This is a genomic window from Paenibacillus melissococcoides (genome assembly GCA_944800085.1).
Lineage (GTDB): Bacteria > Bacillota > Bacilli > Paenibacillales > Paenibacillaceae > Paenibacillus_B > Paenibacillus_B melissococcoides.
In genome coordinates, this window is record CALYLO010000013.1 from 1 (window position 1) to 115,343 (window position 115,343).

The 115,343-nt window shown below is 50.6% G+C and carries 114 protein-coding genes and 5 pseudogenes (1 of these 119 running past the window's edge); 105 read left to right on the forward strand and 14 right to left on the reverse strand.

From position 1 onward, the window contains the following. Positions 1-131 precede the first annotated feature (131 nt). The 12 genes and pseudogenes from OCY70_RS30150 (at position 132) to OCY70_RS30205 (ending at position 5,904) form a co-directional block, all read left to right on the forward strand. Positions 132-308, forward strand: coding sequence for a phage protease (locus OCY70_RS30150; RefSeq protein ID WP_261948854.1), 177 nt, complete (start codon positions 132-134; stop codon positions 306-308). Between the two features lie 93 nt (positions 309-401). Next, the gene (locus tag OCY70_RS30155) at positions 402-554 is read left to right on the forward strand and encodes a hypothetical protein (RefSeq protein ID WP_261948855.1); all 153 of its coding nucleotides are present in this window, start codon (positions 402-404) and stop codon (positions 552-554) included. 275 nt (positions 555-829) lie between these two features. Further along, positions 830-907 (forward strand): annotated as a pseudogene (locus tag OCY70_RS36620) (hypothetical protein); the annotation flags it as partial. Between the two features lie 8 nt (positions 908-915). Continuing rightward, on the forward strand, positions 916-1,761 hold the full coding sequence (locus OCY70_RS30165; protein ID WP_261948856.1) for a Mu-like prophage major head subunit gpT family protein: 846 nt from the start codon (positions 916-918) through the stop codon (positions 1,759-1,761). A gap of 51 nt (positions 1,762-1,812) precedes the next feature. Then, positions 1,813-2,228, forward strand: a pseudogene (locus tag OCY70_RS30170) (gp436 family protein). A gap of 42 nt (positions 2,229-2,270) precedes the next feature. After that, positions 2,271-2,732: a phage virion morphogenesis protein gene (locus OCY70_RS30175; RefSeq protein WP_261948844.1), complete on the forward strand. Its 462-nt coding sequence runs from the start codon at positions 2,271-2,273 to the stop codon at positions 2,730-2,732. A 77-nt stretch (positions 2,733-2,809) separates the two neighbouring features. Further along, positions 2,810-3,244, forward strand: a complete 435-nt coding sequence (locus OCY70_RS30180) for an SON protein (protein ID WP_249725584.1) — start codon at positions 2,810-2,812, stop codon at positions 3,242-3,244. Then, on the forward strand, positions 3,228-3,446 hold the full coding sequence (locus OCY70_RS30185; RefSeq protein WP_213430845.1) for a hypothetical protein: 219 nt from the start codon (positions 3,228-3,230) through the stop codon (positions 3,444-3,446). The genes OCY70_RS30180 and OCY70_RS30185 overlap by 17 nt, the downstream gene beginning before the upstream one ends. Next, positions 3,439-4,854, forward strand: a complete 1,416-nt coding sequence (locus tag OCY70_RS30190; RefSeq protein ID WP_213430846.1) for a DUF2586 domain-containing protein — start codon at positions 3,439-3,441, stop codon at positions 4,852-4,854. Before OCY70_RS30185 ends, OCY70_RS30190 begins: the two co-directional genes overlap by 8 nt. Before the next feature lie 3 nt (positions 4,855-4,857). Beyond that, positions 4,858-5,292: a hypothetical protein gene (locus OCY70_RS30195; protein ID WP_213430847.1), complete on the forward strand. Its 435-nt coding sequence runs from the start codon at positions 4,858-4,860 to the stop codon at positions 5,290-5,292. A gap of 46 nt (positions 5,293-5,338) precedes the next feature. Next, positions 5,339-5,695, forward strand: a complete 357-nt coding sequence (locus OCY70_RS30200) for a DUF6848 family protein (protein ID WP_213430848.1) — start codon at positions 5,339-5,341, stop codon at positions 5,693-5,695. A 44-nt stretch (positions 5,696-5,739) separates the two neighbouring features. Continuing rightward, entirely contained in the window at positions 5,740-5,904 is a 165-nt protein-coding gene (locus OCY70_RS30205) for a hypothetical protein (RefSeq protein WP_213430856.1), read from the forward strand. 12 nt (positions 5,905-5,916) lie between these two features. On the opposite strand, the gene OCY70_RS30210 is transcribed toward OCY70_RS30205, so the two are convergent. Further along, the gene (locus tag OCY70_RS30210; protein WP_213430849.1) at positions 5,917-6,156 is read right to left on the reverse strand and encodes a hypothetical protein; all 240 of its coding nucleotides are present in this window, start codon (positions 6,154-6,156) and stop codon (positions 5,917-5,919) included. A 705-nt stretch (positions 6,157-6,861) separates the two neighbouring features. Here OCY70_RS30210 and OCY70_RS30215 point away from each other — a divergent pair. Beyond that, positions 6,862-7,545, forward strand: coding sequence for a phage tail tape measure protein (locus tag OCY70_RS30215; protein ID WP_390955196.1), 684 nt, complete (start codon positions 6,862-6,864; stop codon positions 7,543-7,545). 413 nt (positions 7,546-7,958) lie between these two features. Here OCY70_RS30215 and OCY70_RS30220 read toward each other — a convergent pair whose 3' ends face one another. After that, positions 7,959-8,117, reverse strand: coding sequence for a hypothetical protein (locus tag OCY70_RS30220; protein ID WP_261948858.1), 159 nt, complete (start codon positions 8,115-8,117; stop codon positions 7,959-7,961). A gap of 86 nt (positions 8,118-8,203) precedes the next feature. Here OCY70_RS30220 and OCY70_RS30225 point away from each other — a divergent pair, with 86 nt between their 5' ends. The 24 genes from OCY70_RS30225 (at position 8,204) to OCY70_RS30340 (ending at position 27,094) form a co-directional block, all read left to right on the forward strand. Then, the gene (locus OCY70_RS30225; protein WP_261948848.1) at positions 8,204-8,614 is read left to right on the forward strand and encodes a hypothetical protein; all 411 of its coding nucleotides are present in this window, start codon (positions 8,204-8,206) and stop codon (positions 8,612-8,614) included. Beyond that, entirely contained in the window at positions 8,611-9,225 is a 615-nt protein-coding gene (locus tag OCY70_RS30230) for a transcriptional regulator (protein WP_213430851.1), read from the forward strand. Before OCY70_RS30225 ends, OCY70_RS30230 begins: the two co-directional genes overlap by 4 nt. Positions 9,226-9,236: 11 nt before the next feature. After that, entirely contained in the window at positions 9,237-9,992 is a 756-nt protein-coding gene (locus OCY70_RS30235; protein WP_261945408.1) for a serine/arginine repetitive matrix protein 2, read from the forward strand. A gap of 13 nt (positions 9,993-10,005) precedes the next feature. Next, positions 10,006-10,296, forward strand: a complete 291-nt coding sequence (locus tag OCY70_RS30240; RefSeq protein WP_213430852.1) for a hypothetical protein — start codon at positions 10,006-10,008, stop codon at positions 10,294-10,296. Next, positions 10,296-10,709, forward strand: coding sequence for a DUF2634 domain-containing protein (locus OCY70_RS30245; protein WP_213430853.1), 414 nt, complete (start codon positions 10,296-10,298; stop codon positions 10,707-10,709). Before OCY70_RS30240 ends, OCY70_RS30245 begins: the two co-directional genes overlap by 1 nt. Further along, positions 10,702-11,829, forward strand: coding sequence for a baseplate J/gp47 family protein (locus tag OCY70_RS30250; RefSeq protein WP_261944656.1), 1,128 nt, complete (start codon positions 10,702-10,704; stop codon positions 11,827-11,829). Before OCY70_RS30245 ends, OCY70_RS30250 begins: the two co-directional genes overlap by 8 nt. 4 nt (positions 11,830-11,833) lie before the next feature. Next, on the forward strand, positions 11,834-12,520 hold the full coding sequence (locus OCY70_RS30255) for a hypothetical protein (protein WP_213431380.1): 687 nt from the start codon (positions 11,834-11,836) through the stop codon (positions 12,518-12,520). Continuing rightward, positions 12,517-12,837 carry a hypothetical protein gene (locus tag OCY70_RS30260; RefSeq protein WP_213431381.1) on the forward strand — a complete coding sequence of 107 codons (321 nt, stop codon included), beginning with the start codon at positions 12,517-12,519 and terminating at the stop codon, positions 12,835-12,837. The genes OCY70_RS30255 and OCY70_RS30260 overlap by 4 nt, the downstream gene beginning before the upstream one ends. Continuing rightward, entirely contained in the window at positions 12,827-14,119 is a 1,293-nt protein-coding gene (locus OCY70_RS30265; protein ID WP_213431382.1) for a phage tail protein, read from the forward strand. Before OCY70_RS30260 ends, OCY70_RS30265 begins: the two co-directional genes overlap by 11 nt. An 11-nt stretch (positions 14,120-14,130) precedes the next feature. Continuing rightward, positions 14,131-14,475, forward strand: coding sequence for a hypothetical protein (locus OCY70_RS30270; protein WP_213431383.1), 345 nt, complete (start codon positions 14,131-14,133; stop codon positions 14,473-14,475). 195 nt (positions 14,476-14,670) lie between these two features. Then, the gene (locus OCY70_RS30275; protein ID WP_261948859.1) at positions 14,671-17,271 is read left to right on the forward strand and encodes a phage tail tape measure protein; all 2,601 of its coding nucleotides are present in this window, start codon (positions 14,671-14,673) and stop codon (positions 17,269-17,271) included. Positions 17,272-17,277: 6 nt separating this feature from the next. Beyond that, positions 17,278-17,898 carry a LysM peptidoglycan-binding domain-containing protein gene (locus OCY70_RS30280; RefSeq protein WP_213431196.1) on the forward strand — a complete coding sequence of 207 codons (621 nt, stop codon included), beginning with the start codon at positions 17,278-17,280 and terminating at the stop codon, positions 17,896-17,898. A 9-nt stretch (positions 17,899-17,907) separates the two neighbouring features. Then, positions 17,908-18,234: a phage baseplate plug family protein gene (locus OCY70_RS30285; protein ID WP_213431197.1), complete on the forward strand. Its 327-nt coding sequence runs from the start codon at positions 17,908-17,910 to the stop codon at positions 18,232-18,234. Further along, positions 18,227-19,015, forward strand: coding sequence for a phage protein (locus OCY70_RS30290; protein ID WP_213431198.1), 789 nt, complete (start codon positions 18,227-18,229; stop codon positions 19,013-19,015). Before OCY70_RS30285 ends, OCY70_RS30290 begins: the two co-directional genes overlap by 8 nt. 1 nt (position 19,016) lies before the next feature. Next, positions 19,017-19,394, forward strand: coding sequence for a Gp138 family membrane-puncturing spike protein (locus OCY70_RS30295; RefSeq protein WP_213431199.1), 378 nt, complete (start codon positions 19,017-19,019; stop codon positions 19,392-19,394). Continuing rightward, entirely contained in the window at positions 19,391-19,747 is a 357-nt protein-coding gene (locus OCY70_RS30300) for a DUF2634 domain-containing protein (protein ID WP_213431200.1), read from the forward strand. Before OCY70_RS30295 ends, OCY70_RS30300 begins: the two co-directional genes overlap by 4 nt. After that, positions 19,740-20,900, forward strand: coding sequence for a baseplate J/gp47 family protein (locus OCY70_RS30305; RefSeq protein ID WP_213431201.1), 1,161 nt, complete (start codon positions 19,740-19,742; stop codon positions 20,898-20,900). The genes OCY70_RS30300 and OCY70_RS30305 overlap by 8 nt, the downstream gene beginning before the upstream one ends. Then, complete coding sequence (locus OCY70_RS30310; protein ID WP_213431202.1) at positions 20,893-21,534, forward strand: hypothetical protein; 642 nt, start codon at positions 20,893-20,895, stop codon at positions 21,532-21,534. Before OCY70_RS30305 ends, OCY70_RS30310 begins: the two co-directional genes overlap by 8 nt. 17 nt (positions 21,535-21,551) lie before the next feature. After that, positions 21,552-24,371, forward strand: coding sequence for a hypothetical protein (locus tag OCY70_RS30315; RefSeq protein ID WP_261944935.1), 2,820 nt, complete (start codon positions 21,552-21,554; stop codon positions 24,369-24,371). 11 nt (positions 24,372-24,382) lie between these two features. Next, positions 24,383-25,021 carry a hypothetical protein gene (locus OCY70_RS30320; RefSeq protein WP_261944479.1) on the forward strand — a complete coding sequence of 213 codons (639 nt, stop codon included), beginning with the start codon at positions 24,383-24,385 and terminating at the stop codon, positions 25,019-25,021. Then, on the forward strand, positions 25,018-25,167 hold the full coding sequence (locus tag OCY70_RS30325; RefSeq protein WP_213431628.1) for an XkdX family protein: 150 nt from the start codon (positions 25,018-25,020) through the stop codon (positions 25,165-25,167). The genes OCY70_RS30320 and OCY70_RS30325 overlap by 4 nt, the downstream gene beginning before the upstream one ends. Before the next feature lie 80 nt (positions 25,168-25,247). Next, positions 25,248-25,526 carry a hypothetical protein gene (locus tag OCY70_RS30330; protein ID WP_213431454.1) on the forward strand — a complete coding sequence of 93 codons (279 nt, stop codon included), beginning with the start codon at positions 25,248-25,250 and terminating at the stop codon, positions 25,524-25,526. A gap of 18 nt (positions 25,527-25,544) precedes the next feature. Then, positions 25,545-25,811, forward strand: coding sequence for a phage holin family protein (locus OCY70_RS30335; protein WP_213431455.1), 267 nt, complete (start codon positions 25,545-25,547; stop codon positions 25,809-25,811). Beyond that, positions 25,811-27,094 carry an N-acetylmuramoyl-L-alanine amidase gene (locus OCY70_RS30340; RefSeq protein ID WP_261944480.1) on the forward strand — a complete coding sequence of 428 codons (1,284 nt, stop codon included), beginning with the start codon at positions 25,811-25,813 and terminating at the stop codon, positions 27,092-27,094. The genes OCY70_RS30335 and OCY70_RS30340 overlap by 1 nt, the downstream gene beginning before the upstream one ends. Positions 27,095-27,209: 115 nt before the next feature. On the opposite strand, the gene OCY70_RS30345 is transcribed toward OCY70_RS30340, so the two are convergent. Then, on the reverse strand, positions 27,210-27,623 hold the full coding sequence (locus OCY70_RS30345; protein ID WP_249725592.1) for a stress protein: 414 nt from the start codon (positions 27,621-27,623) through the stop codon (positions 27,210-27,212). A gap of 407 nt (positions 27,624-28,030) precedes the next feature. Here OCY70_RS30345 and OCY70_RS30350 point away from each other — a divergent pair, with 407 nt between their 5' ends. After that, positions 28,031-29,275, forward strand: coding sequence for an IS110 family transposase (locus OCY70_RS30350; RefSeq protein WP_261944499.1), 1,245 nt, complete (start codon positions 28,031-28,033; stop codon positions 29,273-29,275). A 262-nt stretch (positions 29,276-29,537) separates the two neighbouring features. Here OCY70_RS30350 and OCY70_RS30355 read toward each other — a convergent pair whose 3' ends face one another. The 3 genes from OCY70_RS30355 to OCY70_RS30365 all read right to left on the reverse strand — a co-directional run bounded on the left by OCY70_RS30355 (position 29,538) and on the right by OCY70_RS30365 (position 30,266). After that, on the reverse strand, positions 29,538-29,714 hold the full coding sequence (locus tag OCY70_RS30355; RefSeq protein WP_213430905.1) for a hypothetical protein: 177 nt from the start codon (positions 29,712-29,714) through the stop codon (positions 29,538-29,540). After that, positions 29,711-29,929, reverse strand: coding sequence for an Arm DNA-binding domain-containing protein (locus tag OCY70_RS30360; RefSeq protein WP_213430904.1), 219 nt, complete (start codon positions 29,927-29,929; stop codon positions 29,711-29,713). The genes OCY70_RS30355 and OCY70_RS30360 overlap by 4 nt, the downstream gene beginning before the upstream one ends. 85 nt (positions 29,930-30,014) lie before the next feature. Next, positions 30,015-30,266, reverse strand: coding sequence for a hypothetical protein (locus OCY70_RS30365; protein ID WP_261945308.1), 252 nt, complete (start codon positions 30,264-30,266; stop codon positions 30,015-30,017). Between the two features lie 129 nt (positions 30,267-30,395). Here OCY70_RS30365 and OCY70_RS30370 point away from each other — a divergent pair. The 15 genes and pseudogenes from OCY70_RS30370 to OCY70_RS30440 all read left to right on the forward strand — a co-directional run. Beyond that, a pseudogene (locus tag OCY70_RS30370) lies at positions 30,396-31,370 on the forward strand (helicase-related protein); the annotation flags it as partial. Beyond that, positions 31,363-32,274, forward strand: coding sequence for a ComF family protein (locus tag OCY70_RS30375; RefSeq protein ID WP_213428152.1), 912 nt, complete (start codon positions 31,363-31,365; stop codon positions 32,272-32,274). The pseudogene OCY70_RS30370 and the gene OCY70_RS30375, both read left to right, overlap by 8 nt. A 285-nt stretch (positions 32,275-32,559) precedes the next feature. Further along, complete coding sequence (locus OCY70_RS30380) at positions 32,560-32,970, forward strand: TIGR03826 family flagellar region protein (protein WP_213428153.1); 411 nt, start codon at positions 32,560-32,562, stop codon at positions 32,968-32,970. Positions 32,971-33,155: 185 nt separating this feature from the next. Further along, positions 33,156-33,446: a flagellar biosynthesis anti-sigma factor FlgM gene (locus OCY70_RS30385; RefSeq protein WP_213428154.1), complete on the forward strand. Its 291-nt coding sequence runs from the start codon at positions 33,156-33,158 to the stop codon at positions 33,444-33,446. Between the two features lie 14 nt (positions 33,447-33,460). Next, the gene (locus OCY70_RS30390; protein WP_249725055.1) at positions 33,461-33,961 is read left to right on the forward strand and encodes a flagellar protein FlgN; all 501 of its coding nucleotides are present in this window, start codon (positions 33,461-33,463) and stop codon (positions 33,959-33,961) included. A gap of 27 nt (positions 33,962-33,988) precedes the next feature. Further along, the gene (gene flgK / locus OCY70_RS30395) at positions 33,989-35,557 is read left to right on the forward strand and encodes a flagellar hook-associated protein FlgK (RefSeq protein WP_213428156.1); all 1,569 of its coding nucleotides are present in this window, start codon (positions 33,989-33,991) and stop codon (positions 35,555-35,557) included. 40 nt (positions 35,558-35,597) lie between these two features. Continuing rightward, on the forward strand, positions 35,598-36,512 hold the full coding sequence (gene flgL, locus OCY70_RS30400; protein ID WP_213428157.1) for a flagellar hook-associated protein FlgL: 915 nt from the start codon (positions 35,598-35,600) through the stop codon (positions 36,510-36,512). A gap of 21 nt (positions 36,513-36,533) precedes the next feature. Beyond that, positions 36,534-36,935, forward strand: a complete 402-nt coding sequence (locus tag OCY70_RS30405) for a DUF6470 family protein (RefSeq protein WP_213428158.1) — start codon at positions 36,534-36,536, stop codon at positions 36,933-36,935. Next, a complete protein-coding gene (gene fliW / locus OCY70_RS30410) occupies positions 36,932-37,381 on the forward strand; it encodes a flagellar assembly protein FliW (RefSeq protein ID WP_213428159.1) in 450 nt (149 codons plus the stop codon). The genes OCY70_RS30405 and fliW overlap by 4 nt, the downstream gene beginning before the upstream one ends. A gap of 1 nt (position 37,382) precedes the next feature. Further along, positions 37,383-37,631 carry a carbon storage regulator CsrA gene (gene csrA / locus OCY70_RS30415; RefSeq protein ID WP_213428160.1) on the forward strand — a complete coding sequence of 83 codons (249 nt, stop codon included), beginning with the start codon at positions 37,383-37,385 and terminating at the stop codon, positions 37,629-37,631. 65 nt (positions 37,632-37,696) lie between these two features. Continuing rightward, on the forward strand, positions 37,697-38,092 hold the full coding sequence (locus OCY70_RS30420; RefSeq protein ID WP_261948860.1) for a flagellar protein FlaG: 396 nt from the start codon (positions 37,697-37,699) through the stop codon (positions 38,090-38,092). Between the two features lie 5 nt (positions 38,093-38,097). Continuing rightward, complete coding sequence (fliD, locus tag OCY70_RS30425) at positions 38,098-39,549, forward strand: flagellar filament capping protein FliD (protein WP_213428162.1); 1,452 nt, start codon at positions 38,098-38,100, stop codon at positions 39,547-39,549. Between the two features lie 20 nt (positions 39,550-39,569). Next, entirely contained in the window at positions 39,570-39,971 is a 402-nt protein-coding gene (gene fliS, locus OCY70_RS30430; RefSeq protein ID WP_213428163.1) for a flagellar export chaperone FliS, read from the forward strand. Further along, on the forward strand, positions 39,964-40,338 hold the full coding sequence (locus OCY70_RS30435) for a flagellar protein FliT (RefSeq protein ID WP_213428164.1): 375 nt from the start codon (positions 39,964-39,966) through the stop codon (positions 40,336-40,338). Before fliS ends, OCY70_RS30435 begins: the two co-directional genes overlap by 8 nt. A 102-nt stretch (positions 40,339-40,440) precedes the next feature. Continuing rightward, complete coding sequence (locus OCY70_RS30440) at positions 40,441-41,256, forward strand: flagellin N-terminal helical domain-containing protein (protein ID WP_283776744.1); 816 nt, start codon at positions 40,441-40,443, stop codon at positions 41,254-41,256. Positions 41,257-41,409: 153 nt separating this feature from the next. Here the strand turns inward: OCY70_RS30440 and OCY70_RS30445 are convergent. Then, a pseudogene (locus OCY70_RS30445) lies at positions 41,410-42,501 on the reverse strand (ISL3 family transposase); the annotation flags it as partial. 239 nt (positions 42,502-42,740) lie between these two features. On the opposite strand from OCY70_RS30445, the gene OCY70_RS30450 reads away from it, so the two are divergent. The 35 genes and pseudogenes from OCY70_RS30450 to argB all read left to right on the forward strand — a co-directional run bounded on the left by OCY70_RS30450 (position 42,741) and on the right by argB (position 79,998). Next, the gene (locus tag OCY70_RS30450; RefSeq protein ID WP_283776745.1) at positions 42,741-43,556 is read left to right on the forward strand and encodes a flagellin N-terminal helical domain-containing protein; all 816 of its coding nucleotides are present in this window, start codon (positions 42,741-42,743) and stop codon (positions 43,554-43,556) included. 678 nt (positions 43,557-44,234) lie between these two features. Continuing rightward, positions 44,235-44,843, forward strand: a complete 609-nt coding sequence (locus OCY70_RS30455) for a reverse transcriptase domain-containing protein (protein WP_373871452.1) — start codon at positions 44,235-44,237, stop codon at positions 44,841-44,843. A gap of 216 nt (positions 44,844-45,059) precedes the next feature. Continuing rightward, positions 45,060-45,422 (forward strand): group II intron maturase-specific domain-containing protein, encoded by a 363-nt coding sequence (locus OCY70_RS30460; protein ID WP_261945319.1) that lies wholly within the window; start codon positions 45,060-45,062, stop codon positions 45,420-45,422. Between the two features lie 182 nt (positions 45,423-45,604). Continuing rightward, entirely contained in the window at positions 45,605-46,198 is a 594-nt protein-coding gene (locus OCY70_RS30465; protein ID WP_249725067.1) for a hypothetical protein, read from the forward strand. Positions 46,199-46,211: 13 nt separating this feature from the next. Beyond that, on the forward strand, positions 46,212-48,095 hold the full coding sequence (locus OCY70_RS30470) for a motility associated factor glycosyltransferase family protein (RefSeq protein ID WP_213428166.1): 1,884 nt from the start codon (positions 46,212-46,214) through the stop codon (positions 48,093-48,095). Beyond that, a complete protein-coding gene (locus OCY70_RS30475; RefSeq protein ID WP_213428167.1) occupies positions 48,088-49,143 on the forward strand; it encodes a polysaccharide biosynthesis protein in 1,056 nt (351 codons plus the stop codon). Before OCY70_RS30470 ends, OCY70_RS30475 begins: the two co-directional genes overlap by 8 nt. 17 nt (positions 49,144-49,160) lie before the next feature. Then, positions 49,161-49,886: a cytidylyltransferase domain-containing protein gene (locus tag OCY70_RS30480; RefSeq protein ID WP_213428168.1), complete on the forward strand. Its 726-nt coding sequence runs from the start codon at positions 49,161-49,163 to the stop codon at positions 49,884-49,886. 20 nt (positions 49,887-49,906) lie between these two features. Then, positions 49,907-50,860, forward strand: a complete 954-nt coding sequence (locus tag OCY70_RS30485; RefSeq protein ID WP_213428169.1) for a dTDP-glucose 4,6-dehydratase — start codon at positions 49,907-49,909, stop codon at positions 50,858-50,860. A gap of 6 nt (positions 50,861-50,866) precedes the next feature. Beyond that, a complete protein-coding gene (gene pseC, locus OCY70_RS30490; protein ID WP_213428191.1) occupies positions 50,867-52,039 on the forward strand; it encodes a UDP-4-amino-4,6-dideoxy-N-acetyl-beta-L-altrosamine transaminase in 1,173 nt (390 codons plus the stop codon). Between the two features lie 29 nt (positions 52,040-52,068). Continuing rightward, on the forward strand, positions 52,069-52,620 hold the full coding sequence (gene pseH, locus OCY70_RS30495; RefSeq protein WP_213428170.1) for a UDP-4-amino-4,6-dideoxy-N-acetyl-beta-L-altrosamine N-acetyltransferase: 552 nt from the start codon (positions 52,069-52,071) through the stop codon (positions 52,618-52,620). Between the two features lie 20 nt (positions 52,621-52,640). Beyond that, positions 52,641-52,877 carry an acyl carrier protein gene (locus tag OCY70_RS30500; RefSeq protein ID WP_213428171.1) on the forward strand — a complete coding sequence of 79 codons (237 nt, stop codon included), beginning with the start codon at positions 52,641-52,643 and terminating at the stop codon, positions 52,875-52,877. Next, on the forward strand, positions 52,874-53,620 hold the full coding sequence (locus OCY70_RS30505) for an SDR family NAD(P)-dependent oxidoreductase (RefSeq protein WP_213428172.1): 747 nt from the start codon (positions 52,874-52,876) through the stop codon (positions 53,618-53,620). Before OCY70_RS30500 ends, OCY70_RS30505 begins: the two co-directional genes overlap by 4 nt. A gap of 23 nt (positions 53,621-53,643) precedes the next feature. After that, positions 53,644-55,053 carry an AMP-binding protein gene (locus tag OCY70_RS30510; protein ID WP_213428173.1) on the forward strand — a complete coding sequence of 470 codons (1,410 nt, stop codon included), beginning with the start codon at positions 53,644-53,646 and terminating at the stop codon, positions 55,051-55,053. Beyond that, a complete protein-coding gene (locus OCY70_RS30515; protein ID WP_213428174.1) occupies positions 55,054-56,142 on the forward strand; it encodes a LuxE/PaaK family acyltransferase in 1,089 nt (362 codons plus the stop codon). It abuts the gene before it with no gap. Continuing rightward, a complete protein-coding gene (locus OCY70_RS30520; protein WP_213428175.1) occupies positions 56,139-57,374 on the forward strand; it encodes an acyl-CoA reductase in 1,236 nt (411 codons plus the stop codon). Before OCY70_RS30515 ends, OCY70_RS30520 begins: the two co-directional genes overlap by 4 nt. Further along, the gene (locus tag OCY70_RS30525) at positions 57,371-58,456 is read left to right on the forward strand and encodes an FkbM family methyltransferase (protein ID WP_213428176.1); all 1,086 of its coding nucleotides are present in this window, start codon (positions 57,371-57,373) and stop codon (positions 58,454-58,456) included. Before OCY70_RS30520 ends, OCY70_RS30525 begins: the two co-directional genes overlap by 4 nt. Positions 58,457-58,469: 13 nt before the next feature. Next, a complete protein-coding gene (locus tag OCY70_RS30530; RefSeq protein WP_213428177.1) occupies positions 58,470-59,642 on the forward strand; it encodes a glycosyltransferase family 2 protein in 1,173 nt (390 codons plus the stop codon). Between the two features lie 15 nt (positions 59,643-59,657). After that, entirely contained in the window at positions 59,658-60,713 is a 1,056-nt protein-coding gene (gene pseI, locus OCY70_RS30535) for a pseudaminic acid synthase (protein ID WP_213428178.1), read from the forward strand. Beyond that, positions 60,698-61,810, forward strand: a complete 1,113-nt coding sequence (gene pseG, locus OCY70_RS30540; RefSeq protein WP_213428179.1) for a UDP-2,4-diacetamido-2,4,6-trideoxy-beta-L-altropyranose hydrolase — start codon at positions 60,698-60,700, stop codon at positions 61,808-61,810. The genes pseI and pseG overlap by 16 nt, the downstream gene beginning before the upstream one ends. A gap of 161 nt (positions 61,811-61,971) precedes the next feature. After that, positions 61,972-62,169, forward strand: coding sequence for a cold shock domain-containing protein (locus OCY70_RS30545; RefSeq protein WP_168179101.1), 198 nt, complete (start codon positions 61,972-61,974; stop codon positions 62,167-62,169). A gap of 142 nt (positions 62,170-62,311) precedes the next feature. Continuing rightward, complete coding sequence (locus OCY70_RS30550; protein WP_213428180.1) at positions 62,312-63,835, forward strand: spore germination protein; 1,524 nt, start codon at positions 62,312-62,314, stop codon at positions 63,833-63,835. 2 nt (positions 63,836-63,837) lie between these two features. Next, the gene (locus OCY70_RS30555; RefSeq protein WP_261945307.1) at positions 63,838-65,043 is read left to right on the forward strand and encodes a Ger(x)C family spore germination protein; all 1,206 of its coding nucleotides are present in this window, start codon (positions 63,838-63,840) and stop codon (positions 65,041-65,043) included. 32 nt (positions 65,044-65,075) lie between these two features. Then, complete coding sequence (locus tag OCY70_RS30560) at positions 65,076-66,179, forward strand: GerAB/ArcD/ProY family transporter (protein ID WP_249725066.1); 1,104 nt, start codon at positions 65,076-65,078, stop codon at positions 66,177-66,179. A 146-nt stretch (positions 66,180-66,325) separates the two neighbouring features. Beyond that, positions 66,326-66,574 carry a DUF1858 domain-containing protein gene (locus OCY70_RS30565; protein ID WP_261945306.1) on the forward strand — a complete coding sequence of 83 codons (249 nt, stop codon included), beginning with the start codon at positions 66,326-66,328 and terminating at the stop codon, positions 66,572-66,574. After that, positions 66,567-67,826: a DUF438 domain-containing protein gene (locus tag OCY70_RS30570; protein ID WP_213428182.1), complete on the forward strand. Its 1,260-nt coding sequence runs from the start codon at positions 66,567-66,569 to the stop codon at positions 67,824-67,826. The genes OCY70_RS30565 and OCY70_RS30570 overlap by 8 nt, the downstream gene beginning before the upstream one ends. Positions 67,827-68,017: 191 nt before the next feature. Beyond that, positions 68,018-68,560, forward strand: coding sequence for a ribosome hibernation-promoting factor, HPF/YfiA family (gene hpf / locus OCY70_RS30575; protein WP_213428183.1), 543 nt, complete (start codon positions 68,018-68,020; stop codon positions 68,558-68,560). 382 nt (positions 68,561-68,942) lie between these two features. After that, positions 68,943-71,453, forward strand: coding sequence for a preprotein translocase subunit SecA (gene secA / locus OCY70_RS30580; RefSeq protein ID WP_213428184.1), 2,511 nt, complete (start codon positions 68,943-68,945; stop codon positions 71,451-71,453). Positions 71,454-71,644: 191 nt separating this feature from the next. Beyond that, positions 71,645-72,761, forward strand: a protein-coding gene (gene prfB / locus OCY70_RS30585; RefSeq protein ID WP_213428185.1) for a peptide chain release factor 2 whose coding sequence is annotated in 2 segments (ribosomal slippage) — positions 71,645-71,716 and positions 71,718-72,761 — 1,116 coding nt in all. Because the reading frame shifts where the segments join, the coding sequence is not laid out codon by codon here. 211 nt (positions 72,762-72,972) lie between these two features. After that, complete coding sequence (locus OCY70_RS30590; protein ID WP_213428186.1) at positions 72,973-73,911, forward strand: YitT family protein; 939 nt, start codon at positions 72,973-72,975, stop codon at positions 73,909-73,911. A 304-nt stretch (positions 73,912-74,215) separates the two neighbouring features. Next, positions 74,216-74,725, forward strand: coding sequence for a hypothetical protein (locus OCY70_RS30595; RefSeq protein ID WP_213428195.1), 510 nt, complete (start codon positions 74,216-74,218; stop codon positions 74,723-74,725). Continuing rightward, positions 74,682-75,134: a cation:proton antiporter regulatory subunit gene (locus OCY70_RS30600; protein WP_168179091.1), complete on the forward strand. Its 453-nt coding sequence runs from the start codon at positions 74,682-74,684 to the stop codon at positions 75,132-75,134. Before OCY70_RS30595 ends, OCY70_RS30600 begins: the two co-directional genes overlap by 44 nt. Positions 75,135-75,198: 64 nt before the next feature. After that, positions 75,199-76,408 (forward strand): annotated as a pseudogene (locus OCY70_RS30605) (cation:proton antiporter). 238 nt (positions 76,409-76,646) lie between these two features. After that, the gene (argC, locus tag OCY70_RS30610; RefSeq protein WP_213428187.1) at positions 76,647-77,708 is read left to right on the forward strand and encodes an N-acetyl-gamma-glutamyl-phosphate reductase; all 1,062 of its coding nucleotides are present in this window, start codon (positions 76,647-76,649) and stop codon (positions 77,706-77,708) included. Between the two features lie 39 nt (positions 77,709-77,747). After that, on the forward strand, positions 77,748-79,001 hold the full coding sequence (argJ, locus tag OCY70_RS30615) for a bifunctional glutamate N-acetyltransferase/amino-acid acetyltransferase ArgJ (protein ID WP_213428188.1): 1,254 nt from the start codon (positions 77,748-77,750) through the stop codon (positions 78,999-79,001). A gap of 127 nt (positions 79,002-79,128) precedes the next feature. Then, positions 79,129-79,998 carry an acetylglutamate kinase gene (gene argB / locus OCY70_RS30620; protein WP_373871455.1) on the forward strand — a complete coding sequence of 290 codons (870 nt, stop codon included), beginning with the start codon at positions 79,129-79,131 and terminating at the stop codon, positions 79,996-79,998. Between the two features lie 141 nt (positions 79,999-80,139). Here argB and OCY70_RS30625 read toward each other — a convergent pair whose 3' ends face one another. Continuing rightward, positions 80,140-81,384: an IS110 family transposase gene (locus tag OCY70_RS30625; RefSeq protein ID WP_261944499.1), complete on the reverse strand. Its 1,245-nt coding sequence runs from the start codon at positions 81,382-81,384 to the stop codon at positions 80,140-80,142. Between the two features lie 407 nt (positions 81,385-81,791). On the opposite strand from OCY70_RS30625, the gene OCY70_RS30630 reads away from it, so the two are divergent. From OCY70_RS30630 to OCY70_RS30650, 5 genes are all read left to right on the forward strand, one after another. Next, the gene (locus OCY70_RS30630) at positions 81,792-82,994 is read left to right on the forward strand and encodes an acetylornithine transaminase (protein WP_283776826.1); all 1,203 of its coding nucleotides are present in this window, start codon (positions 81,792-81,794) and stop codon (positions 82,992-82,994) included. A gap of 121 nt (positions 82,995-83,115) precedes the next feature. Continuing rightward, the gene (gene argF, locus OCY70_RS30635; RefSeq protein WP_213429937.1) at positions 83,116-84,066 is read left to right on the forward strand and encodes an ornithine carbamoyltransferase; all 951 of its coding nucleotides are present in this window, start codon (positions 83,116-83,118) and stop codon (positions 84,064-84,066) included. 57 nt (positions 84,067-84,123) lie between these two features. Then, a complete protein-coding gene (locus tag OCY70_RS30640) occupies positions 84,124-85,380 on the forward strand; it encodes an argininosuccinate synthase (protein WP_261945305.1) in 1,257 nt (418 codons plus the stop codon). A gap of 111 nt (positions 85,381-85,491) precedes the next feature. Beyond that, positions 85,492-86,904, forward strand: coding sequence for an argininosuccinate lyase (gene argH, locus OCY70_RS30645; protein ID WP_213429939.1), 1,413 nt, complete (start codon positions 85,492-85,494; stop codon positions 86,902-86,904). 734 nt (positions 86,905-87,638) lie between these two features. Beyond that, positions 87,639-88,814: a KamA family radical SAM protein gene (locus OCY70_RS30650; protein ID WP_213429940.1), complete on the forward strand. Its 1,176-nt coding sequence runs from the start codon at positions 87,639-87,641 to the stop codon at positions 88,812-88,814. Positions 88,815-89,151: 337 nt separating this feature from the next. On the opposite strand, the gene OCY70_RS30655 is transcribed toward OCY70_RS30650, so the two are convergent. Continuing rightward, on the reverse strand, positions 89,152-90,588 hold the full coding sequence (locus tag OCY70_RS30655; protein ID WP_213429941.1) for a VanW family protein: 1,437 nt from the start codon (positions 90,586-90,588) through the stop codon (positions 89,152-89,154). Between the two features lie 105 nt (positions 90,589-90,693). Beyond that, positions 90,694-91,719 (reverse strand): alpha/beta hydrolase, encoded by a 1,026-nt coding sequence (locus OCY70_RS30660; RefSeq protein WP_249725449.1) that lies wholly within the window; start codon positions 91,717-91,719, stop codon positions 90,694-90,696. 278 nt (positions 91,720-91,997) lie between these two features. Between OCY70_RS30660 and ftsE the strand changes: the two genes are divergently transcribed. From ftsE to OCY70_RS30685, 5 genes are all read left to right on the forward strand, one after another. After that, entirely contained in the window at positions 91,998-92,684 is a 687-nt protein-coding gene (ftsE, locus tag OCY70_RS30665) for a cell division ATP-binding protein FtsE (RefSeq protein ID WP_197258514.1), read from the forward strand. Then, on the forward strand, positions 92,674-93,585 hold the full coding sequence (gene ftsX, locus OCY70_RS30670) for a permease-like cell division protein FtsX (protein WP_213429942.1): 912 nt from the start codon (positions 92,674-92,676) through the stop codon (positions 93,583-93,585). Before ftsE ends, ftsX begins: the two co-directional genes overlap by 11 nt. A 63-nt stretch (positions 93,586-93,648) precedes the next feature. Continuing rightward, positions 93,649-94,887: a murein hydrolase activator EnvC family protein gene (locus tag OCY70_RS30675; protein ID WP_444980926.1), complete on the forward strand. Its 1,239-nt coding sequence runs from the start codon at positions 93,649-93,651 to the stop codon at positions 94,885-94,887. A 72-nt stretch (positions 94,888-94,959) separates the two neighbouring features. Beyond that, complete coding sequence (locus OCY70_RS30680; protein ID WP_213429944.1) at positions 94,960-96,399, forward strand: S41 family peptidase; 1,440 nt, start codon at positions 94,960-94,962, stop codon at positions 96,397-96,399. Positions 96,400-96,486: 87 nt separating this feature from the next. Continuing rightward, positions 96,487-97,848 carry a PDZ domain-containing protein gene (locus tag OCY70_RS30685; RefSeq protein ID WP_213429945.1) on the forward strand — a complete coding sequence of 454 codons (1,362 nt, stop codon included), beginning with the start codon at positions 96,487-96,489 and terminating at the stop codon, positions 97,846-97,848. 459 nt (positions 97,849-98,307) lie between these two features. On the opposite strand, the gene OCY70_RS30690 is transcribed toward OCY70_RS30685, so the two are convergent. The 3 genes from OCY70_RS30690 to OCY70_RS30700 form a co-directional block, all read right to left on the reverse strand. Then, the gene (locus OCY70_RS30690) at positions 98,308-98,547 is read right to left on the reverse strand and encodes a hypothetical protein (RefSeq protein WP_213429946.1); all 240 of its coding nucleotides are present in this window, start codon (positions 98,545-98,547) and stop codon (positions 98,308-98,310) included. A gap of 526 nt (positions 98,548-99,073) precedes the next feature. Further along, entirely contained in the window at positions 99,074-99,889 is an 816-nt protein-coding gene (locus OCY70_RS30695; RefSeq protein ID WP_213429947.1) for an OmpA/MotB family protein, read from the reverse strand. Then, a complete protein-coding gene (locus tag OCY70_RS30700) occupies positions 99,873-100,685 on the reverse strand; it encodes a flagellar motor protein (RefSeq protein WP_213429948.1) in 813 nt (270 codons plus the stop codon). The genes OCY70_RS30695 and OCY70_RS30700 overlap by 17 nt, the downstream gene beginning before the upstream one ends. A gap of 466 nt (positions 100,686-101,151) precedes the next feature. Here OCY70_RS30700 and uvrB point away from each other — a divergent pair, with 466 nt between their 5' ends. The 3 genes from uvrB (at position 101,152) to OCY70_RS30715 (ending at position 107,727) form a co-directional block, all read left to right on the forward strand. After that, positions 101,152-103,149 carry an excinuclease ABC subunit UvrB gene (gene uvrB, locus OCY70_RS30705; RefSeq protein ID WP_283776828.1) on the forward strand — a complete coding sequence of 666 codons (1,998 nt, stop codon included), beginning with the start codon at positions 101,152-101,154 and terminating at the stop codon, positions 103,147-103,149. 52 nt (positions 103,150-103,201) lie between these two features. After that, entirely contained in the window at positions 103,202-106,084 is a 2,883-nt protein-coding gene (gene uvrA / locus OCY70_RS30710; protein WP_261945304.1) for an excinuclease ABC subunit UvrA, read from the forward strand. A gap of 284 nt (positions 106,085-106,368) precedes the next feature. Continuing rightward, on the forward strand, positions 106,369-107,727 hold the full coding sequence (locus tag OCY70_RS30715) for an IS1182 family transposase (protein WP_261944512.1): 1,359 nt from the start codon (positions 106,369-106,371) through the stop codon (positions 107,725-107,727). Between the two features lie 311 nt (positions 107,728-108,038). Here the strand turns inward: OCY70_RS30715 and OCY70_RS30720 are convergent, their stop codons facing one another. Continuing rightward, entirely contained in the window at positions 108,039-109,244 is a 1,206-nt protein-coding gene (locus OCY70_RS30720; protein ID WP_261944490.1) for an IS4 family transposase, read from the reverse strand. A gap of 1,253 nt (positions 109,245-110,497) precedes the next feature. Here OCY70_RS30720 and ltrA point away from each other — a divergent pair. The 4 genes from ltrA to thiE form a co-directional block, all read left to right on the forward strand. Beyond that, the gene (gene ltrA, locus OCY70_RS30725) at positions 110,498-112,291 is read left to right on the forward strand and encodes a group II intron reverse transcriptase/maturase (protein ID WP_213431462.1); all 1,794 of its coding nucleotides are present in this window, start codon (positions 110,498-110,500) and stop codon (positions 112,289-112,291) included. 1,081 nt (positions 112,292-113,372) lie between these two features. After that, entirely contained in the window at positions 113,373-114,215 is an 843-nt protein-coding gene (gene thiM, locus OCY70_RS30730) for a hydroxyethylthiazole kinase (RefSeq protein ID WP_213429418.1), read from the forward strand. Then, positions 114,212-115,024 (forward strand): bifunctional hydroxymethylpyrimidine kinase/phosphomethylpyrimidine kinase, encoded by an 813-nt coding sequence (thiD, locus tag OCY70_RS30735; RefSeq protein ID WP_261945303.1) that lies wholly within the window; start codon positions 114,212-114,214, stop codon positions 115,022-115,024. Before thiM ends, thiD begins: the two co-directional genes overlap by 4 nt. After that, positions 115,021-115,343, forward strand: the 5' end (the start) of a protein-coding gene (gene thiE, locus OCY70_RS30740) for a thiamine phosphate synthase (RefSeq protein ID WP_213429420.1). It continues 328 nt past the right edge of the window; only the first 323 of its 651 coding nucleotides appear in the window; its start codon is at positions 115,021-115,023; the stop codon falls past the right edge of the window. Before thiD ends, thiE begins: the two co-directional genes overlap by 4 nt.

Genomic DNA, 115,343 nt, shown 5'->3' on the forward strand with positions numbered 1-115,343 from the left:
CCGTTGCGATGCGAAAACGGAAGACGTAGCAGCGGCCATTATGGCATTGAAAAATCTTCCGGCTTCGTGCCTGTTTCGAGTTCCATGCTCTGAAGGCGCGACTGGATAAAAAGGATTCGGATGAGCTCGTGATGACGGCCCTGAAGGATGGCAAGATTTCCGCCGCTCAAAAGGCTTGGGCGGAAGAATACGCACTCAAAGACCCGCAAGGCTTTAAAAAGTTGTTGAAAAGGCCCCGCAAGTGGTTCCGGTCGGTGAACTTGAAATCGAGGACGGAAAGGCGCAGTCGAAGGGGATTGATGAGATGAGCCTGAAGGTCTGTAAAATGCTTGACATTCGGATGAAGACCTGGAGAAGTACGGCGGAAAATAAAAGACATAATTGGGAGGAGGAAAGGCCTTATGGCACTGTCACAAGGACGCAATACAACGGAGTTCGCCGACGGAAGAACGCTTGTCATTCCGGTCAAAGGTGGAGTCAAGATTTTTGATGGCTCATTCGTCGCTATCGACGCGAACGGCTTGGCCGTTCCGGGGGCAAAAGCAACCAATTGATCGCAGCCGGCGAGCTGAGGAGTATATAGACAATTCGTTAGGTGCTGACGGGATGCAACCATTCGTGTCCGACGCGGCGTGTTCAAGTGGAACAATGCAGCTACCGGAGCAGTGACAGCTAAGGATATGCTGAAAAGTTGCTATTTCGTTGATGACGAGACCGTCACGGCCACGGCTACAGGCTCCAGTGTGGCTGGTAAGGTCATAGGCATTGACGGCAGCTACGTTGTTGTTGAAACGTTATAAGCTGAACAATTCATAGAGGAGGAAATGGAATGATAGTTAATCAGCAGGCTCTGCGCGGTATCTATACCGCATTCAATATCTTGTATACGAAGGCATTCGAAGAGACGAAAACACAGTGGGAACAAGTAGCCACGAAGGTTCCATCCACGACGGGGGCGAGGAAAATTACAAATGGCTTGGAAAGATGCCACGTATGCGGGAATGGGTCGGTGATCGTGAAATCCAAAACCTGCAAGCATCCGATTATACCATCAAAAACAAAGACTATGAACTGACGGTCGGTGTGGATCGCAATGATATCGAGGATGACACTATTGGTCTGTATAACCCTATTGTACAGGATATGGGCCAAAGCGCAGCAGCTCATCCGGATGAATTGGTATTTGGTTTGCTGCTCAAAGGGTTCAAAGAAAAGTGTTACGATAAACAGCCGTTTTTCTCGGATAAGCACAAAATCGGAGAGAAAGTCTTCAGCAACAAAGGGACTAAAAAGCTCTCCGTCCGCTCATATGCTGCTGCAAGAAGCGCCATGATGTCCCTTGTTGATGATGGTGGCAAGAGTTTGAAGCTTGTGCCTAATCTGCTTGTGGTCTCTCCGGCCAATGAAGAAATGGGACGCAAGATTCTTTATGCAGATCAAATTGATGGAACGACTAATACATTTAAAAGCACGGCGGAGCTGCTTGTCGTGCCAGACTTGGCCGAGAGCCCAGATGCTTGGTTTTTGCTCTGCACGACAAAGCCGCTGAAGCCGCTCATCTACCAGGAGCGCAAGGCGGCTAGGTTTGTCGCCATGGATCGGGATACGGATGAGAATGTCTTCATGCGTAAGCAATTCCTCTATGGCGTAGACGGCCGCTCGAATGCCGGTTATGGATTCTGGCAAATGGCATACGGAAGTACAGGCGAAGAGGACGAAGTAAATCCGGAGCCGCCAAAGGAAGAGCTGTCTCAAGATTGAACGCCATAAGAGGTGAATCGAATGTACTGTACCACGGAAGAAGTCCGAGGGATGATTAAGGATGACGCGCTGAACGCGCTAATCGGAGACCGCTACATCGAGGACGAGGAGCAACGCGAGGAGCTGATCGCCCCCATCATCGAAGAGGCCATTGCCGACGCATCCGGAGAAATCGACGGGTATCTCGTAAAGAGGTATTCCGTCCCCTCTCTCGGGTGCCGAAGGTAATCAACAAGTATGCTAAGGACATCGCGGTATACAACCTGTTCAGCCGCATCGGCATCGACGAGGGCGAGAAGGAAAAGAACTATCTGAATCGATATAACGCGGCTATACGGTTCCTAGAGAACGTGGCAAAAGGGATTATCGATATCGGCGTCAGCGACGGTTCAAGCAAAGCGGCCACGGCCTTTTCCGCACAGAGTAGCCCACGCCTGTTTTCGCGAGCCAGCATGCGGGGGCTGTGAGATATGTATAGTATACGGCTTGAAGGCGATGTCCGGCGGCTCATGAAGCGGCTGCGGAAACTCCAAGAGGTAGACATTCGAAGAACTGGTCTGGTTCTGGCGGAAGCGCTACGAACATCAACCCTGGAACGGTTTAAGGAACAAAAGGGCCCAGACGGCAAGGCCTGGAGTACCTCCATCCGGGCATCACAAGAAAATGGCTCCACCCTGACAGATAGTGCTCGCCTGAAGAATTCCATTAAATCAACGGCAGATGGTTCAGGGTTTGCAGTCGGAACGAATGTAATATATGCCCGAACTCACCAATTTGGGGAAAAGGGCCGCTCTGTAACCATCCGGGCAAAGACGCGCAGAGGTCTGATTTTTAAAATCGACGGCCGCTGGATACGCAAGCGCCAGGTCAAAGTCAATATCAAGATTCCGGCACGTCCATACCTCGGTATATCGGAGGAGGACATGCTCGAAATCAAGGGCACGCTGGAAGATGCCCTAGCGGAGGAATAAGCATGATATCGACATGTAAAGAGTACCTTGTCCAAAAGCTAAAGGCCGCTGGAATCAAAAGCAAGGTATGCACAAGCATGAAAGAGCTTAGAGGGTACAGAGAAAGTCATGTCGGCGCGGTAATCCCGGATCGGGACACATTCTCACGAGCCTACAGCAAGAAGCTCTATCGCGACGAAAACATGGCAAAGCATAAACGGCGTAAAATGTTCGAGCGCGAAACAACATTTGTTGTCGTAATAGGCGAGTACAGCCAGGAGCAGGCTGACGCCATATTCGAAGCCTTCCTGGCATTGCTCGACCCAGGCATTTTGATTGACGGCAACTATACCGCGCTTGAAGTCGAGGAAGCTGACTGGGTAGACAAGGAAGACAGCATTTTGCAAGCAAAAATCGCAGTGCAATTGAAGGTGACTTTCCGAGGCGGCGTCTACAAAGATACGGACTTCGCCAAGGTCAATTACCATGTACGTAGCATCGAGAAGGAGGATGGATATGGCGAGCAAGGATAGTAAGGACGGGGGTTCCCCGGAACTTGTCCCCGTCGAAGAGTTGCGGGAACGGTGCGCTACTCCGGATGCAGTTTATCACGGTGTTGCTGCCGCTGAAAGCTGGAAGCCTGGCAAGCAAGTGACAATGGCTGCCTACAGCAAGGCCGTGGATAGATTCCTGTCCGGCCCCATCAGCGGAAAGAAGGTGATAGAAAATGCTTAGAGATGTAACGACGACCATCACCGACGGCGGACTCGGCATCCGCACGAACCTAGGTGAAGGAGTCCATGTCAAAATCGGTGTAGCTGCCGCACCGTCCGCCTCCCCTGTCGTCATAAGCGGGAATATGAACGACAAGAAAATCAAGGAATTGCTTGGTCATAGCCCGCTGGCCGATGCCGTCATGGACAGTATAGAGAATGGGGCTGGCAAAATCTATTGCTTCCCGGTCTCCCCTGCCGTTCCCGGCACGGTGGGGCAAGTACAGAAGGACGGAAGCGGCACAGGAAGCGCGACGGTCACCGGAAACCCATCCAATGCCGTCAAGGTTACGATGCAAGTGACGGAGAGCGGCGGGCTGAATGAGGCAGCCATTCGGTATGAGGTTGACGGCTTGTTCGAGCAGGAGGTCACTCTCCCCCTCAGTGGCGTACTGGACATACCGGGTACTGGCCTGAAATTTGCATTTTCGGAAGCAGAGCAAGACAAGGCGAAATCCTTCCTGGTCGGCGACACCTATACCGTATCGACGACCGCGCCGCAAATGAGTAATCAGGATGTTTTAGCAGCGATGGACAAGCTGCGGAACGTCAGCTTCTCCTTCGAATTTGTGCATATTGTGGGCGAATCGGCCAAACCACTATGGACGGCGGTCTCGGAGCAGATTGTGAAGCTGCGCGATACGTACAAGAAGCCGCTCTTTGCCATTTGTGAGGCTCCGCAGTGGGAGATGGATGAATCTATTGACGCATTCGTCCAGCGACTTATTGAAGCTCGCAAGGGCCTTTCCAACTATGACCTGCAAATCGTATCCGCCTGGTCAAAATATCGGAAGATGGACGGCCGGACAAAGGTGGTCAACAATGCAGGGATTGTCTGCGGGCTGTATGCTCTGGCGAAGCCACAGCAGTCTATCGGCGAGACGAAGAGCTTCAGCATTCCAGAAACGAAGATGTTGGAGCTGCTGCCAGAAGGTATTGAAGACTATGTCGGCCTGCTGGATGAAGAGAAGTACCTGACATTCCGGAGATATGAAGGGCTGGATGGTTTTTATGTTACGAATGCCAAGATGATGGCCCCGGATGGATCGGATTATCGGTACGCCGAAGATGTGCGCATCAAGAACAAGATCATACGTGAGACTCGTCGGGAAGCTCTCCTCCACCTTCAGAGCGAGGTCGATATGACCGATGTTTCGGGCAGCTTGGAGACGATAGCGAAGTTCATTGAGACGCCGCTCGATGAGATGGTTCGCGCCAAGGAGATTTCTTCAGGCCGGATTATCGTCCCGTCAGACCAGGACATTCTGGTATCGGAACAACTGGATGTCATCATCCGCTATGTGCCGATTGGGCATATTCGGGAGATTCAGATCGACATTGGAATGGAAAATCCGTTCGGGAGGGAATAACCAATGGCAATTATCAATGGAAAGGTATACGACTGGGGAGATATCACCATCTCCATACCGGGCCTCTCCCTGGAAGTGCAAGAAATATCCTACGATGATGAACTGGAAAAGGAAGTCGCTTACGGCAAAGGGCAACGGCCACGAGGATACGGCGAAGGAAATTATAAATCAGAGGGCAAGCTGAGCCTGCTGCGGGATGACTATGACGACATTGTCCAGTACTGCAAGAGTAAAAATCTTGGGCTGTACCGCCTTGTGATCCCGAAAATCGTCGTCAGCTACGCCGACGGCGGCGGGCGGACACGGACGGACGTCCTGAATACGGTCACTTTCACAAAGGCGTCACACAAGAATGCCCAGGGAGACAAGTCACTGAAGGTTGACCTTGACTTTATCATCGTCAATGGCATTGACAGAGACGGAGTCAAGCCTATCTGATTGCATTATTTATCAAAATAGATGACAAAATTCGGAGGTATCTATAATGACCAAAGAAACTGAGATCGCCGTACTCGAACCAACTCCAATCGAAGTATATAAGGCTCGATATGGCAAGGTGTACCGTTTATTAGCAACGATTGAGCAAGACGATTCTTCTAATCTTGAAATCGAATATTATTTCCGTAAGCCGAAGACGGCCAGCTATGACCGCTATGTGAAGACAGCATCTCAAAGTCCGACGAAAGCTCTGCGTGCGTTCGTCATGGACAATGTCGTCGATGAACAGGCCGCACAGTTGGAGGCGCACCTCGAAGAATACCCAGCTTTTGCTTTATCACTTGGGGAGAAGCTTCTCACCATGTTAGGCCTGAGCAAGGACGTAAATTTAAAGCTACTTTAGATAGCTGTCTCCAGGAGGTAAAAACCAATTTTATAGAGTCCGGCATGCTGGAAATCTATCGGTTTTTGCCTCCTGCTGTTCTAAAGGGGAAAGAAGTCGGAGACATGGACATGGATGAGTTTATTCGGGCCTTGGCTCAAGCTAGAGTCATCCAGGAGCTTGAAGAGAACATCCTAGCGAGGGCAATTACAAAAGTCTTCGGGGAGTAAAAAGGCCATCCCCTAAAAGGATGGCTTCTCTCTTCGAATCCAGCTTCGATATAGGATGGTAGCGTGCTTGACGGTCTTTCGAATCCCCTCTTTTTTCTTATCCTGGTGGCGGCCCATTGTTTGCTCGTTCCCGACCCATAGGCAATACGGAATGACATATATGGTGAGCGGTACAAAGATGAGGATGGATATCACTGCACCCGCACAGATGGCGAATACAAGCAGTTTAAACGCAAATGCAATACCAACCATTTGGAGTTCCTCCTCTTCACTATATGTATAAGACAAATATACCACCAATATCAGGAAAATGGAACGGGGTGATAATGTTGTGAGTCTGGATTCTATTTTTAGGCTTTCAGTCATCGTAGGAATGATTGACCAGTTATCCGGCCCAATGTCACGTATTAACGCAACAGTGGACGGGTCAGTAAGCAAGATTGATAGATTGAACCAAAGCTTCGGCAGTATGACGAAAACTGGTCTGTTGATGGCCGGAGTCGGGATGCAAATATCGGACTCGGTGCTGAAGCCAGTAGAGGCCACATTCGACACGCGCCGGGCTTTGGGGAGCTGGCATCTCTGGAACGGAGAACTTGGGCTCTTGGAGCAGGCTGCGAGAGACTTTTTCCGATCAGTGGGCTGGCACAACAAAATCAGACTTTTTTGACGGCAGCGTACTCAATCAACTCGGGATTGCATCTCTGACGGATGAAGAGCGTTGCGGAAATATACTCGTTTGGCTGGCCTGACGGTAAAGCGACTAAGGCCTTCCGTGAAGAGATGACATCGTTGTTTGCTACAGGGTACGGGATTCTATAAGGATTACTACAAGGACATGTCGGACATTGAATTGCTGAAGCTTTCTCGGCGGGCATATCCGATTCCATCCGGATATTCAAGACATCCGGTTTCTGGAATGTCTCAAGCGATTCAGACGCTCGGGGCAGCTGCAACATCGGCGAATGTACCGCTCGAAGAACAGCTCGCCATTGTGGGTATGCTACAAGCTACGATGTCCGGTCTGAGGCGGGAACAAAATATAAAGCGTTCTTCCGCTCAGCAGCGAAGGCGGGTGAAGAGCTTGGATTGAAGTTTACAGATACGAATAACCAACTGCTATCGATGCCTGAGATCCTTTCTCTTCTCCGTGGCAAGTTCGGAGAGACGATGGATGCAGCGGAGAAGATGCAGCTACAAAAAGCATTCGGTACAGATGAAGCCGTAGCCTTGATTGACCTGCTCTATAACAAAACGGGTGAACTACAAGATAACATTTTGCTTCTTTATGACTCTATGGGGCAAGGGGCAGATATCGCTACTAAGATGGCGGGCGCAATAAATGAAACAGAAGGCGAAAAATATACCCGGCTAACTCAGCGAGTTCGTAATCTTACTGAGGAGATCGGGAAACAGCTCCTCCCTACCTATAATCAGATAATTGAACAAGGAGAGAGAGTATTACAGAGTGTCGGAGAATGGATTGCTGAGAATCAGGAGCTTGTCAAAGTTCTCGCCATTGTCCTATTGACCATCGGAGGTCTTTTGACCGGACTGGGCACGCTTATCGGTGTATTTGGTGCTGTAGGCATGGTTATTACCAAGACAAGCGGCATCGTTCGCGCTTTCGGACAGCGTTAAGAGCAATACCAAGCATGCTCACGACGATCAGGATTATGGCCCTCTATGCCGGGGACGGTATCAGGGCCGGATTCAAAGGTATTGGAAACGGTTACGAAGGGAGCCGTGGACCGGAATAAAGAATGTGGCAGTTGGTATGGCGCACATGGCACGTCAGGCGATAATGACCGCCGTCAGAGCAATGCCCGGTCTGATTGCTTCGGTATGGTCATTTACGGCTGCACTACTTGCCAACCCGATTACGTGGGTTCGTGGTCGGTATTATGGCCTTGATAGCTGCTCTCGTACTGTTATGGCAAAACTGGGATGCCGTCGTGAGTTTCCTTTCGAGCTTATGGGATGGCTTCGTGAACGGCATCGTCGCGGGTTTCGATTGGATTTCGCAATTTGTTCAATGGGATGCCGGTTTGGCTTCAGGTCGCAATCGCTGCATTTTTCCATTCATCGGAATTCCGATGCTGATCATCAATAATTGGAGCAGCATTAAGAGCTTTTTCTCGAATCTCTTGAGCGGCATTACGGATGTATTCCAAAAAAGTGTTCAGTGGTGTAAAGACTTCATTACTGGCCACATTGAGCTGGTTCCGAGGAGTCCGGTTCTAAAGTCATTACGACTTTCACGGACGGGATCAAGAGCGTCATTAACGCACCAGTCAATATGGTGAAATCAGGACTAGCAAAGGTCAGGGAGCTTCTTCCCTTCTCCGATGCACATGAAGGCCCGCTATCCGAGCTGACGTTATCAGGCCGTCGAGTATTCGAGACGATTGGCACAGGGATGGAACAGAGCGAAAACGTTCCGGCAGAAATGACGGAGCGTGCCTTTGCCAAAATGGATCTTTCGCGTGATGACGTGAAGAAAATCAACCTACGCGAGACGATCATGAACCGTTCCGAGAGCAATACCACCACAAAGGAAACCGACAGAGGCATGAACATCGAAAGATTGGAGTTGTCGGTCGACCTAAGCAGCCTGAAGGACTTGCCTGCCCTGTTCAAACTGCTTGAAGAAATCCGAGACTATACCAACAGCAACGGCATGACCCCATCAACGGGAGGTAGAGCATGATCTATGTCGATGAAAGTACAGTAAAGGTCGGCAAGGTTGTCCTCCCTGGCCTGTTCAAGAGCCTTGAAATTAAAGAGGATGCTCGCGTGGAGGAACAGGAAATCGAGGGCAAGGCGGCGCGGCCGAAGCAGGCCACGGGATATGAGGACGCCAAGGTAACGCTTGAGCTTATTTTGGAGGATGGCCCGAAGCTCACGAAACTGCAAAAACTGGCTGTCATTCAGAAGCTATTCCGGAAGCCGGGTCAAGCAAGGCCAGTCATGCACACCATTGTAAACGAGCACACCGCTGCCCGTGGTATCTCGAAGGTTATCTTTAAAAATCTGGTGACCAAAGAACAGAGCAAGAATTCCGCGATGACCGTCAGCATTGAGTTCTGGCAATACGGGACAGTTAAAATTGTGGCAAGCAAGAAATCCAGCAAGAAAAAGAATGAAAAGAGCAGCAGCGCATCGAGCGGTTCGGGTTCGGGAATCAATCTGAATGCCAATTATCAAAACTACCTGGATACAGGTTCCCGGGGAACCGCACCTAAATTAAGCAAGACAGCCGCGACGGATATCCCGCCGCCTGTCTCGACGAATCAAAAGCTCGCTGCTCTGCCGTTCTAGGAGGACGAATGATGGATCTGGAGATGGAGCTCTTCTATCCCGAGATACGTGTCACCATTGAGGAATATGAACTCCAAGAAGGAATAGAAATCGAAGTGTATTCTTCGGCTGACTCATACTTTGATTGGGCAAAGGTCAGATTTACGGAGCAATTCCAGGATAAGCTTTCGATTAGTCGGAAGGCTCCGGCCAGTATCGAGCTCGGCTATGATGGAGAGTTCCATGACGTATTCGAGGGGTATGTGGTCAGTCCATATTCTTCTGCCAACCAAAATGAAATCATCCTGAAGGATGGAATGATACTGCTGGAAGAGACGATAGTATCGAACACCTTTTTGGATGTGACTCCCCAGGAGATGCTGAACTACTTGCTCGGCAAAGCAGGGATATCAAATTCGGTGCTCTCTCCCAAGATGTTCCCGAAGAAAGCCCGGCTTCCTATTCTTCAGAAGACTGCACTTGCAGTCATTGAGGATATCCGTTCCATTTGGAAAGCACAGATGCCCTTTTTCTTCTCGGGTAATGTCTTCTACTGGGGAGAGCAGCCGGAACAGCCTCTCATATACGAGTTTGTCTATGCCGAGAATATCATCTCACTGGAGCGTTCAGGCGGTGCATGGGAACTCGAAACCGTGTCCGTCCCTTTTGTTAGGCATTCGCATGTTATTCGGGTACAACATCCGAAGGTATCGGGCGAGTTCGCTGTCAAAAAGGTTGTATTTTCCACATCGGCAACGGGATTTATCCGAACTCGAATTTACTTTTAAGGAGGGCGGTATCTTGTTAGAGGACATGATTCAAGCGGTCATTGATAAGCGGATCAAAGAGCAATATCCTCATGTGCAGCTCGCCGCCGGAATGCTCGCCGAAGTGACCAGGGTTAGCGAGGGGACGGATATCCACGAATATAACCTGAAGATGCTAAACGAAGCTCGCACGGTTGATGAGCGGTTTCCGGAGATCCCGAATGTCAAGTCTGACAAGAAATTCGATCTAGGTGATATTGTGGCCGTGCTTCTTCTCTACGGACAAGTGGATGCCCATATCATTGGCAAGGCGGCGGTGGAGTAATGGCAGGCCTTCACGATTCAGACATCCGTCTGGATGCCAACTGGCAGCCAGCGGCAGCCGCAAACGGCGAGGCCTTGCTCGTCACTGACTATGATTGTTTATTCCAAGATATCCGATTGGAAGCGTTGACCCAGGAAGGCGAGCTTTTCTATGACGAGTCCTGGGGGTGGTCATTGCTGGAGTTTATCCAGTCGCAGGATGATGAGCTCACGAGGCTGGAAATCGAGCAACGCGTGAAGGAAAAGCTGGAGCGCCGGATCGAGATTGACGCGGACACAATTCAGGTCATTACAGCGTTCAGGGGGGATGCCATTACCGTTCATGCTTCCTTCAGGTTTCGAGGCGACGAACGCTTGTATGAGCTTGATGTCGACCTGGACAGAGTGAAAGTTGAGGTGGTACTCGTTGATTGATGATAAGGTGTTGGATCAACTGCTCCCCATCCCCGACCGGGAAGAGACAAAAAACAAGCTGCGGGAAGAGCTTGAACAAGAAGGCTTCGTCATAACGAATCTATTCACGGGCGGCGTATTCTATACGCTGATGATGATTGCCATTCAAGTACGGATTGACTTGGTTCTTCTTTTGCGAAAGGTGTTGAACAACCAGTTTGTTGCGCATGCCGAATCCGGTTGGTTGGAGCTGAAAGCAGCGGACTTCTCCAAGCGGAGAAAACAGCCCGTAAAAACACGGGGATTCGTGACGTTGAAGCGCAAGGCGGCAGGAAAAGCAGTCAAGATTGCCAAAGGAGACGTTTTCCGGACGGAACCGGATATGCTCGGCGAGGAACTCCGGTTCATCGCCCTGGAAAATAGCACAATGCCAGCGGATGCCCTATCCCATCGTGTGGCAGTAGAGGCCGAAAAGGCAGGATCAACATACAACGTTCCGCCCGGTCAAATCCGGCGGTCATTGACCCACATCGAGAGCATAGACGAGATTACAAATGATGTAGATTGGATTACCCGTGAAGGCAGCGACCTCGAAGATATAGAGAGCCTACGGGCACGAACATTGAATTCCTGGGCGGAGCTCTCCACGTTGCCGATAGCTGCCAAGTACAAAAACGTATGCGAAGCTATCCCCGGCGTGCTATATGTACGCGTCGATGACCTTCACCCTCGCGGCCAGGGCACGATTGACATCATTGTCACGGGAACGGCGGGCACACCATCAGAAGGCCTCCTTCAAAAAGTCCGAGAGGAGGCCGAGAAGATAAAAGGCCCGGACGACAACCTCCTGGTTAAGGCATCGGATACGGTGACACAGGACATTGATATAACCATTTGGATAGCATCGGATGCATCCGATGCAGGCATAGAAGAGCGCGCCAAGGCCATTCTGACAGAGCTCCTCCGAATCAAAAAAGGTCGCAGCCTGAATGAATTGAATCATTCAGACATCATTTTCGCGATTCGGAAGGAACTCGACGTCAGGAACGTAAAGGTCAATAATCCGCCGCAAGACGTTGTCTTGGACAACTCCAAGGTGATTGTTCTCGGTGAGGTCACCGTTAGGCTGATGAGGGGGTAACTACATGTTTCAAAAATTCAGTGATTACATGTTTTATCTCCTATATGGCCCATTAAAAAAAATTGCCAAGAAGGATAATCAGTTCTATATCTTTCTCAAGGTAATTGGCAAATTGTTTGACCAGACGAAGGAAGACATCTTCCGCGTCCGCGAGGAATCGATGATCATCTCTGCAAGCGAGACGATGCTACTCGAACACGGTCGGGATCGGGACATGCCACGATTAAAGGGCGAAGACGTTGAGGCGTATCGTTTACGGTTGATGATGAAGAACCTTATAGCGGAACAAGCCGGAACCAAGGAAGGCATACTTACCGCGCTTCGGGCGCTTGGATATGAGCATTCATATATCGAGCCCTATTATATCCATGACCCGGAGCGTTGGGCCGAATTTATTGTCTACCTGGGCAGCTCGGCACCGAGCGGAATTAATGACATCGCCGTCATTGATGCAGAAGTGATGAAGGTAAAGCCAGCTCGTTCAAAGCCTAGTTACGGCATCGAAGAAGGGGCCGGATCGACTGTAGTGATACAATCTACCTTCAGCTTCGGCTCTGTAGGGCTGCCGCTCTGTAATACCATTAAATGCGGGACGTGGCCGACAGGGGTTGGTTACTTGATCCATACTCCTCCCTGCAACACAATCAAATGTGGCACATGGCCACCTGCTAACGAGGTGACGACGTCGTGAAGACTTTTACAGAAATCGGACTTCAAAAGCAATTACAAAGATTCGCCGATTCTCTCTCTCATGCAGCATATCAAAACTCAGGCGAGACGAAACGGATTGACTTCATGAAGCTTACTGCCGAGGGAGATACAGTTCGAGTGTACATCTATTTCGATGACAGTGTCGCGGGTCAAATTGGAAACGTTGAATTGATAGACCATGACGGCGATATTGTTGCCCGGGCTGAAAGAGAATTCATCAAGCCAGCGAGTAAGGGCTTGTATGTAGCATTCAAATATAGATTGATTGAAATGGAGGTCGAGGGGCTTGGCATATAACCGCACCGAATGGCGTGACCATATCGTTGCACCGACTGGCGAAGTCATCCAGGAAGGCACGCCGATATCAGCCCGAAACCTAAATAACATTGAGGAAGGGATATACCAGCTCAGCCAGCGGATTGATGATGTGAAGGTTCCGGCTGCTTCCCTGACCCAGGCGGGCATCACCCAGCTATCAAATGCAACGGACAGCACCGACGAGACGAAGGCAGCCACGCCGAAGGCCGTAAACGAGGCGATGCAAGCAGCTGTCAATGCACAAGGAGCCATCGAAGCTCATACTGAGGATCAAGTCCGGCATATTACGGCTGCCGAGCGGACGGCTTGGAATGCAAAGGAAACGACTGAAGGGGCACAGGCAAAAGCAAACCAAGCTGAATCGAACGCCAAAAGCGCAAGTCTGCCGCGCTCGGGTGGCACTATCACGGGCGGGCTCACTGTTAACGGTGCACTGACCGTCCAATCGCGCAATATCATAACGGAGCTCGATTCGGTAAAGCAATCTGTCGTTGATGGGAAAGGGAAAGTCGCGGGGGTCATCAACGACAAAGGTGGCGGGCCAGTCTCCGCGAATAGTACGTTTGACCAATTGGCTGCTGCAATTAGTGGTATTCCACAAGCGAAGGGCAACCTCGCCCTAACAAGCACGTTCTTTGACATGCTGGGAAACTATGTTGGGAAAGGCATGTTTATCAACAAGGATAATAATTTTGTACTAGTCAAAGAAACAACATCAGGTTCCCCGGTAAAATACCAATCGGAGCTACATGAGGTGTCGCCAAACGGAACTGTTGTGAGGGCAGTACATCTGGGCGCTCCACGGGAGTTTGCGGCGAGTAGTTTGGTGGTAGGCGATAATGTTGTACTTATCGTGTTGAGTGGCTCTTCAAAAACATATGAACTGTATGACCATGCGGGAAAACTCATATCAAAAAACAATGTGGATTCTTCTGCTCCCGACTACGAAGTAATCGCAGTCACTCGTGACGGCTCTAACACGTTCATTGTTGATAGAGGTTATAGAGATAGAGACCCTGTAAGAATTTTAAACCATGCAGCAGTACCTTATTTCACAATGCCTTCCGGAAGTGTCAGCGCCGAGGAAGCTGTTTTTTTAAGCAAGACAAAACTGTATGTAGCACGACAAAGTTATTCGCCGATAGCTCGCAAGCATACTATTATTACGAGAAACAACCTGTCCTTTAGTTACGAAATGACAGACAAAAGCACATCAGACTCAGGCGTTATTCAATTTCTTGGAGCACACGCATATCGATAAGGAGGATTAACATGATTGGATTAAAATTAACAAATGTTATAGGGCCGAGAGGCGGTAACTATGATTACAAGGGTTTGGACACGAACAAGTTTGTCCCGGGCACACTGGTATATCCTTCAGAATCATATGACTTTTATGTCATAACAGAGCAGTCAAGGGAAGAAATCCCGGAACACGAGGACATCCATCTTATTACGGAAGAAGAGTACGAGGCAGCTTATGAAGCAGAACGCAATAGACCACGTGAGCCCGGCCCGATTGAAAAGCTACAGGCGGAGAACGAAGAGCTTCGGAGGCAGCTTGACGCGTTGCAGTTGGCTGTGATGGGTATGATGGACGAAGGGGGTAATGCATAATGAAGAGCCTATTTTTCGCATTTCTTATGGACTGCTGGCGAAAAGGTTTTGCTGATGAAGATAAGCTTCAGTCGTATGTTCCTAAGTACATTTCGGCTGAAGAATGTCAAGAAATCATTGAGACGAAAGGGTGAGAACCTCACTTCTATAACGGCGCAATTTTGCCAAATATCTTGATAAACATTGCCAAAAAAAATGCGCCGCTACACCAACGAAAAGGCTACGGCTGCCGCTGTGCGTGCCCAAAAAGCGGATGAAAAATGGCGTATTGCACAGGAACAGGCTGCAGCCGCAGGCAATAGGGTTAGGCAAGCATCTAACAGCGTCACGCAGGCGGTAGACAGGCAAAGCAAAGCCGCCCAGCGGGCAGCAAAGGAAATGGACCAGCTCCGAAAAAAATACGGAGATTTCTCCAACGGCTCTTTGAAGGCGCTGGATCAGATTGACCAGGCGTCCGGCAGCATCCGTTCTGCCGGCGTAGCCATGGGGGCCGCAGGCGGCGTTCTCGCGGCAGGAATTGGTTCATCAATCAAGCTTGCAGCAGACTTTGAATCGTCAATGTCGAGGGTTGGTGCATTGTCCGGTGCTTCGGTCGAGGAAATGCAGCGACTTACTGATACTGCCAAAAGGCTTGGCGCTGAAACAGTATTCACCGCAAGTCAAGCCGCTGAGGGTATGCAGTTTTTGGCGATGGCGGATTTTAAGACAAATGACATGATTGCGGCCATGCCAGGGCTACTTGATACAGCGGCAGCGGGGCAGATTGATTTAGCCCGTGCGGCAGATATCACATCGAACATTCTAACGGGTTTTGGTATCGAGGCAAAGGATACGGCAAAAGTGGCTGACATACTGACAGCAACTTTCACTGGGTCCAACACTGACATGAACATGCTTGGCGATACGATGAAATATGTTGCCCCTATAGCGCGTGCATCCGGGCGCTCGCTAGAAGAGATGGCTTCGGCAACCGCGATGCTCGGCAATGCAGGTATACAAGGAAGTGAAGCGGGCACGGCATTGCGTGCAATAATGATCCGGTTGGCTAAACCAACTGCCGAAGCAAATAAGGTCCTTAAAGAACAGTTGGAAATTGAAACTGAACGGGAAGGCAGAGTACTTTCTCTTTCTGAGGTAGTGGGACAGTTCGTCGAGAAGACAGAGGGTTTAACGGAGGCCCAGAGAGTGGCTGCTGTATCAACGGTAGTCGGCACAGAGGCCGCTAGTGCATTTTTGGCGTTGATGGATACCGGGCAACCAGCTTTAGAGGGCTTTACAGACAGGCTCGAAGAGAGTGGCGGTATTGCAAAAACCATAGCAGATAAACAACTAGACAACCTAAACGGGGCTATGGAGAAGGTAAACTCAGCTATGGAAGGCGCAAGGCTTTCTATTGGGGAAACGTTTATCCCTATTTTAACAAGTGTAGCAGTTTTCGTAAACAAATTAGTTGACCGCTTTAATAGCCTCCCTGAAGGTTTGAAACAAGGAATAGCCATATTCACGGCGATAGCTGGTGCGGTTCTGTTGCTTGGTGGAGCCTTGACGGTCCTTGTCTCATTCCTGCCTAATGTGGTGGCAGGATTTAAACTGCTATCGTCGGTCGGCCCTCTCATCATGGGAATATCGGGGCCGATGCTGATAGTCATTGCAGTTATAGCTGCAGTCGCCGCGGCTGCATATCTCATCATCAAGTATTGGGAGCCTATATCGGCCTTTTTCAAGAGATTGTGGGCGGCAACGGTTCGGGTATTTACAGCAACATGGAATGCTATTGTTGGCTTCCTGGTCGATACGTGGAATGCGATAAAGACCACGGCGGTCAACCTGTGGAATGGCATTGTAAACACGGTGATGGCGATCATCGCTCCATTTGTTGAAAATATCCGAGCATCATTCGCTCGGATTGTGAACGGCGTCAGAATGATTTGGGAAGGGCTAAAGCTGTACTTTAGCGCAGCATGGACGGTCATCAAGAATATTTTCTTGGGTGCGATCCTTTTGATAAAGGATCTCTTTACTGGCAACTTCAGCGCTATGAAGAGCCACGCCATACAGATTTGGGATAACATCAAGGGCGCTATGGGGCAAGCGTGGGAAGGTATCAAACTGATATTTTCCGGTGCTCTCGAAGCCGTCAAGGGCTATCTCGAAGGGGCATGGAACAACATAAAAATTGCCGCTGAACTTGCTTGGAACGGTATGTCTACCTTCTTTTCCGACACATGGGAAGGCATCAAAGGTATGACCAGCAGAATTTGGGATGCCATCGTTGAGAGCATAAAAAAAGCGATTGACTGGATCAAAAATCTGCCCGGCCAGATGTGGGAGATGGGCAAGAATGCAATCACCGGGTTTATAGATGGTATTAAAGGTGCTGCGAAGGCCGTGGGCGATGCGGTTACTGGTGTCGCAAACAGTGTAACGGAAGGGATAGAGGATGCGCTCGATATTCACTCTCCTTCTCGTGTTATGAAGGAACTCGGGAAGTACACAGGCGAAGGATTCCAGATCGGGATAGAAGACAAGATCCCGGAAGTATCCCATGCCGTCAATGGTATGGCAACGGCAGCCGCAACCCCTCAAGCACCTCAAACAGAGGCGGAAGGACTCGCGCCAACGTACAGCAATACGTCGGCAAATAGCAACATCATAATATCGCCCAATATTGAGATAACGATAAAAGGCGGCGAATCAACCAGCGCCGCGAAAAATACCGCCCAGGAAGTCAAAAAGGAACTTGAGAACTTGTTTAAATCATTCGGCATGAAAAATCCGCAGTATATCGAGGGGTGAGGTTAGATGGCAACCATTGACGGCATACAAATTCATGTCACAAACGAAAAGCCTTCATATTCCGTTCGGGTATCTACCTACCCTATCGAGGGCGGGGCCGCCATTACGGACCATGTGGAGCCTCAACTCGTGACCCTATCCCTAACCGGGAAGTTGGTAGGCGAGGATGCGGCGAAGAAGAGGAAAGAAATACTGGGGAAGATGAATTCCGGCACAACGGTTAAATATGTTGGCCGGAATTCCTTTATAAACTGCATCATCGAGGCTTTCGAAAGCGAACACGAATATAAAGTGGCAAACGGCATGAATTTTACAATGCAGTTGCGAGAAATCCGCAAGGTTAAGCCGCTTTTTTCTACGAAGCTGCCAGCCAAAACTCAGACCCTTGTCAAGGTGATGACAACGGCCGGCCGGCAGCAGCTCAAGACCACAAAGCAAAGCAAGACAAAAGGCACAAAAGCAAAAAGCCAAGGACCAACGGGAAAGAAGCACACGGTTCGAGAAGGCCAGACGTGGGAAGCGCTGGCGTATACGTACAAAGTACCCCTAAAAACTTTACGTTCTTGGAATACGCAAATACCAAAAGGCACCCGCCTGAAACCAGGCATGGTTGTCATCGTAGGTTAGGAGGGGCCTATGGAGTTTATACCGATTGAAAAAGACAGCATCCCTTATCAATTTGACATTGCGCTCGGCGTAGACATCTTCACCTTTGAAGTGAACTACAACGAGCGTTTTGACTTTTTTACACTCGACTTGATGAAGGATGATCAAGTGTTGCTTCAAGGCGTGAAACTCGTATACGGCGTTCCTGTTTTTGCAGGCATCGAGGACCACCGCTTTCCGGTGCCGTTGATTGTACCGGTTGACGAGGCAGGCAGGGAAACGGCCGTAACCTGGGGTAACTTCGGGGAGACCGTGTTTCTTGCATATGGAGAAGGCGAGGGAGAAGAAGATGAGTGAATCTTATGGCCGTGTTACGGAGTTGATTGTTGGTGGGCAGACGTTGAAGACGCCGGACCTAGAGATTCGTTTTGACGTGCCGTTTGATGATGATCCAGATCCAAACGAGGCCAGGATCGAAATCTACAACCTGAGTGACAATACGATAAACAACATCGCCCATCATTCAAAGGTTGTGCTGAATGCAGGATACAAAGGGGATGTCGGAACCATTCTTTCTGGTTACATCTCTTTTTATGAGACTCGATGGGAAGGGCCTGACAAAATTACAACCTTCACAGTCCTTGACTCGGAGCCATTGGACAGCCGGACCATTCCGAGCATTTCATATGCGAAACAAACGAAAGCCTCCACCGTCATTAGGGATTTGCTAAAGCGAGGTAACCTCAGCGCGGTCGCCTTAAGTTTGGTCAAAGATGTTGTTTACACAGAGGGGATGACCGTTGAGGGCTCCGTTGTTGATGCTATCAAGAACGTTGCCGCCGATTGCCAGACCTCCTGTTACATGCTCAAAGGGCAGTTGTATATTCGGCCACTTACCCAAGGCGACAAAATAAACTTTGTACTTTCACCGAAGACTGGCCTGATCGGTTCACCTACCTTTTTTCAGGACGACAGCAGCGCGGGTTATCAGGCCAAGTGTCTACTGAATCACCGATTGACAACAGGCAGCCTGATAACCATTGAAAGCCGCGTTGTCGAGGCATCACTCCGCGTGCGGCGCGGCCGACACTCTTCAAGTGGCAGTGATTTTACCACCGAGATAGAGGCGGTGTTTTAAAATGGCACAACTTGATAAGAGCTTGAATGGTTGGCTTGAAAATGCGTTGCGCCAACTCCACACGGCCACAATCGGGAGAGTGGCCGCATACGACAAGGAGCGACGCCGTGCAACCGTCCAGCCGCTCATCATGCAAAAGATGATGGGCAACCAGCCGAGTCCGCATGCATTATTGACGGATGTGCCCGTATTATGCCAGCGCTTCGAGGTGGATGGCGTGGAAAAGGACTATGTACCCGTTTTACGGCAGGGGGATGTAGTTTTGCTGATATGCGTAGAGCGTGCCATGGATCAGAGTCTGAATGGAGCCATGGCATACCCTGATTCTAGGCGCAGGCACAGCTTGTCGGATACGGTTGTAGTAGGGGTGATAACGTGAATTTTCGATTGGACAGCACGGGGGACCTGATTTTCGCAGATGGCGAATTACAAATGGTATCCGGGCCGGAAGAGATTGCCCAAGCTGCCCGTGTGGTGCTGGGTACGAATCTTGACGAGTGGTTTTTGGACCCCGATGCAGGCACAAGCTATGATGTGCTGCTGCAGAAGCAGCCGAACGAAGAGGCGATTCGCGAAACGGTTTATTCAGCCCTTGAACAAGTTGAGCAAATACAGAAGGTTGATAGCATCGACATTCGTTTCGACAAGGAGAATCGAATGCTCCACATCTTTTTCACTGCGACCGCAGTAAATGGGGAGAAGGTAGAAAGCGAGGTGAGTTTGGATGCTTGATGCATCTGGATTCAAGCGGATGCGGTACAGCGATTTACTGGAGCAGATGGAAGAACAGGCGCGGGCAAAATACGGTGAAACCACGAATACATCGGCACTATCTCCACTCGGGATCATCCTACGGATATTCGCTTTTTTTCTGGCCTATGTTTGGCAGGGAGTGGAGCACGTATACTACGCGGCGTACCGAGACACAGCAACCGGCGTGAGTTTGGACCGCCTCGCTCCGCAAGTGGGGATTAAACGATTCCAAGAGGAATTTGCATACGGAGAGTTAACATTCATAGGAACGCCAGAATATACGATACCGGAAGGCACAATCGTCGGCACCGCCACAGGAAAATATTTCGTGACAAATGAGGATCTGACTCTCGATAATGACGGCAAGGGTTCTGTGGGGATCGCGGCCCAAGAAGTGGGAACAGGATGGAACGTTGCAACTGGCACAATTGTGGCTTTGCTCAATCCCGATGCGAATATCCTCTCTGTCACGAATCCGAGGCCAACAACAGGCGGACGGGAGCGAGAGACGGATGAAGAATTTCGCGCCCGGTTCCAGCAATCGGTAGCGGGCGGCGGCGCGGCCTCTGTCGATGCCTTGCGAGGGACGCTATTACGGTTGTCTGGTGTTCGAGCGGCGGCCGTGATAGAAAACACCTCACTTACTACAGATGCGGCAGGCAGGCCCGGGAAATCGTTCCAGTGCTATGTGTTGGGAGGCGATGAGCAAGAGATCGCAGCCGCCATTTTCGCAACAAAGGCTGGCGGTATCGAAGCACACGGCGATATTGTTCGCGAGGTTACCGATGTCGCAGGTTACAAGCACAAGGTCAAGTTCAGCCGTGCTGAGGAAGTTTTGATTTCTGTTCATGCGAAGATAAAGCGAACTGTTCAATACCCGGCTGACGGTGACGAAAAGGTGATATCCGAAATCGTGCAGTACATCGGCGGGGAGCACGACGGTAAGTATTACAACGGCTTGTCCATGGGGGCGGCCGTAATATACAACAAATTAATTAGCGCGGTGTACAGGGTTCCAGGCGTGGATGATGTAGAATTGCTGCTGAACGGTGATTCGAAAAACATTGAAATCGCCCCTCATCAGGTGGCGAGGATTCGGGACCAGAATATCGAGGTGACCAGCCGTGTTTAGCGTGAAGGACATGCTTGGTCGGTTCACCGATGCGTATAACAAAAACCCTGAGAGCAATCTTGGAAAACTGGTGTCAATCCTACACTCTCAGCTTACAAGCCTGGAAGATACGCTGGACAAAATTCAGGAATGGCGAGACATTGACCGGGCCCGGGGAACAACCCTGGACAGGATCGGGGAAAACGTAGTGCAGCCGCGTGGAGCTGCTACCGACGAAATTTACAGAATTTTGTTGAAGTCGAAGGTAGCGCGAAACTTATCGAAGACGGACATTAACACGATCATTGAAGTTTTAGCTTTGGCCCTAGATTGCGATTTTTCGGAAATTCGAATCGAGGAAAAGCATGCGGACCCGAACGAACCGGAGCCGGCCGCACTTTCTTTGCTACGTGTGCCGATAGCTCGCCTGAACGAAGTGGGAATGTCACCGTACCAGTTCGCGCAGATCATCCAAAAAACAGTGGCTGCAGGCGTCCGGGTTGCACAAATTGATTTGTCTGGAACCTTTCTCCTGGCGTCGAAGCGAGCGGAAGTTGAAAAGAGCAAATTTGGGCTCGCGGATATCGCTATGACAACAGGCGGCACCCTTGGAACGGTCTATATGCCGGGCAATGACTACGAATTACCGATTTAGGGAGGGAGAAGATAGGAATGCCATTCAATAAAGAATTACCCGAATGGAAGGCAGCAGGAATACAACCTCCTGAGTCAAAACGGGTGAAGGGCTGGGAAGTTGAGGATCGGCCGCCAGCTGATTGGCTCAATTGGCACATGAATCGATCCTATGAGGCGCTGCAGGAGCTGCAGGAAAAGGCTGCGGAGAAGGATGATGTATCGAAGGCACTTAAAGATGCCAAGGAATACACGGACCAGAAGGCTCAGGCGGTTACCCCCGAAAGCATCGGGGCTGAAACGCCAACAGGGGCCCAAGAGAAAGCGGATGCTGCCCTTACAGTGGCGAAGCAGTACACCGATGAAAACATCAACGTATTAAGGGCGGATGTTGATAGCAATACGGACGAAATACGCAACCTAAAGCAATCTGTCGATCACGTTTTAGGCAAGCCCTTGGGGATTAAACCCGGCCTCCAGGTGGTGGAGGTCGAGAATGATACGCCGTTCCAGATGGGGGAGATAAAGGGCCGGACACTCATCAACCTACTAGGACGAGTTGGAGACTGTGAAAATACAGCCGATTGGTCTGCACCCGGACCCGGTGTTAAGGCTCTAAGCACCGAGCGGGTATACGGATCCTTTTCCATCGAAGTGGCGAGTACGAAGGAGGAACAGGCGGGATTTGGTATTCGTTCCAATGGTGCTGTAAAAGACCTGGATAAATACTATATTGCCGTCGGGTATATTCGAAACATATCCGCTCAGTATGTACACCTCTCCTTTGCAGAAGTGAAGAGCGAGGCCAATGTAACATCATGGTTCAAGTCGAATGGGACAGTCAAGTCCAATCAGTTCACATATGCATATGTCGCTGTTTCCCCCGTGGATCTCGCTGGCAAAGACAGGGTGGAAGTCTACGTCCGAGGCGTAGCATCAGAAGCAGGCCAAAAGATATCTGCGGATGGAATCGGGCTGTATGAGATCACCGAGGCCGAGTACAATGCAATTGAAGGCATGACACCGGAACAGGTTGCCAAACGCTATCCATACGTAGACAGCATGACCAACGTAAAGAACCCATACGCCATCGTAACGGGAGGCAATCTGCTGCCGCCGTTTTATGAAGCCGATCGGATCACTGTCGCATCGAAAGCGACAGTGGTAGCCCCTTATGAATTGCGTTTTGGCGCTGGTGGAGACGGGGACTTCCTGGCGTATCATCTATCGGTACTGCCGAATCAGACATATGTATTCTCGCTCGAAAATTCCGGGGTGTCATGGTGCATCACGGAACTAGACTACAACACGTTCGTTGTCCCATACGGTACGGATACTTACCGCTCCTTCAACGTTGGTAGTCGAACGCAGATTGCGCTAGTACTCAAAAGCTTTTCCGCCGATATTGACGTATCCTGTAAAAACCCGATGCTCACCGTCGGAACCGAAGCGAAGCCCTTCGTACCGCAGCAACGTAGCATGATCGCCTTCGAAACGGAGCTCGCCGCTCATCCGGTAGACGGCAGCAATCCCGATACGCTCTTTATGGGAGACGATGGGCTACCGTATGTGCTGGAGCCGTGGGGGAAGGTTACGTTGGATGGGTCCCATGTATGGAAAAGACATTCTACACAAAACGACTTTAAAGTCCTTTCTGCAAATGATTGTGTTCCAAATAACAGTTCCCCAGCAGATGAAGATGACTACGGCAGACTTTTCGTTACAAAATACAATGGCAGTCTATTAAGCGTAAATGATAAACCTATAAATGTAGAAAATTGGGGTTTTAGTGATGTTACTCGCATTTTCACATCTAATGCTTATATTTCAGTGCACAATAATGAAAGTGGATGGGGAGGAAATTACAATCCGGAACCCGACGAGATTAAGGCGTATTTTAACGGTTGGAGGATGTACCAAGAAGGGAGCCGCGAAACTCCATATACAAGTGGTAAAAAGCAATGGTTTAAGATAAATAAGCCAAGCGATCCAAGTGTAGCTGACACGCCAACAACGTCATATCCGGAATGGACGCCTTACCGCCTCCAATACCTGAAGGCGAAGCCAACCGTCGAGCCCGTCAGGAATTACGAGTTGGGCGCGACACTCTCCGCAGGCTCTAACATGGTCGAGGTCGGCAGCGGTATTGTGATCCGGGAACGGGCGAATCCAGCGCCCGGTGTTAGCGATGAAGGAAATATTAACAATGCATATCTGCCTGCAACGATGCTCCGACACAGGACACATGTAGCTAGTGCAATAGTTTATAAAAATAACGCAATTGACAGGGCGTGGATCGCGAAGGGCGACAATGTTTTACAAACTGAACCTAGTTATTACGACCCAACCGCAATCTACCACGTCACCTATACGATGCTTCATCCAACTCTTGCGCCTCCAATCAGCGGCACCGTGGCGGCCAACCTGCGTGGGACTGTGTCGGACTTGGTGAAGGATGTAGGTGACATCGGGCGGCGGCTGTCGGTGGTGGAGACGCAGAAGGCGGAGAAGGATGCGCCACCTCCTCTGCGGATTAAACCTACATTATTGAATGGGTGGGTAGATTATGGATCGCCTTTTGAACATTCGTTCTACTATAAGGATGATTCGAATGTTGTTTCGATTGAGGGCTTGATAGGTAGGGGAACGGCAGCGTTGGGTACATCTTTGTTTATACTTCCAACAGGGTTTAGACCTGACAAATCGCTTATTTTCCCTGTGCTTGGATGGGTAACAGGTGTAGGCGAGGCTCTTGTCCGCATTGACGTGGATCCAACGGGGATTGTAAAGATTGGCTCGCCTAATGCAAAAAATGATTATCTCTCATTGCAAGGTATATCGTTCCTTGCAAATAAATAAGGAGGCACGACATGAAAGAAGCAATCATAACCGACCTATCCGGTCGCTACATCGAACCGACGCTCGTTGCGGACTCCGTGACGGGCGTTTTTGATCGGCGGGAACCGGTTGAACCGGACGAACCCGGCAGCCTTCCGCAGTCTGAACCGGAGCAGCGTGACGACGAGCAGCCTGACGAACCGGAAACGGTACTCGTAGGCTACACCGTAGCTGTGCCGATGCCTGACGGGCTGTATCAGCCTATATTCGATGTCGAGGGCTACAGAGCAGCGCAGGAGGCTTATGAGGCTGCATACGCCGAATACATGGCCGTGCTGGCCGAGCATGACCCGGAGAGCGACGATCCGCTGCCGGAGCCGCCGCAACCCGTGGACGGCCCAAGCTTCTGGCGGAACGGACTCACGGACGAGGAAATCGAAGCGCTGAATCCGGATCCGCAGCCGTCACAGACCGACGCGCTGGGCCAAGAATTGACGCAAATGAAAATCAGGAATATCCAGCAGCAGAGCGTCATTGATGACCTTGGCAGAATGTTGACCCAATCGCGGCTGGACAGCATGCAGAAAAAGCAGACTATCGACAGCCTGGGTGCGGAATTGACGAATGCTAAACTTGAAATTATTGAATTTAAAGGAGGGCAAACGGAATGAATTTCTGGAAACTTGCTTTTGATTGTGAATGGATCGACGCAGAGGGGCTATGCGCAGCCGTTAAGACGGAGGCCAACCGATTCGGGGAAATCACGCCGGAAGAGTACGAGAAGATTACTGGGATAAAATTTCCGACACAGGAATAAGCGCCACGCCATAGAGCAGGCGCTTTATTTATGCCCTCGGGATACCCGGGGGCTATTTATTTATCAATAGGGGGATCAGTATGGAGTTGACGGCAGTAGTAGCCATGATTGCCGCTATCAGCGGTATTGCGCTGGGCTGGATGGGCCGCAATAGAACAGTTAAGCATGATATTGTCCAGGAGGCCGGAGCAGACGCTGTACAGCGCACAGACGTCGAGTATATCAAGCGCGGGGTAGATGATATCCGTGTTGACTTACGAATGCAAGGGCAGCGCCTGGACGGGCTGGCGGAGCGTGTGACGCGGGTAGAAGAGTCATCGAAACAAGCACATAAGCGCATTGATCGCTTGGAAGAATAATAGAAGGGATGATATCGAATGGAGTGGCAAATGATTTTTGAATTGATTGATCCGGCCCTATTTGTCGTGGTTGGAGCCTGTTGGGTGATTGGGTACATGCTCAAGCAAACGCCGCCGGTGCCAGATTGGAGCATCGTATACATCGTTGTTGTGTTGGCGGTAGTGTTTACGGTTGGAACGCTTGGCTGGAGCGTTGAAGCTATCATACAGGGCATTCTTGCGGGGGCGTTCGCAGTATTCGGTCACCAGGCGGTAAAGCAGATGAAGAAGGGTGGTGAAAAGTAATGGTTGCGGCAATTGAGGAAGTGAAAAAGGTATTATGGGATGGCGGCCACGGAGGTAAGGACCCGGGATCCAGCGGGAACGGAGTTGTCGAAAAGAATATAGCGCTACAAGTGGCGACAGAAGCCGCGAAGCGCCTCGAACAGGAGTATGAAGGTGTCCAATGCCTGCTGTCGCGCTCCACGGACTCATACTTGTCCCTGAAAGAGCGGACAGACAAGGCGAATGCTGCCGGGGCCCATCTGCTTGTCAGCATCCATTGTAATGCGGGCGGTGGAAAGGGTGGATTCGAATCTTTCACATACAGCGGCACAAAGGACGCGGCTACAGCAGCGTTTCAAGACGTGCTGCACTCCGAAATCATGAAAAAGTTGAAACCGTTTGGAGTCATTGACAGAGGGCAGAAGAAAAAGGATCTACATGTGTGCCGGGAGTCACGCATGCCGGCCGTCCTGACCGAAAACCTATTTGTCGATGTTGCAGCAGATGCAGCACGGCTCAAGCGGCCAGAAGTTATTGAGGCGATTGTTGCGGGTCATGTGGCCGGGGTAGCCAAGTATCTAAAGTTGCAGCCGAAGAAAGCACAGCAGCCGCCAGCGAGCGGAGCGACCAACATCCTTGGCCCAGCATCGGCTACCGTCGAGCAGGCCCGAGAATGGGCCCGGAGCAAGAATGCCCCGGCTGAGTTTGTCGATCTAGCGGAATTGTACTGGGAACTGGCCCCGAAGCACGGCGGAGTGGACCCGGCGGTCGCCTACGTACAGTTCGGTCATGAGACGGGCTATCTCTATCGGGACGGGCGGAGCGCTGCCGGTATCGATGCCTCTTATAAAAATCCATGCGGCCTAAAGGTCACGGCGGGCGGCGGTGATTATCAGGCATCGGCGCACAAGCGCTTTACGGATTGGCGCGAGGGTATCACCGCCCATCTGGATCACCTTGCGCTTTATGCCGGAGCTGCTGGTTACCCGCGCGCGGGCACGCCTGACCCTCGGCATTTTGCGTATCTGTTAGGGACCGCCAAGACAGTGGAGTCGTTGGGTGGTAAATGGGCACCATCAACATCATATGGGCAGAAATTAGTGCAGTATTTAAAGGAGGTACAAGCAATGGAGAAACCGAAACAGCCGGACTACGTGGGACACTGGGCCGAAGCGTCTATTCGGCGTGTGATGGAAGCGGGGATCATGAATGGCCGTAACACTGGATTCGCGCCGAACGAGCCGATTACGCGGGCAGAGATTGCTGTTGTCGTGGATCGTATGTTGAAGCAGATGGGGAAATAAGCATTCTGGCCTCGCCGGGGATATGGGCGGGGCCTCTTTTCATCTGCGCAGTTTTTAAGAATTACCTCTCCAACCGAATTAAAAAGCCCCGGGAGGTCCCGAGGCTCTTACTCATTTATTTAACTGCTTCATCCATAGCTTTAGCATACTTCTCAAATTCAGCTTTATCCATATTGCCGTTCATTTGCAGCAGTACATTACCAGCTGCATGCGTATGCGAGAATGCCGCCGCTGTTGCCTTTCCTAGTTCATCGTAATAGGTTTTTACCTTCTCAAGATCGGAATTCTTATCGAAAATAAATAGCCGTCCGCCTTTATCTTCCCCCATGGCCAGAACGAGGATACGCTTGGACTCCTTGTCCAACTTAGGAGCCATCCCGTATTCTTTAGCTTCTAAGTCTCTCGCTTCAATTTCTAGCCCTGCATCCTTGAACTTCTGGACCATTTCATCGGCAGAGATGTTTTTGCCGCCCCCGCAGCCTACCAAGACTAAAACACACATTAGGAATATTGCACTTAATTTCTTCAAAATTCCCCCTCCTCGTATAGTATTTCCTGAAGGCAGTTTTGAGTCTTTTTCCAGTCCTTTATAGAAACATAGAATGCCTTCAAAATTTCCAGCTTGCACATTGAAAATTAATATGGGGACTGGACTTTCCGGAATGTCTCTGGACAATGGAACTTAGGGTTCCATTCGGGGAAATTCGTCTCCCTCCTGTAGTCCAATCTACTTTTTAAGTCTGTTTCTCCGGTACTCGCTTGCACTTCTTACCCGCTGGCTGTTCCCTTCGGCAACTCATGCCCGACTGTAGCAGCGTCGGGGCAGCTCGTGAACCGAAGCGTGTTCTCATATGCGAGGGTGATTGATCGGCGAGTGCGCCGGAGACAGTCCGGAGAGTCCGTTCCCTGAATCCCTTATAGAAAGGAGGAATTCTCTTGAAGCTTTTTGTCGGTATTGACGTCAGTTCCGAAGAACTGGAAGCCTGTTTGATGAAATCGGATGGCGACACCCTGGAGACCTTCAAGACCACCAACAATCTGCACGGCGCTTCTTACTTGCGGGATCGCATCATTTCTGCTGCGGTCAAGACAGCCTGCTCTGAGGTTCATATCGGGCTTGAAGCCACATCCGTCTACAGTTGGCATCCAGCCATGTACTTGCATGAGGATGAGGCCCTTCAACAATTGAATGCCAAGGTGTTCACCATTAATCCGAAGCTGATTAACAAATTCAAAGACGCTTATGCCGACCTGGACAAAACCGATCGCATCGATGCCTGGATCATTGCAGACCGCCTGCGTTTTGGCAGACTCACGACGACTATCGTGATGCAGGAACAGTACATCGCCTTGCAGCGGCTCACTCGCATGCGATTCCATCTCGTACACAACCTTACCCGCGAGAAGCAATACTTTTTGCAAAATCTGTTCTACAAGTGCAATGCTTTTCGCGCGGAGGTGGACAGTTCCGTGTTCGGCCATGCCATCATGGAAATGCTCTCGGAAAAGTATAGTCTGGATGAGATGGCGAATATGGATGTCGCCCGTTTGGCTGACTATCTCAAGGACAAGGGGAGAAATCGTTTCCCCGATCCCGAACACGTCGCCCGCTGTATTCAAAAGGCGGCTCGGGCCTCGTACCGTCTCTCGAAGGTTGTCGAGGATTCCATTGATTTGGTGCTGGGCACCTCAATTCAGTCGATCCGGAGCATCCAGAGTCAGCTTAAAGAGCTCGACAAGGCGATTGAGCGCATTTTAGACGGCATTTCCAGCAGCCAGTGCCTCCGTTCCATTCCGGGCATTGATCGGGTCTATGCCGCAGGCATCCTGGCCGAGATCGGCGACATCGACCGCTTCACGGATCAAGCCGCCTTGGCCAAGTATGCGGGTCTGACGTGGCGCAAGCACCAATCCGGCTCCTTCGAGGCGGAAGATACAAAGCGCATTCGTTCCGGCAACCGATTCCTTCGCTACTACCTTGTTGAAGCTGCCAACTCGGTAAAAAACCGCGACCCGGAATTCGGGGAGTACTACCGGAAGAAATTCAATGAAGTCCCTAAGCATCAACACAAACGTGCCCTCGTCTTAACGGCAAGAAAACTTGTGCGTCTGGTCGATGTGCTGCTACGCAACGACCAACTCTATACGCCCAGAAGGAAGGTGAAGCCGACAGAGCAATAATGCCTTGGCTCATGAATTTTCTTCTCTAATTCCCAGTTAAATTATGGTATTTTACTTAATTTTCGACTGGGTCTAGTTTGGTGATGCCTTTTTTGGGATTGATCCTGCTGCACGCAAAGGTAATTTTCCAATTCTCATCAATCAGGGACTTGACATCATACCGCTGGACTTTTCTTCAATTATATGACTATATGCCCATATATTCTATACCTTGAATTGGACTAAATAGAGAAAACCCCGGATCGCTCCGGGGTGAACAGTTTCATTTTTTCGGTCTCGACTTAATATAAATCCGTTCTTTCTTCATTTTTACGAAGCCTAACCCCATATCGGCCATCTCCATCTCCATCTCCTTCGCGCCCTGATTCCGTCTGTATGCCTCAACCTGCAGATTCTCCAATCGCTTCTGGAACTCCGACTTCTTCCCTTCGTTCGTCATTGTTCCTTCCTCCATTCTACCCTTGCCATCTGTTCATATTCTTCCAGCATTTTTAATTGCTCTTTTACGCGACGCTCCGCCACTTCTCGCGCTGCTTCCCGGGCTTTTTCTTCAGATAGGAAGCTTTCCCGCCTTAGCCGTCTGTTCTTCCCTTCTCCAATGCTATAGTCAAAGTACCAGCGATCCCCGCGTCGCTTGATTCGTGGTATTTCCATCCTCTTTCATCCTTTCATCGTTTATCAGTCGATTTATGATGTTACATCCAGCATACATCATGGGGCGGTTCCACGCCTTCTTTTTTTATGATTTCGCCCAATCGAGTAGCGTTTCAATGTGTCCGATGCTCGCGTCACACATATAGGTGAGACCGTAGGGTCCGTAGTATCCTGCAATGATCATTCTGCCGTATTTCGTTTCGACTAAAAACTCAAAAGCATAAAAATGCTCCGACTTTGTTATGATTGATTTTACGACCTCGCCTTGGTTAAGCTTTATTTCAAGACGGCGAACGTCCTCATTTTTCATTACATCCTTTAGTTCATCAAGCGTCATAAAAAGCCCTTCCTCTCGTGACCATATTTTGACCATATTCGTACCTGAAAGTATCCGAAATTATCCGAACCTAATTTTCTTAAACCCTGATTGCCCTAAGAAATCCTATATAATAGGAAGCAAAACAATACGGAAATGATCTTTCCGCTCATCGAGGATGCGCTTCTGCATGGCGGCCGGGCGCTCGTGGCGACGCCACGGCGGGATGTGGTGCTGGAGCTGAAGCCTCGGATCGAGAAGGCCTTTCCGGCAGAGCGGGTCGTGACGCTGTATGGCGGAAGCCCCGAGCGTTGGGGCGAGGGCAGAATTACGCTGGCGACGACCCATCAATTGCTGCGGTTCGATAGGGCATTCGCTCTCGTTATAATTGATGAACTGGATGCGTTTCCTTATCATAACGATCCCATGCTCCATCGCGCGGCAGAGCGGGTTTGCCGCCGAGGGGGCGTTTTTGTGTTTTTGTCGGCTACGCCGCCGGAAGCGATGCAGCGTCAGGTGCGGCGCGGGACGCTGCGCCATGCCCGGGTGCCGGTCCGGTATCATCGGCATCCGCTGCCGGTTCCGGCAAGAGTTGCGATGCCGGCCGTCGCGTCGTGCGTGGCCCGCGGGTCGCTTCCTGGGGCTTTGGTCAGCCGTATGGCGGAATCGGTTAAGCGGGGAGCGCAGGTATTCATCTTCATCACCCGCATCCGGCAGGTGGAACGTGTCGTGCGGCTGCTGCAGCGGCATTTCCCGGAGATTCGGGTGGAAGGGACTTCTGCGGCGGATGCGCAGCGCGGAGATCGCGTGCTCCGCTTCCGGGAGCGGGACATTCGGATGCTGGTGACGACGACGATCCTGGAGCGGGGCGTTACGGTTCCGAAGAGTGATGTGTACATTCTCGATGCGGATGACAAGCTGTTCGATGAAGCATCGCTCGTCCAGATGGCGGGCCGGGCCGGCCGATCGAAGGATGATCCGGCGGGGAAGGTCGTCTTCGGTTCCCGGCAATGGGATCGGTCACAGCGCAGGGCGGTGCGGCAGATTCGCGAGATGAACCGGCTGGCGAGGCGGCGCGGTTATTTGCTGCCCGCTTATAATGGAGGGAGATGGCGTATTGGCTGAACCGGCAGCGCAGGGGCATTGGTTTGAGCGGAGGCTGCAACAGGTGTTGCGGCCGCACTCGATTCTGTGCAAGGTATGCAGTCAGGCGGTGGGCATCCCATCAGCTGTTTTTCAGAAGGAGATAAGAGAAGCAGCGTTAACGAAGGAACTATGCGGCAGATGCTTGAGAGACATTCCGTGGATTCAATGGATCGGGTGCATGGCATGCGGCCGACGCATTCGCTGTCCCGACTGTGCGCGCGATCCGCTAGCTTCTCACGGCTTGTCTGCGAATCGAAGCGTGGTCCAATATAATGAAGCGATGAAGCAATGGCTGGCGGAATATAAGTTCCGGGGAAATATTCGATACGAGCCGGTTATGGCCGCCATGATGCTGGCATCCTATTCGATGCTGTTCCGCTCCGTGTATCCTGTCGAGGATGGGGAAGGTAATCCGACCGTGCGAAGGCTGAGGATGTGGCTGTGGGGAACTCCATTGGCGGAGATGCTGCCCGACATCGTCACTTATGTGCCGTCGACGGCTGCCCGGATGCAGGTGCGCGGGTTCAACCAGGCGGAACGGTTGGCCTGTCTGCTGGGCCAGGCTTGGAACCGTCCGGTCGTGGGCTTGCTTGACCGGAGGCAGGATGGGGAGAAGCAGAGCAAGCAGGAGCGGAAGGGAAGGGAGCGGAGTGCGGCCGTAGCCTACGCGATGAACCGGCATGCGCCAGCCGCGGCCGCTCAAGCGTTATCTTCGGCTTCAGTCGGTGTGATCAAGCGGCGGGGACATATCCGCATTCTTATCATTGATGACGTATATACGACTGGCAGCACGCTTCGCGCTTGTGCCCGTCAGCTTTCGCGGCTGAACGACGCCTTCTCTATCCCGGTGAAGACGGCCAGCTATACCTGGGCGAGAGCTTGAATATTAGTAGGTTGTGCTTTTGATCACGAAGCGATTCAGGAAGCAACTCGGCATCGAATCTTGCATTCACTCTTGAAGAGCGTATGCTTCCGAAGTATGTTTCCTAAGGAAACATTTTAGCTCATGCAGTCTCGCCTACACTCCGCTGTTCCTTCTTCGAGTTCTTGCAACCTTCTCGGTGCTGAAAAGCCCTCGTTTGAACACGCATTAATTAGTAAAAATCCTCTCGTTTTCTGTCGATGAATAAGTTATGATGAATATAACGGCATTGAAGGGGGCGAGAAGATGGAATTGAGCAATTGTCCGCGCTGCGGGAGGCTGTTCGCCAAGGCATTCAGGGACATCTGCCCTGCATGTCTGAAGGAGATTGAACAGGAGTATGAACGGTGCGTGGCCTATTTGCGCGAGAAGCGGCATGCTTCCATGCATGAGCTAAGCGAAGAGACGAAGGTCAGCCCGCGCCAGATTACGCAGTTCATCCGGGAAGGACGCATTTCAATATACCAGGCTCCGAATTTGACATATGATTGCGAAGTGTGCGGCAACCCGATTCGGGAAGGGCATATGTGTGAATCATGCCGGAACAGGCTGGTTCGACAAATACAGGAAGCGGGCATTGAAAAGGAGCCGGACAAGGGAGAAGCGGCCTCCGGAACGAGGGCGTACCAGGCTTTTCATCCGTCCCGCAACAAATAGCCCGCGGCATAACTTCTTTTGACGAGAACTAAATTTTCCTTGACACGGAACCGATAATCTTAGTAAAGGTTATCGGTTTTGTCTATGTATACGGATATGCCTTACAATAGAAGGTAATTAGTTGGAATGAGGACGGGATGCGAGCCGGATGAACGGCCGTCTGCCGTGTGAAACGAGGTGTAATGATGGAGATTAATGAAACGCAGCGCGTCGGAGCGAAACAATATTATCAGAAGCAGCAGTCGGCCGGGAGAGTCTCTCAGAAGTCATCCCGCAAGGATGAACTGACGATATCGACCGAAGCGAAGAAAATGCTGGACGCGCAAAACCGGGTAAACAATCCGGCCGGCCAGGAGTACATTGCCGAACTGAAGCAGGCCGTACAGACAGGGACGTATCATGTCGCTGCTGCCGACAAGATTGCCGACAAGATTGTGGAGAAGCTGCTTCCCCTGTTTCGCAAAGAAACTGAATGAGCGGAGGAACGAATGTGAGCGCAGCGCCAATTGTGGAAATATTGAGCCGCATGGAGGATATCTATTCAGAGCTCGTCCGTATCGGGGAAGCCAAGACGCAGGTAATTATTCAGAACGACATCGATAACCTGGTCAAGCTGTCCCAACAGGAGTCAAAATGCTTGAAGCAGCTAGCTTCCCTGGAACAGGAGCGGGAAGAGGCCGTGCAGTCGTTCCTGCAATCGAAGGGTATCAAATCGCAGTTGAAGCTTACGGTGAGCGAGATTACAAAGCTGATTTTCGAAGCCAATGAGCGGCAAGAGATGCTCGCCGTGCAAGAACGTATCCGGACGGTGCTGGAAAAGTTGAAGTTCACCAATGACCATAACCAGACGCTGATTCAGCAGTCCATTCATTTTATCGAATATCAGCTTAATTTGCATATAGATTATTCCGATCAAGACATGCTGTACCGCCGTCCGGAGCAAGCTGCTCCCCAATATAGCAGACCCGGCATGATGGATACGCGTGCATAAACGGATGAAGGAAGGGAACGAACGAAGATGAGATCAACCTTTCACGGATTGGAGACGAGCAAGCGCTCCTTGTTCGTCCAATCGACCATGATGCAGACTTTGGGACATAACATCGCCAACGCTTCCACCGACGGTTATACGCGGCAGCGAGTGAACGCATCTGCGACCCGGCCGTTGGCGATGCCGGGAATGTACAACAGTGTAGCTCCGGGGCAACTCGGTACCGGTGTGCAGTACGACAGCATTACCCGTATCCGCGACAGTTTCCTCGACACCCAATTCCGCAGAGAGAACCAGACGCTTGGCTCGTGGAGCATTGTCGATAATACGATCCGTTCGATTGAAGGCTTTTTCAATGAACCGTCGGATAATGGCTTGCGCAGCGTCATGGATAAGTTCTGGAACTCCTGGGAAGTCCTCAATCGCGACCCCTCTCTGCTCAGTGCGCGCGTCGAAGTGGTCGGTGCGGCCTCTAACTTCACCAATATGCTGAAGCATATCGATGAGTCGCTGACCAAGCTGGAGAACGATATTCAGTCCAGCATCAACATCAAAGTGAACGAAGCAAACGATATTATTGCGAATATTGCAAGCTTGACGGATACGATTAAGCGCGTGGAAGGCATGGGGGATAACGCCAACGATTTCCGGGATCAGCGCGACTTGTTGATTGACCAACTCTCCACCATCATTGATGTGGAGGTAACCGAGGGAGAAGAAGGAGATATCACCATTCTGTCCGGCGGTGTGACGGTCGTCGAGAATGGGGAGTCGACGCCGATTACGGCGGATGTAGCTGCAACGTCAGGACAGCTTCATGGCTACTCGCAATCGCTTGCAGAAGTCGATCAGGTGCGGAACCAGATGAATGCGATGGTTAGAACGATGGTCACCGGAGCGGTGGATGTGGAGCTCGCGGCTGGCTATGTGGCCGCTTCGCCGCTTATTGCCAAGAGCGCCGTGGAGTTGGAGAACGGAACGACAATTCCGGCCGGCGGCACGATTCCGGCCGGCTCCATCTTGAAGGGACCCGCTACGGTGCAAGTGAACGGATTTAACGGACTGCACAGTCTGGGCTATACGTTGTCAGACCCTGCCAAGTCGGGCATTCCATTCTTCACGACGACCGACGGCGGCGACTTCTCCATCAGCAATATCCAGGTCAATGTCGATATCGTGAATAACGTTAGTAATATTGCGGCTTCCGGACGTTATGACACCGTGAACGGGCAGAACATTACGGTTAAGGGGAACAGCGTTATCGCGCATGCCTTGGCTTCACTTCGTGACAAATCATTCAATTATCCGGCCGATATGACATCGTTGTCCACCGGCTCGGTAGATGATTACTACCGCGCGATTATGGGCGACCTGGGAACGCGGGCAACAAATGCGGAACGGAATGTCAAAGTGCAGAGCGATATGGTCGATTCCGTGCAATTCCGCCGCCAATCAGTGAGTGGCGTGTCGCTGGACGAAGAGATGGCGGACATGATTCGCTTCCAGCATGCGTACAATGCAGCGGCGCGGAACATGACGACGGTCGACGAGATGCTGGATCGGGTCATCAATCAGATGGGTATCGTTGGACGCTAACGTTAAATAAAAGAAGCAGGTTATGTAAGGAGGAACAAGGATGCGCGTAACGAGTGCAATGCAGAATACGCAGCTGCTTCGCAATATGCGAAATATGAACAGCACTGCGATTGATCTGAATAATAAGCTGTCTTCCGGACAACGCATTCATCGGCCGGGCGACGATCCGGTCGGCATCGGCTATCAGATGCGGTATGACAGCGAGCTGAACCGCAATGATGAATTTACCGCCAATGCGCAGATGGGATCGGGCATGCTCCGCACAATGGATTCCTTGATGCAGCAGACGAGCGATGTGCTGAAGCGGGTGCGCACGTTGGTGCAGCAAGGATCGACCGGGACGACGCCGGATGATGCCCGCCAAGCGAATGCGGCCGAGCTGAAGCAGCTCAAGGAACAGCTTGTCATGATCGGCAACAGTTCTTACAACGGCCGCTATCTGTTCAATGGACAGAAAACGGATATTCCGCCTTATACAAATGCGGGAGCGGCGACGGAAACGACGGATGAAGGGATTTACCGTTTGAATGTAAGCCCTGCGGTTACTGTCCCGGTCAGTATTACTGGCGAATTGATTTTTGGCAAGGCCGTTGATACAACGAAACCGATCGATAAAGATAATGATAATATATTCCAAATGATGGATGATATGATCAAAGCGGCAGAGAATAATGATATTGATGGACTTTTGAAAGGATTGGACCGTATTGATGCCTCATCCGACCGAATTAACACACAGTGGGCAGAGATTGGGGCACGTATGAACCGCTTCGAGCTGATGGAGAACCGTCTTGCGGATGATCAGGTCAGTCTGAAGACGGAACGGGGCCAGGTCGCCGATGTCGATATGCCGGAGGCGATTATCGCCCTGAAGACGCAGGAAAACGTGATGCAGGCGGCACTAGCTACCGGGGCTCGGATAATGCAGGTGTCACTGATCGACTTTATTCGTTAATCGGAGAAGGGTTACATCTCAATGAATATATCGGATACCATAAGGCAGATTCAATCGCATTCCTTCCGCTATGAACCGGCTGAGTTAACGATTCGTCAGCGCCCCGTCGAGATGGAGGCGGATTGGCAGCCGGTATGGGACGAGCTGGGGCTGCAGCGGCCTTCTGTGGCGGCCAGCGAGCGGAAAAACGAGGCGATACAAGCGGCTGTCCAGGCTACGCAACAGAAAGCGCAAGAAGGCGACCGGCTTGGCAATATCGCAAAGTCGAAGACGACCTTTGGACAGATCGCATTCGAACGCTATATGCAAAAAGGCCAAAAGGAAGTGCGTCTCTATGCGCTGCCTTCTCAAAGCGTAGCGATCGATGTTCGAGTTTATCCGCCGGAAATTGAAGTGCAAACGAAAGGTGTTGTTCGGGAATGACATCAACCAATGATTCAGTCGTATCAAATGTTACGATCCATAGTTCCAATTATGGGACTCTTCATCCTGAACCTCATCAGATCTATGAATTCGTCAAAGGTATGGTAGGGTTTCAAGCGATTACTCAATATGCCTTAATGCCATACGATGACTCCGTCTTCTATATTCTCCATGCGGTGGATGAGGAACGAAGCTTTATCTTAATTCCGGCGGAATATGTTCAGAACTACAGCTTTCCTATCGACCGGGATACCGTGGAAGCTCTGGGAGTTCAAGCGCCGGAAGAAGTCGTAACGATGCTGGTCGTTAACATCATTAACGATGCGATTAGCGTGAATTTAAGAGCTCCCGTCCTCTTCTCGCCGAAAACACAGAAGGGCTGCCAGTATATTATCACAGACTCTAACCTTCCCGTCCGGCATTTTATTCAAGGAAGGGGAGAATAGGATGCTGGTGCTGAAGCGAAAAATCGGCGAGACGGTCATGATCGGCGACGAGATCGAGGTTCGTGTGCTTGGTGTAGAAGGAGAGTATGTCAAGCTTGGCTTTGTCGCTCCGAAAAATGTGCAGATTATGCGGAAGGAATTGTATGAGACCATCGTACAGGAAAATAATTCTGCTGTCGAGACCACTAGGGGAGCCAATGAAAAACAAGATATCAATATGATTGAGATATTGAAGAAATTTAAAAAATGAGAAATCATAGGCAGATTCAATGCAAGGAAAAATATGATCCGTGTTGAAATGTGAGGTGGATATAGATGAGCAGCATTCATCGTACAGACACCGCGGGGATAGACTTACAGGTTCATCGGTCGACGATTCAATCCTTGAAAAATGTGCTCGGCAAAGAAATGCCGGGGGAATCACCTTCTTCTCAAGCTGGAACCACCTTGGATTACATAAATATGAGCGTCGAAGACAAGCAGGATCTGCAAAAAAAGGTGGAGGAGCTGAATGAATCGATTGCCAGCTCCGGCAAAGAGATTCACTTCAAGTACCATGACGACGCCAAGGAACTATATGTCGAGGTTCTCGATAAGAAGACGAAGGAAGTCATAGCCAGCTTGCCTCCGGAATTTTTGATAGAACTATCTGTCAAAATGAAAGAGCTTATTGGCTTGTTTTTGGATAAAAAATATAAAGAAAGGCGGTAGGTATAATGGGGTTTAGTATTGGCGGTCTTGCTTCCGGATTGGATACCGGGATGATGATTGAAAAATTAATGATGTTGGAGAGAATCCCATATAACAATCTCGAACAAAAGAAAAAGGATTTCTCTGAGTTTCAGTCCTATTTTCGTACTTTAAATACAAAGTTGTCCACACTCCGCGATAAAGCTGCGGATTTAACGTTGAATGCGAACTTCAAGCTAACATCGACAAAAAGCTCGGATGAGCAAGCCGTAAAGGCGGTTGGCTCCGATAATGCTGTAACTGGGAACTATCAGGTAACCGTAGATAAGCTGGCAAAATCGCATGTTATTAAAGCGAATGAGTTTACCTCAACAGATGATTCCTCTTCTCTTGAAAACCAAACGATTTCTTTTAGTCAGCCAGATGGGACTGAAGTTACGGTTACGCTGAAAGGCAAAACGTATGGAGAGATGCTCGAAAATCTCAAAAATGATATTAATAAGAATAGTAAAACCGTATCTGCTTCATTGGTAGAGACATCCCCAGGAAAGAAGACGCTAGTACTAACTTCGGTGAAAACTGGAGTAGAAAATGCGTTTCATCAAGGGAGCGGAGGGTCATCCGGAATCGGGATCACAGGAAGCGGCAACATTTTAAACGATCTAGGACTATTATCCGGCGGTAATTTCCAGGAGGTTCAAGCTGCACAGAATGCGGAACTCAAGGTAAATGGCTTGTCTGTTACTAGCTCCTCTAACGAGGTTAAGGGTGTCATTGATGGCGTGACCTTGCAGCTTCAAAAAGAATCTTCTTCCGCTATGATCACGGTTGGACAAGACTCGGACAAGGTCCTTGAGAAGGTTAAAGGATTCGTAGATGCATTTAACGAAGTTCGCAAACTGATTCGGGATGGCATGGCCAAGCCAGAAGAAAAACCAAAGGATGATAAGACGCCCTACCGGAAAACAACGCTTCAGGGCGATTCAACATTGCGCCAATTGGACATGGAACTAGGGAGTTGGATGTCAAGCAATATTGCTGGACTCGGCACGTTGGCTGACCTTGGTATCGAAATCGATAAGGATAAAAAAGGGGCCGATATGACGGGGCAGATCGTCTTTGATGAGAAGAAGTTTAAAGAAGCCCTGGAACGTGATCCAGAAAAAGTAATAGCTATGTTTAATGCAGATGAGACCGACAGTTCGGGGAACAAGAAGCAGGGGATCGCTACCATATTAAGTGAAGAGCTTCGCACTTGGACAAGCAAGGCCAACGGAATTTTGCAATCCCGTGTGAATGGCTATGATTCTGAAATTTCTTTTATCACGGAATCAATGACCAAAATGGAAGATCGTCTCACATTGAAAGAACAGCAATTAAAGAGACAATTTACAGCAATGGAAGTGGCTCTGAGCAAATTGAAAAACGAACAGTCCTGGTTGACCAGTCAAATCAAAGGTTTATCTCAGCAAAGCTAGCGGGTTAAGGGGATGAATAGATGTACACGAATATGACCGCCGGTTATCAAGCCTACCAAAAAAATAAGTATGAAACAGCTTCCCCGCATAAATTGATCCTTATGCTGTACTATGGGGCGCTAAAGTATATGACTCAGGCGGAAACTGCGCTCGCAGAAGGCAATCCCTTGTTGGCTCACCAGCATATTTTGAAGGTACAGGATATCATCTATGAGTTGATTGCTTGCTTGAATGAACGCGAAGGCGGGGAAGTAGCCCAAAATCTAAAAAATCTGTATTTGTATGTGATTGACCAACTAGTTCAAGCTAATATCCAAAAATCTGCACAGCCGCTAGCGGAAGCCAAAGCAGTGATTCAATCCATCAAAGACGCTTGGGAAACGATCGGTAAAGATGTTACGGCAGGTCAAAATTATGCATGATATTCGAACAAGACTTGATATATACGATGAGATGATTGATTTATGCGAACACTATATCCTTGAGCTAAAGGAGCGAGAATGGCAGGATTCAACTTTCCTTCAATTTGTGGAGAAGTGGGATCAACTGAAGGAATCTATCTCGTCTGCTGATGCAGGAGTACTTACTAAGGAAGAAAGAAACCAGGAAGCTGTACGTTATCAGACGCTGCAGGTGCTTTACCAGTCCATAATCGATCGCATAGAAAGACAAATAAGTCAACTGGGCTCCCAAGTCCAAGGCGTCCGCCAAAGCAAGACGATTATGAATGCCTATCAAGGCATGGGAAGGGTGGATCAAGTTGCTTATTATTTTGATGAGAAAAAATAAGCCCCTTTTATCCTTGCTATAAAAAAAGAATAAAAAAATTCGATATATATAGTGGGCCGCAAGGAAGTGGCATCATAATGAAATCATGGAGGATGATGAAGAATGTCTATGTTTATTAACACGAACGTGGGCGCAATCAATGCTCACCGCAACCTGGGCATGAATAACACAGCAATGGGTAAGACAATGGAGAAATTGTCTTCCGGCTTCCGCATCAACCGTGCGGCAGACGATGCGGCAGGTCTCGCTATCTCCGAAAAAATGCGTTTCCAAATCGGCGGCATGAACCAAGCGATGCGCAATGCGCAAGACGGTATTTCCCTGATTCAAACGGCTGAGGGTGCTTTGACAGAAGTACACTCCATGCTGCAGCGTTTGAACACGTTGGCCAACCAAGCTGCTACGGGTACTTATGATGATAAAGACCGTGCGAATACGCAAAAAGAAGTGGATGCGTTGCTCGCGGAAATTGACAACATTTCCAAGTCTACTACCTTCAATGGCATCAAATTGCTGAGCGCAGCCGGCAGTGTTACATTCCAAATCGGTGTTGATAAAGGTAACACTCTTACTGCAAAATTAGCTGCAATGGGAGCTTCTGCTTTGGGATTGAAAGATTTGAAAATTTCTTCTCAAGTAAACGCATCTTCCGCGCTTGCTAAAATTGCTAGTGCGATTAATCTGGTGTCTACACAACGCGCATCTTTTGGTGCGGTTCAAAACCGATTGGAACACACAATCAATAACCTGGGTGTAACTGCAGAGAACTTGTCTGCTTCCGAGTCCCGTATCCGCAATGCAGATATGGCAAAAGAAATGACAGATTTCACTCGGAACCAAATATTGGTTCAAGCAGGCACAGCTATGTTGGCGCAAGCAAACTCCGCGCCACAAAGTGTTCTGAAGCTTCTGGGATAATATTTCTCACATTTCCAGCCTTAATTGGGCTGGAAATGTTTTTTTATAAAAATATCTGGCTCTTCGCCGCTAGCGATGATACCAGCATAATATGCTCTATGAAATTCCAGAACTCTTTGAAAATCGGACAAGGGAAATTGGTTAGACGCTTCGACCGTTGTTCAGCTTGGATGTAAACCATCGAATGACGCCGTCATAATGCTTCTGCAGCATTTTTGCGACTTCAACCATCGGATCTAAACGGCAGCGCAGCCCCCACTGAATCCAATCCTGAAGCACCAGAGGTGCAATCGAAGCTGGATAACGATAGATTTCCTGCAGGATCAATCTCATCCTGTACGCCTTGGCTGTATCCAGATCGCAGTCTTTAAGCTTATCCATTGTTTCTTTCTGGGCATTACTCAGGTTCTCCGGATTTTTCAGCCAGAGATATCGCGTATTCTTTAACAAGGCGCTGCTTTTTCGTTCTTTGCGGCGCACTTCATCCACGGCTTCGTTTGCCGCCTGGATGACATGGAATTTATCCTGCGTTTGGGAAGTTCTCTTCAGCTCCTTTAACGCCGGTGACATGTCCATACCGACTTCCGTAATGTTGTCTGCTTTGCCGCCATGGGACTCTAACTGTTTCTTGCATTCTGCCCATGTACTGGAATCCCGGCCTTTGGTTACGAAAATGACGGTTTTTTGCCCAGGATCCATGAAGATGGTTATGTAGTTGTGACCGCGCTTAGCCGATGTTTCATCCGTGCTTATTTTAGTGACGTAGGACAAGTCCTGCGCAGCGATCGCATTATCCACGTAATGATGTAGTATACGCCACAGCCGAGTATCATGTTCTCCGAGCAATCGACTGACGGCATTCATCGGCATATGCTTGGCCAGCTTGATGATGAGCGCATCGAAGAGCAGGGTAAAGTAATGCTTCGGTTTATCCAGTGCCCACGGAACATGGACTCGGGTGATGGAATTGCACTCGCCACAGTTGGTTCGGGGAAGTTCGGCATGAATGTAGCAAGGATACTCAAAAAAATTGAGATGACGCCACGTGCGGTCGTGGTTAGCGATATCCCGAACTGGTTGATTGGGCTCACCACACTTTGTACATGAAAATAACGCCCGCTTTCGAAACTTGACGTATACGTCCAATTGCTTGGCTTCCAGGCTGAACTCCACCTCACGAATGTACCACGGTTCCGGAATATGAAGAAGCTCGTCCAGTTGCCCTTCCTTTAGATTGACAAACATATGAAAACACCTCATCTTCTACTGGTCTCTTTATTTCCAGCTTAACAGGTGTTTGCATTTTTAACGTCTGAGGAGCAAATATTTCAAATAATGGAGAAACTTATTCATTCAGTTGATGATGGTTCAATTAATTTCAAGTAATTTTAACTGCGGTATAAAAAAAGCCTATGTACTTTTCGATAAATATAATAGGCCGCAAGGAAGTGGCCCAATAATGAAATCATGGAGGATGATGAAGAATGTCGATGTTTATTAACACGAACGTGGGCGCAATCAATGCTCACCGCAACCTGGGCATGAACAACACTGCAATGGGTAAGACAATGGAAAAATTGTCTTCCGGATTCCGCATCAACCGTGCGGCAGACGATGCGGCAGGTCTCGCTATCTCCGAAAAAATGCGTTTCCAAATCGGCGGCATGAACCAAGCGATGCGCAACGCGCAAGACGGTATCTCCCTGATTCAAACGGCTGAGGGTGCTTTGACAGAAGTACACTCCATGCTGCAACGTTTGAATACGTTGGCTAACCAAGCTGCTACGGGTACTTATGATGATAAAGACCGTGCGAATACGCAAAAAGAAGTTGATGCGTTGCTGGCAGAAATCAATAACATTACATCTTCAACAAACTTTAACGGAATTAGTTTGCTGAATGCAAGTTCAACAGTTAGCTTTCAAATTGGTGTAGACAAAAGTAACGTACTTACTGCAAAATTGGCTGCCATGGGTACCGCGGCTTTGGGATTGAGTGGATTAATAATTTCCTCCCAAGCTAACGCTTCAGCGGCACTTTCAAAAATCGCTAATGCAATAAACAATGTATCTGAGCAACGCGCATCTTTTGGTGCGGTTCAAAACCGATTGGAACACACAATCAATAACCTGGGTGTAACTGCAGAGAACTTGTCTGCTTCCGAATCCCGTATCCGCAATGCTGATATGGCGAAAGAAATGACAGATTTCACTCGCAACCAAATCCTGGTTCAAGCAGGCACAGCGATGCTGGCCCAAGCAAATTCTGCACCGCAAAGCGTACTGAAGCTGTTAGGGTAATCGGTTTATTGTATAAAAACCTCGCTTATATTAAGCGAGGTTTTTTCTATTTAGCGTGCCCAGCTAAGCACGCATCTTCTAGCCGGTGAAAGACCGGTCGCGGAAGGGGCCAAGTCCCCGTGCAGCTAGGATGCCTGCATACGGCGAAATCCGTGCGTAGAAGCGCATCGACGAAAGTACCTGTCAGAGACAGGGCAAGCAACAGGCCAGGCCGTAAATGAAGTCAATCCTGCCGCGTCGTCAAAAAGGCCTCGCAAGAGGGAAAAGAGGAAGCCGAGTCTTGTGTGAATATGGACGAAGGCCACGGAAGCTGTTCAGAACTTGGAGCGACAGCGAAGAATCCTCCAGCGTATGGGGAACGGCATGGTCTGAAAGAAGATGCAGTGAACTGGGGAGATCCTCTCCTGCACGAAAGTTTTTTTTCGTAGCGAGATGCTCTATAAGCCCAGGAGGTGAAGTGATCCATCTGCAGGAAGGGAGTCGGAGGGGCCCATACTACCGGGGAACGCAGGACAACACAACCTGCGGGAGGGAAGGGGCCCTGCTTTGTTCAAGCTGTTGAGGAGGTACGAGTGAGAGAATGCCAAAGGGCTAACGACACCGAAGGAAAAAGTTCAACAACTCCGAGAAAAGTTAGGTCATGCCGCCAAGACAAGCAAGAACAGAAGATTCCATGCTTTGTACGACAAGGACTGCCGGGTGGATGTGCTATGGGAAGCGTGGCGCTGCGTACGGGCAAACAAGGGAGCGGCAGGGGTAGACGGCGAAACGCTGGCGGACATCGAGAAGAAGGGCGAACGCCAGTTCATCGAGGAATGCCAAGAGCGCCATGTACAGAAACGCTACCGTCCCCAGCCTGTACATCGTCACTACATCCCAAAGAAAGACGGTCGCAAACGTCCGCTAGGCATCCCGACGATTCAAGACCGAGTCGTACAGATGTTAGTGAAACTGGTGGTGGAGCCGATCTTCGAAGCGGATTTTCAGGAATGTTGGTTTGGCGTTCGACCGAAGCGCAGCACGAAGCAGGCGCTGGAGCGAATCCGTAAAGCGTGTAACCGCAAAGGTAATTGGGTGGTCAACCTCGACATCCAAGGGTACTTCGACAACATCAACCAAGAGAAGCTGATGAAGCTGGTGGCCCTCCGAATCAGCGACAGACGGATACTCAAGCCGATCCGCCAGTGGCTCGAAGCCGGGGTGATGGAAGAAGGCAAGGTCAGGAGAAGCGATCTAGGCACACCGCAGGGTGGCGTGATTTCGCCTCTGCTGGCGAACATCTTCTGAACTACTTCGACCGACTGTGGGAGAAGCATGGAAAAGAAGTTGGAGAACTGACGCGGTACGCAGATGACTTCGTCGTGGTATGCAAAACAAGGAAGGATGCGTTTCATGCGCTTAAGCTGATTCGGGCGATCATGGAGCGGCTGGAACTCACGCTGCACCCGGAGAAGACCAGGGTTGTAGGACTGTGGACAGGAGAAGAAGGATTCGACTCTCGGCATGCACCACCGGAAGAGGAAAGCGGAGACAGGCCAAAGTCGCGTATATTACACAACCCAGCAGTGGCTCTGCAAGAAAGCAGAAAAGCACATCCGGGAAGTGGTAAGGGAACGACTAGCGCCGCCACGCATGCGGCACATCTCGTTCGAGGAGCACGTCAAGTGGGTCAATCCGAAAATCCAAGGCTGGAAGAACTACTATGCGACACCATACAGCATGAAGCAACTGGACAAGTTGGATTGGTACATTCGGCAACGGCTGATGAAATGGTACGCAAAGAAACGCCAGCGAAATCACTGGCGCGGCTCCGGATACGAAGTTAAACTCTTAAGCCAGCTGCATGGACTCAAAACGCTCTTGTGAGTCGCATGCGCATGAATGACGAACATCGGAAAGCCGTATGAGGGAAAACCTCACGTACGGTTTGATGAGGAAGGGCTGAATTTTTTTTCAGTCCTTCACCCTAGAATAGAACTAATAAAGGACCTATTTAATAATGACCGGGAATGACCGATATAAAGCTTAGTAGGTATAAACACAAGGGTGTGATTTTTTTGAAGATTAGTGTTGATGGAGCTTGGGAGGAAAAGGAGTTTCATTCTGCGAAAGAAGTCAATGATTTTTGGGTGGCACGAACGATACCTATATTAGAATCCGATCGTCTAATCTATAGTGTTCAAATTGATGATAATAAGTATTATTCCGATTACGAATCAATCATTCTGGAGAATTATCATCGTATTAATGAAATACATATCGTTACACATACAAAAGAAGAATGTTTTATTATTACGCTTGAGGATTTAAAAGCCTATTTGCCGAGAGTTGTAACTGAGATCCCTGAAATTGCGGAGAAGTTATATGCAGAGGAAATAAGTGAAATAGGAGCACTAATTACACCAATTATTGATTCTTTACAATGGATTGTGAGCGCCTTGGAGTTTGCTTATGCAATCAGTGAAAAAGTAAATAATGCAAACCAACTAAGGCATTCTATTGAACAATTGTATAAAAATATAGAGTCTTTTATTGAACAATTCCATGACCAACTGAGCTGGAATAACTATGTTGGCGTATCGGACCTTCTCCAATACGAGCTAGTTCCTACACTGGAAGGTTGGATCAATGAAGTTAGGTAAGGAGTGAGCGGTATTGGATTATTTTTTGTCAAATACAAAGGTCCTAAAAAAACATTTTCCGCAAGTAGCAGAAATACTTGAAGCAAACCCGGTGGATAGCGGTATATATCGCGCTCTTACATCTCGTGACGGCAGTCCAAATATTGAAATCCAAAAGGATGACAGGGTTGTTGCTGTACATAGCTTGTATAGTCCGGAAAGGGAAGCCGCAGGCTGGTTAAAGTCGATCGAAGAGAAGTTGGAAAATTGCGGTCATGTTTTAGTTGTCGGGATAGGGCTAGGTTATCATTTACAGTATCTGCTTAAAAAATATCCAACGAAGAAATATTATATTTATGAACCGGATATTCAATTATTGCATCTGGGGTTAAAACTTCGCGATTTGACGGATATATTAAGCCATTCCGGCATTATAACGCTAGCTGTCGGGGAAGAGGATCATGTACTGAATCAACTTCTTGGATCCATTTCAAGTTTGGTGACCGATAAGTTTGAAGAAGTGACTATTCCCATTTATAAGCAATTATTTGGCGGTACTATCGACAAACTTCATGCGATGTCGAAGCAAATCTTGCTTCAATATCGGGCTAATTATATAACGCAATACTATTTTGAAAAAGCGTGGTTCCAGAATATTATCTATAATATAGATAAAGTGTTGGCATCTAAACCGATAGTGTCACTTGAGAATACTTGCTCTCATATACCTGCAATTATTATTGGGTCGGGGCCTTCATTGAGAGAGGATATTGAATATATCAAAAAATTAGGATCTAAGGCCTTAATTATAGCTGCTGGATCGAGTGTGCAAGCTTTAGTACATTATGGTATTGCACCTCATCTAGTCGTTTCAATGGATGGAGGAGAACCTAACTTAAAGGTATTTCAAAATGTAAATACAACTCATATTCCATTGTTATTTGCAACGACTATACATCATGGAATTGTTGAGCAGAATCATAAATGGAGACTATTCACAAGATTAAATCTTGATGAAGTAACTCCATATTTATTCTCAAACAGTGAAGAAGATATCGAACCTTCCTTTATTTCGACAGGCTCCGTTACGGGGACTTGCATTCAATTTGCAGCGTTTATAGGCTGCAAAAAGATTTATTTGGCGGGTCAAGACCTTTCTTATCCTAATGATGAGTACTATTCGGAAGGCGTTAAACACATTGAAGAAGAAGCAAAGAAAAGTACAATTGAAGCGGCTAATGAATGGATCGAAAACGTGCACGGCGGTAAGAACCGTACGACAGAAAAAATGCTAGTGACTTTAAAAGATATAGAATTATTGTTGTCGGCATTAACGGATATCGAATTTATTAATACATCGAGCAAGGGCGCAGCAATCAAGCATACTGTTTTCAAACCAATGAAGGAGTGTGCAGGGGACTTATTGAGTTTACCGGATCGGGAGGAAGATTGGTTTAAACAACTTATTGACGATATTCCTGCCTATAGTGAACAAGTAATTAGCACAGTTGGAGCAAAGCTGCAAAGTGAGCTGCAATCACTGATTATGTTGAATAATAAGTTAAATAGTATACTCAAACTAATCTCTGAACTTAAACAGTTAAATTCTAATCAAAAAGAGAAACGAACTAAATTATTGCTGAAATTAAATAAACAATGGGGTCAAGTGACAGGTAGCGGCAGTTTTCAATCCTATATTTCATTTGCATTGGAAACTCCTTTGTCGCAATATATGCGTTATGTACCTGACATTGTTAATGAAAGCAATGAATTCAAAAAGGCCAAGCTTATTGTTGAGCACCTCGGAAAGTTCATTGTAAGTATTTCGGAATTCATTCCGTTTGCGGAGCAATGCATAAATGAAGCGGTCAAACGTATAGACAAGATTGCGAATGGAGCAGAGACCTCGTATGCATAATTTTTTTTGCGGGAAAAAGATTCTGATTATCGGCGGAACAGGAACAATAGGCACGGGGCTTTTGGATCGCTTGTTGGCATGCAATCCAGCTGTCGTTCGAGTTTTTAGCCGAGATGAATATAAACAATTCAAATTACAACAGCAATATAGAGAATTTAGCAATATTCGTTATTTGATCGGAGATGTAAGAGATTATCCACGTGTTGTCCGAGCGATGGAAGATATCGATTATGTATTCCATGTTGCGGCGATGAAGCATGTTCCTGCTTGCGAGTACAACCCTTTTGAGGCAGTGCAGACCAATATTATTGGAACCCAAAATGTAATTCAGGCATCTTTGGAGTGCGGAGTCAACAAAACGATTTTTACGAGCACAGATAAAGCAATAGCTCCTACTAATACTTATGGAGCATCGAAATTAATGGCAGAGAGGCTAATTTCGGCTGCCCAATATCAGGCAGGAACGAAAAAAACAGTGTTCGCTGCCGTCCGTTTTGGCAATGTTATGGGGTCCAGGGGTTCTGTTATCCCTTTGTTCAAGAAACAAATTGCCGAGAAACGCAGTATCACGGTCACATGCAAAGAAATGACACGCTTTATGATGACCAAAAAGCAGGCTACCGAATTAACATTAAAAGCAATGATGTTGGCGAATGGCGGTGAAGTGTTCGTGCTTAAAATGCCGGTTGTTCGTCTCCAGGATCTTGCTGGACAAATCATTGAGCAAGAGGTGCGTAAAGGAATTTCTCCAGGGTCGGTTCACATAGAAGAAATCGGCTTGCGCCCCGGGGAAAAAATGTTCGAGGAACTTATGACTGTTGAGGAGTCCAAATATGCTCTTGAGACCGAAGATATGTTCATTATTCCTAACGCCTTCATGAAGTCGCATCAATATGCAGGATCCAGATCAGCCCAAGTAAGAAGTTATAGTTCTGCAGATGTTGAACCAGTTACTGCGAAACAGCTTGAAGAATTACTTCTTCAGAGTGGAATGGTCGAGGAACAAACAGAAATCACCAGCATAAAGAGGGAACAATTAAGTATATAAAAAGGTGGCAATGCCTTGTGAAACTCGTTACTATTATACAGGCAAGAATGGGATCAACTAGACTCCCAGGCAAGGTAATGCTCCCATTGGGAGATACAATAGTCCTCGACTATGTCGTAAACCGATGCTGCCAGATCAAAGGAGTAAATGAAGTCATAGTAGCCACCTCAACGGAGCGAGCAGATGACAAAATAGAGCAATGGTGTGATGAACATCATATTCCCTGCTCGCGTGGCTCGCAAGACGATGTTTTGGCAAGATACTATAAATGCGCTAGAGAATGGAAAGCTGATTATATTTTTCGAGTGACATCCGATTGTCCATTTGTAGATTATGAAATGGCATCTGGTATTGTCAATGAGATGCAGCGGTCGGGATACGATATCATTAAAGTGGAAGGTCAATTACCGAGAGGATTGGTGGCGGAATTATTCGCGTTTAAGACTCTGGAATATATGAATAAGCATGGTTTGGAAGCACGGCACCGAGAGCATGTAACATATTATGCATACGAATATCCCGATCAATTTAATATGGGGTATTTTCGTGCAAGCGAAAAACTTCAACACCCCCAGCTTAGAGTAACTTTAGATACTGCAGAAGACTACAAATTGTGCAAATTGATTGCTCAATATTTTAAGTCAAACTTATTAGTGCCTTCAAGCGAGGTCATATCTTATTTGTTAGAATATCCGGAGATAGCTGCAATTAATGCTCACATTGAACAAAAGAGAGTCATCTGATTAATGACAGGGGGGCCATAATGAATATCTTATTGACAGGTGGAGCAGGTTTTATTGGCAGATGGGTTGCTAAAAAGCTTCTTGAAGATGGGCATCGCGTATGGGTTTTGGATGACTTATCGAATGGAAGCGAAGGCAATTTAGACGAATTCCGAAACCATGAACATTTTATGGGCTTGGTAAAAGGAACGATAATGGATGAGCCTTTATTAAGCGCCCTTTTTAAAGAACACCAATTTCAACTATGCTATCATTTGGGGGCTTCTATTAATGTCCAGGATTCAATCGATGATCCAAGAACGACATTTAACAATGATACTGTAGGTACATTTTATGTGCTGGAGCAGTGCAGAAAATATAATACGAAAGTGGTGTTCATGAGTACGTGCATGGTGTATGATGCCTGTGCGGATAATGTTGGCATTACGGAAGAACATCCTATCAAACCGGCATCTCCGTATGCTGGAGCAAAAATTTCGGCTGAGAACATGGTCCTTTCCTATTACTATGCATACGGATTGCCCGTTGTAGTTGTCAGACCGTTTAATACATACGGGCCGTTCCAGAAAACTGGCGGAGAGGGCGGAGTTGTCGCTATTTTCATCAAGAACAAACTTGATGGTAAAGATTTGTGTATATACGGAGAAGGAACTCAAACAAGAGATCTATTATATGTAGAAGATTGTGCGCGATTTGTAGTTGAATCTGGGTATAGTGATAACGTAAATGGGCATATCATTAATGCCGGGCTTGGAAGTGACATAACGATTAATGATCTGGCTCTGTTGGTGGTTGGAGATTCTTCCCGTATTAAACATGTGCCTCATATCCATCCGCAGAGCGAAATACAGAAGCTGCTTTGCAATAATACCAAAGCCGAGAGATTGCTTGGTTGGAAGCCTAGAATTTCTTTGGATGAAGGGATACGCCGGACGGAAGAATGGATTCAAAAAAACATGCTTTCAATGGAGTGACAGATGATGGCCTCAAAGGTAAAAAGAGCGGATATGCTTTCTTACGGGAAACAATGGATAGACGATGAAGACATCCAGGCTGTTATCGAAGTCTTAAAAGGTGACTATATTACCCAAGGGCCTTTTATTGAACAATTCGAGCGAGAGGTAGCAGAGTACGTCGGAGCAAAATATGCTGTAGCCTTTTCAAATGGAACTGCTGCCTTGCATGGGGCCTGCTTTGCCGCACAGATTGGATCCGGTGACGAAGTTATTACTGCACCAATCACCTTTCTGGCCAGCAGTAATTGCGTGCTTTATAGGGGTGGAGTGCCTGTCTTTGCCGACATTGATATGACAACATACAATATCGATCCGCGTGAAATTGAAGCTAAAGTGACCCCGCAGACAAAGGCGATTATCCCGGTTGACTTCACTGGACAACCGGCAGCGATGGATCGGATTATGGACATTGCCGATGAAAATCAACTCATCGTTATTCAAGATGCCGCTCATTCATTAGGCGCCTCATTTGCTGGAAAAAAAGTTGGATCGATGGCGCATATGACGATGGTCAGTTTCCACCCAGTGAAGCATGTGACTACAGGAGAGGGCGGTATCATTGTTACCGATAATGAGCTTTATTATAAACGATTAAAACTATTTCGCAATCATGGGATGACACGTGATAGAGATGAACTGACAAAATATGACGGACCTTGGTACTATGAAATGCTAGAGCTTGGATATAATTATCGCATGACAGACATGCAAGCGGCTTTAGGATGTTCCCAATTTAAGAAGTTGGACGGCTTTATTAAAAGAAGACGTGAAATTGCTTCAGCTTACAACAAAGCTTTTGCATCTCTGCCTGGTCTTGTCATACCGTCCCAGCATGAGCAGGCGGAATCAAGCTGGCATTTATATGTGCTCCGATGGTTGCCGGAATATATTAGGGTAAACCGCAAAGAACTGGTTGAACAGATGCATGCGATGAATATCGGGGTGAATGTACATTATATTCCCGTATACTTGCAGCCTTATTATCGCCGGCTTGGGTACAATGCAGGCCTATGCCCCAATGCAGAGTTATATTATGATACAGCCATGACGTTGCCGTTATATCCGCGGATGGATGATAAGGATATAGACGATGTTATCGAGGCCGTCAAAGAGGTGTACACTCGGTATAGGCAATAAGATATAAGCAGAATGGGGTATTCATCGCTATGATAATTCAATTTATACCGGTACAGTCCGAACATATGAAGTTAATCCTTCATTGGAGAACCAGTGAAGAAGTCACGCGCTATATGTTCACTGATATCGAGAATGACTTGGATAAGCAATACCAGTGGTGGTCGCGCGTATCTAGTAAGCCAACTGAACGGTATTGGCTCGTACAATTAAAAAAAGAACCGATTGGGCTAGTATCGCTAAATCAAATTGACGAAATGAACCGCCGTTGTTCGTGGGCTTATTATATTGGAGAGCAAAAACATCGAATAGTGGGCGGCATGATCCCTCCTTATATTTATTCCTATGTTTTTGATTTCTTGAAATTAAATAAAGTTGTAGCAGAAGTGATGGAGGGAAATGAGGCTGCCCGCCGGATGCATCAAGCATATGGATGCCGGGAGGCCGGCCTATTAAAGGAGCATATTTTTAAATATGGTTCTTTTCATGATGTATACCAATATGAAATGCTTCGTAGCGGTTGGGAGACACTTAAGAAGAAATGCAAGCGATTTGATTTGAAGGCATTTATGGATATTGCCTAGAAATTTAGGAGGAATGTTAGATGGAACTAGAATTACAAAAGATTTTTGCAAAAGCATTAGATATTCCGGTTGAAAAAGTAGTCGACGAGCTTGAGTATAATTCAATACCAGAATGGGATTCCATTGCCCATATGTCTCTCGTGGCGGAAATGGAGCAACATTATGACATTATGCTTGATACTGAGGATGTTATAGATATGAGCAGCTATGCGGAAGCTAAGAGAATATTAAATAAATATGGCGTCGTGCTCAAATGAAGCTTCTGCAAAATAAAGTCGTTATGATTACGGGGTCTTCTAGAGGAATTGGAAGACAGACTGCGCTAACATGTGCGGAGCATGGTGCATCACTCGTAATCCATGGCCGGGACGAACAAGCATTAGAGAAACTATCGCATGAAATATCAAATCTTTACGATACAACCATATTGTGCGTATCCTACGATGTTCGTGATATTCAAGCCATTAAAAAGGCATTCATGAATGTACAGAAACAGTTCGGAAAGTTGGATGCATTTGTAAACAATACCGGAATACTCCATAGTCGATTGCTTGGAATGATAGATGCCGCCGGCCTAGATGAAACGATGGCTGTTAATTTAACTTCGGCTATTATGCATATGCAATATGCTAGCAAGCTCATGATCCGCCAGCAATCAGGTTATATCGTCAATGTAAGCTCAATTATGGGCGTATACGGAGATGAAGGGCATGCTGCTTATGCAGCCAGCAAAGCGGGCCTTATAGGAGCGACGAAGGCAGCCGCCAAAGAACTTGCTCGATACCGAATTTGTGTAAATGCCGTTGCACCCGGGTTTATTGACACAGATTTAGTAAGCGGTCTTACTGAAAAGCAAAGAGAAGAGCGTTTAGCGAGCATCAAAATGGGAAGAAGCGGGCATCCGCAAGACGTTGCGAATGTGATTGTCTTTCTGTGCTCGGAATTATCGTCTTATGTTACAGGACAGGTAATTGGCGTTGATGGAGGCATGGTCATTTAACCTTGAAAACGGGAGGGAGCGGCATGAATGTGCATTTTTGGGAACTTCAGCATCATGAGGAGCATCCCGTTTTGTTCATACAAAATGAAGAAAAGTGCATAACATATGGTCAATTACGCGAAAAAACGAACTCATTTTATACTAACTGTTTGATCCATTTTCCCCAAAAAACATTGGGATTTATTTTTTGTAATAATCAAATCGAGACAGTTGTCGGATATTTAGCCACACTTCAGTCCCGTCATTCTGTTGCCCTATTGCCGGTTGATATACCAAAATATTCAATAGATAATCTTATAGAGGAGTACAAACCCGAATGGATTTTCGGCCCTGCAATGCTGGTCAATGAGATAGTAGAAAAATACTCCGAGGTTATACATCTGGAGGGTAATTACGCATTTGCTGTTCGTCGTAAAAAAGAAGAAAGCAAATCGATACATGCCGAATTGGCAGTGCTCTTATCCACGTCGGGAACGACAGGAAGTCCTAAGTTTGTTCGCTTATCCTATCAAAATATTCAGGATAATGCGAGATCCATAGTAGAATATCTGGGGCTTAATGAGCAAGAAAGGGCTATTACAACGTTACCTCTGCACTATTCCTATGGTTTATCTGTGCTAAACAGCCATTTGTTGGCCGGCGCATCTGTACTTCTGACATCAAACAGTGTTATGGAAAAACCATTTTGGAGCTTTTTTTCTGAGCATAATGCAACTTCAATTGCAGGTGTTCCTTATACTTACCAAATGCTTCATCGATTACGATTTGAACGAATGGATCTTCCTTCTTTGCGCACATTAACGCAAGCCGGGGGACGATTAGATATACAATTGCAGCAATATTTTTACGACATTAGCAAGAAAACAAGCCGCTCATTATTTATTATGTACGGACAGACGGAAGCAACCGCAAGGATGAGTTATGTGCCACCTGAAAGTCTGACCCGAAAGCTCGGTTCCATTGGAATTCCGATACCAAGAGGGGCATTTTTATTGAGTGAAGATGGGGAGCTAATTTATAAAGGTCGTAATGTTATGATGGGATATGCAACTAAACGTTCCGACCTGTCGCGAGAAGATGACATGCATGGAATTCTTCATACTGGAGACATCGGATATAAGGATGATGAGGGTTTTTATTTTATTAATGGTCGCAAGAAAAGGTTTATTAAGCTATTTGGCTTGAGAATTAATTTAGATGATGTTGAACGTATGATTGAACGATACTGTCGCTATTCATGCTATTGTGTCGGTAACGACCTCAAGTTATATATCGTTGTAGATAAAGCGAATATTACCGCTCAAATTCAAGAAATATTGAAAACAGAGCTGAAGTTGCATTCGAGTGCTTATTCGGTGGTGTACATGCCTGTAATACCAAGATTAGGCAACGGTAAGGTTGATTATAAGGCCTTGATAGAAAGTGTGGTATAAATGGTGGAATGGATCAAAGAAAATCCTTACGGACTAGATGCGCGGAACAAAAGTTCATTCCTTCTTCAGCAACTTACCGAATTGACACGCCTGCATTATGAAAAGTGTCAAGGGTACCGGCAAATCATTAATGCTATGGGGATAGACAACTTTACTTTTTCTGACATGGAAAGCATGCCTTTCATCCCAGTCCGTCTCTTCAAAATGCTGGATTTGGTCAGTGTGAATTCAGAAGAAATAATCAAGACGTTGACGTCAAGTGGAACGACTTCACAGGTTGTTTCACGGATTTTTTTGAATAAGGAGACTTCCATTCTTCAGACGAAAGCACTCGTTAACATTGTGACATCATTTATTGGAACTCAAAGGCTTCCGATGATTTTAGTTGACGCACAGCATATCGTTTCAGACCGTAAAAAATTTAGTGCTCGCGGAGCTGGTTTGATGGGGCTTGTCAATTTCGGACGTGACCATTTTTATTTGCTGGATGAGAATATGGAAGTAAGGTGGGCAGAACTTGATCAATTTATGTCTCGTCATCATAATCAACCTATTCTCATTTTTGGATTTACATTTATGATTTGGAAATACTTCTATCAAGCCATAAAGGAACGGAATTACCGTATCCATATTCCCCGCAGTATACTGATTCATAGCGGCGGATGGAAGAAGATGCTGGATGAGGCAGTAACACCGCAGCACTTTAATCAAAGTATCAAAGATGAATTCAGCATCGAGCGAATCATAAATTTTTACGGCATGGTGGAGCAAGTGGGCTCTATCTATATGGAGTGCGAGGCAGGGTATCTACATGCGCCAACATTTGCTGATATTATGATTCGTCACCCCTTAACTTATGAGCCTCAAGCATATGGGCAACAAGGGTTGATTCAAACCGTTAGTGTTCTGCCTCGCAGCTATCCGGGACACAACCTGCTTACTGAAGATTTGGGAACCATATATGGTGAAGATAATTGTCCTTGCGGAAGAAAAGGCAAGTATTTTAGGGTTCACGGAAGACTCCCTGCCGCGGAATTGCGAGGATGCAGTGATACGTTCGCATATCGCAAGGAGGTGACAACTCGGTGAAAATATTGTTGCCTGAGTCCATAGATAAAACCTGGAACGAGTACTTGCTGCAAACTGCGTTGGCGGAACCATTACCGATATTTAGTAATGTATGCGTGAGCTTCATATCGGAGGTTTCCCAGTCAATCCTTGCGAATCAGCGTTTTAGGAAGTTTCCAGAATTAATGGCCTTGGCCTTTTGGATGAGAAAAACGCATTTGATGGAATTGAAGCGTGAATTTGAACAAGAAAAAGGAACGCGCGTTCTATTACCTCGAGGCAACGTGGTACATTTTGCGCCATCAAATGTAGATACTATTTTTGTATATTCATGGTTTCTATCCATGCTAATGGGTAATTCCAATGTAGTCCGAATATCTCAGAAGCAAAGTGAGCAATTAACTGTTTTATTGCAAGTATTAAATGAGCTTATGTCAAAATCTCAGTACAAAGAAATCCAGAATCGTACAATGGTTGTTACATACCCGCATGATGAGGCAGTAACGGTAGCTTTATTAAGTCACTGCAATATGCGCGTAATATGGGGCGGTGATGAAGCGGTGCGGAGCATCCGCAAGATTCCTATGCCGTCCAATGCCACTGAACTTGTTTTTGGCGATAAATTCTCGCTGGCTGCGATTCATGCAGAGTCCTATTTACTTGCTGGCAGCAGGGAACAAACAAGATTGGCAGAGCACTTTTATAATGACGCAATATGGTTTGATCAAATGGCCTGTTCCTCGCCAAGAGTGGTTTGTTGGGTCGGCGATGGTCAACAGATTAAAGAAGCCAAAGAAATCTTTTGGTCCCAATTCGACAGAATGATAAGCAAGAAGCAGATGGAAATTGCCCCGGCTAACATCATGAATAAATGGGTTACTGGGTTAACCCTGTCGGCAGAAGGGAAAGTAGAGCGTTTTTATATACAAAGCCAAAACCAAATACATCGGGTGCAACTATCGGAGCCTTATCATTTATCCCGCGAGGAACATTGTGGAGGAGGGTTATTCCTAGAGGCTGATTTTCGTGATCTTGCTCAGTTGAAAACACTTCTTACACCTAAAGATCAGACGTTATCCGTCTACGGTTTTGAACATCAAGAGCTGCATCGATTTGCTTCGTCGCTGGCAGGTGCAGGAATCGATAGAATCGTGCCGGTGGGCAAGGCCCTGCAATTTAATACGGTGTGGGATGGATATCGTTTGTTTAATTTTTTTTCTAGAGAAGTTACTATTTTGGAGGGATTAATATGACACTCAATACTTTGCTTAATGAAAAAACAGAATATTTATCACCTACCCAAAGAATTAAAAACGCTAAAAAAATCGTTGTTTTTGGTGCGGGGGGATGCGGGGAAAGAGCGATTGGTTGGATTCGCTCACAAGGGCTGACAGCCTACTTGGTTGCCGATAATGACATAAAAAAACAAGGGCAGACATTAGACGGTATTGTAATTATCTCTCCACAGGAATTAAAAGAAATTTATGATGAAAATATGTTAATTTGTATTGCAAGCACTTGGGCGAGCGAAATATCAAAACAGTTGCTTGAGATGGGATGTAATAATTATATAGATTTAAGCAACTGGATAATGGGATTGGATAAGCATTTCGAACAAAATCTCATAATTGAAAACATAAACTACTGGAATGAAGTTCATCAGCTATTAGCAGATGATGAGTCAAAAAAAGTATTCGAAGGAATCATAAAATATCGATTGACTTTTAATCCAGTATATATTAATGAATCAATTTATCCACAATACATGCATCCTATAGTACAACCGGAAGAAGGGGATATCATCATTGATGCTGGAGCATGGCAAGGTGATACAGTATCTTCATTTGCAAAAAGTGTAAATAAAAACTGTTTAATATATGCCTTAGAACCGGAAACATCGAATTATGAAATACTTTTAACTACAATCCGGAAAAATAGTTTAGATAACATTGTAAAGCCTTTAAAATATGGTGTGAGTGATAGCAGTAAACGTGTCTATTTTAACATTGATAAACAAAACTCTGGCTCGTATGAAGTTGTTGAGTATGACACAGGGTTGCATATTGACGTAATATCAATAGATAATCTTGTTCATGAAATGAATTTTATTCCAAACTTAATTAAGATGGATATCGAAGGTAGTGAATATGACGCTCTGTGTGGAGCTGAAAATACGATTAAAGAGCATAAACCTAAGCTCCAAATTTGTGTCTATCATAAGTGGGATGATATTTGGAAACTGCTCAAAAAAATTGTTGATATCAATGCTGAGTATAAATTCTATTTGGGTCATCATACTGGGAATATAACAGAAACTGTATTATATGCTGTCTAAGGGTGTGGTGAAAATGGAGGTTAGTGCAGTTATACCCGTTTTTAACGGTGAAGCTTATATTGTTGACGCAATCGATTCCTTGTTACATCAAACTTCAAAATTAAAAGAAATTATTGTTATCGATGACCACAGTACTGATAAGACAAGTACTGTGGTCCAAAATATGATTAGTAATTCCTTGATCCCCATTAAATATATACGAAACTCAGTCAACAGGGGGGTTTCCTTTTCTCGAAATTTGGGAATACGTGAAGCGATTGGCGATTGGATAATGTTTCTGGATGCTGATGATAAGGTTGACATACATTTGTTGGAATATCAACGATTTTATTATAGAAAAATGAAAGAGGCTCAACCAGATTCAAATTGGATTCTTGTTCATAATGCATTCTGGCAGGTAGACGAGTCAGGAAAACGAATCGGTGTGCCATTTGAGTTTCGACAAGTTGAAGAAAGCGAGATTCTAGGATATCAGTTTCTTCGGAATTATGTATACTTGTCGGGAACTCTTGCTAATAAAGAAGCAATGTTGAATGTAGGTGCTTTTAATCCTGAATTGAAATTGCAAGAAGATTGGGATTTATGGCTCAAGTTAGCTCAGCTTGGAGGATTTGTGTATGTTCCAGAGCCATTAGTGTATATTAGAAGACATGAATGTAATACTTCAAATCATGTTGAATCATTAACTTCAAGTGAAAAAAACATATTAAAGCAGTATTCCCTGGATTTAATTAAATCTTCTATTATGAGCCGAAAATTAGAACCCGAACAAAACTTGGCAGACTTTGTAGGTTTGCTGATGCGCTTAGAAAAGTGGCAAGAGGCATCACAGGAAATTCACCTCTTGTTGAAAAAAGGAAGTAAATTGCCAACCGTCCATTTTCTTCATGGCTTATTGCTTTTAGAGAATGAAGATTTAACAGGTGCGGAGCAAGCTTTTAAAACGGTGCTCAAATACAATCCTGACCATGGAGCAACATTGAATAACCTAGGGGTATTATATTTGTGTAGAGGCGATATGATAGAAGCAGAAAAATACTTCTCCGCCGCTATTCATCTGTTCCCAGGTTATTTAGATGCAACTCATAATTTGAATGTTGCGCTTCAAAGCAGTACGGTTGATATTGGAAACCTCCGTATTACTAAACGTGAGTTGCGAAAAAATTTACTTCGCTATAAGAGCTAAAGTGGGAGGCTTAAAATGCACTCATCCGAATTCAATATTGGAAAACGCAAGGTTGGTCGAACTCATCGTCCCTTTATTATAGCAGAAATGTCGGGCAATCATAATCAGTCCTTAGAGCGAGCGCTTCAGATTGTCGATGCGGCTGCGGAAGCTGGAGTAGACGCTCTGAAGCTTCAAACGTATACAGCAGATACAATGACGCTGGACATACATGAAAAAGAATTTTTTATTGATGACCCTAATAATCTATGGCAAGGAAATTCTCTTTATCAATTATATCAGCAAGCATATACGCCTTGGGAATGGCACAAGCCAATTTTCGATCGCTGCCAAGAGAAAGGACTGCTGGCGTTCAGCACTCCATTCGATGAAACGGCTGTTGATTTTTTAGAATCTTTACACGTTCCAGCTTATAAAATCGCATCTTTTGAAAATACGGATTTACCGTTGATCCGTAAAGTTGCGTCGACAGGAAAACCTATGATTATTTCAACAGGAATGGCCACTTTATCGGAAATTGACGATATGGTTAGGACTGCACGTGAAGCTGGATGCGAACATCTCGTTCTACTTAAATGCACGAGCACTTATCCGGCAAATCCCGAAAATTCGAACTTGCGCACTTTGCCAAACATGAGATCCACTTTTGGCTGTGAAGTTGGCCTGTCTGATCACACAATGGGTGTTGGGGTTGCTGTAGCGAGTATTGCGTTTGGGGCTACCGTTATAGAAAAACACTTTACACTTTCACGCGCGGACGGGGGAGTAGACTCGGCTTTTTCACTAGAGCCTCATGAAATGAAATCGCTAGTCATCGAATCGGAGCGGGCCTGGCAAGCACTGGGGAAGGTTTCTTACGGACCCAAAGACAGTGAAATCGGTTCCGTTAAACACCGCCGCTCGTTATATATTTCAGAGGACATTAAAGCAGGGGAAGTCCTTACGAAGAAAAACGTGCGTTCAATTCGGCCGGGATTGGGACTCTCTCCAAAGTATTATGAACAAGTGCTAGGAAGAACTGTCCGAGTAGATGTTCCAAAAGGAACTCCCGTATCATGGGAATTGCTATGATGCACATTGTTTTCCGCGCGGATGCATCCGTGTCATTAGGGACAGGTCACGTCATGCGGTGTTTAGTCTTGGCCGATATGTTAAGCCATCAAAACATCAGACTGCATTTTATAAGTCGAAGCATGCCGAATCCATTACGAGAACTGCTTAAAAGTAAGAATATCTCCCTATATTTGACTGGAGACGAAATTGAATTTGACTGGCAGAGCGATGCCGAGTTATTTATAAACTACGTAGGTAATATTCCTGAAAAGCCTATTCTGATTGTTGATCACTACTGCTTGGATTCAAAGTGGGAGAAGGCAGTTAGGCCTTATGTGAATAAAATTATCATTATTGACGATTTAGCAAACAGAATGCATGACTGTGACTATTTATTGGATCAAAATTATTATCGGAATGCACAAAACAGGTACTCGGAGCTAGTCCCGAATCATGCCAAGCTATGGTTGGGACCAGCATATTCCTTATTAAGAGAGCAGTTTAGAGAAGAGTCTCAATATGCTAGTATCCGGAATAGTATCCAACGAGTTCTTGTTACATATGGCGGTTCAGATCCTACTGGAGAAACCGAAAAAGTGCTTCTTGCCGCACAAAATGGTTGCTTTGCTCATGTTAAGTTTGATATTGTTGTCGGCGGCTCCTACTCGGAGCCCGATAAGATACGAATAATTTGTGAAAAAATGCATAATGTAAATTATCATTTTAATGTTACTAATATGGCAAAACTAATGGTTCAAGCAGATGTTGCGCTCGGTGCGGGAGGAAGTACGCAATGGGAAAGGTGCCGATTAGGGTTGCCAACCATTTTAACGGTTGTCGCAGATAACCAAAGGGAATGCGCGGAGGAACTCCATAAGGCAGGCGTGGTAAAAAACTTAGGCTGGCATGAAAATGTAACTCCCGACAAAATTAAGCTGGCATTTTTGGACTTAATGAAGAGCTCGGAGTTATTGAGAAGTATGAGTAAATCGAGTTTTAATATTGCGTGTACCAATCAACCTGACAATGTTCATCCGTTGGTCAAAGAGATTCAAAAACTCTGCTCATCGAAAAAAGGGTGGAAACATCACTTTAACAAACGGGGGGAACTGTGACATACCAGTGACATTATCTCAGAGTAGGTTCATGGTTACAGTCTCACTGTTCATCAACTACCCAACATAATTTCGTTGACAACGCTTCCAGCCAGTGATATAGTCGGAATTGTGAAGGACAAATCTTCACGGCATTTGAAGATGAAGGGAATGTTATCGACATGCAAGGTAAAGTAAAATGGTTTAACGCTGAGAAAGGCTATGGCTTTATCGAGACTGCAGAAGGCAACGACGTATTCGTTCACTTCTCCGCTATCCAAGCGGAAGGCTTCAAGACTCTGGAAGAAGGTCAAGAAGTTGAGTTCGATATTGTGGAAGGCGCTCGCGGTCCACAAGCAGCTAACGTAATCAAACTGTAATTATACCGACGTGAGTCGAATTATATATGATTCCGATTAGCTAGACACAACCCCGGCAGGTGATGCCGGGGTTTTTGTGTTTGTAAAAAATCCCCCAACCGGGAATACTCCAAATACAGTATACCGCGGAAGGAGGCTGGACATGAGCGGGAAGGATGAAACCTTGGATTACTCCGCGCTGGATGACGAATCGTTAGCCGCGGCCTTGGAGAAGAATGTGCAAAAGGTAAAAGAAACGCTGGGCGACAGCACGGATCTCGTCGTAAGAGAGATGTGGGTAGGAGGAATGCCTGATCTGAAGGCGGCTATTTTGTACATCGATGGGTTGGCCGATACGACGATGGTGCAAGATTTTATCGTGAGGGCGGTTACGAGCAATGAGATGATTTCGGAGGCGCAGGAGCACTCCTCAGAGGCGGATTGGCTCACCATATTCAAGGAATATGCCGTGTCGGTATCCCATCTTGAGGATGTGGCCGATTTCCGCAAGCTGTTCAACTGCCTGATGAGCGGGGAAACGATTATTTTGCTTGATCAATGCGACCGCGGACTTGCCGCGGATACGGCAGGCTGGGAGGATCGCGGGGTACAAACTCCCGAAGATCAGACGGTGGTGAGAGGTCCGCGGGATGCGTTCACCGAAAACTTGAGGACGAACACGGCGCTCGTTCGCCGGAAAATCAAAAACCCGAAGCTGTGGCTTCAGACCAAAACGATCGGGACGCTGTCGCAGACGAGCGTAGCCGTCATGTACATTAAGGGAACGGCAGACGAGCAGGTGGTGGAAGAAGTTCATCGAAGATTGGACAAGCTGGAGCTGGCCGGCATATTGGAAAGCGGCATGATCGAAGAGCTTATTGAAGACCGGACATATACCCCTTTTCCGACGATGTACAATACGGAAAGGCCCGACGTGGTAGCATCCGGGCTGATGGAAGGACGCGTAGCGATATTGGTCGACGGAACGCCTTTCGTTTTGTTGGTGCCTGCCCTGTTCATTCAATACTTCCAGGCTGCCGAAGATTACTATCAGCGCTCCGATTTCGGGTTGATTCGAATGCTGAGAATGTTGGCCTTCTTTATTGCTCTTCTGGGCCCGTCTCTATATATCGCCGTTACGACATTCCATCAAGAGATGCTTCCTACACCGCTCATGATCAGTATTGCTGCCGGGCGGGAAGGCATTCCCTTCCCCGCTTTCGTGGAAGCCTTGATTATGGAAACGATTTTCGAGATTTTGCGGGAGGCAGGCGTTCGGATGCCTCGGGCGATCGGGCAGGCCGTATCCATTGTCGGCGCGCTTGTGATTGGCCAGGCGGCGGTGGAGGCGGGGCTGGTATCGCCAGGGATGGTCATTGTCGTCGCGATAACCGCGATCTCGAACTTCTCCATTCCTGCTTACAGCATGGGAATTGCGGTCAGAATCTTGAGGTATCCGCTGATGGGATTAGCGGCGATGGCGGGGTTGTATGGCATTTTTATCGGGATCGGGATGATTATGGTCCACTTGTGCAGCCTGAGATCGTTCGGCGTGCCGTACATGACACCGTTCTCCCCGTTCAATCTGCGGGAGCAGCAGGACAGCCTCTTCAGACTGCCGAAAGTCAGCCTCGCCCAACGCATACACCCAATCAATACGAAAAAGAAGCGCGATGGGGGCAGATAACTGTGATACATTCGGCATATATATGGCGCACTGTGGCGATATGGCTGATGGTGACGCTGCCCTTGACCGGGTGCTGGGACAGGAGAGAAGTCAACGATATGGTCATCGCCGTAGCGATGGGGGTGGACCGGGCGGAAGAGGGATATACCGTCAGCGCTCAGGTCGTCGATCCTGCCGAAATCGCTTCGAAGAAGGGGAGCGGGCGTGCTCCGGTTACAGTCTATAAAGAGCGGGGAAAGACGGTGTTCGAGGCCGTCAGGAGGATGACGACAATGTCGGCGCGGAAAATATACTTTTCCCATCTGCGGATGTTCCTGATCGGCGAAGAAGCGGCCAGACAGGGGATCGGCCATGCGATCGAATTCATTTCCCGGGATCATGAATTTCGAACCGACTTTTACATCGCCATCGCCAGGGAGAGCAGGGCTGAGGAGATTTTGAATGACTACCCGGCTATCGAAAAAATTCCTGCCGATAAAATGTTCTCCTCGCTGGAGATGTCAAGCAAATCGTGGGCGGCGACCGGGACGGTCAAGCTGGATGAACTGATATCCGATTTGATGACCGCAGGGAAAACGCCGGTTATTACCGGTATTCGGTACCTTGGCGATATCGAAGAAGGGAAGACGAGAAAAAACGTACAGGCAACGGAATCGCCGGCCCAATTAAAGTATGACGGAATGGCAGTCATTCGAAAAGATAAGCTCGTAGGTTGGCTAGATGAAGAGGAGAGCAAAGGCTATAACTACATAAAGGGAAGCGTGAGGAGCACCGTGGGCGTGATCCCTTGTCCGGGCGAAGAAGGCAATCTTGCGCTAGAAAATATTCGGACCAGCAGCCGGGTTCATGTGAATCGCGGCAGCCGTACGCCGAAAATCAATATCCATGTCAAGGTGATCGCCAATATCGGAGAAACGCAGTGCAAGGGGAATCTTGCTGATCCGGCTGTATTTCGGGATGTGGAAAAGATTGGAGAAGAAAGGTTGGCATTCATTTTAGAGAAGACGCTGAAGAAAGCGCACGACGTGAAGACTGACTTTATCGGCCTGGGGGCTGCCCTGCATCGTTCCGCTCCCGGAGCATGGGCACGACTGAAGTCGCATTGGCCAGAACGTATGGATTCCGTTCCCGTACATTTTCATGTCGATGTGAAGCTAAGACTTTCCGGAAAAACGAAAGGGACATTTCTGGAAAAAGTGAAAGAGTGAGCTGATTGTACGAAATGGGGGCTGAATTAGCGGTGAATCCTGTGAAAATCAATCTGCGTCAATTCAAAATACTGGTCATTCTCTTCACGGTCGGGACGACGATTCTGATTACGCCGGCCGGATTAGCCGCGGAAATCGGACAAGACGCCTGGATGGCTCCCATCGCGGCTATGGCACCAGGGTTGTTGCTTGTCCTGCTCTACAACGGGATTCACCGTGCCGCTCCCGGAATGACGATCGTTGAAATCAGCGAGTCGCTGTTCGGCACATGGATTGGCAAAGGATTGGCGCTGCTGTTTGTCTTGTTTTCGTTCTTTGCAGCCGCATTGGTGCTATTCGATGTCGGCCAGTTCATTATTACGGTGCTAATGCCGGAAACGCCGCTTCCGTTTGTCAATGCGTTGTTTGCTCTTCTTCTCCTGTATGCGATTGGGAGCGGCTTCGATACATTGGCCAGAATGACGGAATTGCTGTTCCCATGGTTTGCGCTTCTGTTTCTATTTATGGTGGCGCTGATGCTTCCGCAAATCGATGTTCGGAATGTCCAGCCGTTCCTGGAAGCAGGGCCGAAGGAGCTGGCCCATTCGGTGCTGGTGGTATTGAGCCTGTCGTATATGCCTCTCGCCGTCTTCCTGATGATTCAGCCCGTCGAACTGACAAATGCCAGGAAAGCCCCCCGAGCCTTCGCTGGGGCTGTTCTGATTGGTGGAATTCTATCTAGTGTTGTCACGGCATTAACCATCCTTGTGCTTGGGGCGAACGTCACTTCACTGCAAGAATATCCGGTCTATTCTTTAGCACAGAGAATAAGCATTGGCAAATTTCTGGAACGGGTTGAAGCGATTGCGGCGGGGCTGTGGTTAATAACGACGTTTATGAAAATGTCCCTCTACTTCTATGCATCGGTATCAGGGCTTGTTCGACTTGCCCGCCTTCCGAGCCATCGAGGGATATTACTGCCCATGGTCGCGCTGTTGGTCGTAATCTCGGTAAAGGTTTTTCCGAATTCGGCTGCAGAGTATCAATTCACCGCCACAATCTGGATTATCATCGTATTTACGGCGGGAGTGGCTATTCCCCTTCTATTATTCATAGGGCTGATGATCAAGCGCCGGACGCATGAGGGAGGACAGTAACCCCACATTGTCCCCGACATCATACTGTCACTCTCTATGTGCGTACAATCACAAGCTGTTAGAATGAGCCGTGTTACCCTGAAAGCAGGGATGAGAACCATTCTCATTCCAAGCAGATATACTATGGCTGCAAGGGGGGACTGGCAATGAACAAGACGCTTGATCTGACGAAAACAGTGTACGACTTATGCGCATCCGATTCCGATATGATTCGCATTATGCAGTCATTGGGGTTTGAGCAGATTGCGAATCCCGTCTTATTAAATACGGCCGGCCGCATCATGACGATTCCTCGGGGAGCCAAGGCCAAGGGAATCGATATGGACGTTATTATTGATACATTCGAACGCGAAGGTTATCACGTCATCGGCAAGGAGGGGATCCGCAATGAGTGAAATCATTAGCAACCGCGGGCGTCATGGTCACAAAACCAATCGGGAGCGGCAGGAACAGCTAAAGCAAATTATTAAACAACTCCATGAGGGTAAGCCGGTTGATGAAGTCAGAGCCCAATTTGAAGAGGCGGTGGGCGACGTCACGGTGGCGGAAATCTCGGCGCTTGAGCAGGCGCTGATTGGCGAAGAAGGAATTCCGGTCGAGGAGGTGCAGCGTCTCTGCTCCGTCCATACCGCCGTCTTCAAGGGATCTATCCAAGAGCTGCACCGTTCTGCTCAGCCAGAGGAGCAGAACGGACATCCGGTTCATACGTTCAAGCTGGAAAATCGCGAGCTGGAGCGGCTGCTGCACTTCAAGCTTTCTCTTCATATGGATCGCTTCATGCAGGATGGAAGCGAGCGCAGCCGGGAGAAGGTGCTGGAAGATCTGAAGCTGATGATGGAGATAGATAAGCATTACAGCCGCAAGGAGAACTTGCTGTTTCCGTATTTGGAGCAGTACGGAATTCACGGCCCAACGCAGGTCATGTGGGGCGTCGACGATCGTATCCGGGCTGATGTGAAGGCGGTAAGACAGGCTATATGCGACTTGTCTTCCGACGACATTGAAGAACGGGAAGGCATCGCGGCACGTCTGCGCAGCCTTGTTCAAGAAATGGACGAGATGATTTTTAAGGAAGAAAATATATTGCTTCCCATGGCATTGCAGACATTGACAGAGGATGAATGGGTTCGCATTGCCGCAGAGAGCGGCGAGATCGGGTACTGCTTTATTGAGCGGCCCGCCGAATGGAAGCCTGAGCGTGCGCCGGCTGAATCCGAGGATACGGCCATAAGCGAAGGATATATCCGCCTGGAGACCGGCGTAGTGTCGTTGAAGCAGCTGGAACTGATCCTGAACCATCTTCCGGTTGATATCACGTTCATCGACGAGCATGATGTCGTTCGTTACTTTTCGCATGGCCCGGACCGCCTCTTTACGCGCACGAAGTCGGTCATCGGCCGTACGGTCCAGAATTGCCATCCGCCGCAGAGCGTGCATATCGTCAACCGGCTGCTGGATGATTTCAAATCGGGCGTAAGGGACGCAGAGGATTTCTGGATTCGAATGAAAGACAAGTATGTGCTGATTCGGTATTTTGCCATTCGAGATACGGATGGGCGCTATATGGGGACGTTGGAGTTTACGCAGAACATTGCGCCTCTTCAGGCCATCGAGGGTGAGAAGCGAATTTATTCCGGATTATCATAGGGTGTTCATGGATGTGGCCGTTTCCCGGTTCAGGCAGGGGCGGCCTTTTCTATAGTCGGATCCAGCCACAAAAATCCAGTTACAAACGCCGTGTACATAGCTCATACATATTGTTAATGAATTGTAACCGATTTACGTGGTTCCCGCTGGGTAGTTATGGTATAATGTAGACATCAAAGGAGGAGTGTCCTATGAATTACAAAGTTCGAGGTCAACACATTGAAGTGACAGACGCGCTGCTCGATTATGTCGAGAAGAAATTAGGGCGGCTGGAACGCTATTTCGAAGCTCCCCCTACGTCAGATGTCAACGTGACGCTGAGCGTAATACGCGACCTGCATATCGTTGAAGTGACGATTCCTTTGCCGGGCTTGCTGCTGCGAGCGGAAGATCGAAGCAAGGATATGTACGCATCCATCGATTCCGTTACGGACAAGCTGGAACGGCAAATCCGCAAGCATAAGACCAAGGTCAACCGGAAGTTCCGTCAGACGGGCACCGATGCGTCTCTGTTCAGCGATGCGGCAACGCCAGTGCCGGTGGATGAGGAAGACCAGCTCGAAGTCGTACGGACCAAGCGCTTTACGCTGAAGCCGATGGACGTCGAGGAAGCAATTCTGCAGATGAATATGATTGGACATAGCTTTTTCGTCTTCTCGAACGCGGAGACGAAGGAAGTGAACGTAGTCTACCGCCGCACTGACGGGCGCTACGGCTTGATTGAACAAGGCTGATAACGGCTTGGCCGGCTCTGCTGCATTGCGATGTCAGAGTCTGCACCCAATACCCAAATTTGGACTGAGCCTATTTCCACAACGGAATGGGCTCTTTTCGCGTATATAATCTAGTAAGGATGTTTTTATATACAACCTGTGGGAACGTATGAAAAGTTTCATATTGTTTGCGAAAGCGAGACATTCACTCATTCTGCAAGGCAGGACGGCCTGAATTGGCGGAAATGCGCGAATTCCTGCCCTCCCAAGGTTGCGGGCGCCTTTTGAAACTGTTACAATTTATTGCAAAACGAGTCAACGCCGCCATTCCCGAATCCACCCGCTCCGCGGGGGTGGGATGGACGAAGAAATCACGAACGGATTTGCGTGAAAGGGGTTTAGCATGCTAGGACTTGTGAAAAAGATATTCGGTGATGCCAACGAGCGCGAAGTGAAACGGTTAATGAAGACCGTGGACGTGATCAATGGCATGGAGCCGGAATTCGCGAAACTAACGGATGAAGAACTGCGTGGAAAGACGGAGGAATTCCGCGCCCGTCTCGAGAAGGGCGACACGCTGGATCAATTGCTGCCTGAAGCGTTCGCTACCGTCCGCGAAGCGGGCAAGCGCGTGTTGAACAAGCGTCACTATGATGTGCAGCTGCTTGGCGGTATGGTGCTTCATGAAGGCAAAATCGCCGAAATGAAAACCGGGGAAGGGAAGACACTCGTCGGGACCTTGCCCGTCTACTTGAACGCCCTCGCCGGCAAGGGCGTGCATGTTGTCACGGTCAATGATTATTTGGCAACGCGTGACAGCGAAGAGATGGGGCAAATTTATCAATTCCTGGGTATGACGGTCGGCTTGAACCTGGCCGGCATGGATCCTCAAATGAAGCAGGAAGCCTATGCGTGCGATATTACGTATGGCACCAACAATGAGTACGGCTTCGATTACTTGCGCGACAACATGGTGCTCTATAAGGAACAAATGGTTCAGCGCCCGCTGAACTTTGCCATTATTGATGAAGTGGATTCCATCCTGATCGACGAAGCGCGGACGCCGCTGATTATTTCCGGACAAGCCGCCAAGTCGACGGAGCTGTATCATATTGCGGATACGTTCGTGAAGACGTTGAAGCCGGAAGAGGACTATACGATCGACGTCAAGACTCGTCAAGTGGCGCTTACGGAAGCCGGGGTATCCAAGGCGGAGAAGGTGCTCGGCGTCGACAACCTCTTCGATGTCAAAAACGTGACGTTGAACCACCACGTGCTGCAGGCGCTCAAAGCGAATGCGATTATGCGCCGCGATGTCGACTATGTGGTGAATGACGGCGAGATCGTCATCGTCGATGAGTTCACGGGCCGCATGATGGCGGGCCGCCGCTATAGCGATGGTCTCCATCAGGCGATTGAAGCGAAGGAAAAGCTGGAAGTGCAGAACGAGAGCATGACGCTCGCGACGATCACGTTCCAGAATTACTTCCGGATGTACCGCAAGCTCGCCGGCATGACCGGTACGGCGAAGACGGAGGAAGAAGAATTCAAGAGCATCTATGGCCTCGAGGTCATTCAGATTCCGACGAACAAGCCGAACCAGCGGAAAGACGCGCCGGATGTCGTCTACAAGACGGAGAACGCGAAATACAACGCGGTCGTCGAAGAGATTGTGAAGCGGCACCAGATGCAGCAGCCGGTGCTTGTCGGTACGGTATCGATCGAGAACTCGGAGCTGCTGTCGGATAAGCTGCGCAAGAAGGGCATCAAGCATCAGGTCCTGAATGCGAAGTTCCATAGAGAGGAAGCCGAGATTATTTCCCGCGCGGGGCAGCCGGGTCAAGTTACAATCGCGACCAATATGGCCGGACGCGGTACGGATATTATTCTGGGCGAAGGAGTGCCCGAGCTTGGCGGTCTGCATATTATCGGGACGGAGCGCCATGAGAGCCGCCGGATAGACAACCAGCTCCGCGGCCGTGCCGGACGCCAGGGCGACCCGGGCTCGACGCAGTTCTATCTGTCGCTCGGCGACGAGCTGATGCGCCGCTTCGGCGCGGACAACGTGCTCGGCATGATGGAGCGCCTCGGCTTCGAGGAAGATCAGCCAATTGAGTCGAAGCTGATTACGCGCGCGGTAGAATCGGCGCAGAAGCGGGTCGAAGGCAATAACTTCGACTTGCGCAAAGTCGTCCTTCAATATGACGACGTGATGAACCAGCAGCGCGAAATTATTTACCGTCAGCGCCGCGAGGTGCTGGAGGCGGAAAATATCCGCCAGATCGTGATGGATATGATCAAGCCTTGCATCGAGCGTACTGTCGATGCGCACTGCAACGAGGATGATATTCCGGAAAACTGGGAATTGCAGGAGATCGTCGATTATATGCACCGGACGATGCTTGATGAAGATACGATTACAAAGGATGATCTGTGGGGCAAGGAGAAGGACGAGATCGTCGAGTTCCTGTTCGACAAGGTCGTGGCACAGTATACCGAGCGGGAAGAGCGTCTGGGAGAGGAACTTGTGCGCGAGTTCGAGAAGGTTGTTGTGCTTCGCGCGGTCGACTCCAAATGGATGGATCATATCGATGCGATGGATCACCTTCGCCAGGGCATTCACTTGCGCGCGTACGGCGGTACCGATCCGCTCCGTGAATACCAGTTCGAGGGCTACGAGATGTTCAACAACATGGTCGCTTCCATTCAGGAAGAAGTAGCCCAATATATCATGAAGGCTCGTGTTGAGCAGAACGTGGAACGCCAAGCTGTAGTCGACGAGAGCAAAATGTCGACCAACGCCGAGCCGGCGGTCAAGCGTCCGGTTGCCAAGGGCGAAACGATTGGCCGGAACGACCCTTGCCCTTGCGGTAGCGGCAAGAAATACAAACAATGCCACGGTAAGCAAGATTAAAAGAATGGAGCTGCCCGCCAGGCAAGTCTCCGCTGTGTGTGTTCTATAACCATTACACCAGGAGGCACTGTCTAAGCATGGCAATAAGCCGACGAGAAGGACGGGCGGCATAGAAGTGAGCCGCCCGTTATTCGGATCGGAGGGAATGGAATGACTTCCCTTCCCATACAATATGGTCGAGGTGACAGCAGATGATTGATGCAAGTGTACGCCATCAATTGCGGGATATCGCAGCCAAATTGACCAACCTTAGGGGGTCTCTTTGACTTCGATCTGAAGCAAGAGATGATAGCGAACTACGAAGAGAAGATGTCGGCGCCGGACTTCTGGGACGATAACGAGCGGGCGCAAGGCCTTATTAGCGAGCTGAACGCCATCAAGGGCATCGTCGAGGAGTATAGCAAGCTGCAGCAGGACTATGAGGACACGCAGATGATGCTGGAGCTCGCAGAAGAGGAAAATGAGGAAGGCCTCGCCCAGGAGCTGGGAGAGAGCGTGAAGCAGCTGTATGGGCGGGTCGAGCAGTTCGAGCTTCAACTGCTGCTCAGCGAGCCGTACGACAAGATGAACGCCATCCTGGAGCTTCATCCGGGCGCCGGCGGCACGGAGTCCCAGGATTGGGGCCAGATGCTGCTGCGCATGTATACGCGCTGGGCGGAGCAGCGGGGCTTCAAGGTCGAGGTGCTGGACTACCTTCCGGGGGACGAAGCCGGGATCAAGAGCGTGACGCTGCTGATCAAGGGATATAACGCGTACGGCTACTTGAAGGCGGAGAAAGGCGTTCACCGGCTGGTGCGCATCTCTCCATTCGATTACTCGGGCAGACGCCACACGTCCTTCGTGTCCTGCGATGTCGTTCCCGAGATTACGGATGATGTCGACATCGAGGTACGGAATGAAGAGTTGAAGATTGACACGTACCGGGCCAGCGGCGCCGGCGGCCAGCATATCAATACGACGGATTCGGCCGTGCGGATTACGCATATTCCGACCGGCATCGTCGTGACATGCCAGACGGAGCGCTCCCAGATCAAAAACCGCGAACGGGCGATGACCCTCCTGCGATCCAAATTGTACGAACGCAAGATCGAAGAGCAGCAGAAGCAGCTTGCCGAAATCCGCGGGGATCAGATGGATATCGCGTGGGGCAGCCAGATTCGTTCGTACGTGTTTCACCCGTACAGCATGGTCAAGGACCATCGCACCCAGGTGGAGACGGGCAACGTCGGCGCCGTCATGGACGGCGACATCGACGAATTCATCGAAGCGTATTTGCGCACATTGATCCAACCCGCTTCCGAATCTTAATCGAGGTTGTTCCGTTCGAAAAGCCAGGCTTTTGGAACGTACTCTAATATAGACCGACTCGCCACCTGCGCCGATGTTCACATCGGGGCAGGTTTTTTTCTGCACGGCAACGCTTCACTTTACTAGAGTGGGGGCCTGTAATGGAAGCAATACTATGATGGACGATGTCCATGATTTGCAATTATGGTAAACAAGGAGAGACGCAATCGTTATGCCAACTCAATCTCATTCCCAATCTCAAGCGCAAGCCTCCTCGGGATCTTCCCGCAAGCCGCGGCGCCGCGAACCCCGGCTGCCCTATCATCATCCGCTCCGGATCGTGCTTGACTACGGCTGGATCTTGCTTGGCGCATTCATTATGGCGCTGACGTTCAACAGTCTGATGCTGCCGAACCGCATCGCCTCCGGCGGCATCTCCGGTCTGTCCATTCTGCTGGAAAAGCAGTTCGGCTGGAACCCGGCCTACACCCAGTATTCTTTCAATATACCGTTATTCATTATCGGCGTTCTGCTGCTCGGCAAGCAGTTCGGGGTACGGACATTCGTCGGTTCGCTGGCGCTGCCGACCTTTATCTTTCTGACGAGCCACATCGAGCCGGCGACGGATAATGCCCTGCTGGCGTCCATATTCGGCGGCATCGGCATCGGCCTGGGCCTCGGCATTGTCTTCCGCGGGCGCGGCTCGACGGGGGGCAACGCCATCTCGGCGCAGCTCCTGCACCGGTACGGACGCATCAGTCTCTCGCTATCCGTCGCGATCTGCGACGGCATCATCATCGCGCTGGCCGGCTTCATGCTCTCGTTCGAGAGCGCCATGTATGCGCTGATCGCATTGTTCATTACAAGTAAGACGATTGACATCGTCCAGGTTGGCCTCGGCTCGACGAAGGTCGCCTTCATCATCAGCGAGGAGGCCGAGCGCATGTCGGAGGTTATCCTCCATGATCTCGATCGCGGCTTGACGAAGCTGCGCGGGGAAGGCGGCTTCACGGGGGAAGGAAGAACCGTATTGATGGTCGTCGTCGGCCAGACGGAGATTATCAGGCTGAAGGAGCTGGTCCGCTCCGTCGATCGCCAAGCCTTCGTCATTATTAGCGACACGAATGAAGTGCTGGGAGAAGGGTTCAAGCTGTCTCCCGAACGGCCGTAAGCAGAGCAACAGCCACAAAATATTCCTCCACAGATGGAGTCTGGACATTTCCCTGAATTGTTCAGACTCTTTTCCTTAATATTAATGTAAACTTTCTTGACTTGGGCAGTCAGCCAATGATACGATTATTACAGAATTGTTACCTACATAAAAACGGGAAGATACTCTTTTTACATAAGGAGACGACTCCCCCAAGCGATTCCATCATAATATATACGATGGATAGAGATGATAAGATTCATCTGCCAGAACCACGGCATGAACTAACCGGCCGATAGATGACTGAGTTATGGGAGGTGCATAAATGGCAGTGACGAACAATCGAATCCGCGGGAATCCGTGCGCGCTTCTCATCGTGGTGCTTATACTCATCACCTCGATAATCATGCCGATGCATGTCGATTTTCATCCGGTTACGGAAGAGTCGCCGAAGCAAATGGCTGAACCGTATACGTATACCATTGTTAGCACGAGGCCGAACGTCATGGTGAAGTTCGTCGGCCCGCCCCCGATTATTACGACCCCCTCAATTCTGAAATGGAGCATTCCATCTGAAAGTAGACCTCATAGTTTTCATTTTTTGGCATTTATTGCGATTGCGCTCAAATGTTTATTTCTGATGCCCGTAAAATTCACCTCGGCATTCGTGGACAAAGCCATGCGCACAGCTGGCAAAGCCGGGAGCAAAAAGCTGAATCATTACGATAGTGGAGGGAATCACATTGAATATCAGGCAATCGGATTTACCGGGAATTGGTCGGAAGTACTCTATGGAGACAGCGAGCGGAGACAAGCTGGTTATTATTATTCATGACGACGGCCGCCGGGAAATGTACCATTTCGACGAGGAAGATCCCGAGCTTATTCTGTCGACGGTAACGTTGGAGGATGAGGAGGCCCGCATGATCGCCGGCATCATCGGCGGATTGAATTATCAGCCGAAAGCATTGGAAACGGTAGAGATGGCACTGAACGACCTTGTCATTGAATGGTACAAACTGGATTCGCATGCAAAATGCATCGGCAAACGCATCGGGGAATTGAAGATTCGCGAGCGGACGGGCGCGACCATCATCGCCGTAGTCGAGAAAAATCAATCGAAGCACATTAATCCGGGACCGGATTATCAATTTGCACCGAATACGACGCTGGTAGTCACCGGGGAAAGGCAGCATCTGAAAGCGCTGAAAGCATTTTTGTCTACTGGATGCGATGAGAGTTGATGAGGGGAGGCGGCGCTAAGCCGCATCTATATATGCTGCTATCCCTATGTACAAAGGGGGATATATGGATACATTAATTTTTGAAATTGGACTGGCGATAGCCTTAATTACGATCGTAGGACTCGTGTCGAACAAGCTCCGGTTTTCGGTCATCCCGTTCTATATTTTGATTGGGATGGCCGTCGGACCGCATGCTCCCCATTTCGGAGTCATCGACCTGCGGTTCATTGAGAGCGGAGTATTTATTGATTTCATGGGACGCATTGGCGTGCTGTTCCTGTTATTCTATCTCGGGTTGGAGTTTTCCGTCAGCCGGCTGTTGAAGTCGGGCAAATCGATTGTCGTCGGCGGGTTATGCTACATCGGGATTAATTTCGTCTCGGGTCTGCTGCTCGGATGGCTGATGGGCTTCCCGCTCAAAGAGACGATGGTTATTTGCGGCATCATGACGAGCTCTTCCACCGCCATCGTGGCGAAGGTGCTCGTCGATCTGAAGCGGACGGCCAACCCCGAGACCGAAATTATTATGGGCATGATTATGTTCGATGATTTATTCATCGCCGTGCATATTTCGATTTTGTCCGGGCTGGTGCTGAGCGGAGACAGCTCATTCTGGAGCGTGCTCCTGACTTCACTGTCGGCTTTGATCTTCATTCTGCTCTTCCTGTTCATCGGACGGAGGTTCATTCCTTTTATCGACAAAGGCCTGAATATCAAGTCGGCTGAGCTGTTCCTGCTCGTCATCATCTCGGCGCTGTTCCTGACGGCAGGCTTCTCGGAGACCTTCCATGTCGCGGAGGCCATCGGGGCCTTGATGGTCGGCATGGTACTGGCGGAATCGAGCCATGTAAAGCGGATTGAACATTATATTTTGCCGTTCCGCGATCTGTTCGGCGCGATCTTCTTCTTCAGCTTCGGCTTGACGATTGACCCGACCTCGCTGTTCGGAGCGGTATGGGTAGCTTCTGCTTACGATTATCGGAAATATGCTGCCCGGCTATATCGCGGGACGCGTGGCCGGCATTTCCGGGCGTGCCTCGATGAACATCGGCTTTACGCTTGTGTCCAGGGGCGAATTCTCAATCATTATGGCCAATATCGGGAAAATGGGCGGACTGCTGCCCGTCGTTCAGTCGTTCGCCGTACTGTATGTGCTCATATTGGCTGTCTTGGGCCCGTTACTGACCAAGGAGTCAGAGCGAATATACGGATTGTTCGGCAAGCCGCGGCAGCGGCAGAAGCCCAAGCCGAAGCAGCAGCATAAGGAAATGTAACGCGTGCTCCGCATAGATCAGCTCTGGTTGCGGAAGCGTTTATAGACTCGTAAGAAAAAGGCATGATGAGGAGAAGCTTGCAGCTTCCCTCCCCATGCCTTTTTCCATTAGGGAAGGGAAAAGAAAAGGAAATTGGAAAAGTGGTTGTATTTATATAAACTCGGATGTATAATGATACATAAATTATTGCGCCGGAACGTTTTTCTACTGAATGGCAAAGAAATGGAGAGAGCGAGAAATGGGGAAGGAACAGGCATTGAAGGTAGCGATTGTCGGCTCGACGGGCTATGGCGGCGTGGAACTGATTCGTCTCCTGCTGAATCACCCGCATGTAGACATTGCGTCTGTCATCTCGGCATCGAGCGCCGGGACGCCGATAGCGGCAGGATTTCCTCATCTGCTTGAGATCGTGACCGACACGCTCGACGGGGTCGATCCGGATCTGATTAAGAGCAAGGCCGATGTCGTTTTCACGGCGACGCCTTCGGGCGTCAGCGCCAAGCTCGTGCCGCAGCTGCTGGAGGCGGGCCTCAAGGTGATCGACTTATCCGGGGATTTCCGGTTGAAGGACGGGACGGAATATACGAAATGGTATAAACATGAGGCGCCGCCCGCCGAGATGCTGGAGGAAGCGGTGTACGGCCTGTGCGAATGGAGCGGCCGCGCGGAGCAGGTGAAGGGACGAAGGCTGATCTCCAATCCGGGCTGTTATACGACGGCCGCGCTGCTTGGTCTTGCGCCTGCGGTCCAGGCGGGCTGGATCGATCCAGGGACGATCATTATCGACGCCAAGTCCGGCGTGTCCGGAGCGGGCCGGGGCGTAAGCCTGAATGTTCATTACGCGGAGATGAATGAGAACTTCAGGGCTTACAAGGTCAACAAGCACCAGCATATTCCGGAGATCGAGCAGCTGCTGGGCGAGGCGGCGGGAGCGCCGGTAACCGTGACCTTTACGACCCATCTGACGCCGATGACGCGCGGCATTCTGTGCACGATGTACAGCGCGCTGACCGGGGGTTATACGGAGCAGGACTTCATTCGGCTCTATATGGAGAGCTACGCGGGGCGGCGCTTCGTCCGCATACGTCCGCAAGGAGAGCTTCCGGCGACGAAGGAAGTGTTCGGCTCGAACTATTGCGATATCGGCTTCGCGGTCGATGCGCGGACGAAGCGGGTGACGGTCATTTCCGTCCTCGATAACGTCGTCAAGGGAGCGGCCGGGCAGGCCATCCAGAATTTGAATCTGATGATGGGCTGGGAGGAGAGTTGCGGACTGCAGCTCGCTCCGGTCTACCCCTAATCGCAGGTTACCATTTCAGAAGAAGAAGGTCGATCCCTTATGAAAAATAGAGAAAACTTGCTTATCGCCACAGAGGCGCCCTATAAGGTATTTCCCGGTTCGGTCACGACGCCGCTTGGCTTCCGGGCGGGAGGTCTGCATTGCGGATTGAAAAAAACCGATCGCAATGATCTCGGCGCCATCGTATGCGACGTGGCAGCGACGGCGGCGGCGGTCTACACGACGAACGCCTTCCAGGCGGCCCCGCTGGGCGTAACGCGCGCCAGTCTGGCGGAAGACGGCACGCTGCGCGCCGTGATCGTCAACAGCGGCAACGCCAACGCCTGCACCGGCAAGCAGGGCGAGGCGGACGCGTACCGCATTCGCCGCGGCTTCGCCGAGCAGTTGGGCGTCGCGCCGCATGAGGTGGCGGTCGCTTCGACCGGGGTCATCGGCGAGCCGCTGAAGATGGATTGCGTCGAACGGGGCATGGCGGCTTTGCCTGCCCGGCTCACGGCGGAGGCGGATGGCGCCGGGCAATTCGCGCAGGCGATTCTGACGACGGACCTCGTCAAGAAGGAAGCCTGCGCGGCGGTAACCGTGAACGGCAAGACGGTTACCGTCGCAGGCGCGGCCAAAGGCTCCGGCATGATACATCCGAACATGGCGACGATGCTCGGCTTCGTCACGACCGACGCGGCGGTTGAGCGCTCCGCGCTGGAACGGCTGCTGCGGCAGACGACCGATGTGACGTTCAATATGATTACGGTGGACGGCGACACGAGCACGAACGATATGCTGCTTGCGATGGCCAGCGGCCTGGCGGGCAATGAACCGCTGCACGAAGGCCATCCGGACTGGGCGGCGTTCGCCGCCGCCTTCCGCTATATCTGTTGCCAGCTGGCGCAGGCGATTGCCCGCGACGGCGAAGGGGCGACGAAGCTCATCGAGGTGAACGTTACGGGCGCGGCGACCGAGGACGCGGCCCGGGCGATTGCGAAATCGATTATCGGCTCCAGCCTCGTCAAGTCCGCCGCTTTCGGGGCGGATGCGAACTGGGGGCGGATTATCGCGGCGGTCGGCTGCTCGGATCAGCCGGTGAACGTCGACACCGTCGATATTCATATCGGGCCGATCGAGGTGCTGAAGCAATCGACGCCGGTGCCGTTCGATGAAGAGGCGGCGCTGGACTATTTGAAGGGCGACACGGTGCATATCCAGGTCGACCTGCATATGGGCAGCGGCGAAGCGACGGCATGGGGCTGCGACCTGACCTATGATTATGTCCGCATTAATGCGGCTTACCGGACGTAGATAGCCGGTGAATATTTGAGTGGATTAATCATTTATCCAGCTAAGAAAGTAGACGTTAATAAAGTTAATAAATAGGGGTAATGGGCTGAAAGTGAGATGAGCTTCCCGTTGGAGAGGGGGATGGATCTTGCACACGTTGTCTCAGGAGCAGGGAACCGAGATGAAGCGCTCCGTGCGGACGGAACGGTTCGTTATGAAATGCGGAGGCAGCACCCTGGCGGCGCTGCCCGATACATTCTATCAGCAGCTGGCGCAGCTGCAGGCGAAAGGCATGATGCCGGTCATCGTGCACGGCGGCGGTCCGGCAATCTCGGCGATGCTCGACAAGCTCGGCATCGAGAGCGAGTTCGTAGGCGGACTGCGCAAGACGGACGAGGCGGTGCTGGACGTCGTGGAGATGGTGCTGGCCGGACAGATCAACAAGCAGATTGTCCGGCGCTTGACCGGGACGGGCGCGCGTGCGGTCGGCCTGTCGGGCACGGATGGCGGGCTTATCCAGGCCCGGCCGGTCTCCAACCGGGCGGAAGTCGGCTACGTCGGCGACGTGACCCGGGTGAATGCCGAACTCGTAGAGGCGCTGATCAGCCGGCAGTATATGCCCGTCATCGCGCCGCTCGGACTCGATGGCGGCGGACAGCGCTACAACATTAACGCGGACACGGCGGCCGGCGCGATCGCCGCGCATCTCGGCGTGGAACGGCTCATCGTCATTACCGATGTGCCGGGAATTATGAAGATGAACGACGGCGTCCGCACCGTTCTCCCCGTCGTGACGACAGAGGCGATCGAGGCGATGATCGCGAGCGGGGAGATTTACGGCGGGATGATTCCGAAGGTGCGCGCCGCGATGCAGTGCATGGCGGGCGGCGTGAAGGAAGTCGTCATCGCGGACGGAGCGGAGCCCGGAATATTGCGCCGCCTGATGAGCGGCGAGACGATCGGCACGCGAATCGTGCAGGAAGAGGATAAGTCCAGCGGTATGATGTCAAGTCCCTGATTGATGAGAATTGGAAAATTTCCTTGGCGTGCAGCAGGATCAATCCCAAAAAAGGCATCACCAAACTAGACCCAGTCGAAAATTAAGTAAAATACCATAATTTAACTGGGAATTAGAGAAGAAAATTCATGAGCCAAGGCATTATTGCTCTGTCGGCTTCACCTTCCTTCTGGGCGTATAGAGTTGGTCGTTGCGTAGCAGCACATCGACCAGACGCACAAGTTTTCTTGCCGTTAAGACGAGGGCACGTTTGTGTTGATGCTTAGGGACTTCATTGAATTTCTTCCGGTAGTACTCCCCGAATTCCGGGTCGCGGTTTTTTACCGAGTTGGCAGCTTCAACAAGGTAGTAGCGAAGGAATCGGTTGCCGGAACGAATGCGCTTTGTATCTTCCGCCTCGAAGGAGCCGGATTGGTGCTTGCGCCACGTCAGACCCGCATACTTGGCCAAGGCGGCTTGATCCGTGAAGCGGTCGATGTCGCCGATCTCGGCCAGGATGCCTGCGGCATAGACCCGATCAATGCCCGGAATGGAACGGAGGCACTGGCTGCTGGAAATGCCGTCTAAAATGCGCTCAATCGCCTTGTCGAGCTCTTTAAGCTGACTCTGGATGCTCCGGATCGACTGAATTGAGGTGCCCAGCACCAAATCAATGGAATCCTCGACAACCTTCGAGAGACGGTACGAGGCCCGAGCCGCCTTTTGAATACAGCGGGCGACGTGTTCGGGATCGGGGAAACGATTTCTCCCCTTGTCCTTGAGATAGTCAGCCAAACGGGCGACATCCATATTCGCCATCTCATCCAGACTATACTTTTCCGAGAGCATTTCCATGATGGCATGGCCGAACACGGAACTGTCCACCTCCGCGCGAAAAGCATTGCACTTGTAGAACAGATTTTGCAAAAAGTATTGCTTCTCGCGGGTAAGGTTGTGTACGAGATGGAATCGCATGCGAGTGAGCCGCTGCAAGGCGATGTACTGTTCCTGCATCACGATAGTCGTCGTGAGTCTGCCAAAACGCAGGCGGTCTGCAATGATCCAGGCATCGATGCGATCGGTTTTGTCCAGGTCGGCATAAGCGTCTTTGAATTTGTTAATCAGCTTCGGATTAATGGTGAACACCTTGGCATTCAATTGTTGAAGGGCCTCATCTTCATGCAAGTACATGGCTGGATGCCAGCTGTAGACGGATGTGGCTTCAAGCCCGATATGAACCTCAGAGCAGGCTGTCTTGACCGCAGCAGAAATGATGCGATCCCGCAAGTAAGAGGCGCCGTGCAGATTGTTGGTGGTCTTGAAGGTCTCCAGGGTGTCGCCATCCGATTTCATCAAACAGGCTTCCAGTTCTTCGGAACTGACGTCAATACCGACAAAAAGCTTCAAGAGAATTCCTCCTTTCTATAAGGGATTCAGGGAACGGACTCTCCGGACTGTCTCCGGCGCACTCGCCGATCAATCACCCTCGCATATGAGAACACGCTTCGGTTCATGAGCTGCCCCGACGCTGCTACAGTCGGGCATGAGTTGCCGAAGGGAACAGCCAGCGGGTAAGAAGTGCAAGCGAGTACCGGAGAAACAGACTTAAAAAGTAGATTGGACTACAGGAGGGAGACGAATTTCCCCGAATGGAACCCTAAGTTCCATTGTCCAGAGACATTCCGGAAAGTCCAGTCCCCATATTAATTTTCAATGTGCAAGCTGGAAATTTTGAAGGCATTCTATGTTCCTATAAAGGACTGGAAAAAGACTCAAAACTGCCTTCAGGAAATACTATACGAGGAGGGAGTACAGTGACACAGGCGGATCATATTACACCATCATTATTGCCAACCTATGCGCGCTATCCAATCACACTCGTGAAAGGAAGCGGCAGCCGATTGTGGGATGATCGGGGCAACGCGTATTTGGACTTTATGAGCGGCATCGCTGTCGCGAATCTGGGGCATGTGCCGGAGCGGGTCAAGGCGCGCGTGCAGGAGCAGTTGGATACGCTCTGGCATGTCTCCAACCTGTTCCGCATTCCGCAGCAGGAGCAGGCGGCCGAATGGCTGACGAACCATACCTGCGCGGACGCGGTCTTTTTTTGCAATAGCGGGGCGGAGGCCAATGAGGCTGCGATCAAGCTGGCCCGCCGCTATCACGCCAAAGTGGCAAAGAACGGCCGCTGCGAGATCATTACGTTCCAGCAGTCGTTCCACGGCCGGACGCTGGCGACGCTGACGGCGACGGGGCAGGATAAGGTGAAGGATGGCTTTCACCCGCTGCCGGAAGGCTTCCGCTATGCGCCGTTCAACGATATCGACAGCTTGCGGGCGGCCGTGAACGAGAAGACAGCCGCTATCATGCTGGAGATCGTGCAGGCCGAAGGCGGCGTGCATACGATTAAGGCGGCCTTCGCCCAGGAAGTGGCGAAGCTGTGCGCCGAGCACGGGCTGCTGCTTATCATCGACGAGGTGCAGACCGGCATGGGCCGCACGGGAGCCCTGTTCGCGCATGAGCATTACGGGCTCGAGCCCGACATATTCACCGTGGCGAAGGGACTGGGCAGCGGATTCCCGGTTGGGGCGATGCTCGCCAAGGAGCATCTGCGCGAAGCCTTCGGTCCCGGCAGCCACGGCTCGACCTTCGGCGGCAATCCGCTCGCGATGTCCGCGGTCATCGGCACGATGGAGACGATGATCGAAGAGAAGGTCGCCCAGCGGGCCGGAGAGCGGGGCGCGTATCTGCTGAACTCGCTGAAGGTGAAGCTGAGCGACGTCCCGGTCGTAAAGGATGTCCGCGGCTTGGGGCTCATTATCGGCATCGAATGCAGCGAGCCGGCTGCGGACATCGTGGAAGCCGCCCGCGCCGCCGGATTGCTCGTCATTACGGCCGGTCCGAACGTCGTCCGGCTGCTGCCGAACCTGCTCGTCACGACGGAAGAGATCGATGAGGCGGTCTCGATTTTGCATCAAGTGCTGGAGGCGCGTTCGCGGACGAAGGCGCTCGTATAAATCCAATAAACACACGGAGCCTGCCGGGCGCTTGCGGCCGGCGGCTTGGGTTCACTAAAGAGGCAACAGGAATAGATTCGCGGCGAACCGCCGCAACGAGACGGATCACGGAGGTGGCTTTATGACATTGAGAGAGGCGAAGATTGATTTGCGGGGACGCGATTTCATCGCGCTGGCTGATTATACGAAGGAAGAGCTGGAATATTTAATCGATTTCGCGATCGAACTGAAGCGCAAGCAGAAGGCGGGGGAGGCGTACCGGCCGCTGGCGGGAAAGACGCTTGGCATGATTTTCGAGAAGTCGTCCACCCGGACGCGCGTCTCCTTCGAGGTGGGCATGTACCAGTTGGGCGGCCATGCGCTCTTTTTGAGCAAAAACGATCTGCAGTTAGGACGCGGAGAGACGATCCCGGATACGGCGCAGGTGATGTCGCGCTATTTGGACGGCATTATGATTCGGACGTTCGCCCATCGCACGGTCATTGATCTGGCGCGCAGCGCGACGATTCCGGTCATCAACGGACTGACGGATATGAGCCATCCGTGCCAGGCGCTGGCCGACTACCAGACGATTCTTGAACATAAAGGCCGTCTGGCCGGCTTGAAGGTGACTTATATCGGCGACGGCAACAATATGGCGAACTCGCTTATGATGGGCGCCGCGAAGCTTGGCGTCAACATGGCGGTCGCTTCGCCGGAAGGCTATGCGCCGGATGCGAATGTCATTGCCCAATGCAAGGAGCAGGCCGGACTGACCGGAGCGGAACTGCTTATCACTCAGGATGCCGCCGAAGCGGTGGCGGATGCAGATGTCATTTATACGGATGTGTGGGCCAGCATGGGCTTCGAGGAAGAGCAAAAAGTACGGGAACAAGCGTTCAAAAACTTCCAGGTGAACGAGGAGCTCGTGCGCTATGCGAAGCCGGACTACATCTTCATGCACTGCCTGCCGGCGCATCGCGGCGAAGAGGTAAGCGCGGACGTCATTGACGGCGGCAATTCGGTTATTTTCGACGAGGCGGAGAATCGCCTGCATGCACAGAAGGCTATCTTGGCAGCCTTGATGGGATAATGGGATAGCTGGGACAGCATTGCAGGAACGGGACGAAGAGGAACGGGGGAGACAGAAGTGGAAAAGATCAAAATCGTATTGGCGTATTCGGGCGGCCTCGATACGTCGGTTATCTTAGCCTGGCTAAAAGAAACCTATGACGCCGAAATCATCGCGTTCACCGCGGATGTGGGCCAAAAGGAAGAGCTGGACGGCCTCGAAGCGAAAGCGATCGCGACTGGCGCATCCACAGTATATATCGACGATCTCCAGGAGGAGTTCGCTCGCGATTTCATCTATCCGATGTTCCAGGCGGGCGCCCTGTATGAGGGCCAATACTTGCTCGGCACGAGCATCGCGCGGCCGCTGATTGCGAAGCACATGGTCGAGATCGCCCGCAAGGAAGGGGCCAAGTTCATCGCGCACGGCGCGACGGGCAAAGGCAATGACCAGGTGCGCTTCGAGCTGGCTGTCGCTTCGCTGGCGCCGGACATCGAAGTCATCGCCCCATGGCGCTCCGAAGAGTTCCGGGCCCAATTCCCGGGCCGTGCCGAGATGATCGCCTATGCGGAGAAGCATGGCATTCCGGTGCAGGCAACGGCGGCGAAGCCGTATTCGACCGACCGCAACCTGCTTCATATCAGCTTCGAGAGCGGCATGCTGGAGGATCCGTGGTTCGACGCGTCTGCCGACACCAACAAGGAAATGTACGTGCTGAGCGTGGCCCCGGAAGATGCGCCAGACGAAGCCGAGTACGTCGAATTGACATTCGAGCAGGGGAACTGCGTCGCGATCAACGGGGAACGCCTGACGCCGCTGCAGGTGATGAACAAGCTGAATGAGCTTGGCGGCAAGCACGGCATCGGCCGCGTAGACATGGTCGAGAACCGCTTCGTCGGCATGAAGAGCCGGGGCGTATACGAGACGCCGGGCGGCACGATTCTGTTCACTGCCCACCGGAAAATGGAGTCGCTCACGATGGACCGCGAGGTGATGCATCTGCGTGACTCGCTTATTCCGACATACAGCTCGATCGTGTACAACGGATTCTGGTTCGCGCCGGAACGGATTGCGATTCAAGCGCTCGTAGACGAGAGCCAAAAGCATGTGACAGGCACGGTTCGTCTGAAGCTGTACAAAGGCAATGTCATCGGCGCCGGCGTGCAGAGCCCGTTGAGCCTGTACAATCCGGATATCGCGACGATGGAAGCCGATCCGACTCAGACTTACGATCAGAATGACGCGACCGGCTTCATTCATCTGAACGCGCTCCGGCTGAAGGTCGCATCCGGCGTCCACGGAGCGAGCGTACACGGAGCGAAGCTGGAACCATAGACGGCACGGAACAGGCAGGCGTGACTCGCAGCTGTGGACGGCAGCTGCCGCCGCTTGCCGCAGGCACGGGGGGCCGGTCTGCAACGCAAGCAAGGTGGAGGGGGTATCAGGGTGAGCAAATTATGGGGCGGCCGGTTCAAGAAACAGACGAACGAGTTGGTGGAACAATATACGGCCTCGATCTCATTTGACAAATTGATGGCAGAAGAAGACATTCAGGGCAGTCTCGCGCATGTCACCATGCTGGGCCGCTGCGGAATTTTGCCGCAGGACGATGTCGAGACCATCAAGGACGGATTGAATCAAGTTTTGAACCGGATTCGGAACGGCGAGATGGAATATTCCGTGTCCGATGAAGATATCCATATGAATATCGAAAAAGCGCTGATGGGGATCGTCGGCCCGGTCGGCGGAAAGCTGCATACGGGACGGAGCCGCAACGATCAGGTGGCGACCGATATGCATTTGTACTTGCGCAAGCATGTCGTCTCCTTCGTCGGCTTGCTGGCGGACCTGCAGAATGCGCTTATCAAGCAGGCCAAGGAAAATATCGACACGATCGTGCCGGGCTACACGCACTTGCAGCGGGCGCAGCCGATCCTGTTCGCCCATCATCTGATGGCGTACGTATCCATGTTCGAGCGCGATATCGAGCGGCTTATCGACAGCTACAAGCGGATCAATGTGCTGCCGCTCGGCGCCGGCGCTTTGGCGGGAACGACCTTCGCCATCGATCGGCATCTGGTTGCCGAGCAGCTCGGCTTCGACCGCGTGTACGAGAACAGCCTTGATGCGGTGAGCGACCGCGACTTTATCGTCGAGTTCCTCTCGAACGCGTCGCTCATCATGATGCACCTGTCCCGCCTGTGCGAGGAGATGGTGCTCTGGTCAAGCACCGAGTTCCAGTTCATCGAGCTGGATGACGCATTCTGCACGGGCTCCAGCATTATGCCGCAGAAGAAAAATCCGGATGTGGCCGAGCTGGTGCGGGGCAAGACCGGACGCGTGTACGGGCATCTCGTCGGGATGCTGACCGTACTCAAAGCGCTGCCGCTCGCGTACAACAAAGACATGCAGGAAGACAAGGAAGGCATGTTCGATACGGTCGATACGCTCGATGGAGCGCTGCGTCTGTTCGCGCCGATGATCAGCACGATGAAGGTCAACCGCAACCGGATGGCCGATGCGGTCCGCCAGGACTTTTCCAACGCGACCGACATCGCCGACTTCCTCGTGAACAAAGGCTTGCCGTTCCGGCAGGCGCATGAAGTCATCGGCAAGACCGTGCTCTACTGCATCGAGCGGAACAAGTTCTTGCTCGATCTGACGCTGGAAGAATTCCAGCAATTCTCCCCGCTGTTCGACGAGCGCATCTATACGGTGCTGCAGCCGGAGAACGTGGTCAACGCCCGCAACGTTTCCGGCGGTACCGCGACCGGCCAGGTCCAGGCGGCGATCGCCCGCGCCGAGCAAGCAGCGGCGAAGACGGCGGCTTGGGTGCAGGAAAAGCAGCCGAAGGCGTAACGTTATAAAAATGAGCCTTGCCCGTTAGATCGCTGGCATGCGTTAATAGCGTCCCGTGAGGCGCTGACGCATGCCATGCTTCTTCTTATAGCCAGTCTCCCCAAGACTCAGAAACGAGCAGGAATAGATATTGTAGCTCCTTAGCTTCATCCCCCCTCTAGCTGTGTGCACTCACGCCTTTACAAGCATTCTCCCCAAAGCTCAGAGTGGCATATGCGGCATACCTTACGAACAATCTCCCCAACGTTCAGGAATGAATTCTATTATATGTAGGTTCATTATTTGCACTATCCCCTGAGGTCAGAATGATATATGGTTTGCTCCTTATAAGCAATATCCCCATAATTCAGGATTCAGCTTATACACGCAATTACTTCCTTTTTCTTGCGATGATCCCCGACGTTAACAGGCCAAGTCGGACTCTAGCGTTATATTTACAGTAATGGCGGTTGCATAGCATGGCAATTCTGACTGGATGGGATACTGACCAAAGAGGGGTACCTGGCCGGATGGGATATTGGCAAAAAGAGCCTTCGAAGGGTACCTGACCGGATGGGATACTGGCCAAAAGAGCCTCCGCGACAATACCCCTGCTAACCGAAAAATGGCATCAATTGGCGGCACTTGAATGTAAATGTTAACAAGACCTTCATTTGTCACCATATGTTACTTGTTGTATAATAAGAGGAAGGCGCTTTCATTGGCTGATACAACTTTATACAGGAGGGATGTCCATGCCTATGCCGAAGTACGTTACCGACATCGAGAAGATCACGCAGATACCCGAGACGGAGAGGAAACGGCTGAAGCAGATCACGGAAAAGTTCGTATTTCGTGTAAATGACTATTATTTGAACCTCATTGATTGGAACGACCCCTATGACCCTATTCGGAAGCTAGTGATTCCGAACACGGGTGAACTGCAGGAGTACGGCCGTTGGGATGCCTCGGATGAGGACACCAACTATGTCGTCCCCGGCTGCCAGCACAAGTATGGCACCACCGCCTTGTTAATTGTGTCGGAGGTATGCGGCGCCTATTGCCGATACTGCTTCCGCAAGCGTCTCTTCCGCAACGATGTCAAAGAGGCGATGTCCGATGTCAATCCCGGCTTGGCCTATATCGCCGACCACCCCGAAATCAACAATGTCCTGTTAACCGGCGGGGATAGCCTCATCCTCGCGACACCGAAGCTAAGAATGATTCTGGAACGTCTTCGCGCCATCCCGCATGTGCAAATCATTCGCCTGGGATCCAAAATGCCCGTATTCAATCCGATGCGAATCTATGAAGACGAAGCGCTGCTGGAGACGATCCGTGAGTTCTCGTCGGCTGACAAGCGCATCTATGTGATGGCTCATATTAACCACCCGCGCGAGATCACGGCCGAAGCGAAGCGAGGCTTTGAAGCGCTCCATCAGGCCGGTGCCATTGTCGTCAATCAGACGCCTGTTCTCCGCGGCATCAATGATAATGCCGATGCGCTCGGCGAGCTGCTCGACAAGCTGTCCTGGGCAGGCGTGACGCCTTATTATTTCTTCATCAACCGCCCGGTAGCCGGGAATCGCGAATTCGTGCTTCCGTTGAAGGATGTGTACCGTCTGGTGGAGGAAGCGAAGGCGAAGACATCCGGCTTAGGGAAGCGGGTCCGCCTCTCGATGAGCCACACGTCAGGGAAGATTGAGATTCTGGCGATTGAAAATGGCAAAGCGTATCTCAAATATCATCAATCCCGCGACAACCAATACGGGCGCTTCATGGTGCTGGATTGTCCGGACGACGCGGCCTGGTTCGATGATTTGCCGGGGAACGAGCAGTTCTGGACGCCGCCGGTGAAGAAGACCGAGGACGTCGTGTCCGTCAATGCGCTGCCGGATATGCCGCAGCGCCGAACGAAGAGGGATGCGTAATGCAAAGTTCCGCCCTGTCGCTTGTCCGCTCTGTTTTTCCGTGGACCGATTCCGGCTCCGGTTCCGGTGAACAGCCTGGCCTGTCCATCTGCGGAACGGCCAACATGCGAGGACGACCGACTAAGAGGGTATGGCGGCGAAGGCAAGTTCTCGCCTTGCATCCGGATCCAACTTCATTCTTATGAAGAGGCGCGCTCACCGCATGGCGGTCGGGCGACCCATAAGAGCATCATCTCGAACAGGGAACAGCCTTGGCCCGATATGGCCAAGGCTGTTCGCATGCTTTCCATCGGCCGCAAGGCATCCCAGCGGCGTTCCCCGCGGTAACAGGCTCCGATTATGTATTCGGCTTGAAATCAGGCCCATTGATTCCATCCTCCACAATCGGTTCCTTCTCGGTCTTCGGCTTGGCCGGCACGGTTCCGCTGCCGTTGTTCACGGCGATCAGCGATGGTTGAGGCTGGTAGGTGTCCATGGCGATGCGCTCGCGCTCTACCTCTTTCCCGTTCACCATTTTGATGCGGTACGATTCGACGACATAGCCTTTTTTGCCCTGCTGCAGCACCTGCTGCGTGCCGGCAGTCAGATGGGGGTTTTTGACGTATTTCACTTGCGGATCCAGCACCTTGACGGTTTTCGTCTCCATTTTGTAGGAGAGGTTCTTATCCATCGTGCCGAAAAATTTGATCGTTAAGCGTCCGTTTTCGGTCTCGGTCCGGATAAGGAGGTGCTTGCCGGTAGAGTTTTTGAACTTGAAATTGATATAGCCCTGGGAAAAGGTCGCGTCCAGCCCCAGAGGCAGGTAGGAGACCGGGAGGGAATGATTGCGCCGTTCGACGATTTCCAGTCCCGTCCGGAGCACCGCATTGTAGAGCGTGCTCGAGACTTGGCAGATGCCGCCGCCGATGCCGGGCACCAATTTGCCGTTATAAATGACAGGGGCTTCCTTGAAGCCGTACTTTTTCTCTGTCTCCGCGATCACTTTGTCGTAATCAAAAATATCGCCGGGCTTCAATATCATGTCGTCGATCGTTTTGGCGGCGGATACGACATTATGCGTGCGTCCGTCCTCGGATTTGGCGAAGCCGGTCGAAAACTCGATAATTTTCCGCTCGATGCCTTCCGCCTTCAGGGAGGCGACCGTTACCGTAGGATCGGTCAGCACCAGCGGGGCCTCGATCCGGATGGGGCCTCCTTCGTACCAGACTGGAGGAATGGCTGCTCGTATTAACTGTTCCAGCTGCACTCGATCGACGCGGTAGACTTGCCGCTCCGGCGTATAGACGACCTCGTCATCTTTCGTAATTTCCCGCAAGGCATTGACCGGCTTCCCGAAGCTTGCCGTCTCCCAGCCTGGCGTAAACCGTTTCTTCCACACATCCTGATTCCAATGAAACTGCAGATCCCAATCCGTATTGAAGCTTCTTCTTGCCGTTATCCGTTCCCAGAGAGAACCTTCCTGTAAAGGCTTCAGCGCGGCCAAGAACGGCTTCGCATCATAGGTTACCCCGAGCTCGGACAAGGTCGTCTTGACCGGAGTCACCCCGCTGGAACCGAAGGTGACCTCCACCGGCGTCGCTTCCAATTGCCGCAGCCGCTGATCCAGTTCCTCGCGAAAGGCAGCAAAGGACATCCCGCCCACTTCCCAGAAAGAGAGCCGGACCGCCGGCGGAATGCGGTCTTGCGAAGCATAGCTGTTCGCCAAGCCCCACAGGGCGGTAACGGCGAGCAGCAGCGAAGCAGCGGCGATGAATAGGGCATGTATTTTTTTCAAACCGATTGCCTCCTGCGTGAAGAAAGTAAAAGATCAGTCTTTCTCACTATATGCGCGCGCAGAGGCAAACTTTACTTGGAAAGCGTGGGGGCGATTGCTGCGTGCTCAGCTATGCTTTTTGAGAAATTCAAATGTTCTCCCTAATGTTTTTTCGGCATGGGCAGAAGCAAAGTCAAATTGATACTCGTGGCCCAACTCGGGATTGGTGCCATCAAACAGTACCGTGTCTGCTTCGACACCGTTCCGAGTGAGAACGGCGATGAGATCCGCGGAATGCGGCGCCAGCGGATCGGCATCTCCCACGGTCAGAAAGACAGGCGGGTAATCCGGCGTGACATGGTTCACCGTGGACATCTCATCCAGCCGGGAGAACGTGGCAAGCTGTTTGACTCCCGTATAGGACCAAAATACCGACTTCACTCCAAGCCGCAGGATAAAAGAGGATTGGGGGTGAGACATCCTTTCCATATTATAAAGACCACAGTACAAGAGGGCCCCTTTAAGTTGTTTTTTATCGATAGAAGGCTCAATTCCCATCGTCTTCGCCAGGTTTTCATTCGTGATGACAGCCGCGGTCTGACTGGCGATCTGAGCTCCCGCCGAATCACCGCCAATGAATAGCCGGTTCATATCGCCGCCGTATTCCGCTATATGGGACTGCAAGTATTTCAGCGCTTGGTTGGCTTGAATGACAGGACCGGGATATTTGTGCCCCGGAGCAAGGGCGTAGTTGATATTGGCTACGACATACCCCTCAGTGGCGAGCGCCATGCCATATTCTTGCGTTTGTTCTTTATTGCCGGATACGAACCCCCCTCCGTGTATCCACACAATGACGGGGAGCTCCTTGCCGGCATGTCTCGGATAGTAGATATCGAGGAGGCTGTTCTCCATTCCGTGCTCATCGTAAACAACGTCTTTTACGACATGGACTTGCTTTTTGATTGTCTCGATATTGGCGGGCGACCCAAAAGGCTTCCATTCGAAGAGCCGCTTAATGATCAGGACGTTAAGAGAAGGCGTGAACTGACCGATGATAGATATGAGCAATCCAGGAATAACAAAGATAGGAAGAATTGCAATAAGAACGATCCATCGTACTATTAAACGCCCCGTTTTCTTTGTTTTCATTCGAATCAACCCATCCTTTCTCGTTGTTGCTGCTTGCTGTGGTAGTTGATCCCGCTAATGCAAGTATGGAGATTGTAACATAACGACATGGCCGGGAAAATGGCCTTTCTCCTTGCCGGGTTGACCAGTGGTTCAAATCGACATTTTCCGTTTGATGTAGATTGTCGAACCTCGTACAGACCGGAAAAAGATGTTGAAATTCGCTTGTTCTTAGAGGAATTGGCGTGCGGGTGTCGAATATGTAGAGGCTAATCTTTTATAACGTAGGGTGTGATCATTTGATAGAAATGCAGGATGTGTGGAAGACGTACCCGGACGGATCGCATGCGTTGCGCGGAGTCTCTGTCCGGATTGACAAGGATGAGTTCGTCTATGTGGTTGGTCCATCCGGAGCGGGGAAATCAACCTTTATGAAGCTGATATACAGAGAGGAAATCCCGACGAAAGGGCAGATTGTCGTCAGCGGATTCAATATCGGGAAGCTGAAGCAGCGCAAGATTCCGTTCGTGCGGCGCAATATTGGCGTCGTGTTCCAGGATTTCCGCCTGCTGCCCAAGCTGACTGCTTATGAAAATGTCGCCTTCGCGATGGAGGTCATCGAAGCGCCGCCGAAGGTGATCAAACGACGTGTGCCGGAGGTGCTCGAGCTGGTTGGGTTGAAGCATAAGGCGTCGAGTCTGCCTGCCCAATTGTCCGGCGGGGAGCAGCAGCGGATCGCGATCGCCCGCGCGATCGTGAACAATCCGTCGGTTATCGTCGCGGACGAGCCGACGGGCAACCTTGACCCCGAGAATTCCTGGGGCATCATGAAGCTGCTGGAGGAAATTAATTACCGCGGAACGACGATTGTCATGGCGACGCACAACAAGGACATCGTTAACGCCATGCGTCAGCGGGTTATCGCGATTGAGCACGGTCATATCGTGCGGGATGAGGTTCGGGGGGAATACGGATATGACTTTTAATACGTTGGCCCGCCATCTGAGAGAAGGCAGCAAGAGCTTGTTCCGCAACGGATGGATGTCCTTCGCCTCCGTAAGTTCGATCGTGATCTCTCTGTTCATTCTCGGTGTATTCATGGTATTGTCCATTAACGTCAATGCCATTACGAACAATATCGACAATCAAGTCCAGATTCGGGTCTTCCTTCAATTGGATGTGACCCCGGAGCAGACGAAGCTGCTGGAGACCGATATCGGCAATATGTCCGAGGTCAGCAAGGTCGTCTTCATCTCGAAGCAGGAAGGAATGAAGCTGCTGGAGCAGCAAATGGGCGAGGACGGCAAGGAACTGCTTGCCGGTTATAGCGACGAGACCAATCCGCTGCCGGATTCGTTCACGGTCGATGTGTACGAGCCGGATGATGTGCCGCTGGTGGCCAACAAAATCTCGATGCTGAACGAGACGAACAGCGCCAAGCCGATCTGGAAGGTGCAGTACGGCAAGGGCACCGTCGAGACCTTGTTCAAAGTCACCTCGACCATCCGCAACTTCGGGCTGATCATCGTGGCCGGGCTGGCCGTGACGGCCATGTTCCTCATTTCCAACACGATTAAGGTGACGATTATGGCGCGCCAGCGCGAGATCGGCATTATGAAGCTGGTCGGCGCGACGAACTCCTTTATACGCGGGCCGTTCTTCGTGGAAGGGGCTCTGATCGGCATCATTGGGTCGGTGGTGACCATCGCGCTGCTGTTCTACGGATATCAGCAGTTGAGCACGCATTTTGAATTCGGTCTGATGATTATTAAGCTGGTTCCCCTAGCGGATATTTGGCTGCTTGTGGGCGGGACGCTGCTCGGCCTCGGCATCGTCATCGGCGTATGGGGAAGCACGATTTCGATACGGAAGTTCTTAAAGGTATAATCACTTTTTTCAAAAAATAGAACACTCGACGCAGATGAACCAGATGACAGGTAAGGAGGAACCGTGTTGACTAAGCAAGGATGGAAGAAGAAATGGATTGCCCTGATAGCAGGGGGCGCTCTTCTATTGACACTCGTGCCGCCGACGGTTGGGGAAGCGTCGGAGCTGGATAAAGTGAACAAGCAGCTTCAAGATCTCCAGCGGCAGATGCAGGAAGCGGAGAAGAAGCAGCAGGAGGCCGATGCGCAGAAAGCGGAGGCCGAGAAGCTGATCAAGAAGACGACCAAGGATCTGAATTACGTCGTCGGCGAGATCGAGAAGAAGACGAAGGAAATGCTCGACGTCACGCTCGAAATCGACAAGACGGAAGCGAATCTGGAGGAGGCGGCCCAGGAGCTGGAGGACATCAAGCACCGCATCGCCGAACGGGAGAAGCTGCTCGATTCGCGCGTGCAGTTAATGTACACGAACGGCGCCGTCTCTTATATCGATGTGTTGTTCAGCGCCACAAGCTTCTCCGACTTCGTTGATCGGCTCGACTCGATGCAGACGATCGCTTCGCGGGACAAGGAAATTTTGACCGAGCATAAGCGGGACAAGGAGCTGGCCGTCGTCAAGAAGAAGGAAATCGAGACGGAACTGAAGCGGGTCAAGCTGCTGTACGCGAAGCTGGATGAAGCGAAGAAGAACTTGCAGCTGAAGGAAAAAGAGAAAAAGGTCATGATCGCCAGCTATGAGAAGCAGGCGGAAGACAACCATGGCGTGAGCGAAGAGCAGGAGCGTCTTCTGATGGAATTCGCCAAGCAGCGGGCGGACCTGATCCGCAAGAAAAATGAGCTGAATGCGCAGCGCCAGCAGCAGAAGACGGGCCAAACCTCGCGGAAAGTATATACGTACTCCGGCGGCAAGCTCGGTGTGCCGCTGCAAGATGATTACTATATTTCTTCGCCGTTCGGTTACCGCACGGATCCGATTACCGGCGCCCGGAGCGCGTTCCACAGCGGCATCGACATGGCGACCCCGGGAGGGACGCCGATCTATGCGGCCGAGGACGGAGCGGTTATCGTAGCCGAATGGTATGGGGGCTACGGCAATTGTGTTATAATTGATCACGGCAACGGGCTCTGGACGCTGTATGGCCATATTCGCCCGGGCGGCATCAAGGTGCAGAAGGGCGATACCGTCAAGCGTGGCGATAAGATCGCGGAAGTCGGCCAGACCGGCCGCGCGACGGGCAACCACCTTCATTTCGAAGTGCGGCTGAACGGCGAACAGGTGGATCCGAAAGAATATCTCAAATAAAATGCACTGCAATGGCATATACTAGTAAAGACCTGAGCATGCGCATATGGACAAGACAAAGGCGGTGATTCAATGTCGTTCAAAGGACGGACGGTCGCCTTGCTTGTAGGGGCGGCAGTGCTGGCGAGCAGCGTGGTGACGCTGGCTGCGGTGGATTTGCCCAGTCTGGCCAGCGGAGGACAAGCAGCGGCCACAGGCAAAGGCCTGTCCCCGCAGGAGATGCAGAAGATTAATTCCGCACTCGGCATTATTGAAAATAAGTATGTAACCCCGGTAGAACGCGAGAAGATTGTGAACGGGGCTGTACATGGAATGATCTCGGCATTGCAGGATCCTTACTCCTCATATATGGAGGCGGAGGAAGCCGAACAATTCAATCACAGCATCGAAGGCGCCTTTACGGGCATCGGCGCGGAAGTGACGATGGAGAACGGCGAGGTCACGGTCGTATCCCCGATCAAGGGCTCGCCTGCCGAGAAGGCGGGCGTGAAGCCGAAGGACGTGCTTCTCTCTGTCAACGGGGAGAGTTTGGCAGGCAAGACGTTGAATGAAGCCGTGGAAAAGATTCGCGGCCCGAAAGGCACCAAGGCGAAAATCATGATCAAGCGCGCAGGGCAATCCCAGCCGATTGAGCTGACGGTCGTCCGCGATGAGGTGGATTTCGAGACGGTCTATCCGAAGATGCTGGATGACAAGATCGGATATATCGAGGTGCGCCAGTTCTCGATGAACACGTTCGACCGCTTCAAGGAAGAACTCGAGAAGCTGGAGAAGCAGGGCATGAAGGGACTTGTCATCGACGTGCGAAGCAACCCGGGCGGGGTGCTCGATATCGTGCAGAAGATGACGGAGCTGTTCGTTCCGAAGGGCAAGACGATCGTGCAGGTGGAGAACCGCAATAAGGAGCGCGACAAGTATAACTCCCAAGGAACCTCAACAGCCCTGAAGCCGTATCCGATCGCGGTGCTGACCAACAAGGGCAGCGCGAGCGCATCCGAGATTATGGCGAGCGCGTTGAAGGAATCGGCCGGAGCGAAGCTGGTCGGCGAGCATACCTTCGGCAAAGGAACGGTCCAGACGAGTTATGATTCCGGTGACGGCGGTCTGATCAAGATTACGATCGCGAAATGGCTCACCCCGGAAGGCAATTGGATTCATGAAAAAGGCATCGAGCCGGACGTTGTCGTTCATCAGCCGGAATATTACAGCGTCGCGCCGCTTCCGCGGGACAAAACGCTGAAGTTCGATATGAACGATGCGGACGTCAAAAATATGCAGCTTATTCTGGATGGCCTCGGTTATAAGCCGGGACGTACGGACGGCTATTTCTCCAAGGAGACCGAAGCCGCGCTGAAGTCGTTCCAGCGCGCCGCCGGATTGAACGCGACCGGCCAGGTGGACGCGAAGACGGCGGAGAAGCTGGAAGCCGACATTTTGAAGGCGATGCGCGATCCGAAGAATGATGCGCAATTGAAAAAAGCGGTAGAAACGGTAAAGCAGGAAATTCGCTAAGCGCCGTCGAATAAAGAAAGGAAGGTCGCAAGCTCGAACTTGCCGGCCTTCCTTTTTTCAGCTACCTATTCGAAAGGGGCGAATGAAGTGGACCTCCTTACGGAAATTGGCGTTCATTTGGCGGAAGCGCTGCTTCAGTGGCTGCTGTCGCCATTTTATTGGATATCCATTCTATTGATTGCACTCATCTATCGCAGGCAGATGCTGCTCGAGCGAAGGCTGTTCGCGGTGAAGATGCACAGCTGGATCGAGCATACGTGGCATGCCTGGCTGGGCGGGCTGCTGGCGGGGCTCGCGGTCTCGGCCGCGGCGATCGGCCTGGGCATCTCCTTGACGGCGGAAGCGATCATCGCCCTCTGGGCGGTCGCGCTGCTGCTCTTGTTATTCCGCGTCCGCTTCTTATGTCTCGCATACTCCGGGGGCGTGCTCGCCCTGGCGCAGTTCGCGCTGAACGCGTTCGCGCCGGCCTGGGCGCCGGAAGGCTTCCTCGCGCCGTTCGTGGCCGCCATCCGGGAGATGGATGCGGCTGGGCTCCTCATCCTGGTGGCGCTGCTGCACGCGGCGGAAGCCTGGCTTATCCGCAAGCAGGCCGCACGCATGGCCGGCCCGTTGTTCATGGAGAGCAAGCGGGGCCGGATTGTCGGCGCCTATCAGATGCAGAGCCTGTGGCCGCTTCCGCTGCTGCTGCTCTTTCCGACCGTGACGACGGGAACGCCGCTCCCATGGACGCCGCTCCTCGGCACGGGGTGGGAGCAAGGCTGGACGCTAATCGCGTTCCCGGTCGTCATCGGCTTCTCCGAGCTGACGTTCACCCGTCTGCCGCAGGAGAAGGCCGCGGTAAGCGCCTCGCGCCTGTTCGCCTATGCGGCGATTCTGCTTGCGCTCGGGCTGGCGGCTTCCTGGTGGCCGCCGCTGGTCCCGCTGGCGGCGATCGCGGCGCTTGGGCTGCATGAAGCGCTCATCTGGTTCAGCCGCCGCGAGGAGAACGAGCGCAGCCCGGTCTTCACGCATGATCCGCTCGGGCTGCGTGTGCTGGCGGTGCTGCCGGGCAGTCCGGCGGAAGCGCTGGGCATTCGGATTGGCGAGGTCATCGCCAAGGCGAACGGCGTCCCGGTGCGCACGAAGGATCAGCTGCATCAGGCGCTGCGCGCCAATGCGGCGTTCTGCAAGCTGGAGGTGTATAACCGGGACGGCGAGGTGCGCTTCCTGCAGCGCGCGCTCTATGCCGGCGAGCATCACCAGCTTGGCGTGCTGCTCGCGCCGGACGATCGCGTCGCCTTCGTCGCCGTGACGCGGCAGCCGTCGCTGTTCGCCCTGCTGACGGCCCCTTGGACGAAGCTGAAGACGATGCTGGGCCGTCCGGAACCGACGGCGTCGGAAGCGAAGCTGCCGGGCTCGGGCGCGGCGGAAGCCCCGGAGACGAAGCCGGCCGATACGTCCGCGACATAAGCGCGGATGCCCGTATATCTTGGTTTCGGAGGAAAAAGGGGGTGTCCCAAAAGTAGTATTTCACTACAGTGAGACAGCCCCCCTGATTCTCAAAGCTCGACTCGCCGAAAACTGCAAAACTGCAGCTTTCCTTTATGACGTGTACTCCGTTACAGGGAATCCTGCAAAACGGCATCAATTTCTGACTATCCAATCGATAAAAGACAAAAATCGATGAACATCATGTAAATTTTGCAGGAATTTCATCAAATCGCGGCTGAAAGAGCAGAAATTGATGCATCCACGCAGCATTTCACTGCTTCATCCATCTTCCACCAGTTTGCGCGCCGCCGTTTTTCCCGCATCCACATTCTCTTTTAACTCGTCATCTCCATCATTTTGCAGTGCCTGTGAGACACCCCCTTTTCATTGCAGACGGCCTCCCGTTCGTGAGGAATGACACGGGGGCAATGAATTCATTTATTCAGGTACCCCAACATATTTTCGCTCATTAAGGATGACTATATTGGTATGCTTATTAATGTCATCCATATTGTAGACAATGCCGTCCGATGGCAATTCATTTCCTGGTTCCGCAAGTTGAAAGTTTCCGTGCTTTGCAGCAATGACCTTGACGTTTCGGAACGTCTTTGCATCTTCAAGTTCTTCCGAAGTCGCATTTCTAACATAGGAGCCGGGTATATGAGTAGATTTTGGCATTGAAGTGGAGCTCTTAAACTGCTTTTTTTGCGTAAGCATTTCCTGAGATAGAATAGGAATTAGTGTTTAATGCCATTAGGTAGTATTCTCCTGCGGGGACATGAGGAATATCAGCGGACTTATATCCGTAAATCTCCCAGTAATATATACCTCTTCTTGCTCATCAGGATATAAAGGATTGTTGGGCTTCGCAATGAAGAAAAATTGTCAGCCCACTGAGCAGTAACAGTTCAGTTCTCTTTGGGCAGGACAAGTTGTTAGAAGAGATTGCTACTTCATTTTTTCTAGTTCACGAAACTTTACAAATGCGGTCTCCCATCATTAGGGTAGGAAAGGGTGTGGATCTGCTATACATCCAGGTAGAGAATCTAATTAACGAAAAACCTTGTTTGTGGATATCTTGTGGGTATACGGGATAAATATGGCGGTTGATGGCCTTTTTCTGTGGATAACTTGTTGGTAAATTAAAAAAGGAGGGGATAACTCCCCTCCAGGATGTGTATAAACCGTGGGTAGTGGGGATAGTCTACTGCACCATGCTGCGGAGGACGATAATCTCCACCCGCCGGTTTTGTTGGCGGTGCGCTTCCGTATCATTATCCACAACCGGCCGCGTCTCGCCATAGCCTGCGATCTGGAACTGATCGGGATCCAGCTTCTTGTCGTCGACGAAGAAGCGGAGGACGGACAGGGCCCGGGCTGCGGACAGCTCCCAATTGTCCTTATAGCGTCCGCCGGAAGCGAACGGCAGATTGTCCGTATGCCCTTCGATGCTGACCATCGTGTCGAGCTGCGGCAGCAAGGTAGCCAGCTTGTCCAAGGTCGGCAAGGCTTTGTCCTTCAGCTCGGCCCGGCTCAAATCGAACAGCAGCCGGTCGCTGAGCCGAATCGAAATTCCCTTAGGGATATCCGTCACTTCAATTTGGCCGCCCAAATCATTCTCGTTGATGTACTGTTGAATGACCCCCATGAAGTTCTTGAGCTGTTCTTCCTGCTTGCGGAACGCCAAGTCCTTGTCGGTCAATACGCCGATAGCGACCGGCTTCTCTTCCTTGACTTCTCCGGACCCTCCGTCCTCGGCGGTCTTCAGCGCCCCTGTCTTGCCGGGCTTCGTATAGGCTCCGTCCAGGATGCCTGCGCCTTGGTCCATCGGAGTGTTGCCGCTCTTGAACGATTGCTGGAGCGTCTCGGACAGCGACTGGTACTTGACGGCGTCTACCTGGCTCATGGCGTACATAATCACGAAGAAAATGAGCAGCAGCGTAATCAAATCGGCATAGGTGATAAGCCAACGTTCATGATTGGCGGCTTCCTGGGCCCGTTGTCTACTTCTGCGTCTCATGGATCATCCCCCGCTTCATCAACGGATCCGCCTTGAGCGACTCGAACGCATCCTCGGCAAGCAGGAAGGAGCTCAGCTTTTTGCGCACGATCTGCGGGTTCTCTCCCGCCTGAACGGCGAGAATGCCGTACTCCATCATCTCCATGATGCGGATTTCGTCCGCGCTCCGCTCTTTAATCTTGCTCGCGATAGGCAGATAGATGACGTTGGCGGTCGCTACGCCGTACAGGGTCGCCGTGAAGGCGACGGCAATGGAAGGTCCGAGCATGGAAGGATCGGACAGGCTGCCCAGGACGTGAATCAGACCCATGACCGTACCGAGAATCCCCATCGTCGGAGCGTAGCCTCCGGCGGCTTCGAATATTTTGGCATAGCCTTCGTGCTTCTCGGCGATCGCGTCCATCTCGAGCTCGAGCATCTGCTTCACCAGCTCCGGTTCCGTGCCGTCGATGACCATCATCATGCCGCTGCGCAAATATTCATTCTCGTGCCGCTGCACCGTGTCTTCCAGAGACAGCATTCCTTCGCGGCGGGCCACCGTGCTCAGCGCGACGATATCGTCGATGAGCTTTTCCGGCTGCGGCGCGCGGTGCGCGAAGGCCATCTTCAGCGCCTGGGGAATGCTGCGGAGCCGCTTGCCCGGGAAGCTGACGACGACAGCGGCGAAGGTGCCGCCGATGACGATAATCGCCGCCGTTTTTTCCCATAAGCCGCCAATATTTCCGCCTTCCCACAAGAAACCGCCGATGAGCGCGGCTAATCCTGCGATAATCCCGATGACTGTCGTTTTATCCATTCTGTAATCCTCTCCCATTTAACATTTCCCATTTGCATCCATACCGTGAAAAGAGTATAATCGAAAGGGAACAAACATTCTTATTTGTGGCTGTATATGACAGCCGATTGACGACGTATCTGAGTTGTGTACTCTTTCACGTATAGAAGTTTGCGGGGGCGAGAAGGCCGATCATGGGGCGGAACCCCGCTTCTTTCCACATGCTTGTCTGATCCTATTATCGGGTCATTCTTGGGTAAAGTTTAGGGAGCGGCAATTTACGCGGATTTTGGCCTGTTATTTGGTTCAGGAGACCTATATAAGGACTGCAATTGGGCCTCAGCGGGAATGAGGGCCGGTCTGAAAGGCTTATCCCGACGCCCAATCGGCAAGCAGCGGAACAGCCGGTCCATGTCAGCAAGCCGGTCTCGTCTTGCTCATGGATTGGGCATATTGATTATTATTTGGAAGAAAGTGCGGTGAAGCTATGGCGGAATGGGAAGTGTTGACGAAGCCGTTTGAGCTGGTATCGGAATTTGCGCCACAGGGAGATCAGCCGGGAGCGATCGACAAGCTAGTCGAAGGCGTGCATGAAGGCAAACGCCATCAGACGCTGCTTGGAGCGACGGGCACAGGGAAGACGTTCACGATTGCCCAGACGATAGCCAGAGTGAACAAGCCGACGCTGGTCATTGCCCACAACAAGACGTTGGCGGCCCAGTTATGCAGCGAGTTCCAGGAATTTTTCCCGAACAACGCCGTATCCTACTTCGTCAGCTATTACGATTACTATCAGCCGGAAGCGTACATTCCGTCTTCCGATACGTATATTGAGAAGGATTCGAGCATCAACGAAGAGATCGACAAGCTGCGCCACTCGGCGACGAGCTCGCTGTTCGAGCGGCGGGACGTCATTATCGTCGCCAGCGTGTCGTGCATCTACGGCTTGGGATCTCCGATGGAGTACGGGAGTCTGGTCTTGTCGCTGCGGACGGGGATGGAGAAGCCGCGCAATGCGATTCTGGCGAAGCTGGTCGATATTCAGTATCAGCGCAATGATCTGAACTTCATCCGCGGCACGTTCCGGGTGCGCGGGGATGTCATTGAGATTTTCCCGGCCTCGAAGAGCGAGCATGCCGTCCGCGTCGAGCTGTTCGGGGACGAGATTGAGCGCATCACCGAGATTGACGTGCTCACGGGCGAGATAATCGGCGAGCGCGATCATATCGCCATTTTCCCGGCGTCCCACTTCGTTACGGCGGAGGAGACGATGAAGATCGCATTGAAAAATATCGAGCGCGAACTGGAGGAGCGGCTGGAGGAGCTGCGGAGCCAGGGCAAGCTGCTGGAAGCGCAGCGGCTGGAGCAGCGCACCCGGTACGATATCGAGATGATGCAGGAGATGGGCTTCTGCTCCGGCATCGAGAACTACTCCGGACCCCTAACGTTCCGCGAGCCCGGGTCGACGCCGTATACGCTGCTCGACTATTTCCCGGATGATTTCCTCGTCGTCGTCGATGAGTCGCACGTGACGCTGCCGCAGATTCGCGGCATGTACAACGGGGACCGGGCGCGGAAGGAAGTGCTCGTGGAGCACGGATTCCGGCTGCCTTCGGCGCTGGACAACCGGCCGCTGCGCTTCGAGGAATTCGAGTCGAAGGTGCCGCAGGCCATCTATGTCTCGGCGACGCCGGGACCTTATGAGCTGGAGCATTGCCCGACGATGATCGAGCAGATTATCCGGCCGACCGGATTGCTTGATCCGGTTGTCGAGGTTCGGCCGACGAAGGGGCAGATTGACGATCTGCTTGAAGAGATCCGCCTGCGCCTGAAGAAGGACGAACGGGTGCTGGTCACAACCTTGACGAAGAAGATGGCCGAGGATCTGACCGATTATTTGAAGGAAATCGGAATCAAAGTCCGCTATCTTCACTCGGACGTCAAGACGCTGGAGCGGATGATGCTGCTTCGCGATCTGCGTCTTGGGGTATATGATGTGCTGATCGGGATTAACCTGCTAAGAGAAGGGCTCGATCTGCCGGAGGTGTCGCTGGTCGCTATACTGGATGCGGATAAGGAAGGCTTCCTGCGCGCCGAGCGTTCGCTCATTCAGACGATCGGGCGGGCGGCCCGGAATGCCGACGGCCACGTCATTATGTACGCGGACAAGATAACCGAATCGATGGATAAGGCGATCAAGGAGACGGAGCGCCGCCGCGCCATTCAGATGGCGTACAACGAGAAGCACGGCATTACGCCGCAGACCATTCGCAAAAAAATCCGCGAAGTCATCGAGGCGACGAAGACGGCGGAATCGAAGGCGGGCTACGATGTCGGCGCATCGGTGGAGAAGCTGTCGAAGAAGGATCGCCAGTCGGTCATTCAGCGGCTGGAGAAGGAAATGAAGGATGCGGCCAAGAACCTGCAGTTCGAGCGTGCGGCCGAGCTGCGCGACGCCTTGATGGAATTGCGGGCGATGGATTAGTAATTAAAGGCTTGAAGTGGTTCGAGTGGACCCGAAGCGGGAGGTTAAAACATTGGCGAGTGAACATATCGTGATCAAAGGGGCGAGGGCCCACAACCTGAAAAATATTGACGTAACGATTCCGCGCGACAAGTTCGTCGTGCTCACCGGATTGAGCGGCTCGGGCAAATCCTCGCTGGCGTTCGATACGATTTATGCCGAAGGCCAGCGCCGCTATGTGGAGTCGCTCTCCGCCTATGCGCGCCAGTTCCTCGGGCAGATGGAGAAGCCGGACGTAGATTCGATTGACGGCCTGTCGCCCGCCATCTCCATCGACCAGAAGACGACGAGCCGCAACCCGCGTTCCACCGTCGGAACGGTAACGGAGATTTACGACTATTTGCGGCTGCTGTACGCGCGGATTGGGCGGCCCCATTGTCCGGTGCACGGCATCGAGATTACGTCGCAGACGGTCGAACAGATGGTGGACCGCATTATGGCATATCCGGATCGGACCCGGCTGCAGATTCTGGCTCCGGTCATCTCCGGGCGCAAGGGCGAGCATAAAGGCGTCTTTGCCGACATCCAGAAGCAGGGCTTCGTGCGGGTACGGGTGCGGGTCGACGGCGAGATCCGCGACGTGTCGGAGACGATCGAGCTGGAGAAGAACCGGAAGCATAATATTGAAGTGGTCGTCGACCGCATTGTCGTGAAGGACGATGTGCAGGCGCGTCTGGCCGATTCGATCGAGACGGCGCTCCATATGTCGGGCGGGCGGATTATCGTCGATATCATCGGCGAAGAAGAGCTGGTCTTCAGCTCGAATCTGGCGTGTCCGGAGTGCGGCTTCAGCATTGACGAGCTGTCGCCGCGGATGTTCTCCTTCAACAGTCCGTTCGGCGCCTGCCCGGATTGCGACGGTCTCGGCGTCAAAATGATCGTCGATCCGGAGCTGCTCGTTCCGGACTCGTCCAAGACGATCGAGGATGGGGCGTTCGAGGCGTGGGCAGGCAGCACGTCGAACTATTACCCGCAGTTCCTGCAAGCGGTATGCGAGCATTACGGCATACCGACGGATGTGCCCGTGTCGCAGCTTGAGCCGGAGCAGATGACGAAGCTGCTGCATGGCACGGGGGGAGAGAAGGTGCGCTTCCGCTATGAGAACGACTTCGGTCACAAGAAGGAGGCGCAGGTGGCGTTCGAAGGGATTATTCATAACCTGGAACGGCGCTACCGCGAGACGGCATCGGAAGGCATCCGCGAGCATATTGAAGGCTTCATGAGCGCCAAGCCATGCGGCACCTGCAAAGGGCATCGCTTGCGCAAGGAAAGTCTCGCCGTTACCATCAATGATCAAAATATGGCGTATGTCACGGCGCTCTCTATCGGGGAGGCGCAGCGTTTCTTCTCGAGTCTCGAGCTGACGGAGAAGGAGCAGATGATCGCCCATCTCATCCTGAAGGAGATCAACGCCCGGCTTGGCTTCCTGGTGAACGTCGGACTGGATTACTTGACGCTGAGCCGCGCGGCGGGAACGCTGTCCGGCGGCGAAGCGCAGCGCATCCGGCTCGCGACCCAGATTGGCTCCAGCCTCATGGGCGTGCTGTATATTTTAGACGAGCCGAGCATCGGGCTGCATCAACGCGACAACGATCGCTTGATTCAGACGCTGGAGCATATGCGGGATCTCGGCAACACGCTTATCGTCGTCGAGCATGACGAAGACACGATGCTAGCGGCGGACCATATCATCGATATCGGTCCGGGCGCGGGAATTCACGGCGGGCAGGTTATCGCCGAAGGGACGCCAGAAGAGATTATGAAGGACAAGCATTCGCTTACGGGTCAATATTTGAGCGGGCGCAAGTTCATCCCCGTTCCGGCGAAGCGCCGCGCCCCGGACGGACGCTGGCTCGAAATCATCGGCGCCAAGGAGAACAATCTGCGCAGCGTGAACGTGAAGTTCCCGCTCGGCGTATTCACGGCGGTGACCGGCGTATCCGGCTCCGGCAAGTCGACGCTGGTGAACGAGATTCTTTATAAGACATTGGCGAGAGATTTGAACCGGGCGAAGGTGCGTCCGGGACAGTACAAGGAGATTCGCGGCCTTGAGCATATCGACAAGGTCGTCGATATCGACCAGTCGCCGATCGGACGGACGCCGCGCTCTAATCCGGCGACGTATACCGGCGTGTTCGACGATATCCGCGATCTGTTCTCGACGACGAATGAAGCGAAGATTCGCGGCTACAAGAAGGGCCGCTTCAGCTTCAACGTCAAGGGCGGCCGTTGCGAGGCCTGCCGGGGCGACGGGATTATCAAGATTGAGATGCACTTCCTGCCGGATGTATACGTTCCTTGCGAAGTGTGCAAGGGCAAACGTTATAATCGGGAGACGCTGGAAGTGAAATATAAAGGCAAGAGCATCGCCGATGTGCTGGAGATGACGATCGAGGATGCGGCGGAGTTCTTCCAGAACGTGCCGCGCATTCACCGCAAAATCCAGACGCTGCTCGATGTCGGGCTCGGCTACATGAAGCTCGGCCAGCCGGCGACAACCCTGTCTGGGGGCGAAGCCCAGCGGGTGAAGCTTGCCGCAGAGCTGCATCGCCGCAGCACGGGCAAGACATTTTACATTCTCGACGAGCCGACGACCGGTCTGCATGTCGCGGATATCGACCGCCTGTTGCAGGTGCTGCATCGCCTCGTTGATTCCGGCGAGACGGTGCTCGTCATTGAGCATAACCTCGACGTGATCAAGACGGCCGACTACCTGGTCGACCTCGGCCCGGAAGGCGGCAGCGGCGGCGGCACGATCGTGGCCACTGGCACGCCGGAACAGGTCGTGAAGGTGGCAGGCTCCTACACGGGCCGCTACTTGAAGCCGATTCTGGAACGGGATCGGGAACGGACCGCGCAGCTGGAGACGGCCTGCAGCGTAGCCCAGGAAGTATAAACGCCAAGGACCGCTCCGGCATACCGCGGCCAACTTGCCAAATATATAGAAGAAGGGGCTGTCCCATAAGTAGTTTTTAGCTACACTGAGACAACCCCACTTGCTTCTTACAAATCGACTTGCCAAAAAAACTGCGAAATTACAGTTTTCCCTTGTGAAGTTTCCTCCGTTAAAGGAATTCCTGCAAAACCCAGAGTGTTGAGAAAGTCTATGTTAATTACCCATTCACCGCGTTAATTTGGTATAATGTTCTTATCATAATCCATGGAAAGCGCGGTGTTTGTATGCTTTACACGAATGATCCCAACCCACAACTGGACTATGAACTGGTTTGTCTTGAGCATATGGTTGCCCCTGATCACTTGCTTCGTCATATCGATAAACATATTGATTTTACCTTTATTTTGGACCTTGTGCGTCCTTACTACAGCGAGTCGAACGGCCGACCATCTGTGGATCCCATTGTGTTCTTTAAAATGCTGCTGATCGGCTACTTGTATAACATTCGCTCAGAGCGAGAACTGGAGCGAGTCGTCAACGATTCCCTGGCTTTTCGGTGGTTCTTACGGCTCGGGCTTTCCGGCAAAGCGCCTGACCATTCGATCTTTAGCTGGAACCGGAAAAATCGGTTTAAGGATACTACCGTCTTCCAAGATATCTTCGATAATATCGTTCAGCAGGCGATTCAGCACAACATGGTGGGAGGGCGGCTGCTCTTTACCGACTCCACGCATATCAAGGCAAATGCCAATAACGGACGGTACGAGAAACGAGAAGTCACTTGTACGCCTTATGAATATCTCCAAGAGCTGGAGCAAGCCGTGAATGAGGATCGGGTCGCTTTTGGAAAAAAGCCACTGCCTCCCAAAGAGGAGGCCGAAACCAAGGAACAAAAAGTTAGCTTAACAGATCCGGATAGCGGAAACCTGAATCGGGATGGAAAACCGGAAGGGTTTCATTATTTAGATCACCGCACCGTAGATCATAAATACAACGTGATTACGGACTGCTACGTTACGCCTGGAAATGTGAATGATTCGGTTGTTTATGTGGATCGTCTACTACATCAAATAGAGAAGTTTGGCTGGGAAAAGTCGCTGGAGGCCGTTGCACTCGACTCTGGTTACATGACGGCCTATGTTTGTTACCGTACGAACAAATTAAACATCACGGCAGTTATTCCAGAGCGTTCGACCCGTGAACACGGTGTATTTCCCAAAGAGAAATTTCATTATGATGCAGAAAAGAATGTTTTTATCTGTCCAAACCAGCAAGAACTCACGTACCGCACCACAACACGAAAAGGATTCAGAGATTATAAATCCGATCCCAAACAATGCGCTGCCTGTCCATTATTGAGCAAGTGTAACGAGAACAAAAATAAACAACGCACCATACAACGGCATATCTGGGAAGAACACAAAGAGAAAGTAGTTCAAAACTTCCAGAGTGAGAGCGGAAAAGCCGTTTATGCCCTACGCGCCCAAACCATTGAGCGAAGTTTCGCGGATGCCAAAGTGCTCCATGGACTTCGCTATTGCCGGTTTCGGGGAAGAGACAAGGTGCAGGAGCAAGTGCTGATGACAGCCACTGCACAGAACATAAAAAAGATAGCCACACATCTCGCCAGAAGGGTGGGGTAAAGCAAAGACCCCATCCCCCCTCCATTCTCTCTCACCAAACACCACTTTTTCCCAGCAAAATGATATTACATTGATATTACTTCGTAAAAAACAGGGGTTTTCCAACAGCCTGAAAACCGCAGGAATTTCAGCTATACCACACTAGCGTTGCATAGAACCTGACATGAAGAAGACTTTAAACTCCAGATACGGAACTAATAATCATTATTTATATATATTTACAGTTTCTTTTTTCCTAGCAAAGCCAAAAGTCGATCTCCTCCTAAACCATAGGAACATGTTACCATCAAATGTTAATATGCCATTATTACCTATTTAATCACCACTTTAACGGTCTTACATTGCTTTGGGTGTTTTCGTGGTCGACCACCCTTTCGTTTCTTCCGCCTGCCCTTCGAGTGCTTGGTTGGTTTGCGGTGCAGTGCCATCAAAAATTGATCCCACGTTTTATTCATATAGACCCGAAGCAGCTTTAGAAATGACCATAGCGTTTGAGTGGTGTCAGCCTCCTTCCGGACCAACATGACTAAACCATATGCGATGAAGGCTAAAAAAATCTGGTTCCATACTGCCTCTGGATGGAAACTGTACAAATGGACTAAGCTCATATGTTGCTTCATCCATTTAAAGAATAATTCAATCATCCAGCGGCGCCGATAAATCTCGCAGATTTGGGCTGCGGACTTATCCCAGACATTCGTAAGCACACGGTACTGGCGGTTCTTCTCATCGGTATACTCCACTAACCGGAGCTGGGCTTCTATCACATGGCCTTCTTCATCCTTGTAGCTCACGATCACGTCAGCATCACGCACCACAGGCGTCGTTTCATCGATCTCGTGCTCGCAGATGATCGCCGTCTTGTTGCTTTTCTTAATGCGTGCCACGAAGCGTAGATTATCATCCAGCCACTGCTTATAGTGACCATATGTGATGTACCCGCGATCCAAAACATGAATGGCATCTTTATCGATCACCAGATCCAAAGCCACTTCGCTGTCAGCAACGCCTCGTGTGGAACAAACAATGTTTTCGGGATAGACGGTATCCGGGTCGCAAACAGCAAGTTTGGTGTGGATCTTTACCCCGTTGCTGTGTTTGGAGCAGTAGGCCCATTTTCCAGCGACATCAGGGAGTGTAAGTACCGTTGAATCGACAATGCTCAGTTTCCCGATGCCGGGGATACCCTGCTTCGGATAAAGTTGTTGCAAACGTTGTGTCACTTGAATCCATAGCTGCTGCAACACCGGTAAAGGCAACGCTCTGAGTGTACGTACGAGTTGGGAAGCGCTAATGGATTTCAAGTGGATCGCCTGCTGCAGCTGTTCGTTCGCACGCAACGCGTTGCAGATATCTTCGAGGTCCGTGCGTTTATTCAATTGAGCATCAATGAGTAGTTTGATCGCTCTCACGAGTGTAAACTTTCGTCGATAATTGAAGATTGGGAATTCGTCGTCCGAGAGCTGAATCAAATTTAGGCATTTACAAATGACGGTCTGATCTGGTATATTACCCATGGTCTTTTCTCCTTTTGGTGAGGGAATGGGTAACATGCCTATCCTTCAACATTAGGAGATTTTTTTATGAGTTACCAGATATAATCGATCAATAAATTGAAGAAAAAGTAATTAATGAGAAATATATTTTTCATGTCAGGTTTGGTGCAAGGCTAGTGGCTATACCAATGGATTGAAAGAAAAAATCGGCGAAAATGATGCATTTTTGCAGGAATGGCATCAGATCGCTGCTGAAATCGCGTAAATTTCTGCACATATGCAGGATTCGCTGCCTCCCCCTCTTCCGCCGCTCGTCCCGCCGCCACTCTCCCACCTCCACATTCGTCACATCTCACCGTCTCCCCACCTCCGCAATTCGCGGCTGTCCCGTCCTGTCCTCCCTCATTTTTCTTTGACTTATTGGACAGCCCCTTTTTTAATGTTAGAAGGGGCATTATTTTGCTTGACGACTATATGTATATTGAAGCCTTATGTGCTAACTCCTCGCGCCTCAGGGAAGTAGCAATATTACTGGAAACTTACGGACAACTCCTGCGCCTCAGACAGGTGGCAGTATGTGTGCGACTTGTTTTGCTATAACTGAATAACTTCAGGAAAAGCAAGGACTTTATAAAGAAAAGTCTAACTTTCTATCCGAGAACAGGAATGAGGAATCCATGTTTTCCAAAACTGTTCCGTTGAGACTCCTACATGCGTCTTGTTCGGCAGGGCATGAGGTATGAAGCTAGGTGAAGTCGGCAGAAGGAAGCTGGAGCCACCAATCAAGGAAGGTATGCTTACTGATATGCCGGACGGCTGAAAAATTGCCTATGGTGAGAATGTTCAAAGGGGAACTGACGAAACTCCGAATGTAAGAATCTAAATGCCTACCTCATGGAAACATGTTGACCAATGAATGTTGGGGCAAGTGGCGTAAAGTACAATTACATGTTAGGAAATACGCTATACCGAACAATGGCGGTATCAAGCTTGCAGGTTCAAAGGAGTCACCTAAGGGCAGTATGCATAGCTAGGATAGAAGGAACAAGGAAAGCAAGGGACGTTGCAACAATGGACTGCCGTCCAAGACGGTTGCTATAAGGTTACACCGAAATGCATTTACCCTTGTGAGAGTAGGGGCACGACCAATGAAACTTCCGTAATAGAAGTGGAGGAACAGCCCTGAGTCTTGTTACTTGACAACAACTTTCCAAAAGTGAACTGTATCGGTCGGGTATGAATGTGGGGACAATCTCTGCAAGGGGGTTGCCACAATACAGGCTCTGCGTTATTGGGATTACTATAATCTAACAGATACCTTTACAGACTTACACGAGCAGGCCAAGCAAGGAAAAACATTCAAACGTCTCTATGAACTAATCACATCAAGAGAAAATATCCTTCTTGCTTACCGTACAATCAAGTCAAATAAGGGATCTAAAACAGCAGGAACAGATGGCAAAACAATCGAGAATCTTAAAACAATGACAGACAGCGATCTTGTGAACCTTGTTAAAACAAAACTTAAGAATTACCAACCTAAAAAGGTTAGACGGGTCTTTATTCCAAAACCTAATGGGAGAAAGAGACCACTGGGAATTCCATGCATTCTAGATCGGCTAATACAGCAGTGCTTTAAGCAAGTACTTGAACCAATCGCCGAGGCGCACTTTTATAAACATAGTTATGGGTTCAGACCATTGCGCTCCACCCATAATGCATTGGCTAGAGTTCAATTTTTGATTAATAACGGGGGACTTCACTTTATCGTAGACATCGATATCAAAGGATTCTTCGATAACATTAATCATTCAACCTTGCTAAAGCAGATATGGAATCTTGGAATACACGATCGTAAGGTTTTACGGATTATCAGTCGAATGCTAAAAGCTGTAATAGAAGGTGAAGGTACTCCTGTAAAAGGAACCCCACAAGGAGGAATTTTATCCCCTTTACTTTCTAACATTGCACTGCACGATCTTGATACTTGGGTAGCTGGACAATGGGAGAATTTCCAAACAAAACATGCATATACGAAGAGGAATAAATATAATGCTCTTAAGAAGTCAAAGCTTAAAGAAGGATTCATCGTCAGATACGCCGATGACTTCAAAATCCTCTGTCGTGATTGGAAAACGGCCCAAAAATGGTTCCATGCCGTAAAACTTTATTTGAAAGATCGCCTTAAGTTGGACATTTCCCCTGAGAAATCAAAAATTCTGAATTTGAGGAAACAGAAATCTGAATTTCTCGGCTTTACAATTAAAGCTACAATGAAGGGGAAAAAGGCAGTTGCACATACCGGTGTGATTGAGAAGAAAAAACAACAGATTAAGATACAATATAAGAAACTTATTCAACATATTCAACAATCACCCTCAGCCGGTAATGTGCACAAATTCAATAGTTTTGTTCTCGGGATTCACAATTACTTTAGGAAAGCAACGCATGTGTTCATTGAGTTCTCACGACTTGCCTATGACCTGAAAAAGTTCACTTATAATCGTTTGAAACGGGCTGGTAAATACGAACATCCTGATAATCCACCTCCGACATATAGGAAGTTTTACTCAACCAGTTATCGCACGTTCAAGGTGGATGGAGTCTACTTATACCCGATAGTAGATGTAACTACCTCTAACAATCTGAACTTCAGTCAAGAGATAACTCCATTTACTGTCGAGGGGCGGAAGAGGATTACTAGAAAACTGGTTGGATTTGTACAATCAGAAATCATTATATTAATGAAATCAGACAATCCTCAACGCAGTGCAGAATACTTGGATAATCGGATTAGTAGGTACAGTATGGTCATGGGAAAATGCGAGATCACAGGTATATTCCTTTATGCAGACGATGTGCACTGTCATCATTATCTTCCAACTTACCTTGGTGGAGATGACAGCTACAATAACCTGAGGATCCTTCATCAAGATGTCCATACACTTATTCATGCCACAAACCAGGAAACGATTATGAAACTCATAAACATGCTTGGCCTAACAGGCAGCATGATTAAAAAGGTAAACCAATACCGCAAAATGAGTAACTTGGGCACTGTTGTTTAATTCAAGTAGCAAGATGGAACGCCGTGTGCGGTGAAAGTCGCATGCACGGTGTGGAGGTGGGGAAAAGGTGGCGAGCTATTCAAAGCCTTACCTATACCTATTGAAAGGCTTACGGTCAAAATCCCTATGGCTCAGTTGCCCTATTTTGTTATAAGTCTAATCCTATTCGCATTCTCCCTTGCGGTCAGAAATTCGATTTATCAACTCTGGGTTACCTGATGCGATGGGGGAGTGAGCACAAAGAGGTCGGGGCCACCTGATGGGACGGGATGTGAAAATAAGAGCCCGGAGAAACCTGACGCGACGGGATAGGAAAACAAGAGCCCGGAGAAACCTGACGCGACGGGATAGCGAAAACAAGAGCCCGGAGAAACCTGACGCGACGGGATAGCGAAAACAAGAGCCTAGAGCTGCCTGACAGGATGGGATACTGAAGATAAGAACAGGTGACTACCTGGCGCGATGGGTTAGCGAAAGATTAACCGAGTGCGATCCTGACGCAATGGGAGAGTGGTCGTAAGGAGAATAATAGAGAAGTATAAGCCCGATGATTGTCCATTCCAGTTATGTCGAATTACTTTCCGGGAGGGAGTCAGAGTAGGGGGTTTTTAACCTTCACAAATCTGTCGTTGCTTTTTACATTTTCAACCTATAATATGGAAGTGGAAATAAGTAATGTGCAAAATTAACAAAATAACTAGCGGGAGCCTGCGGAAGCAAGCTGAGAGTACAACTAGTCTGTTGTTGACCGATTGAACCTGTTGGATAATGCCAGCGTAGGAAAGCGAACATGAGGGAGCATGTATGGGGTGGCCATGCATGTTGTTCGCATATGTTATTTGTTATCAAATGTCTAGCCATCATCTTTTCTATCTTCTTTTTGATACTGCTTCATATCACCTCATGTCTAGCGAGTGGAATGATCGTTCTCGTCCAGCGAGAAGAATGTTCGTGCTTGTTATGTTCAGTTCTCTACACATTTCCTGCAATGGTTTTTCTCTATCAGTCCAGCAATCAGTGAAAAGACTCTATTCTATCAGCCTTGGCCAAGCTCCCGCTCGTGAGAAAGGTTGGATGGATCATGATGGTACATCAAGTGTCCGCGCTGATCGACAAGCTGCGGCAAGATCGACCGCTCGTTCATAATATGACGAATGTGGTGGTGACGAATTTTACGGCGAATGGCTTGCTCGCGTTGGGGGCGTCGCCTGTGATGGCGTATGCGCGCGAAGAAGTGGCCGACATGGCGGCTATCGCCGGGGCGTTGGTGCTCAATCTGGGCACACTCTCCGAGGATACGATAGAGTCGATGATCGTCGCCGGACAGGCGGCCAATCGCCATGGAGTCCCTGTGCTGCTCGATCCGGTCGGAGCGGGGGCGACGCGTTATCGGACGGCGTCTGCGCTGCGCGTGCTGCGCGAGGTTCAAGTGTCTCTTGTCCGCGGCAACGCTTCGGAATTGGCGAATCTGATTGGCGAGCAGCGCGTCATCAAAGGCGTGGATGCAGGGGACTCGGCAGAGGACGAGCGAGTGGAGCTGGCGGTTCGCGCTGCCCGCAGCCTGCATACGGCCGTTGCCATTACGGGACCGGAGGATGTCATTACCGACGGACAAGCCGGCTATATCGTGAAGGGCGGACATCCTCTGCTGGCGCAGGTCACGGGCGCGGGCTGCCTGCTGACGTCGGTGCTGGGGTCTTTTGCCGCCGTGGAGCGGGATGTGCTGCTGGCGGGAGCCGCAGGGCTTGCCTTCTACGCAGCGGCTGCTTACGAAGCGGCGGCGCGGACGGAAGCGGACGGACCGGGAAGCTTCCAGATTGCGCTGCTGGACGAGCTGTCCCGCTTGAACCGGGATTCGCTGAAGGCTCATACGGAAGTGCGTCCGTTCGAGCCTTCTTTTGCAAAGGAAGGTGAAGCGCGATGACCATATATAAGGCACTGACGATTGCCGGCTCGGACAGCGGCGGGGGAGCCGGGATTCAGGCTGACATCAAGACGTTCCAGGAACTCGGCGTATTCGGGATGTCGGCGATTGCGGCCATCACGATCCAGAATACGTTGGGCGTATCCGGGGTGTACTCGATTCCGGCCGAGGCTGTCATCGGGCAGATGGACGCGATCGGTTCCGATCTCGCTCCGGACGCCGTCAAGACAGGCATGCTGTTCAATAAGGAGATTATTGCGGCGGTGGATGACCGCATCGTGCATTTCGGTTGGAAGGCCGTCGTGGTCGATCCGGTGATGATTGCCAAGGGCGGATCCGAGCTGCTGCAAAAGGAAGCGGTCGAAGCGTTGAAGGAACTTCTCCTTCCGCACGCTCTTGTCGTCACCCCCAATATCCCCGAAGCCGAGGCGCTGACGGGCATGCCGATTCGAACGATGCAGGAGCGGCGGGAGGCTGCCAAGCGGCTTAGCGATTGCGGTCCCGCATACGTCGTCATCAAAGGCGGTCACAGCGAAGGGGAAGAGCGTGTTACGGACCTGCTCTATGACGGGACGCATTTCACGGAGCTGCATGGGAAGCGGGTGCATACCCGCCATACGCACGGGACCGGATGCACTTTCTCCGCCGCCATGGCGGCAGAGCTGGCCAAGGGCTCATCCGTCGCCGATGCCGTCGCAACCGCCCGCGCGTTCATCCAGGCTGCGCTGGAGGAGACGCTCGGCATCGGTCAAGGCCATGGGCCGACCAACCATTGGGCTTACGGCCGCAGAAGGGCGGTGCGCTCATGAGCAGAGTCCGGCCGGAGCAGATGCGCGCCTATCTGCGGCTTTACTTGGTCATAGGCAGCGTGAACTGCCGGATGGATCCGGTTCAGGTGGCCGAAGAAGCGTTGGCGGGCGGCGTATCGGTACTGCAATACCGTGAGAAGGGGAGAGGCGCATTGACTGGCGGCGATAAGAGGCGGCTGGGATCCGAGCTGCAAGCGGTGTGCAAGGGGTATGGCGTTCCGTTCATTGTGAACGACGACCTGGAGCTGGCCTTGGAGCTTGGCGCCGACGGCATCCATATCGGGCAGCAGGATGAGCGGGCCGACCGCGTGCGGTCCCG

What these genes read in the sequence shown, in the direction of transcription:
- OCY70_RS30150 (WP_261948854.1), top strand. Translation starts at nt 132, where the DNA reads ATGACGGCCCTGAAGGATGGCAAGATTTCCGCCGCTCAAAAGGCTTGG.
- OCY70_RS30155 (WP_261948855.1), top strand. Translation starts at nt 402, where the DNA reads ATGGCACTGTCACAAGGACGCAATACAACGGAGTTCGCCGACGGAAGA.
- OCY70_RS30175 (WP_261948844.1), top strand. Translation starts at nt 2,271, where the DNA reads ATGAAGCGGCTGCGGAAACTCCAAGAGGTAGACATTCGAAGAACTGGT.
- OCY70_RS30180 (WP_249725584.1), top strand. Translation starts at nt 2,810, where the DNA reads ATGAAAGAGCTTAGAGGGTACAGAGAAAGTCATGTCGGCGCGGTAATC.
- OCY70_RS30185 (WP_213430845.1), top strand. Translation starts at nt 3,228, where the DNA reads ATGGCGAGCAAGGATAGTAAGGACGGGGGTTCCCCGGAACTTGTCCCC.
- OCY70_RS30190 (WP_213430846.1), top strand. Translation starts at nt 3,439, where the DNA reads ATGCTTAGAGATGTAACGACGACCATCACCGACGGCGGACTCGGCATC.
- OCY70_RS30195 (WP_213430847.1), top strand. Translation starts at nt 4,858, where the DNA reads ATGGCAATTATCAATGGAAAGGTATACGACTGGGGAGATATCACCATC.
- OCY70_RS30200 (WP_213430848.1), top strand. Translation starts at nt 5,339, where the DNA reads ATGACCAAAGAAACTGAGATCGCCGTACTCGAACCAACTCCAATCGAA.
- OCY70_RS30205 (WP_213430856.1), top strand. Translation starts at nt 5,740, where the DNA reads ATGCTGGAAATCTATCGGTTTTTGCCTCCTGCTGTTCTAAAGGGGAAA.
- OCY70_RS30210 (WP_213430849.1), bottom strand. Translation starts at nt 6,156, where the DNA reads ATGGTTGGTATTGCATTTGCGTTTAAACTGCTTGTATTCGCCATCTGT.
- OCY70_RS30225 (WP_261948848.1), top strand. Translation starts at nt 8,204, where the DNA reads ATGGTGAAATCAGGACTAGCAAAGGTCAGGGAGCTTCTTCCCTTCTCC.
- OCY70_RS30230 (WP_213430851.1), top strand. Translation starts at nt 8,611, where the DNA reads ATGATCTATGTCGATGAAAGTACAGTAAAGGTCGGCAAGGTTGTCCTC.
- OCY70_RS30235 (WP_261945408.1), top strand. Translation starts at nt 9,237, where the DNA reads ATGGATCTGGAGATGGAGCTCTTCTATCCCGAGATACGTGTCACCATT.
- OCY70_RS30245 (WP_213430853.1), top strand. Translation starts at nt 10,296, where the DNA reads ATGGCAGGCCTTCACGATTCAGACATCCGTCTGGATGCCAACTGGCAG.
- OCY70_RS30255 (WP_213431380.1), top strand. Translation starts at nt 11,834, where the DNA reads ATGTTTCAAAAATTCAGTGATTACATGTTTTATCTCCTATATGGCCCA.
- OCY70_RS30270 (WP_213431383.1), top strand. Translation starts at nt 14,131, where the DNA reads ATGATTGGATTAAAATTAACAAATGTTATAGGGCCGAGAGGCGGTAAC.
- OCY70_RS30275 (WP_261948859.1), top strand. Translation starts at nt 14,671, where the DNA reads ATGCGCCGCTACACCAACGAAAAGGCTACGGCTGCCGCTGTGCGTGCC.
- OCY70_RS30280 (WP_213431196.1), top strand. Translation starts at nt 17,278, where the DNA reads ATGGCAACCATTGACGGCATACAAATTCATGTCACAAACGAAAAGCCT.
- OCY70_RS30285 (WP_213431197.1), top strand. Translation starts at nt 17,908, where the DNA reads ATGGAGTTTATACCGATTGAAAAAGACAGCATCCCTTATCAATTTGAC.
- OCY70_RS30290 (WP_213431198.1), top strand. Translation starts at nt 18,227, where the DNA reads ATGAGTGAATCTTATGGCCGTGTTACGGAGTTGATTGTTGGTGGGCAG.
- OCY70_RS30295 (WP_213431199.1), top strand. Translation starts at nt 19,017, where the DNA reads ATGGCACAACTTGATAAGAGCTTGAATGGTTGGCTTGAAAATGCGTTG.
- OCY70_RS30305 (WP_213431201.1), top strand. Translation starts at nt 19,740, where the DNA reads ATGCTTGATGCATCTGGATTCAAGCGGATGCGGTACAGCGATTTACTG.
- OCY70_RS30315 (WP_261944935.1), top strand. Translation starts at nt 21,552, where the DNA reads ATGCCATTCAATAAAGAATTACCCGAATGGAAGGCAGCAGGAATACAA.
- OCY70_RS30320 (WP_261944479.1), top strand. Translation starts at nt 24,383, where the DNA reads ATGAAAGAAGCAATCATAACCGACCTATCCGGTCGCTACATCGAACCG.
- OCY70_RS30325 (WP_213431628.1), top strand. Translation starts at nt 25,018, where the DNA reads ATGAATTTCTGGAAACTTGCTTTTGATTGTGAATGGATCGACGCAGAG.
- OCY70_RS30330 (WP_213431454.1), top strand. Translation starts at nt 25,248, where the DNA reads ATGGAGTTGACGGCAGTAGTAGCCATGATTGCCGCTATCAGCGGTATT.
- OCY70_RS30335 (WP_213431455.1), top strand. Translation starts at nt 25,545, where the DNA reads ATGGAGTGGCAAATGATTTTTGAATTGATTGATCCGGCCCTATTTGTC.
- OCY70_RS30340 (WP_261944480.1), top strand. Translation starts at nt 25,811, where the DNA reads ATGGTTGCGGCAATTGAGGAAGTGAAAAAGGTATTATGGGATGGCGGC.
- OCY70_RS30355 (WP_213430905.1), bottom strand. Translation starts at nt 29,714, where the DNA reads ATGACGAACGAAGGGAAGAAGTCGGAGTTCCAGAAGCGATTGGAGAAT.
- OCY70_RS30360 (WP_213430904.1), bottom strand. Translation starts at nt 29,929, where the DNA reads ATGGAAATACCACGAATCAAGCGACGCGGGGATCGCTGGTACTTTGAC.
- OCY70_RS30365 (WP_261945308.1), bottom strand. Translation starts at nt 30,266, where the DNA reads ATGACGCTTGATGAACTAAAGGATGTAATGAAAAATGAGGACGTTCGC.
- OCY70_RS30380 (WP_213428153.1), top strand. Translation starts at nt 32,560, where the DNA reads ATGGAATTGAGCAATTGTCCGCGCTGCGGGAGGCTGTTCGCCAAGGCA.
- OCY70_RS30385 (WP_213428154.1), top strand. Translation starts at nt 33,156, where the DNA reads ATGGAGATTAATGAAACGCAGCGCGTCGGAGCGAAACAATATTATCAG.
- flgK (WP_213428156.1), top strand. Translation starts at nt 33,989, where the DNA reads ATGAGATCAACCTTTCACGGATTGGAGACGAGCAAGCGCTCCTTGTTC.
- flgL (WP_213428157.1), top strand. Translation starts at nt 35,598, where the DNA reads ATGCGCGTAACGAGTGCAATGCAGAATACGCAGCTGCTTCGCAATATG.
- OCY70_RS30405 (WP_213428158.1), top strand. Translation starts at nt 36,534, where the DNA reads ATGAATATATCGGATACCATAAGGCAGATTCAATCGCATTCCTTCCGC.
- fliW (WP_213428159.1), top strand. Translation starts at nt 36,932, where the DNA reads ATGACATCAACCAATGATTCAGTCGTATCAAATGTTACGATCCATAGT.
- csrA (WP_213428160.1), top strand. Translation starts at nt 37,383, where the DNA reads ATGCTGGTGCTGAAGCGAAAAATCGGCGAGACGGTCATGATCGGCGAC.
- OCY70_RS30420 (WP_261948860.1), top strand. Translation starts at nt 37,697, where the DNA reads ATGAGCAGCATTCATCGTACAGACACCGCGGGGATAGACTTACAGGTT.
- fliD (WP_213428162.1), top strand. Translation starts at nt 38,098, where the DNA reads ATGGGGTTTAGTATTGGCGGTCTTGCTTCCGGATTGGATACCGGGATG.
- fliS (WP_213428163.1), top strand. Translation starts at nt 39,570, where the DNA reads ATGTACACGAATATGACCGCCGGTTATCAAGCCTACCAAAAAAATAAG.
- OCY70_RS30435 (WP_213428164.1), top strand. Translation starts at nt 39,964, where the DNA reads ATGCATGATATTCGAACAAGACTTGATATATACGATGAGATGATTGAT.
- OCY70_RS30440 (WP_283776744.1), top strand. Translation starts at nt 40,441, where the DNA reads ATGTCTATGTTTATTAACACGAACGTGGGCGCAATCAATGCTCACCGC.
- OCY70_RS30450 (WP_283776745.1), top strand. Translation starts at nt 42,741, where the DNA reads ATGTCGATGTTTATTAACACGAACGTGGGCGCAATCAATGCTCACCGC.
- OCY70_RS30460 (WP_261945319.1), top strand. Translation starts at nt 45,060, where the DNA reads ATGCACCACCGGAAGAGGAAAGCGGAGACAGGCCAAAGTCGCGTATAT.
- OCY70_RS30475 (WP_213428167.1), top strand. Translation starts at nt 48,088, where the DNA reads ATGCATAATTTTTTTTGCGGGAAAAAGATTCTGATTATCGGCGGAACA.
- OCY70_RS30485 (WP_213428169.1), top strand. Translation starts at nt 49,907, where the DNA reads ATGAATATCTTATTGACAGGTGGAGCAGGTTTTATTGGCAGATGGGTT.
- pseC (WP_213428191.1), top strand. Translation starts at nt 50,867, where the DNA reads ATGGCCTCAAAGGTAAAAAGAGCGGATATGCTTTCTTACGGGAAACAA.
- pseH (WP_213428170.1), top strand. Translation starts at nt 52,069, where the DNA reads ATGATAATTCAATTTATACCGGTACAGTCCGAACATATGAAGTTAATC.
- OCY70_RS30500 (WP_213428171.1), top strand. Translation starts at nt 52,641, where the DNA reads ATGGAACTAGAATTACAAAAGATTTTTGCAAAAGCATTAGATATTCCG.
- OCY70_RS30505 (WP_213428172.1), top strand. Translation starts at nt 52,874, where the DNA reads ATGAAGCTTCTGCAAAATAAAGTCGTTATGATTACGGGGTCTTCTAGA.
- OCY70_RS30510 (WP_213428173.1), top strand. Translation starts at nt 53,644, where the DNA reads ATGAATGTGCATTTTTGGGAACTTCAGCATCATGAGGAGCATCCCGTT.
- OCY70_RS30515 (WP_213428174.1), top strand. Translation starts at nt 55,054, where the DNA reads ATGGTGGAATGGATCAAAGAAAATCCTTACGGACTAGATGCGCGGAAC.
- OCY70_RS30525 (WP_213428176.1), top strand. Translation starts at nt 57,371, where the DNA reads ATGACACTCAATACTTTGCTTAATGAAAAAACAGAATATTTATCACCT.
- OCY70_RS30530 (WP_213428177.1), top strand. Translation starts at nt 58,470, where the DNA reads ATGGAGGTTAGTGCAGTTATACCCGTTTTTAACGGTGAAGCTTATATT.
- pseI (WP_213428178.1), top strand. Translation starts at nt 59,658, where the DNA reads ATGCACTCATCCGAATTCAATATTGGAAAACGCAAGGTTGGTCGAACT.
- pseG (WP_213428179.1), top strand. Translation starts at nt 60,698, where the DNA reads ATGGGAATTGCTATGATGCACATTGTTTTCCGCGCGGATGCATCCGTG.
- OCY70_RS30545 (WP_168179101.1), top strand. Translation starts at nt 61,972, where the DNA reads ATGCAAGGTAAAGTAAAATGGTTTAACGCTGAGAAAGGCTATGGCTTT.
- OCY70_RS30550 (WP_213428180.1), top strand. Translation starts at nt 62,312, where the DNA reads ATGAGCGGGAAGGATGAAACCTTGGATTACTCCGCGCTGGATGACGAA.
- OCY70_RS30565 (WP_261945306.1), top strand. Translation starts at nt 66,326, where the DNA reads ATGAACAAGACGCTTGATCTGACGAAAACAGTGTACGACTTATGCGCA.
- OCY70_RS30570 (WP_213428182.1), top strand. Translation starts at nt 66,567, where the DNA reads ATGAGTGAAATCATTAGCAACCGCGGGCGTCATGGTCACAAAACCAAT.
- hpf (WP_213428183.1), top strand. Translation starts at nt 68,018, where the DNA reads ATGAATTACAAAGTTCGAGGTCAACACATTGAAGTGACAGACGCGCTG.
- secA (WP_213428184.1), top strand. Translation starts at nt 68,943, where the DNA reads ATGCTAGGACTTGTGAAAAAGATATTCGGTGATGCCAACGAGCGCGAA.
- OCY70_RS30590 (WP_213428186.1), top strand. Translation starts at nt 72,973, where the DNA reads ATGCCAACTCAATCTCATTCCCAATCTCAAGCGCAAGCCTCCTCGGGA.
- OCY70_RS30595 (WP_213428195.1), top strand. Translation starts at nt 74,216, where the DNA reads ATGGCAGTGACGAACAATCGAATCCGCGGGAATCCGTGCGCGCTTCTC.
- OCY70_RS30600 (WP_168179091.1), top strand. Translation starts at nt 74,682, where the DNA reads ATGGAGACAGCGAGCGGAGACAAGCTGGTTATTATTATTCATGACGAC.
- argC (WP_213428187.1), top strand. Translation starts at nt 76,647, where the DNA reads ATGGGGAAGGAACAGGCATTGAAGGTAGCGATTGTCGGCTCGACGGGC.
- argJ (WP_213428188.1), top strand. Translation starts at nt 77,748, where the DNA reads ATGAAAAATAGAGAAAACTTGCTTATCGCCACAGAGGCGCCCTATAAG.
- argF (WP_213429937.1), top strand. Translation starts at nt 83,116, where the DNA reads ATGACATTGAGAGAGGCGAAGATTGATTTGCGGGGACGCGATTTCATC.
- OCY70_RS30650 (WP_213429940.1), top strand. Translation starts at nt 87,639, where the DNA reads ATGCCTATGCCGAAGTACGTTACCGACATCGAGAAGATCACGCAGATA.
- OCY70_RS30660 (WP_249725449.1), bottom strand. Translation starts at nt 91,719, where the DNA reads ATGAAAACAAAGAAAACGGGGCGTTTAATAGTACGATGGATCGTTCTT.
- ftsX (WP_213429942.1), top strand. Translation starts at nt 92,674, where the DNA reads ATGACTTTTAATACGTTGGCCCGCCATCTGAGAGAAGGCAGCAAGAGC.
- OCY70_RS30680 (WP_213429944.1), top strand. Translation starts at nt 94,960, where the DNA reads ATGTCGTTCAAAGGACGGACGGTCGCCTTGCTTGTAGGGGCGGCAGTG.
- OCY70_RS30690 (WP_213429946.1), bottom strand. Translation starts at nt 98,547, where the DNA reads ATGCCAAAATCTACTCATATACCCGGCTCCTATGTTAGAAATGCGACT.
- OCY70_RS30695 (WP_213429947.1), bottom strand. Translation starts at nt 99,889, where the DNA reads ATGAGACGCAGAAGTAGACAACGGGCCCAGGAAGCCGCCAATCATGAA.
- OCY70_RS30700 (WP_213429948.1), bottom strand. Translation starts at nt 100,685, where the DNA reads ATGGATAAAACGACAGTCATCGGGATTATCGCAGGATTAGCCGCGCTC.
- uvrB (WP_283776828.1), top strand. Translation starts at nt 101,152, where the DNA reads ATGGCGGAATGGGAAGTGTTGACGAAGCCGTTTGAGCTGGTATCGGAA.
- OCY70_RS30715 (WP_261944512.1), top strand. Translation starts at nt 106,369, where the DNA reads ATGCTTTACACGAATGATCCCAACCCACAACTGGACTATGAACTGGTT.
- OCY70_RS30720 (WP_261944490.1), bottom strand. Translation starts at nt 109,244, where the DNA reads ATGGGTAATATACCAGATCAGACCGTCATTTGTAAATGCCTAAATTTG.
- thiM (WP_213429418.1), top strand. Translation starts at nt 113,373, where the DNA reads ATGATGGTACATCAAGTGTCCGCGCTGATCGACAAGCTGCGGCAAGAT.
- thiD (WP_261945303.1), top strand. Translation starts at nt 114,212, where the DNA reads ATGACCATATATAAGGCACTGACGATTGCCGGCTCGGACAGCGGCGGG.